This is a genomic window from Bacillus cereus group sp. Bce041 (assembly GCF_052646455.1).
The window spans coordinates 57,672-173,014 of sequence record NZ_JBQXON010000009.1; the positions used below are offsets into that span (position 1 = coordinate 57,672).

Here is a 115,343-nt window from a genome sequence, read left to right on the forward strand (position 1 = left end):
GCTTTTTGTTATAGAATCATGCCCTCCAGTTTTCTGGTCAGACCCTCTATCTTTTTATCCCTTGGTTCAATTAATAATCAGTGGGGGGATGAACAAAGCCCCCACTGATTAAAGTTTCACTTTATGTCGAAATATTAAAAATAAAGAGTTATGTGATATATATTAAATATCTTATATAACAAATTTAAAAGACAATATGCAAAATTGCATGAAAATTCTTTTAAATAAAAAAAGAATCCTAGTCAATTAAACTAGGATTCTTGCTTTTCTATTATTTCTCTTGTGTTTTTTCCCAATCAGCTAAGAATTTCTCAATTCCTTGATCTGTTAATGGGTGCTTCACTAATGAAGCAATTACGTTTGCTGGGATTGTTGCAATATGTGCACCGTTTAATGCTGCGTCAGTTACGTGAACGCTGTGACGTACAGATGCTGCGATGATTTCTGTTTCGATACCATGAATTGCAAAGATTTCTGCGATTTGACGAATTAAATCCATACCGTTATGACCGATATCATCTAAACGACCTAAGAATGGTGAAACGTACGTTGCACCAGCACGAGCAGCAAGTAATGCTTGAACTGCTGAGAATACTAATGTAACGTTTGTACGAATTCCTAAATCAGAGAACGCTTTTACTGCTTTTAAACCTTCTGTTGTCATTGGAACTTTTACAACAACGTTTGGAGCAATCTTCGCTAATTCTTTTCCTTCTTCAATCATTTTATCAGCTTCTAAGCTAATTACTTCTGCACTTACAGGTCCTTCTACAACGTTGCAAATTTCACGAATGCGCTCGTGGAAATCTACGCCTTCTTTTGCTACAAGTGATGGATTTGTCGTTACTCCAGCTAATACGCCTAATTCATTTGCCTCTTTAATTTCGTTAATGTTTGCTGTATCAATAAAGAATTTCATTTGTTGTTCTTCCTTCCTAATTTTCATTTTATATTTATTTATTTTTCTTAATAAGCTCTAATTCAATCGGAATAGATTTGTCCACTTTTTTACCTTGTGTTATCTCTTTTGCTGTTTGCATCGCCTTCTCTCCGATTAATTCTGGTTTTTGAGCGACTGTTGCAGCCATACGCCCATCGTTAACCGCTTTCACAGCATCTTCTGTTGCATCAAATCCAACAACTACTACATCTGTTTTTCCAGCAGACTTCAATGCTTCAAGTGCACCTAATGCCATCTCGTCGTTATGAGCAAACACGGCTTTAATATCGCTATTTGCTTGCAAAATGTTTTCCATAACAGATAATCCTTTCGCTCTATCAAAATCAGCCGCTTGTTTGGCAACTACTTTTAAAGACTTATCGGCTACGTTATGGAATCCTTTCCCACGTTCACGAGCAGCAGACGATCCAGGGATTCCTTCTAACTCAGCAACGTTTGCTCCTTCGCCGACTAATTCACGAATGTAATCACTAGCCATTTGACCACCTTCGATATTATTAGATGCAATGTGAGAAACAACCTTACCTGAATTCGCAACGCGGTCTACTGTAATAACAGGAACATTTGCTGCGTTTGCTGCACTTACTGCTGAAGCAACAGCATCTGAATCGGTCGGATTAATAACAACTACATCGACACCCTTTTGAATTAAATCTTCAACATCGTTCGTTTGCTTTGCTGCATCATTTTGCGCATCAACAGCAATCAATTCGATGCCACTATCTTTCGCTTTCTTTTCTGCCCCCTTTTTCAAAGTTACAAAGAAGGGATTATTTAAAGTTGAAACAGAGAATCCAACTTTAATAGTTTTATTTCGACCTTTATCGCTAGAATCCTTTGCCCATTCTGGCGGTTCCATTGAACAACCAGCAGTAATGACCATAATACATGCAACGAGTATAAGTAACCATTTCTTCATGAACTGTCCCTCCATTACGCTTCTTTTCTACGATCAATTAATACAGCTAATAAGATTACAAGTCCTTTTACAACTTGTTGGAAGAAAGAAGATACACCTAATAAATTTAAACCGTTATTTAGTACACCGATAATAAGTACACCGATGAATGTACCAACAATCCATCCTCTTCCCCCAGAAAGACTTGTTCCACCTAATACAACTGCTGCAATTGCATCTAATTCATAAGAAGTACCTGCAGTCGGCTGTGCAGAATCTAATCGTGATGTTAAGACAATACCTGCAAGCCTGCCAAAATTCCGGAAAGACCGTAAATCATTACTTTAATTCTCGTAACATTAATACCTGATAGTGCTGCTGCTTCTTCATTTCCACCAATTGCAAATGTACGGCGACCAAATGTCGTTTTCTTCAAAATGAAGTACAGTACTGCGAAAGCGATCATCATTGTAACAGCGGGTACCGGAATACCAAGAAAATAACCGCGGCCAAACATTTGGAACATTAAATGATCACCAAGACCAGTGATCGGACGTCCGTCCATATAAACAAGCGTCAACCCACGAAAAATAGTCATTGTTGCTAAAGTTGCAATAAATGGAGCTACTTTTCCTTTCGCAATGATGATACCGTTTACAATTCCCATTACAAGACCTGCTAATAGTCCAACTACCATTGCAAGGAACGGATCCATGCCACTTGCCATCATTCCAGCAACAAGTGCACTTGATAATGCTAAAATAGAACCTACCGATAAGTCAATACCCCCTGTTAAAATTACGAAGGTCATTCCAAATGCAATAAGCGCATTAATCGATACTTGACGCAGTATATTAAATAAATTTGGAATTTCAATGAACGCTGGATTTAAAGCTGTAATTACGACGATAATTAATACTAAACCGATTAAAGAACCGAGTTGTTGTAATACATTCCCCTTCTTAGCCATCCTTACTCTCCCCCTGTAGCTAGTGCCATAATAGACTCTTGTGATGCCTCATCTTTCCCTAAAATTCCGCCGACTTTTCCTTCATGAATAACAAGAACTCGATCACTCATCCCTAAAACTTCCGGAAGCTCAGATGATACCATAATAACGGCATCGCCTTGCTCTGTAAGCTTATTCATAATAGAGTAAATTTCTTTTTTCGCTCCAACATCGACACCTCTTGTTGGCTCATCTAAAATGAGTAATTGCGGATGAATGCCTAGCCATTTTGCGATTACAATCTTTTGCTGATTTCCACCAGAAAGAGATTTCACTGCCTGCTCTCCGCTAGATGCTTTCACATTAAGAAGCTTCATCATATCCTCTGTAAACTGTTGTTCTAGCTCATTGCTTAGAACACTTCCCTTTGAAAGATTTTCTAAATTCGGTAAAGCTAAATTTTCTCGAATTGAAAAATCTAACACTAATCCTTCAGACTTTCTATCTTCTGTAATGAAAGCAATTCTTTGTCTAATTGCATCTATTGGACTATCAATCTTTACTTCTTGTCCATTTATAAAAATTTGTCCAGAGTCTAAAGGTTCATAACCAAATATCGCTTTCATAATATCAGTGCGACCAGCCCCCATCAAACCAGCTACACCAAGGATTTCACCTTTCCTCACTTGAAACGAAATATTTTCAAATTTCCCTTTCTTCGTTCCATTACGCATTTCAAAAATGACATCACCAATTTGACTATTTCGCTCTGGGTAACGTTCACCAATGCTGCGCCCCACCATCATACTCACTACTTCATCAAATGATGTTTCTGGAATTAATCTCTTTCCCACGTATTCTCCATCACGCAAAATCGTAATAGCATCACATATTGAGAAAATCTCTTCCATACGATGCGAAATGTACACGAATGAAACACCTTTTTTACGTAACTTATTGATTACTGTAAAGAGCGTTTCGATTTCACGATCCGTCAGTGCCGCAGTAGGTTCATCCATAATAATAACGCTCGCGTTTGTCATTAATGCTTTCGCAATTTCGATAATTTGCTGTTGTCCAACCGATAATTCCTCTGCTAACATAGCGCCTCTTACATGCAGCCCTAGCTCTGCTAGTTGCTGCTGCGCAATCGCGTTCATTTGTCGAGTGCGTAAAATACCTGTTTTCCCATACATTAACTCTTTACCGAGAAACATATTTTCAGCTACTGTTAAATTCGGCAATATGTTTAGTTCTTGATGTATAAATGCGATGCCGTACTCTTCAGCTTCTTTCGCATTTTTAAAGGTGCGCTCTTGCCCATCAATCTTGATTGTCCCACCATCTTTTTTGTATACACCTGTTAAAATCTTCATGAGCGTTGATTTACCCGCTCCATTTTCCCCCATCAATGCATGGACTTCTCCTGTTTCAATCATAAACTGTGCATTCTTCAAAACAGGATTGCCATTGAACGCCTTTGAAATGTTTTTCATTTCAATATGCATTCCCATCACTTCCCTTTATTAAAAAATCACGCCTGCATGTAAAATTACATTTGCATAAGGCGTAGCCTCGCCTGTACGAATAATTGCCTTCGCTTTCTTTGTATGCTCTTTAAATTGTTCATGAGATACATACTCAAATGCTGGCTCTATTAATTTCTGTTCGATCTCTTTATTTACTTCCGCATTATTTATAATGACTTCTTCTGCTAACGTCACTTTTTCGATTGCCATATCATCAGCTACAACTTGTAACACCTCTAAAAAACTCGGTTTTCCAATCTCAACAGCTAAATCAATTCGTTTTACTCCGTCAGGAATTGGTAAACCGCAATCAGCAATTACAACCGTATCTGTATGCCCAAGTGAAGCAAGGACTGCCGCGATTTCACTGTTTAATACACCATGCTTTTTCATCCAACAATCACCTGCACTTCACGTACTCGATCTCTCGTTGGCATACCGCCCTGTGCCCCAAGTTTCGTTACAGAAAGACCACCGGCAATATTCGCGAAACGAATTGCTTTTTGAAGTGTCTCTCCTTCAGAAAGTGCAACTGCTAACGCACCATTAAATGTATCACCAGCTCCAGTTGTATCCACTACATCAACAGCAATGCTAGGAACATGTACAATCTCTGTTCCATTATGGAAACGAACACCGTTAGAACCTTCTGTCATCAATAATTTATTTGGATACTTCGCCAATAAATCTTCAATTGGTGATGTAAAATCATCTAATACGATGCGGCACTCATGTTCATTTGGCGTAATATAAGTTGCTTTTTCTAAAATTTCTTCTGATAAAACTTGTGCTGGCGCTGGATTCAACATAACAGGAATATTATGTTCCTCACAAATAGCCAATACATATTTTACTGTTTCAAGTGGAATTTCTAGTTGAAGAACAACCATATCCGCTTTTACAAGAAGGTCTTTGGAGCGATCTACAACTGACTTATTTACAAGAGCATTTGCCCCTTGTACGACAACAATACTGTTATCTTCTTCTGCTAAAACGATATGAGCAATTCCTGTCGTTCTATCTGTAACCGGTACCACATAATCGATAAAAATGCGTTCGTTCTCTAAATTTTTTCTAACTACTGTTCCATAATCATCATTTCCTACCACTCCAACCATTGCTACATTTGCTCCTAACCTAGCTGCAGCAACTGCTTGGTTTGCCCCTTTCCCTCCTGGGATTGTATGAAACGCTTCACCAATTACTGTTTCTCCTGCTTTCGGCCGTTTTTTTGAAACAGCCACTAAGTCCATTGAAATGCTTCCTACTACTGCAATATTTGGCATCTGTTTCATCTCCTTACTTCGTTGTATTTCGTTCTATAATTTCAATTGGCAAACGATAGTGTTTCTCTTCTAATGTATTTCCTTCCATTTGCTCTAACAACAACTCTGTTGCAATTTTCCCCATTTCATATATCGGTTGTGCAACTGTTGTAATAGATGGATACATCATTTCCGTTAAAGAAATGCCATCAAATCCGATAATTTGTAAATCATCTGGAATGGCAATCCCCTTTTGAAGTGCAGCCTTTACAATACCAATCGCAATTAAATCATTCCCAGCAACAATACCATCAATATGCGGGTATTCTTCTAATAATTCCATCGCTACACGCTCACTATTTGCTGGCTCAAACGTACTCTCCGCAATCATATACGAAAGATTATTTTGCGTAATAACGTCTACAAAACCTTCAAAACGTTCATTTGCAGTACTCACATCACGTGGTCCGCGAATATGTGCAATATGTTTACATCCTTTATCTAGTAACAACTTTGTCGCAGCCTGACTTCCTGCATAGTTATCTGCATATACAGTAGGAATACGCTCATTAAACATACGGTCAATCGCAACAACCGGAACAGATAAATTCATGTAATTAACACTATTTTGTGGATTCGTTGCTACAATAAATCCATCTACATTATTTTGTCTAAGCACATCAATGTATTGTTTCTCTTTTTCTAAACTTTCATCAGAGTTACAAAGAACAACTGTGTAACCTTGTTTATGTGCTACATCTTCTACGGCACGTGCAACTTCTGGAAAGAACGGATTCACGATATTCGGAACAACTAAGCCAATTAAACGAGACTTTTTATTATACAGTGAACGCGCTACTGTACTAGGCTTATAATCTAACATCTCTATTGCACGCTCTACCTTTTTTAATGTATCTTCATGAACATATCCATTTTTATTTAGAACTCTGGAAACGGTCGCAACAGATACTCCCGCTAATTTCGCAACGTCTTTAATCGTACTCATTCTCTTTTCTCCTCATTTCATGTAACCGTTTACAGAAAATAATATAACGTATTTCTAAAAATACGTCAATCATTTCTCACTAAAAAGCTTTTAAGGTTATACTCAAAAAAGCACCGCCATAAGGCGATGCTTCTTCATTACGAGTATGATACAGTTTTTTCTTTTTCTTCAACAGCAGGCTCTTCAGCATCTTTTTTACGATCTGATAGTTTAATTTTTTGTAAGAAAATCGTAAAGATGGCACCTACTACGATAAATACTAATCCTGTTAAGAATACAGTATGAAGCGAGTCTACTAAAGAGTTTTTCAAAATAGGTACAATGCTGTTAGCAAACGCTTCTGGCATTTGTTTTAATGCCTCTGGGCTAAATAGCATCGAATATAAACCTTGTGGATCTGTGTGAATCATATCTTTAAATTTCGTTACCATTTGTCCCGCTTCTTTCGGGAATGTATCTAATACAGGTACTAATTTATTTGTTAACGTTGTACCTGAAGTGTTATTCATAATTGATCCTAAAATTGTAATACCAAATGTTCCACCAATTTGACGGAAGAACTGACTTGATGACGTTACGACACCAAGGTCTTTTTTCGGGAAGCTTTCTTGTAACGCTAATGTTAATGTCGGCATTACAAGACCCATTCCTAAACCGATAACCATCATATAAGAAGTAGCTGTAAGCTTCGTTGTGTGCATATCCATCGTTGTTAATAACCAAAAACCACCGGCCATAATAAGCATACCTGCGATAATTTGTGGTTTTACACCAACTTTTAATACAAGTTGCCCACCGATAATACTCATTACAATCATTGTAATCATCATTGGAGTCATAATTGTTCCTGATTCAGCAGCACTTACTCCTACAATACCTTGCATGAAGAATGGTACGAACATAATCGCGCCGAACATTCCAATACTCATAAAGAATCCAATCGCATTCAGTATTGTAAATGTGCGATTTTTAAAGAAATGCATTGGTAAAATCGGCTCTTCAGCTTTCGTTTCAACAATAACAAAGCTAACGATACCAATTACAGCTAGTGCGAATAAACCGATAATTTGCCAAGAATCCCATGCATAATCTTTTCCGCCAAACGTTAGCGCAAGTAATAAACTTACAACACCTAGAATCATCGTAAAGATTCCAGCGATATCAATTTTAATTGGTCCTGTTTGTTTATGTGATTTTAATCCCATTGCAATAAAGATTGTTGCTAAAATACCAACCGGTAAGTTAATGTAGAATACCCATCTCCAGTTCACTGCATCTACAATCCAACCACCAACTTGCGGTCCAATTACAGAAGCAAGACCGTATAACGCACCAAAAATACCTTGCCATTTCGCACGTTCTTTTCCCGTGAACATATCTCCAATAATAATCATAGCCATTGGCATCATAATACCGCCACCAAGACCTTGAATACCACGGAAAATAATTAATTCTGTCATACCATTCGCCATACCACATAACGCCGAACCAATCATGAAAATAACTAGCCCTGTTATATATACGTTACGACGACCAAGTAAATCCGCTAATTTACCTGCAATTGGTACAACTGTCGTTGATGTTAACATATAAGCTGTCGTTAACCATGTCATTAAACTTAATCCGCCTAGGTCACCGACGATACGTGGCATTGCTGTACCAACAATTGTTCCATCTAATGCAGCAAATAGCATCGCGATTACTAAACCGATTAACAACAACTTTCTATTTTGATTTTCTTGTTGCTCCATGTAATCTCCTCAATTCCTCTTAGTTATTCTCTTTTTTCTCTTGTGTCCCGCAAATAATGGTTTCTAACTTCTCAAAGAGACGTAATAAATCTTCTCTTTCTTGCAACTCTAAATGTGAAAAGTATTTTGCAATATGCTCGTTGCGAGCTGTCATTGCCTCTTCTACTCTAGCTTTCCCCTTTTTCGTTAACTCGATGATGACAACACGACGGTCATCTTTGTCGTGATAGCGTTCTACAAGTTCTTGATCGATTAGACGATCAATCATCACTGTAATCGCGCTAGGCTTCACATACATCTTTTTTGCTAATGTTGTCGCTCTTGAAGCCCCATAATGATCTAAAATCTTTAAAATATAAAACTGCGGTGGTGTAAGTCCTGTTGCTTGCATTTGTTCTAATAACTCCGTCTGCATTTTCTTTCCAATCGAAAAGGCAAGAGCTTGAATTTTATCGATATGCGTCATATCATTTGGCATGTTATCCACCTCTTATTTAAACAATAAAATATTTAACTTATTTAAATATTAATCCCGCGAACAAAATCCGTCAATACTTTTATTCATAAAAACGTTTACATTTTTGTCACAAAGTTGTATAATTTTCGACGAAGTTAATATTGACAGTCACGGAGAAACGGAGTACACGGCTATGAATCATAAAAAAGGAAACTTTTTTATATTTCATGGCCTTTTTATATTCTCTGTCTTAAAACGCTTCGAATTAATTAGGGGAGGATTTTCATTTTATGTTTTTCACACAATTATTTAAACCTGCGCCCCACGCGGAACGCTTACCAGCTGATCGCGTTGATAGCGAATACCGTAAATTACGTTTACAAGTATTCTTAGGTATCTTCATCGGTTATGCAGGCTACTACTTTGTTCGAAAAAACTTTTCACTAGCAATGCCATACTTAATCGAGCAAGGCTTTAGTAAAGGGGAACTTGGGGTTATCCTTTCAGCAGTTTCTATTGCTTACGGATTAAGTAAATTTCTTATGGGTATCGTATCCGATCGTTGTAATCCTCGCTACTTTTTAGCAGCTGGGCTATTTTTATCAGGTATCATTAATATTATTTTCGGCTCATTTTCTTTCATTACAACGAGCATTATACTTATGTTTGTACTTCAGTTTTTAAATGGATGGGTACAAGGTATGGGATGGCCTCCTTGTGGTCGTACGATGGTGCACTGGTTCTCTATTAGCGAACGTGGTACAAAAATGTCTATTTGGAACGTCGCTCATAATGTTGGCGGAGCGCTTATGCCTTCCCTTGTAACATTAGGCTTATACTTCTTCGCAGATGACTGGAAAAGTATTTTTTACTTCCCAGGTATTCTTTCAATTTTAGTTGGTATTTATGTATTAATTACGATGAAAGATACACCTCAATCTTGTGGACTACCTTCTATTGAAGAACATACTGGGGAATATCCACCAGATGAAAAAGTAAAAGATCGCGAACGCGAACTTTCAGTAAAGGAAATTTTATTTAAATACGTATTAAACAATAAGTTTTTATGGTACATCGCTATTGCGAACGTTTTCGTATATTTCGTACGTTACGGCGTTGTAGACTGGGCTCCTACTTATTTAGTAGAAGAAAAAAGCTTTACTCATAGTAGCTCACGTACTGCTTACGCTCTATATGAATGGGCTGGTATTCCAGGTACACTTCTTTGCGGATGGATGAGTGATAAACTATTTAAAGGACGTCGTGCACCTGCTGGTATTCTATTTATGGTTGGTGTATTTATCGCAGTTCTTGTTTACTGGTTAAACCCTCCTGGTAATCCAATGGTTGATAGTATCGCACTTGTCGCAATTGGATTTTTAATTTACGGACCGGTTATGTTAATTGGTCTACACGCTCTAGATTTAGCACCAAAGAAAGCTGCTGGAACTGCAGCAGGCTTAACTGGATTCTTCGGTTACTTAGGCGGAGCAGCTTTCGCTAGTGCAGCTATGGGCTTTATCGTAGATGCATTCGGATGGGATGGCGGATTCATCTTATTACTTGCATCTTGCGTACTTGCAATGTTCTTCCTTGCTCTTACTTTAAATACAGGGTCAGTAAAATCAAAACAAGCTTAAATAATATATAACAAGCATAAAAATAGCTCTTAGCATTTACATACATGCTAAGAGCTATTTTTTATTTTCATTGCTGTTCCTACTAATGATAACAACCCATTCCTTCCCTACTATAAGATTAAAAGATTTGATGAAACACCTTTATTAAAACGGCTAACGTAACAGATGCAGCAAATCCCCCTAAACAAATAAGACTGACACCTTGGCTATATGACAAATTTTGAAATGATTTCATTACTTCCATCCTCCCTATCTCCCCTTTGATACTTTTATTTTACCAATGGGAAAAATTTCATAACATCGATTTCTCTAACAACTAACTTACAAATTTGTAAGTTAACATCTTTTCAACTTATATATCTAGTATTTCCACAAATAAGAGTCATTTATACATAAAAAAAGACCTCAGTTATACTAAGGTCTTCGTTACATTCTATTTCATTTTACAATCATCACTGGACATTTCACACGCTTTGCTATTTTATGACTTACACTTCCCAGCACCATTTCTTGCAGTGTATTGAGCCCTCTACTTCCAGCAATGACAAGATCTATATCTCCTGTATTCACATATTGAACAATTGTATCTCCAGGATCACCATGTAATATCGTAATTGTATAAGAAATGTTCTCTTTCTTTAATAAACCTTCAATCTCTTTTAATTTATCTTTTCGACTAGCTGATATTGTTTCTAAATCTGTTTGACCTTGTATAATATCTGATTTTGCCGTTCTATTATCTACTACGTACACAACTTCAACATTTGTTTCTTCGCTACATTTTGCAATATATGTTGCATGTTCCGCTGCTCGAAGTGCATGTTCAGAACCGTCACATGCTAATATAATTTGTTTGTACATATGCTGAATCCCCTTTTCGTTATCCTACTCGTATTATATAATAAAGCCCCCTAAAAAGGAGGCTTTTAACTAGCAATTCTTTTATTATAAGTAGCTAAATTTGCAACAAGTTTTGAGCTACGTTCATTTAATCCTGTTATACTTACTTTCACGCCACTTTGTTCATATTTCATAATAACTTTATCAATTGATGCCACTGCCGAATCATCCCATACGTGCGCATGAGTAAAGTTCATTTCGATTTCTTTTATATCTTCATCCAATGAAAAAGCATTTATAAAATCTGCTGTAGATGCAAAGAAGAGTTGACCGTGAATTTCGTATATTTTCTTATTTTCAATATATAAATGTTTCACGTGAATCTTTGCCATATTGAATGCAAATAAAACCGCACTAATTACTGTTCCGATAATTACACCTAATCCCAAATTATGAGTGATAAGAACGACCACGACTGTTACGATCATGACGAATGCGTTCCCTTTTGGCACTTTATGAATCGTTGCTACAGAGTTCCAATCAAACGTTCCGATTGAAACCATAATCATAACTGCAACTAAAGCTGCCATCGGAATATGAACGACATAATCTCCTAAAACGAATAGTAATACGATTAAAAATCCGCCCGCTACAAATGTTGATAGGCGACCTCGTCCACCTGATTTAATATTAATAACAGATTGACCGATCATTGCACAACCTGCCATTCCTCCGAAGAAACCAGCAACAATGTTTGCGATCCCTTGTCCACGTGCCTCTTTATGCTTATTACTTTCCGTATGCGTCATATCATCTAAAACTGAAGCTGTTAATAATGATTCTAGTAAACCGATAATTGCAAGCATAACTGCATAAGGTAAAATAATCCCTAATGTCTCAAGTGTAAAAGGCACGTCAGGAATACTAAAGAACGGTAATTCTTTCGGCAGGCTTCCCATATCTCCTACTGTTTTCAACTGTAATCCGCTCATAAGTGCAATACTCGTCACAATAATAATTGAAATAAGCGTAGAAGGTACAGCCGTTGTAATACGTGGAAATAAATATATAATTGCAAGTCCTAATACAACGAGTGCATACATTTGCCAAGTTGCATTTTTAAAATGTGGCAATTGCGCTGTAAAAACTAAAATTCCAAGTGAATTTAAAAAACCACTCATAACAGATTTCGGAACAAACTTCATAAATGAGCTCAGTTTGAACACGCCAAAAATAATCTGGACAATACCTGTTAATATTGTTGTAGCAAATAAATATTGCAAACCATGATCTTTAACAAGCGTTACCATTAATAATGCCATTGCACCTGTTGCAGCTGAAATCATTCCAGTTCTTCCGCCAACAAATGAAATGGTAACTGCAATACAAAAGGCTGCGTATAGTCCAACTGTCGGATCCACGCCTGCAATAACAGAGAAGGCTATCGCTTCAGGGATTAACGCTAAAGCAACGACAATTCCTGATAACACGTCCCCTTTCACATTAGAAAACCAGTCATTTTTTATCGTTTGAAACAAAATATCACTCCTCTACTCCTTTATAATTTGATTTTCTCCATAAGAAAATCTAGCCGACTGCACGAAAGCTATTATATAACGAGTAGAAGATTTTTTGCTATGTAAAAGTTTCCTAAAGAAAAAGACACTACCTTAGTAGCATCTTTTCTCATTTCATTAATGTCCACCGTGTCCTTGACCACTTTCCTGAACAATTTCTAACCTCTCATCTAGTATTCCTTGTGTTTCAAATGAAATATCACTCGTACTTCCTAATAAGAAACCGTGATTATATGGTCCAAGTGTTGGATCATCTTTAAACTTCGGCTGAATGCTTGCAAGGAAGTCATACACTGGTTGTGAAGCTTTACCTTCTTCTAATAATACAGCAGGTGCGTGTTTACCCATATGTGAAAAAGGTGCCCCAGCAACTGCTAAATCTGGTGTTTTACTTGAAACAAATGATAAACCGTGACCAGGTTTTGTGAATCCCCAGCCAAATTTTGTTTTTTCATCTTTAAACTTAGCGAACGCAATCGAGTTTTCTGTAGGGGTCTCTCCACTAATACGCGTTACTTTCCCGTATTTGCTTAGCTCTTTTTCTACTTCTTTTGAAACAATTTTTTCTGGCCCTAATACATATATATTTGCTTTATCTTTTCTCATTTTTAATGCCTCTATTGTCGCTTCTGGCACCTTATCTTTTTCTGTATATAAAAGCGGTTCTGGCATATGAGAAATCCAGTTTACAGCTGGTGTTGTATATAAACGTCCTTCTTCTTCAGACGAACCGATAATAACACTATTTGGGTAGCTTCCTGTTATATCGGCATACTCCTTATCAACATCCTTCGCAAATATAGCTGGATCTGTTTCTTTTATTTGTTTTACTTTATAACCTTTTAATTGCTCAAGCGCGCTAGTACCTACATCCCCCATCACCATAATTTGTGTTCCATCTTTCGTTCCGATTGGATTTAATCGTTTTATTTCTTTTAACGTCATTTCCGGTATCTTTTCTTTTTCTATAAATAAAATCGGCCCGTTATTCGGATGATGAATAAGGTCTGCACTCGCAATACCTAATTGCCACTCGCTTGCTGGTACTAAAATAACAGCACCTGGCTGGTTCTCCTTATGAGTTGCTGGCCATATCGTTTGTGAAGTTAATACTGCCATTTGCAAAGGGTCGTTTGTGTTTAATCTCGTTACATTTTTTAAACTTGTCGTTAATAAATCATTAGATGCACCTTGGTTCATTTCTTTTGGCGCCGTTACCTCCTGATTCATTTTCATTTCCTTTTGCTCTGTTTTCTTCTCTTTTGTAGATTCATGGTTTTTATGGTCTGTATTCGTTTGTCCGCATGCAGCAAGACCAACTGCTGTAATTATTGTTATCCCAAAAATTCGGGTCATTTTTTTCACTATACCGCCTCCGTATTAATCATTTTTGAGCCAATATGATTACCTAAAATGTAATTTCAACTCCACAATAACAAGCAATTCTGAAGAAATTATGCAGACACATCATAATCTGCACCATTTCTTCATGATTTTGCATTACACTTTAAGTAACGATTATAAATATGGAGGGCTCTCTATGATTGATATACTGCTCGTAGACGATGAACCGAGAATGCTTGAATTATTAACGCTTTATCTTACACCAATTGGATATAACTGCGTATGTGCGACTTCAGGAGAAGAAGCTATTTTACATATAGAAAATCGAAACTTTAAATTTGTTTTACTCGATATTATGATGCCAAAGATGGACGGATGGGAAACGTGCAAAAAAATCCGATCTTTTAGTAACATTCCTATTATTATGGTTACAGCTCGTGATCAAACAGTAGATGTCGTTCAAGGATTAAAAATTGGAGCCGATGATTACGTAACGAAACCTTTCCATGAAGAAGAACTTTTCGCAAGAATTGAAGCCGTTTTAAGACGTACAAATGAACATAAACAAATCCAATATCACGGTATTGTATGGGATGAAACAAAACACTTCGTTTCTGTCCATAATGAAGAACTCCTTCTCACACCAATTGAATTTTCTTTACTCGGATTATTTTTACGCCATGTAAACTACGTATTAAACCGTGATCAGCTCATCGAACGAATTTGGGGGTTAAACACAAATACAGAAGATCGCACAGTCGATTCACATATTCGTAATTTACGTGATAAATTGCGAAAAGCAAATTTCCCTATTGATCATCATTTAAAAACCGTGTATGGAGTAGGTTATCGATGGATTGATACTGAACAGTAAGGGGCAAAACGATGAAACGAATTTCAATTCAATTCGGATTTTATTTTTTAATTGTTACACTTTTAATTGAAAGTGTTCTCTTTATTTTGCTCTATTATAGTCTTGTAAACACTAGAGTAAATGAAGAGATGACAGCTTTATTAAAGCGAGGAAATAGTCATCGAGATGTACTTGAAAAATATTACGATGAGCAAACCATCTCTCACGTAGCATTAATGGAATCTGAAGCTGAAACAACTGTCGTTATTACAAATGCAAATAAAGAAATACTAGCTAAATCTAACGAAATAAACACGACTATAAACGATCATATTAGTAAAATGCAAACTCGAACAGACCATAATGGAGCGATTATAGAAAATCATTGGAAAACATCTAATTATATATGTACAGTTAGCCCCATTGTAGTAGATGGAAAACATGAAGGCTATGTGTACATGTTTCTTGGAACAGAATCAATTGAAAAGTTAGTTAATGGATTAACGAAACAATTCATTATTGCTGGTGCCATCACGTTTCTACTCACAGTCATCACAATTTTCCTATTATCTCGATTATTAACAAAACCATTGTTACACATGAAACATGCCACTGAAAAAATGAGTAAAGGTGATTTATCTGTTTCATTAACAACTACTCGAAATGATGAAATTGGTGAACTAGCATCATCTATTCAGACGCTCGCAAATGATCTACATTATATGAAAACAGAGCGAAGTGAATTTCTAGCAAGTGTCGCTCACGAATTACGAACACCGTTAACATACGTAAGAGGTTACGCTGACATTGCTTTAAAAGAAAGCACCCCTTCTGAACAACGTTTGCGATATTTATCAATTATAAAAGATGAGTCTGATTACATTACAAACTTAGTTCAAGATTTATTTTCACTTGCACAAATGGAACAACATAACTTTTCTATTCAAGTAAAGGAAGTGCATTTACACACCTTCCTTACGCGTATATGTGAAAAAGTAAACGCCATGTATAAAGAAAGGTACATTAAAGTTTTTTTCTCTTGTCCTCCTACACTGCTAGTAAACTTAGATGAACAACGATTCGAACAAGTTGTTGTGAATATTTTAAATAACGCTTATAGACATTCAAAAGAGCATTCTCATATAAACATTTCTGTTACAGAAGAACATAAACATATTTCCATTGCAATTGAAGATGAAGGCGAAGGTATTCCGCTTGAAGACCTCCCTCACATTTTCGAACGCTTTTATCGAGTTGATAAAGCAAGATCACGAGCTACAGGTGGAACTGGTTTAGGACTATCTATCGTGAAAGAAATTGTAGAACTACACGGCGGGACGATTACTGTCACGAGTGAAGTTGATCATGGATCTTGTTTTATCATTTCTTTATCCCGCATTAACGGGCAGTAAGACCCCTACATCAAAATTCAGCGGAAGCAAAGAAGTTAGGTGGGGGATCAACTGCCCGTAAAAGCCCGATTGGTTCAACTAATAATCAGTGGGAGATGAACAAAACCCCCACTGATTAAAGTTTCACTTTATCATTTTACTTTATAATATAAATTTACAAATTGCCCAAAACGTTTCGTATCCGTTAAAGTTAAATTAATTTCTGGATTCTTTTCTTTAAATAATGGGACACCTGAGCCTAATATATGCGGTGTAATCGTAACAATATATTCATCAATTAGATTATTTTTAAAGAATTCTCTCAGTAGCTCTCCTCCACCAACCATCCATATTTTAGACCCTTCTTGTGCTTTTAACCTTTTTGTAAACTCCACTACATCTTCATTTACAAATTCCACGTTTCCGTCTGAACCTTTTTCTGAACGAGAAAAAACATAACATGCTTTATCTAAGTACGGGAATGTTTCCGTATGCTCTACTACATAATCGTACGTTTTCTTTCCCATAATTATTGTATCAATCGTTTCGTACATTTCTGTATAACCATTATCTCCCTCTCCTTCCGTTTCCATTAACCACTCTAAATCATCATTTTCTTTCGCAATATATCCATCTAAACTCGCCGCTATAAATAAAACTATTTCACGTGACATATCTTTTCCTCCTTGTATCTCATCTTGATAACATATGATGTAAACAATATACTAACAATAAAACATGACAATTTATATCATGTTAAAAAGAAAAGGTGATACATTTGTCAAAAGCTAAACGCTTATTAGATATTCTTATATTTGCTTCTGCGAAAAAAACATTTACAGCTCAAGAAATAGCTGATGAATTTAATATTTCCGTTCGTACGGTTCATAGATACATTTTAGATTTAAGTGATATGGGGTTGCCCATTTACGCAGAACAAGGTCGTAACGGCGGCTATAAAGTATTAACAACTAGGGTCATTCCACCTATCTTATTTACGGAAGAAGAAGCAGTCTCTATCTTTTTTGCTTTTCAATCTTTAAGTTACTATCGCGACTTACCTTTTAACACAGAAATCAATTCCGTTACACATAAACTGTATAGCTCCCTACAACATGATGCGAAAGTGAAAGTTGATAAAATACGTTCTTATATCGCCTTTTGGAATCCGAAGAGAACAATTGAGACCCCACTTTTAAACGAAGTGTTAACAGCGGCTATTGAAAATAAAAATTTACACTTTCAATACGAATCTAAATCAGGGATAAAAACAAAACATGTTCATCCGATTGGTGTATATGCTCACGACGGGTTATGGTACTTACCGTCCTATGACTTCGGTAGAAAAAAAGTATTACTGTATCGCATCGATCGTATTCTTTCCATATTATCAACGGAAGAAAATGAGGATACATTCATGAATTTAGAAGAGTGGTTTGCCTCTAACTCTAACGTAGTACACATCCCTACTCAGTTACATGTTTTACTGACAACAGAAGGCGTACGCCAATGTAAAAGCGTCCCTTATCTTGAGGAATTCGTTATAATAAACGAGGATGGGACAGGATATATAAATTCAACAATTGATAAAGGAGAAATCAATTTTATTACCCCTTTATTTTATAGACTCGGAAAAGATGCAAAAGTTTTAGAACCGACAGAATTGATAGATGGTTTACGTATACGTGCGAAAGAAATTTTACATATGTATGAAGACGAAAAAAGCTGCTAGATGTAAGCAGCTTTTTAGTCTCTTTGTTACTATTGACGAATATCAATCCACCAACGATATTCCGCATTCATATTTTCAGTGCCACCATTCCCTCTGTAATGGAAAGCATCCAAAAAGATTGAATCTAGTTTATCCTCATCTACAAAATAACCTAAGTTAACCTTCACCGTTTGTCCTGGTGTGATACTGCCAATATTATAAAAGCTTTTCCCGTCTCCGTGAGGTTCCAAGTAATCAACTTCACCCGTCATAATACGCGTTGCGTCCATTCCCTCTTCTTTAGCGTAGTTCCATGCATTCCCTTCAAATTTAAGCTGTTTTATGGATGGATGCATATAGATTTCTTCTGTCGACTTTTTACCAATATTTTTCACTGTTGTTGTTAAATAGACAAATTTAACATTAACTAATTTCGAATCTACTAATGTATCAATTGAATCTTTACCATTCCCTAATTTATATTCATCTCGTCTGTACGATAGTAATTTTCCCATCTGATCTAAAGCCTTATTCTTGCTTAATATCTCTAGGCCAAGTTCATTAAAATTCTCTTGTTTAAAATCTTTAATTGAATCAAAGACTTCAACTTTTTCTATCACATATTCAATTTGGCTGTTATCCATAGATATCGTTACTGGAACCTTTTGTCCTATATGAAATAGTCGTTTACTATCTTTTTTCAATGGAATCACCTTATTTTCTTTCGGTTCAGCTGCTTTGGTAAAGCGATTTTCATCATAATCTGCTATATATGATGCCTTTTCTTTTGACGTAGGCTCAAGTGAAATACTCCCTAACACATCTATCATTTGTTCTTCGTTTACATCGGATCCAATATAACTTTCTAACATAATCCCTTCTTTCTCAAAAAAGAGAAAGACCTTTCTGTCAAACATTACGTTGTTGTTTCCAGTTTCTTTATGGACAATTACTGCTTTCCTGCCATTTATCTCTTTTTCTTCATAACTTTTTGAATATAAAGTTTGAAAATCCGCATTTTCTCCCACTCTCGAAAGAACAAATGAAAACCCGCCCATTGCGTCGTTATCTTTAAATGAATATTTCATAGCACTATCATCGATTGCTTCCATATTTTCTGGCAATTTACCTATTTTCAGCTTATACCACTTATCACTCTTTTTTGAGTCCTTATTTTTTACCGACACATTTACTTCGTAATTTTGTTTCTGAACAATCATATTATAGACTTTCACTGCACCAAAAACAGTTGTTGGCATACCAATTAATAAACAGGCAGCAGCGATTAACATACGATGTCTTTTACGCTTTTTCTGTGGTCGCTCGCCTCTCAGCTTCATTTCTTCCATAAACAATTTCTTTTTGCGCGTATATGTATGTGAAAATTCATGTTGTTCTTCGAGTTTATCAAAATCATCTAAAGCAATTTTTTCAGCAAGTTCATATATTTCTTTGGAGTTCTTTGAATTCGTCATGTTGTATACCTCCTATCATATTTTGGACTCGTTTTCGAGCACGCTCAAACTGCTTGCGGACATTGGCCTCCGTTATCCCCATGACACTTGAAATTTCTTGATACGTTAAGTTATAGAAGACTTTATACTTAAACACCTGTCTATTAGACTCATTTAACTCTTTTAACAATGCATCAATTTGAAACTCGGACATTACACGTTTTTCCCACTTTTCAATATTTTCATCTACTGTTTCTGTTGATTCTCTTTCATATTCTTCTAAAAATGTTTCATGTCGTCTATTTTTCCGATAGCTATCAATCGCCTTGTTTTTCGCAACCCTCAAAATGTAGCGTTTAAGCTCTTCAATACTCAAGCTATGGAGCTTTTCCAAGTTCTTATAAAGAGTAATAAACGTCTCTTGAACCGAATCTTCGGCCTGCTGAATATTATTTAAAATAGAATACGCTACATAATAAATCTTTTGTTCATACAACTCATATAGCTCTTCCATCTTTTCATAATCGTTGTTTGTAACTTTCATATAATTCCTCCTCTCACTCTATATAACGAATGAGCGCTATACTTTGTGACACTACAAAATCTTTTTATAGATAAAATTTAATAATAGAATAAGCAAAAGCCCAATTTCTCTATTGTAACTGAGAAATTGGGCTTTTTAATATTAGAATTTTCCTGACTGTATCTCTAAGAAAAATTCTTTTACACCTTTTCAATATGCAGTATTTGCTCTATCGCTTCTTTTAACAAATTCTTTGTCTCTTCAAAGTTATGATTCTTCTTTTCCTCCGGTTGCACCGTATAAAACTCAGCAAACGAACGCTCTTTATATCTTGGTACGACATGCATATGGTAATGTGTTAACTCGTTAAATACTCTACCATTTTGACAAACTGTAATTCCATCTGGTTTATATAATGCCTTAATCGCTTTTGCAATCAGCTTAGAAGCATCCATAATTGAGCAACATCATCTAATTCGTCTACTTCTACAACATGCTGCTTTGGCACAATTAAAGTATGTCCTGGGTAGAAAGGCGCATGATCTAAAAAGCAAGTTACATAATCATCTTCATATACTTTATATATTTTTTTCTCTTCGTTTGCTAATTTACAACCTAAACAGCCCACTACACTTTCCCCTCTTTCTAAAAACATAAAAACGTGAGAATACGGCTCTCACGTTTTTATGTTTCATTTTATTAGTTCAATTGTTTCCGTAACCTTTATACTATCTTTTACAGATTGAACAATCGTACAATTTTTCACTGCAAGTTGCAGCGCCTTGTCCAGCTGCTCTTCTGTAATGTTTTCTGCTTTAATTTTATAGTGCAAATGAACACTTTCAACTGGCTTCGATAAAGCTTCACTTCTACCAATTTCAGTTTCGATTGTAAACGTATCATATGTAATACGTTTCTTTTCTAAAATTGTTCGAAAGACAATTGCACTACATCCTGCGATAGAAGAAATGAGTAATTGTAACGGTGAATACCCGTTTTCTTTTCCAATCGCTAATTGACCATACGATAAATCTGCTTCTATATCATCGTGTTTGATTGTTAGTTTCATTTGTTTTTTCCATCTCCACTTTCATCGGTTTCTGCCGTTTCTTACTAATATAATAATATATATAGCAGAAAATGATAAATGGAATACCACAGTATAACGCCATTCTTTGTTCAGGAATAAACGCTAAACTAATAACAACAATGCTATTTGTAATTAAGGCTAAAATCGGGACAATTGGGTATAGTGGTGTTCTATACTTTAAGTCCTCTAACTTTCCTCCACCTTTTATATACTGACTTCTAAAGCGAAGTTGCGATAGAGCAATAATGATCCAACTTGAAACAGCCGATAAACCAGCTATCGATAATAAATACATGTATACTGTATCTTCTGCAAGGAAACTTGTGAATAGAGATAATCCAGCTACCGCAATCGTTACGACTAGCGCTGTAATTGGAATACCACGCTTATTTACTTTCTGGAAGGAAGTTGGTGCCATTCCCTCATTTGCAAGTGACCATAGTATACGCGTCGCTGCATATAATCCAGAGTTCGCTACAGATAATAACGCAGTAATAATAACGAAGTTCATAATATCAGCTGCGTATGGAATACCAATTTTATCAAATACGACTACGAATGGACTTTCAATTACGCCTGCTTCTTTCCAAGAAATTAATCCTACTAAAATCGTCATTGTTAAAATGAAGAATAACATAATGCGCCATACTGTATTACGGATTGCACGTGGAATTGTTTTTTCTGGATTTTCACTTTCTCCCGCTGCAATTCCGATTAACTCTGTTCCTTGGAACGAGAAGTTAACTGTAATCATTGTAAGTAATACGGCAGCTAGTCCATTCGGGAAAAGTCCACCATCGCTTACAAAGTTAGAGAAAAGAGGTGCTGCTTCTTTTCCGTCATATGATATAAATCCTAATAATGCACTACCACCAAGCACAACAAATGCAAGAATTGTAATTACTTTAATACTAGAGAACCAAAATTCTAATTCGGCATAACTTTTCGCCGAAATTGCGTTTGAAGCATATAAAATAACACCGAATACAAGGCACCATACCCAAACCTCAACATTTGGAAACCATCTTTTCATCATTAAACCGATTGACGTTAATTCTAGACCCACTGTTACTGCCCAGCCGAGCCAGTATAACCAGCCAATCATAAAGCCCGTTCCTGGTCCAATAAACTTCGTCGCATACTTTTGGAAAGATCCTGAAACCGGCATCGCTACCGTTAACTCTCCAAGACAAAGCATTGTTAAATACATAATAAATCCGCCTACTAAATATGAAAGGATGGCTCCCCCTGGTCCAGCCTGATTAATGGTGTAACCTGAACCTAAGAAGAAACCAGTTCCGATTACACCACCAAGTGCGATCATAAATAAATGTCTACTCTTCATCGTACGATGTAATTTCTCATTCGTTGGTTGCTGCATCTAAATCCTCCCCCTACCATACCCCTATATCCTGTTAAAATTTTCTGATAATAAAAATATACACGAAAGCGATTACATTTTCTATATAAAATTAAAACTTTTCTGATAAAACAATATAAAAATCGAATTATTGCAAGATTTAGATTCTATTTAGAGGAAAATAAGGAGAAACAAGGAAAAAACCCTTACATATATTGTAAGAGTCAACGGAGTTCTAATCTTCTCGATAAAATTGATAAACTATAATTTACGATAAAGTACATACAAGCTACTACTATAAACGTCGGAATCATGTAATTCACATTTTGCCCGCTAATAATTTGAGCATTATGCATAAGCTCAGGGAGTGATATAACAACCGCTAGCGACGTATCCTTCAGCAATGAAATAAATTGACTGACAAGCGGCGGAACCATTCTCCTTAATGCTTGTGGCAAAATAATATGCCAAAGCGCTTGAACATACGTTAATCCCGAAGATCTTGCAGCTTCAACCTGCCCTTTTTCAATAGACAATAGACCACTTCTAACAATTTCAGATATCATTGCTGCCTCAAATATTGTTAAAGCAACAATTGCAGCTGTTATAATTTCTAATTTCAAGCCTGCTTCTGGAAGTGCAAAATACGTGAAAAATATAATTAACAGTAGTGGTAAGTTTCGAATCACTTCAACTATAACTCCTAATACTTGTGAGACGACAGGTATTTTCGTGTAGCGCAATATACCGATTACACTTCCAATAATAAAACTAAGTACAATTGCTATGAGCGCTACCTCTAATGTTATAAGTAATCCTTTTAATAAAAATAGAATATGATCTCCTGTAATTGCTCCCTTGAAATCCATTTACACCGCCTCCTTTGCTAAGCGTTTTTCTAAATAACGCACTAGCATACTGAGCGGAATTGTTAATATTAAATAAAACATCCCGACAAATATATAAACATCAAACGTAACAAACGTCTTCGTTGAAATTAAATCTCCTTGATACATTAAATCAGCACCAGCAATAATTCCAAGTATTGAAGAGTTTTTAACTAAATTGAGAAACTGGTTTCCTAAAGGGGGAATTACAATTTTCACTGCTTGGGGTAAGACAACATAATACATCGCCTGCACATACGTTAGCCCTGAAGAGCGAGCAGCTTCCATCTGCCCTTTCGCAACTGATAAAATACCAGCGCGAATTACTTCTGCAATAAAAGCTGCCGTATATACCGTAAGCGTAACTGTTCCTGCTACAAAACCATTTAAAGTAATTCCTATTACAGGTAAAGCAAAATAGAATATAAATGCAATTAATACAAGTGGAATATTTCTTACAAACTCCACAAAAGCTGATCCTATCCAATTTAAAATGCGAATAGGTGCAATACGCATTACTGCCAAAATTACTCCTAAAATAAAACTACCTATCAATGCAATTACACTAGACATAACTGTATATTTAAACCCTTCTAAATACATATCAATGTTATTCGTTAATATAGAAAAATCAGGCACATATTCTCCCCTCTTTCTTTACAAGAAGAGGATGAGTACTCTCATCCTCTCACTTTTACTATCTACTTTTCTGGTTTTTGTCCAATCCACTTCTCATATAATTTGTCATACTCCCCGCTTGCTTTCATGTCTTTAATTAAAGTATTAATCTCTTTCGTTAAATCATCTGCCCCTTTTTGCACTGCAATTCCATACGGTTCATCTGTGAAAATTTTTCCTACTACTTCATAATTAGAATCTTGTTTTGCCATTCCGTAAAGGATCGCATTATCTGTCGTTAACACATCACCTTTACCTGCCTTTAACGCTGTAAATGCCTCACTATAATTTTCAAACTCTAATACAGTCGCTTCTGGTGACTTTTGACGAATGTTATTTGTAGATGTTGATCCTTTTACAGCTAATACTTTAACGCCTTGTTTTATATCATCGACGCTCTTAATATTGCTTCCTTTTTTCACAAGTAACGATTGTCCTGCTTTAAAATATACATCTGAAAAATCCACTTCTTTTTTGCGTTCTTCCGTAATTGTCATTGTTGCAATAATTGCATCAATATCACCATTTTTCAGCATTGGAATGCGTGTTTTAGACGTTACTTCTTTCAGCTCTAGCTTCTTTTCATCTCCAAGAATCTTTTTCGCCAGTGCCTTGGCGACATCAACATCGAATCCTTCTACCTGCCCTGTTGAAGGATTTTTTAATCCAAATAAATTCGTATCATTCTTCACCCCAACTACTAATTTCCCTCGTTTCTTAATTTGCTCAACAGCCCCGCCTTGCTTCGTATTTGTTTCCTTTGCCTCATCTTTCTTACTTCCGCATCCAGCAACAACAAGCACGAATAAACATGAAAATACGATTAAAGTAAATAACTTTTTCATTTTAAGCATGAAATTCCTCCTCTAATGATTTAGCACCCGACTTAAAAATAAACGGGCTCTTTCTTGTTCAGGGTTTGCAAAAAAGTTCGCCGGTGTTGTATCTTCAATAATTTGGCCATCATCCATAAATAAGATCCTATCTGCTACCTCTCTAGCAAATCCCATTTCATGCGTGACAACGACCATTGTCATCCCTTCTTTAGCCAGTGCTTTCATAACATCAAGTACCTCTCCAATCATCTCTGGATCAAGAGCAGACGTAGGCTCATCGAATAGCATAATTTCCGGCTGCATTGCAAGTCCTCTAGCAATTGCCACCCGTTGCTGTTGTCCTCCGGATAATTGATGTGGATATACGTTAGCCTTCTCAGGGATTCCTACTTTCTCTAAATAAAACATTGCTGTTTTCTCTGCTTCTTCTTTGGAAACTTTATTTACTTTAATCGGTGCTAATGTAATATTTTGAAGAACCGTTTTATGTGGATATAAATAAAAATGTTGAAAGACCATCCCAATATTTCGCCGCAATTCATTCATGTCCGTTTTTTTATTGTGTACCTCTGTATTTTGTACAATTAATTCTCCATCTGTAATTGCCTCTAATTGATTTATACATCGAAGCAATGTACTTTTTCCTGATCCTGAAGGCCCGACAACTACTACCACTTCGCCTTTTTTCACTTGCACATTAATATTTTTCAAAACTTGAAAGTTACCATAATATTTATTTACATTACGAAATTCTATCAACATACTCCCCCTTCCCCTAACAATGCATGTACATTCTTTTTATATTCAAAAATAGTCCCAAAAATAACTTTTAGCTTCAATTTGTCCATAAAAAAAGCAAAGGGTTTCCCCTTTGCTTCTTCATTTTTATTCGATTAAGATACTTCTTCTTTCTTATCTTTCCCGTATTCATGCTCCCAAAAATCAGCATTTTTAATTCCTAATGGCCCTGGATCGAATACTGGATCTTTTCCTTCTTTTTTCTGTTTTTCATAATCCTTTAATGCGACTAATGCAGGTTTTTGTAACAATAAAATCGCAATGATATTTACCCATGCCATAATTCCTACCCCAATGTCGCCTAAAGCCCAAGCCGTTGCTGCTGTTTTTATACAGCCGTAGAATACAGCTCCTAAAAATACAAACTTTAGTACCATGGACATCCAAGGGCGATCTTTATCACGATTTAAGTACGCGATATTCGTTTCTGCAATGTAGTAATACGCCATAATTGTTGTAAACGCGAAGAATAATAACGAGATTGCAACGAAACCATTTCCAAATCCAGGGAAAACAGATTCTACCGCCGCCTGTGTATATCCTGGTCCTGGCTGAGCGCCGTTTAGTTTATTAACGATAAAGTTTTTTCCGCTTGCATCAAATACGTTATACATGCCTGTAATAATCATCATAAATGCTGTTGCTGAACAAACAAATAATGTATCAATGTAAACGGAAAATGCTTGTACTAAACCTTGCTTAGCTGGATGTGATACTTCGGCTGCAGCTGCTGCGTGTGGTCCAGTCCCTTGTCCTGCTTCATTGGAATAAATACCACGTTTTACCCCCCAAGAGATTGCTAAACCGATAATACCACCGAAAGCAGCTTCTAATGCAAATGCACTTCTTATAATTAACATAAATGCTTCTGGCAATTTTTCAATATTCATAGCAACAATGACGCAAGCTACTAAAATATAGCCTATTGCCATAAACGGTACGACAACTTGCGCTACGTTAACAATTCGCTTTACTCCACCGAAAATGATAAGAGCTAATACGACAACTAATATAGCCCCTGATACGGTAGTATTAATACCAAAAGCAGTTTCTAAACTTACAGCAATACTATTTGCTTGTACACCTGGTAGTAAAAGCCCCGTTGCAAGAATTGTCGCTGCAACGAATACTAAAGCATACCATTTCACACCTAAACCTTTTTCAATGTAATAAGCAGGTCCACCACGAAACTGCCCTTGATGTTTCGTCTTATATATTTGCGCGAGTGTTGATTCTACATAAGCTGATCCTGCTCCTAAAAAGGCTACTGCCCACATCCAAAATACAGCTCCTGGTCCACCGAATGCAACCGCTGTTGCTACCCCAGCGATATTCCCTGTTCCAACACGTCCTGATAACGAAAGTGCTAACGCTTGGAATGAAGAAACACCAGCTTCTGATTTTTCCCCTTGAAATGTCAGCTTCACCATTTCTCCTACATGTCTTACTTGTAAAAACTTCGTTCGAATAGAAAAATATAAACCTACTCCTAAACATAAATAAACAAGTGCTGGACTCCAAACAATATTATTTAACCAATTTACGAAAGCTTCCAACATTCCCCCTCCTTTTTATAAAGAATATTCAGAATATATATAAAATTATAAGTGTATACCGAATCTAGGACAATATTATTTTAATAAAGTAAACATATTTTTGTATAAAAAAACAAAGTATATATTTGTTTTATATACTTTGTTTTGAACTAAATGTATTATATATTCACAATTGCTTCTCTTTTAATAATTCTTTCGTATAGCTCTTCTGATAATTTCAAGAAGTTATCAGGCATATCTTTCCCTTTAAACTTCTTTTGAAGCGTTCCATATAAACCTATATCACGTAAACGTAAAAATAGTGGTAACGATTCATACCAACTATCCGCCAGCCTGTGCTCATACTCATATCCTTTTCGTAACACTTGTAACTGTTTACGAGCAAAATCTGTCTTCTCTTCTGCTGTCCACGGTGTAAATAGAACAGAGTAGTATAAAACCATCGCTAAATCATGTATAAAGTAATTATAAGCAGCATCATCAAAATCAAAGATTGTTAGCTCTTTACCATCATAATGAAAATTACCTTGATGAATATCACCGTGCATAAGACCGAACGTTTCTCTTTCAACTGGAAGAGCCTTAATTTCATCCATTAATACCGCTGCAATCTCTTTCACTTGACCATCTTCTAATTCATTAACAATTCCACTTTCGTCTTCTTCCCACGTATCACGGTAGTCTGTTTTAGGATAATCCATTGTAAGGCGATGCAGTTGCCCAATCGCTTTTCCCCACGCTTCAAAATAAGCATCTCCCCAATAAGGCGATTCTGCTCCTTTTACTTGCTCACCTTTTGCATATATAAATAAAGAAGCGAAAAAGAAAGTCCCATCCTCTGCTACGATTTCTTCTACGAGATTTCGAGACGTTGAATAAAGAGGTCCTGCTACCTTTGCCCCATTCTCCGCAACATATCGTAAAAAATCTAGTTCAGCCTCTACCTCTTGTTTAGAACGATGAGAAGAATGTGTTAAACGTAATACATAATCTTCATCATTATCACCCTTCGCCTTAAAAATATAATTCTCAAAATCTCCAAGTGGCTTTTCTTCTACTGTTACATGAAACAAATTCGCTGCTCTTTTTAAAATCTCTTTCGTAAAAACACGTTCTACAGCTATTTCCATATATATCCCTCCTATATATCTTCTTAATTCGACACAAATGTTAGAAGTACTGCTATGAAATTGAATAATGCGTGGGCAATCATAGCTGATAAAATAGAATTTGTTTTCTCATATAACCATGCAAATACTACCCCACTCAAAAAATTCACCAGTAATGTGTTATATGTAGGGATATGGACAACGGTAAATATTATGGAACTAATAAACATACCGCCCCACATGCCATATCTATCACGAAAAAATGTATAAAAAACACCTCGATATAAAATCTCTTCATAGATTGGTGATATAATTGCTGCTCCAATTACCACGATACAGAATGAATAGATTGATTTATCATTTTGGACCGTCTCCGTCTTACTATTTTCAAAGGAAATACCCATTTTCTCCATTATCACTAATACAGCAATACTAGCTACAATTAAGAAAATAACCGCTCCAACTGTCCATAAAAGATCTTTCCATGAAAGCTTCCGAATTCCAATATCTTTCCACGAGAGTTTATATCTTTTGATACAAAAAAGATAAACTACAGTAGTAAATATCACTGCCATTATAAAGCCCATTAATACTCCAGCATATAGTGAGTTACCTATTATTTCTAAAATATATTTATAAAAAAGAGATTCAACAGTTACTGGAACAATAACAAATACAAACATAAATAAATATAAAATTTCTTTCCATCCCCACATATCCCTCAAAGTCATTTATATCATCCCCTATACCCTATTTTCTATAGTATAAAAGATGACGTAACGTAACTTTCAAGCTACTTTGTCAAAAATAATCCAAGCATAAATTTCTCACAAAAAGCAAAAATTAACAGAAGTAACTTTATCTAAAAGAGGTGGAAATTATGACAGAGAAAAAAGAACAACAAGAGAGTACGGGCCAAAAGCATATGTTTCCATCACTCCCTGAGAACATTAATTACATTGAAAATAAACTTTCTCATTCTGATGATATAAAAAAATTAGATCTCCCTTTTCAAAACGGAAAAGGAATAATCATATATATCGAATCTTTAGCAGACCCAAATCTAATTCATCAATTAGCTCTTGAGCCATTATTAACGCGATCGTATTTATCTTTAGATAAAGCTTTTTCTACATTAAATATGAAAAAAGAAACGAATTTAAATTATGGTGTGCAGCTTTTATTACAAGGTAAATCTTTATATTTTCATGAACATGTCGAAAGCTTTTGCACTTTTGAAACGGCTCTATCTTTAAAAAGAGATATAACAGAGCCTGATAATGAAGGTATTGTACGTGGACCGCATACTGGTTTTGTAGAAGATTTAGCAACGAATTTAGCCTCTATTCGTAAACTCATTAAGAGTCCAAATGTAGTTGTTAAATATTTTACACTCGGTGAAGAAATGCACACGAAAGTAGCTATTGCTTATATGCAAAACATAGCGAATGACGATTTAGTTACAGAAGTAAAAAGAAGGTTAGAAACGATTAAGACAGATGCACTTATGCCTCCAGGATATATACAAGAATTTATAGAGGATACGTCTTTCTCACCATTTCCGCAGCAATTAAATACAGAGCGTCCAGATAGGACCGCTGCAAATTTAATGGAAGGACGAGTTGCTATTTTATCTGATGGAGATCCCACAGCGCTTATCGTTCCTGTTACGTTATTTGCTTTCTATCAATCACCAGACGATTATAATAACCGCTGGATTGTCGGTTCTTTCGTCCGAATGATTCGCTTAGTGAGTTTCTTGATTGCTTTTCTCTTACCAGCTATATATATCGCAACCGTAGCCTTTCATCCTGATGTATTGCCGCTCGAACTTGTGTATACAATTAAAGCTTCATTAGAGAAAGTACCACTTCCTCCTATTTTTGAAGCTCTCTTAATGGAATTAATCTTTGAATTATTACGGGAAGCTGGTATTCGCTTACCAAGCCGAGTTGGACAAACAATCGGTATTGTAGGTGGTTTAGTAATTGGTGATGCAATTGTAAAAGCTGGACTTGTTTCTTATACGATGATTATTGTTGTAGCTTTAACTGCCATCTCATCTTTTCTCGTTCCATCAAACGATATGAGTTCAGCAGTTCGAATTCTTCGTTTTCCATTAATGATTCTTGCTGCTATATTCGGATACGTCGGAATATCATTCGGTCTAATTATAACTTTCGTTCATTTATGTCAATTACATTCATTTCATACGCCATATCTTTCTCCTGTTGCCCCGATGCGGATAAAAGATATGAAAGATTCTTTCGTAAGACTTCCAATTTGGTCGTTTTGGGAACGACCACATGATCCAAAACCGAAAAAAATGCAACGACAACATGTAACGAGAGAGGATGAGGACGGTGACAAACACGCAAAGTAAAATTTCGCTCGTTCAATTTACCTTTTTCGTTATTCAATGCCAAATCGGAGTTGGTATCCTTTCTCTACCTAACCGTCTTCACCCAATAGCAAAAGGTGGTGGATGGATTTCCGCGCTCATCGCCGGGCTTGCGATTCAGCTTATTATTTTACTAATGTGGCTTTTCTTAAAACGATTCCCTGATGCAGATATGTATGAAAGTGTTTGTATGCTATTTGGTAATAAGTTTGGAAAACTATTAGGCTTTGCTTATGTTTTTTATTTTACTCTTATCGGTATGACAGTTATGTTAAATGCTTGTAATGTCATTAAAGTGTGGGTTTTGCAAGCGACCCCTTGGTACGCAATTCTCTTACTATTTACGATAGCTTGCTGCTATATAGCCTATAATACATTTAAAGTCATCGTACGATTTTATGTCATGGCTTCTATTCTCATTTTGCCCATGGCTCTTTTAATTGCCCTAGGGCTTTCCCGAGCTGATTTCTCTTATATTTTTCCCATTACAGAAGCCGGCTGGTGGAATATAATTCAAGCATCCAAGGAAACAATTACAGCCATGTATGGTTTTGAAATCATTCTTATCGCTTTCCCAAAAGTAAACGGGAGTTCTGTGGCAAAACTGAAGGCAATTTCTATCGCTAACGGATTTGTAACTCTTTTTTATACTTTTACTGTTTGGATTTGCTATATCGTATTTAGCCCAAAACAAATCGAGCTTATTCCAGAACCAGTTGCTTACTTATTACGCTCCTTACATATCGGGATTATAGACCGGACGGATTTACTATTCATACCAATATGGATGATAACAGTTGTGGCTTCTATTGCTAGTTATTATTGCGCTGCTTCAATCGGAGTTGGGCATATATTCAATCTTGCTAATCATAAAAAAGCTGTTCCAATCGTCGGTATTATTGCTTTTAGTGTAGCCTTATTTATAGATACACCTGAAGAATTAAAAGTAATTTCAACTTTCACTGATAAGTTCACGTATATTTTCATCGTTGTCCTCCCTCTTTTATTTCTACTTTATTCAGTAATAAGAAATAAGAAAGGAGAACAGTATGTTCCAAAAAAGAGTTAAATTACTTTTTATATTATGTACTAGTTCCCTCCTTTCTGGCTGTTGGGATCAAGAGCCATTAAGAGAAGCCAGATTAGCTTATAGCATTGGTTATGATATTACGGAAGAGAATAAACTTCAGCAAACGCTTGAACTCGTAAAAAGTTCAAGCGGCGAGCAATCTTCATTCGAAAATGAAATACATTCAGCAAACGGGCATAACATAAGGGATACAAGCGATGCCCTAAAAAAAAATGTGACTGGGAATATTCGCTATTTTAAATATGGCGTTCAATTACTCGGAACCAAAATCCTAAAAAAAGGTATATTACCTTATTTAGATGTCAGCTTTCGGGACCCAACAAACCCAACTGCTTTAGTAAAACTTATTGCAGTAGATGGTGAAACATCCGAGATACTAGAAAAAAAGAAAGTAGGAAATTTACTAATTGGAGATTTTCTAAAGAAAAAAGTGAAAAGTTTAGAAGATATGAGTGTGTTTCCAAAAGAAACTTTAGAAACAGCTGCTACAAAAATGTTAGATCCCGGTAAAGACTTTACCCTCCCTTCTATAAAAATAAAAGGAAAAGAAGTGATTACAAACGGTCTAGCTTTATTTAATAATGATAAATTAACTGGGCATTTACCTTTGAAACAATCTGTTTTATTCGTATTATTAACTGGAAAAATGGGAACAAGTGCCCGTATAACCCAAAAGCTTACTAGCGATGAATCAGAGAAAACATCTGATTATTTAACAATGGAAATTAGCAATCGAAAGTTAAAACGCGACTTAAAAATAACAACAGATAAAAAAGGAAATGTTTATGCTCACATTAAGCTCCAACTAAAAGTTATAGCGCTTGAAGCTCCGAGAGATAATCTTTACAAAATGGATGAAAGAAAAAAACTAAATAAAGAATTGTCTACACAACTTACGAAAGAAGCTAAAAAGATAACGAAAAAGTTACAAAAAGCAAACTGTGATGCTTTCGGTATCGGCAGACACCTTATCGCCTATCACCCTGACTTATGGAAGAAGAAAAATTGGAATAAAGATTATGCAAAAGTAAAATTCAAACCTGAGGTAGAGGTAAACATTTTGTACAGTGGTGTCCTAAAATAAAAGGTTGTATGCCCATGCGGCATACAACCTTTTATTTCGTATATCGATACACAATTGATTCATATGGTCTTAAGCTAAGTTTTGTAATATCCTTGCTAGCATCTTTATAATTCGACAGTAGTATTTCTTGTTTCATTCCATCTAATTGAACGTGCGCTGGTACAGAGTACGTTATTTCTTCTCCATAGAAGTTATTTATAACAAGCAGCACTTCACTTTCTGTAGTACGAGTATATGCCCAAATCTTAGGATCATTTTTATCCAAAATAGCATATTCTCCTTCTGTAATTACATCATACGTTTTCCTAAGTTCTATTAACTTTTTATAATGATAAAATACGGACTCTTTATCTTCTAATGCCTTCTCTACGTTTATTTCTTTAAAGTTTTCAGCCGCTGAAATCCAAGGTGTACTTGTTGTAAAACCACTGTTCATCTCTTCATTCCACTGCATCGGAGTGCGAGAGTTGTCACGAGATTTTTGCTTTAAAATCCCGATAATCTCTTCTTTTGATAGCCCTTCTTTTAGCTTTATATCGTATATATTTAACGATTCCACATCACGATATTGCTCGATGGACTCAAATTTAGGATTCGTCATACCGATTTCTTCCCCTTGATAAATATAAGGCGTTCCTTGCAGCATGTGCATGGCTGTCGCTAACATTTTTGCAGATTCGTTTCGGTACTTTCCATCATCACCAAAGCGTGACACGATGCGAGGCTGGTCATGATTACACCAAAATAACGCATTCCATCCTCCGCCCTTTTGCATTTCAATTTGCCAGCTAGACATAATCTCTTTTAATTTAATAAAATCAAACTCTGCTTTCGTCCACTTATCACCATTCGGATAATCTACTTTTAAATGATGGAAACTAAACGTCATGCTTAATTCATTACGCTCAGGATTAGAATATTTAATACAATTATCAATTGTCGTAGATGACATTTCTCCAACTGTAATTACATCTTTTCCTGCAAAAACATTTCGGTTCATCTCTTGTAAATATTCATGAACACGCGGACCATCTGTATAATACTTGCGTCCATCACTTGTCGCAGTACTACCTTCATCGTTTAAGAAACATTGGTCTTTTGAAATTAAGTTAATGACATCTAATCGGAATCCTGTTACTCCTTTATCCAGCCAAAAACGCATCATATCATATACTTCTTCACGAAGTTTTTCATTTTCCCAATTTAAATCAGCTTGTGTTTCATCAAATAAATGTAAATAATATTGCTCCGTCTTCTCATCATATTTCCAAGCAGATCCACCAAACTTAGACTGCCAATTATTTTTTTCATCACGCCAAATATAGTAATTACGATATGGACTATTTTTATCTTCCTTCGCTTCTTTAAACCACTTATGTTCAGTCGAACTATGATTTACAACAATATCAAGCATAATCTCAATGTTACGTACTTTCGCTTCTGCTAAAAGTTCTTCAAACTCTTCCATCGTTCCGTAAGATGGATCAATGCTGTAGTAATCACTTACATCATATCCATTATCATTTTGTGGTGATTGGTATATCGGTGTTAACCATATATAATCCACTCCGAGTTCTTTTAAATAATCTAGTTTCTCTGTAACACCTTTTATATCCCCGGTTTCTCTATTGTAATAACTATTAAAGCTCTTCGGATAAATTTGATAGACTACACTTTTATGCCAATCCTTCATGTTTAACTTCCTCCTACTTCTGTTTGACTCTTTTTGCAAATAACCATGTTAAAGTAAACGGGATTACAACTGCAATAATCATTCCTACAATAAACATTGGAATCGATTTCGGAATGATAGAAATAAATGCTGGCAATCCGCCAATTCCGATAGCAGGCGCTAATACACCATTTAATGTAATGAATATCGCTGTCACAGCAGATCCTATAATCGCTGCATAGAACGGGAACTTATTTCGTAAATTCACCCCAAACATCGCTGGTTCTGTAATACCGAAGTATGCTGAAATGGCTGATGTTGATGCCATACTTTTATCATTTTGATTTTTAGAAATCCAGAACATCGCAAGTGCCGCACTACCTTGCGCAATGTTAGAAAGAGCGATCATCGGCCAAATAAATGTCCCGCCATGTTGTGCAATCAATTGTAAATCAATTGCAATAAACATATGATGCATACCTGTAATTACAAGCGGTGCATATAACGCTCCAAATAATACTGCTCCAACTACTGGTACTGTTTCATATACACCTACTAATCCTACTGTTAATAAATCTCCAATATGACGTGTAACCGGACCGATAATTCCTAGTGCTAACACACCTGTCACAACGATTGTTGTAATTGGTACAACTAATAATTGAATTGCATTTGGTACATGTTTCTTTAAGAAAATTTCCACTTTACTTAATACAAATGCTGCTACTAAAACAGGTAAAATTTGTCCTTGATATCCTACCTTCTCAATTTGGAATAGTCCTAAAATATTGAAGTACTCAATCTTTTGACCCTCTAAACCAGTCGCTGCTTTTCCATAGTCCCAAGCGTTTAATAAGGCCGGGTGCACAAGCATTAATCCCATAACAATCCCTAGTATTGGACTACCACCAAAACGCTTCGTTGCTGACCAACCGACAAGTGCTGGTAAGAATACGAATGCTGTATTGGCCATCATATTAATTAAATCCCAAAGCCCGCCTAAGTTCGGATAAACATCTAATAAATTTTTCCCATCAAAAAATAAGTCCTTTGCGCCTAATAGATTGTTAATACCCATTAGTAAACCAGCTGTTACGATCGCTGGTAATATCGGCATAAATACATCCGAAAATATTTTTACAAACTTTTGAGCTGGATTTAACTTCTGATTTCCAGAGTCTTTTACGTCCGCTACAGTCGATTCTTTCATACCTGCAAGCGTTATCAATTCAGCGTAAACACGATCTACATCCCCTGGACCAATTACAACTTGAAATATACCAGCGTTATGAAACGCTCCTTTCACTAATGAAACAGACTGTAATTTATCATTATCTATTTTACTTTCATCTTTTAAAGCGATACGGAGCCTCGTCACACAATGTGCAGCTTGTTCAATATTGTCTTTCCCACCAATATACTGCAACACTTCCTCTGCTGTTTTACGATAGTCTTTCCCCATATTCCCGTCCCTCTTTTCTTTTTTTGATACCGTTTACAATTACATATTAACTCGTATATATAAGTTAGTCAACACTCGTATATACGAGTTTGTGTTTTTTTTATAAAAAAAAGAGATGAAACAATATTTTGTTCCACCTCTTTACTTCCTGCGTGCCACATCCGAAAAGTGAAAAATATCTAAACGGTGGCGTGATTCTGTATATTCAAACTGACTTCCATCATACAAATGTGTAAAGTTTTTCACAACGACAACATAGTCTGTTCCATTTAAATCTAAATACTTTCTGTCATCCTCTGTACATGGCTGTACTTCTATTACCCTCTGCGAATAACTAATATGTAGCCCAAGCTCTTTCTCGATGTATTTATAAATCGATGCAGTTGCAATTTCTTTCGTTAATCCTGGAATAAACTCAGATACAAAATGATTTATATCTAAAATTACTTTTTCTCCATCAATATTTCGTACACGTTTAATATGGTCAATCTCTGTTTTTTCTTTTACATTTAATAATTTCGCAATGTCTTTTGTGGCTTTTTCTTTGTCCATTTCCACAACTTCCGTAATACAATGACGTCCTAAACGTTCATTTTCTTCTTGGAAACTTACAATACCGCCAAAATTAAATTCAATATTTTTTCGCTTTAAAACAAAAACACCTTTTCCATGAATTTTTTGCACATATCCACGCTCTTGCAGTAAATCTACAGCTTTTCTTACCGTGCCTCGGCTTGCCTCATACTGCTTCATTAATTCTGTTTCTGATGGGATTTTGCATCCCTCTTTTAATTGTTTATTATCAATAGATTTACTGATTTCTGTATAAATTTGTTCATACTTACTCATCATCTACAATAGCCCCTTGTCACCTTCTAATTCTATATGTATTATAACATGCTTCACTCTTCTGCCAATCTCTCACTTATTTTCCAGTACAAGAAAAATATAGGTAAATATTTAATCTTTAAAACGTATTTTTATAAAAATTTTTATATTTTTCTTTTCATTCAAAAAAACATGTAGTATACTAACTTCAAAATCAGAGGAGAAAGGGAGCAAAGAACTATGCTTACTTATACAACAACTGTAGTTACATTTGCACAAAAACATCATCATCATACGTAACCCTTGAAACCTAGCGGAAAAATTACGCGTAGGTACAAGGGTTATTCCCGTTGTACCTACGCTTTGGCGAAAGAGCCATGTAGGTATTTTTTTATCTACATGGCTCTTTTTTTATTGTCAAAAAGCTAGTAAAAAATGATGTTTAAGCAAAACTTACTACAAAGGAGTTAACAAAAATGGAAACGAAAAAATGGGGATTATGGGTTTTAACAGCATTTGTTATCGGGAATATGGTTGGCGGTGGCGTATTTATGCTTCCAGCAAATTTAGCACAAGTATCAGGGCCAATGGGTTCTACACTCGCATGGAGTATTACAGGCCTTGGCGTATTTATGATTGCACTTGTATTTGGAAATTTAGCGATTCGGAAACCAGAATTAAAAGCTGGACCACAAAGCTATGCTCAAGCGATGTTTCCTTCAAAAAAAGCTGGTAAAGTTGCAGGATATAGTATGGCATGGGGATATTGGGCTGCTAACTGGGCTGCAACAGCATCTGTTATTATTTCCTTTGCTGGATATTTATCAACATTCTTTCCAGTTTTACAAAGTAAGCAAATTCTTTTTTCAATAAATGGATTTTCACTGGAACTCGGAAAAGGATTAACTTTCCTCGTATGTAGCCTTATGCTTTGGGGAATTCAATATATTCTTTCTCAAAATATTGATCGAGCTGGAAACATGAATCTACTTGCTACCATTGCAAAAATTATTGGATTTACAATGTTTATTGTAATTACATTATTCATTTTCAACGCCTCTAATTTCGGAGACGGTCAAACCTTTATGAATGAAGCAGGACAATCAATCTCATTAGGTGGACAAATCAATTCAGCTGCTATTGCAACACTCTGGGCATTTATCGGTATTGAATCAGCAGTTATGCTTTCTAATCGTGCAAAATCACAGCGCGATGTAAAAAAAGCTACGATTTTCGGATTAATTATCGCTCTTCTTATTTACATGTCAATTACTTTACTTACAATGGGAGCTCTTCCGCAAGATGCTTTAAAAGAGTCTCAAAAACCATTAGTAGACGCATTAAATTTAGCAATTGGAAATAAAGGTGCATATATAATGGCTTTACTCGCTCTTATATCTTTATTTGGATCTACAGTTGGCTGGATTGTTGTTAGTTCAGAGGTACCTTACCAGGCAGCAAAAAATGGACTTTTCCCTAAGTTTTTCGGGAAAACAAATAAAAAAGGTAGTCCTTCAAAATCATTATTGATTACAAATGTAATGACGCAAATTTTCTTATTTTCAACGATTTCTGGTACTGTTTCAGAAGCGTATAGTTTCGCTATCGTCGTAGCAACATTAGCCTATTTAATTCCATACCTTGTTTCTACCTTGTACCAATTAAAATTAGTTATTACAGGAGAAACGTATGATATACTGCCAGGATCTCGAGTAAAAGATGGAATCATTACTACATTAGCGTTGATATACTCCATTTGGGTTATCAAAACGGGAACTGCTGATTTAAAAACATTCTTCTTAGGAATTGGATTGTTCGTATTAGGTCTTATTCTTTATCCAGTACTAATGAAAGACTCACAAAAAACGGATTAAATAAAGAGAAGCTGCTGGCTTCTCTTTTTTATTAAAAATCTGTAATTAACTTTTCTTTTAGCTCTCCTACAGATAAAGGTTTCGCATAATAAAATCCCTGTACATAATCACAGCTCATTGATTGTAACAAACTCTCTTGCTCTACTGTTTCTACTCCTTCAGCAACTACTGCTAAATTTAAACTATGAGCAATTTCAATAACGGATTTTACAATCGTTCGTTCTGGTTGTGCGTGATCATAATGAAATTCACGAATAAAATTACGATCAATTTTTACAATATCCAGTGGTAGTTGTTTTAAATAATATAAGGAAGAATAGCCAGTTCCGAAATCATCCAAAGCAATTAAAACACCCATATTTCTTAATTCTTGTAATGTAGCAATAATATAATCAAAATGGCGGACTGCAATACTTTCCGTTATTTCTAATATTAAACGGTTCGGAGGAAAACCAGTTCTCTTTAAAATGCTACGTACTGATAAAATAAAACGTTTCTGCATTAATTGTTGTATAGATAAATTCACAGATAACTTTAGTCCTTCTTGATAATTCGGCAATGTTTTAAACAAGCGACATGATTTTTCTAATACCCAGTCTCCTAGTTTTATAATTAGTCCAGACTCTTCAGCTACAGGGATAAATTCGCTTGGTGAAATAGGTCCGTCTTCTGTCATACAACGTACTAGAGCTTCTATACCAGAATATCTCTTCGTTTTCAAATCAATAATAGGCTGCAATGCTACATCTAACTCTTCATCACGAATTGCCTTTTGCAAAGCAAACTCAACTTTCATTCTACGATTTATTTTCGCGCGTAGCTCATCTGTAAAGAAACACGCAGCGTTTCTCCCCTGTTCTTTTGCACTATACATAGCTAAGTCAGAGTTTTTCAATAACGTTTCCACATCTTGTCCGTCTTGTGGATAAGAACAAAGTCCTAGACTAGCTGAAATGTATACTTCATGGCCTTCCAGCATAAATGGTGCCTGAAAACATGACAACACAGATGTCGCTAACTGACTCATATCATCTTGTCTATGATTTTTTGTTAACAGCACAAATTCGTCGCCACCTAGCCTAGCCAGAACATCTTTCTCTCCTAGTACATAATGCAACCTTGAAGCAACTTCACTTAAAAGTAAATCCCCTATCATATGACCTAATGTATCATTTACTAATTTAAAACGGTCCAAATCAAAGTAAATCATACCAAATTCTTTTTTATCTGCAATCAATTCGTTAACGGTCGTTATTAATTGTAAACGGTTAGGCAAACTCGTTAAAGCATCATGATAGGCAAGTTCCCTATAACGACTTTCACTTAGCCGCAATCTATGTTCCGCTTCTTTTCTACTACTAATATCATTTCGAATTGCGATAAACTGGTATGGCTCTCCTTTTTCATTTAAAAATGGAACAATTGTTGTTTTGACCCAATAATATGTACCATCTTTTGCTCGATTCCGAATCTCACCTGTCCATACTTTCCCATTCAAAATACGCTTCCATAAGTCTTGAAAAAAGGTTTTTGGATGATGTCCTGAATTTAAAATACGGTGATCTTTTCCAATTAATTCTTCTCTTTTGTATTTAGAGATTTCACAAAATTTATCATTTACATATGTAATAAGACCTTTTCGATCTGTAATTGCAACAATTGAAGACTCATCTAATGCTAACTTTAAATCTCGCAATGAAGAGTCATATAATGCATGACCTCTCTGTTCTAGCATGCGCATCTCTCCTTGCTTCTATCTGACTAAAACACAACCTGTTTCTCTTCATAGAAATAGAGATATTTCATTTTCTAATACTAGCCCATTACATAAATTATCTTTTTGAATAGACCGATTAAAATAACATAATATTATTTGTAATAAAAAGCAATATTATACCGTTCTAATTATAAATAGTTGCTTCCCATCTCCCTAATTATTTCGTACCTTATTATACTGCAATCCCTTTAAGTGGCTCTATGCAAGCCTTGTTTCCAACTAATACCACTCACATCTGATCTCTTTGTTTTTAATAACGAAATAGAAATTAGAACATACTACATAACTATTCACGAATAATAATATAAAACTCTACATCAATGTATATGTTTTTGAATTACAATAACAAAATATTAACATATTTTCACCTTAATTTTGGAAGTATTTTATAAATAAATACCGTATTAAACTAAAAAAGAGGATAGCCTCTTTTTTAGTTTAATACGAATATGGTATTTGCTGATAACCTGGGTATGGCATTGGATACGTTACAGGGTATGGCGACGGATAAGCTACTGGATATGGAGCCGGATAATACCCTCCACTTGTTGCACCTGTTAATGCACCAGCTGTTAGTCCGCCTAACACTCCTCCTGCAAAGCTTCCAGGGAAAAATCCGCCTCCCCATGAACTACCACCACCCCAGCCCCATCCGCCTCCGTGATGATGATGGTGATCATAGTGATTGTGTCCTCCATGGTGATGATGTCCACCGTTATGATTGTGCCCACCATGATTGTGTCCTCCATGATGATTTCGATAATACAATCCATTATTTTCTATATAATTCATGTTTCTCCGCTCCTTTTCGATTTTTTCATTTTCATATGCGTTAAGAGTGGGATAAAAAATGGGATAGTACACTGTATGTAGGACAAATGCGGAAAGTATAGGTGAAATGTCTATATTTTGTAAAAAAAGCAAAACACCTTATAATAAAGATGTCATATTACATCTTCTATTTAAGAAGTCTATATTGAAAAAAGATTAGGGGAATTATATAGAAATGAAGAAGCCTATCGTTCAATTACTATTAATATTTACAATTGTATCTATCGTTCTGTTCCTATTAAATACATCGTATATCTCGTTATATACATTTGTCGGTGCTCTATGGTCCATCACAATCGTAGGAATTTCATTCGTTATTTTTATAGAAAATAGATCTCCACAAAGTACATTAGCATGGTTTTTAGTATTAGCACTTCTTCCTATTATAGGTGTGCTATTATACGCTATTTTCGGGCGCAGCCGCTGGAGAAGAAAAAAACATCTCCATCGTTCAGAAGAACAAAGAAAATTATTCCGTGAAATATTAGAAGGAAGAAGACTAGAGTTATTACTCACAGTCCCACTAAATGAACGTTCCATACATTTAACAGAAGTCATACAAAAATTTGGAGGCGGTCCTGCTGCAGATAAAACAACTACAAAACTTTTAACAAACGGAGATCAAACATTTTCAGAAATTTTGCGAGCTATAGAGCAAGCAAAACATCATATACATATTCAATACTACATTTATAAATCTGATGAAATTGGTACAAAAGTTCGAGATGCTTTAATACAAAAAGCAAAAGATGGTGTTATTGTACGCTTCCTTTATGATGGCCTTGGAAGTAATACGTTAAGACGACGATTTTTGCAACCTATGAAAGAAGCTGGGATTGAAATTGTAGAATTTGACCCTATTTTTTCAGCTTGGTTACTTGAAACTGTCAATTATCGTAACCATCGAAAAATTGTTATTGTAGATGGCGAAATTGGTTTTACCGGAGGACTCAATGTCGGTGATGAATATCTTGGCCGTTCCAAGAAATTTCCTGTTTGGCGTGATAGTCATTTAAAAATAGAAGGAAAAGCATTATATAAATTACAAGCAATCTTTCTAGAAGACTGGCTCTATGCCTCTAGTGGTTTAAATACTTATTCCTGGGATCAATTCATGAATAGACAATACTTCCCAGGTAAAGAGATTTCAAATGCAGAAGGTGCTGTTCAAATCGTAGCAAGCGGACCAAGCTCCGATGATAAAAGTATTCGTAATACATTATTAGCTGTTATGGGCTCTGCAAAAAAATCCATTTGGATCGCTACACCCTACTTTATTCCAGATCAAGAAACTTTAACATTATTACGCTTAAGTGCAATTGCCGGAATAGATGTACGGATTTTATATCCAGGTAAAAGTGATAGCATCATTAGTGATCAAGCATCTCAATCCTATTTCACTCCGCTTTTAAAAGCTGGTGCTTCTATTTACAGTTATAAAGATGGTTTTATGCATGCAAAAATTGTACTCGTTGATGATACAATTGCAACTATTGGAACAGCGAACATGGATGTACGTAGCTTTGAATTGAATTACGAAATTATTAGTGTACTTTATGAATCAAAAACAGTTCACGATATTAAACGTGATTTTGAAGAAGATTTTAAACATTCAACTGAAATTAAATGGAACTCTTTCCAAAAAAGAAGTATAAAAAAACGCATATTGGAGTCTTTCATGAGGCTCATTTCTCCTTTACTGTAGGCAATCAACTTCATCTTGATTGCTTTTTCTTTTCCCTTTATCCTCCTTCCTTTTCTTTGCATACCATATTAAAACAAGTTATCATAAGATGTATTACTTTATGAAAATAATGTTAGGTGGGAAATACATGTTAGAACAATTTCATATACATGCTGATTTAAAACAACAGCTTTCTACGATTCATGAAAAGAATAAGCAAGAAGCTGGTGAAAACGCACATTTAATCGGAACGAAAATATATAAAGCGTCTGATAATAGCATTATTGAAGATGCGATTACAGCACTTCTTCTTGGCAAGAACATTCTATTAAAAGGACCGACAGGTAGTGGTAAAACAGTACTAGCGGAAACTCTTTCTTCTTTATTCCAAAAACCAATGCATAGCATTAACTGCTCTGTCGACTTAGATGTAGAGGGTATTTTAGGATACAACACACTACAAACGAAAGATGGTGCATCTGAAGTTTCATTCGTTAACGGTCCTCTTATGAAAGCAATGAAGAACGGTCACTTCCTATATATTGACGAAATCAATATGGCAAAACCTGAAACGTTACCACTTCTTCACGGCGCATTAGATTACCGTAAAATGATCACAAACCCATTTACACAAGAGGTTGTATACGGTGATGACGAATACCGTGTAATTGCTGCGATTAACGAAGGTTACGTTGGAACAAGTGAACTAAACGAAGCGTTAAAAAACCGTTTCGTTATTATTGAAGTTCCTTACATTCAAGGTGATACATTAAAAGAATTATTATTAGCAGAATCAAAATTAAAAGATGTTGCAACAATTGAAAAGTTCGTTGCCTTTGCAAGCGACCTTATGCCTTTAGCTCGCGATGGACGTGTAAGTGAAGAAGCGGCAAGTATTCGTGGCATTATCGACGCATGTGATTTAGGTGTATATATTCCTGTTATGCGAGCGATTGAACGAAGCATAATTGCAAAACTTAATGATGAAACAGAACAAATGACTGTCCGTGAATTAGCAGAAAGTTATTTCTTTGAGGGATAATTTATGAGACAAATTTTTAGTGACAAAAAAATTGATGCGTCGCTGTTTCTACAAATGGAAAACTTAATGTATGCCCTTCTAAAAGAAGACGATGCCTATCTTGAATATGGCTATAAAGCATACTACGACGAAATTGAAAAGAAAGTTGTCATTAGTCACTTTTGGGATGATCGAAAAGAAGAAGATACAGTAATCGGATTAAAAAGCGAAGTGTTCTTAAAAGCACTTGGTAATAAACATTACTCGGACATGACTTTAATTCGTTCTTATGCGATTGAATTGCAAGAATCGCCCCTAAAAAAGTTTTTAACACAATTATTTGTTCTATTAGAAGATTTACGCGTTGAGGAAATTGTAAAGAACTTACGTCCTGGCACGAAGCATGTTTTTAAAAGAAGAAAAGAAATGTATCGCAATTACTTTAGCTCACAAAATGAAATCAATCGCGTTCGTAACTATCACGGTGATCGTCTATTTTGCCTATGCTATCTTTCATTAACGAGCGATAAATATGAAATGTTTAATAATGAATATTTCGAACAAATTGAAGCTATTTTGCATGAAACATTCCAAGCTCGTAATACGGAAGATATTATGTATATCGTTGAGAAAATTCGCTACCGCTTAGAGGAGCTTCTTGAAAGTGATATGCTTAACAACTATTTCGGACATGCACCGCTTTATTTATCTGTTCTTGCAGACGAAAAGAACTGTCGCGTCGAAGATTTAGCAAATGATGATACGCAGCTTATAGATGACGATGAAAATAAAAACAAAATGGATGAAAGTTTCTCCACATGGCATCGTGAAAATAAAAATAACGAAAACGAGAACTTTTTACGCTTTGAATTAGAAAGCGGAACAAAAACAAACATGATGGGCGATACTGCTCGTGAATCAGAAGATGGCGACCAAGCACTTGGTTCTGTACAAGGTACTTCTCAAAAAAGTACACAATCCAACTTTGATGGCGCTGATACAGAAGAAGCAAGGGCTTCACACGCTTCTAGTCAAAATGATGGTGCATATGGTAAATATAACACTGGCGCTTCTCATACATTTAAAGAAGCACGTAAACCAAATCCTGATGAGAAAAAGGATTACCAAGCTATCAAATCAGTCGTTAATAAAGATGTAAAAGAATTAAAGAAAATTATCGAAAAAACGATTGAAAATAAAACGAATGCAAATAGTGATAAATATTACGGAAGACTTCGTAAGAAATTCCTTCGTATTTATACTGAAAAGCAGCCTCGCATGTTTTATAAAAAAGGGCAAGAATCACAAGAGCTCGACGTTGCATTCCAACTGTTAGTTGACTGTTCTGGTTCTATGTATAACAAAATGGAAGAAACGAAGAAGAGTGTTGTACTATTCCATGAAGCTTTAAAATCTTTAAAAATCCCGCACGCTATTAGCGGATTTTGGGAAGATGCCTCTAGCGCTAAACCTGAAGATAAGCCGAACGTTATCCATGAAGTTGTAAATTATAAAAACTCAACGTTACCAAACGTTGGTCCAGAAATTATGCAACTTCGTGAAGAAGAAGATAACCGCGACGGATATATTATTCGTATCGTTTCTGAAAAGCTTGCCAAAAGACCTGAGAAACATAAATTCTTACTAGTCTTCACAGACGGTGAGCCTTCTGCGCTAGACTATCAACAAGACGGAATTTTAGATACGCATGAAGCTGTTAAACTCGCGCGTAAAAGTGGTATGGAAGTAATCGGTATCTTCATCGAAGAAGGCGAAGCGAAAGAAGCAACTTATCAATTGATGAAAAACATTTATAACCATCACTTCTTAGTTGCAAATCACGCTGAAGATTTACGACTGAAGATTAAACCATTACTGAAAAAATTATTACTGAAGACGATTGAATAGAAAATAGGAGCCTTGTGGCTCCTGTTTTTTCGTTCAATTACTTTGTTTCTGGTTGAAACTTGTATGGAATGGCTATTTCTAACAAATATTCAAATCCTCCGTCATAGTATGGGAAGCGCTCATTCGCAATTGTTCGATCCACCCACTCTACTGCAGAAATTTCACCTTCATCTTCCGCAATAAGTTCACCTTTTTCTACATTCGCTCGGAATGTAAAAAATAGTGCATGATTCCCTGATTCTTCAAAGAATTTTTCATTGATCGCAACAAGTCCACCTAACGTAGCAGTTAAACCTGTCTCTTCTTTCACTTCTCTTATTAGTGCTTCCTCTAATATTTCACCTTTTTCCACAGCCCCGCCTGGCAATGACCAAACGTTTTGTTCTACATTATGTACCATTAATATTTTATCTGTTTCTTCGTCATGTATTAGTGCATATACGACATCAACTCTTTGCATAAGACTTCTCTCCTTCCAAAAATGAGGAAGAGCCGATTCCTAAGAATCGACTCTTCCTATTAATTCATCACTAACTCAGCTGTGAGCTTTTTTTTTAACTTAGCCAGCATGTCAGTTGTCATTTTGTCTAAATCGTATTCTGCTTTAAAGCCCCACTCTTTCATTGCTGCTGTTGCATCAATAGAGTTTGGCCAGCTATCAGCGATTGTTTGACGAGCTGGATCTACTGCATAATCCATTGTAAACGTCGGAATGTGTTTACGAATTGACGCTGCAATTTGCTCTGGCTCGAAGCTCATTGCTGTAATGTTAAATGCATTTCTATGCACTAGCTTACTTGGATCAGCTTCCATTAATGAAATGATCGCTTGTAAAGCATCAGGCATATACATCATGTCCATATATGTTCCTTCAGCAATGTATGAGGTGTATGCACCTTTTTTAATCGCCTCATAATAAATTTCAACTGCATAATCAGTCGTTCCGCCTCCTGGAGGAGCTACGTAAGAAATTAAACCTGGGAAACGGACACCGCGCGTATCTACGCCAAATTTTTGATAATAATAATCACACAGTAATTCTCCTGCCACTTTGTTTACCCCATACATCGTAGTAGGACGCTGAATTGTATCTTGCGGTGTATTATCTTTTGGCGTTGATGGACCAAATGCACCGATAGAACTTGGCGTGAAGAACTTACAGTTTAATTCACGAGCTGCTTCTAGAGCATTTACAAGTCCACCCATATTTAAATTCCATGCAAATAACGGATTTTTTTCTGCTGTTGCTGAAAGTAAAGCTGCTAAATGAATAATTGTATCTACTTCATTACGCTTTGCGATATCATGTAGTTTTTGTCCATCTGTTACATCTAACGTTTCAAATGGACCAGACGTTACTACTTCACTATCTGTTTCACGAATATCTGTTGCAATAACATTTGATGCGCCGTATACATCACGAAGTTTCATTACTAGTTCAGAACCAATTTGCCCTAAAGAACCGGTTACTAGAATTTTTTTCATTTTCCCCACTCCTCATTTGCAAGCTATTCAAAAGATGTCGTTACTTAAATGATGCCCATTTCTTTTCCTACTTTTTCATACTTAAGAATTGCTTCATCTAACATTTCTTTCGTATGAGCGGCTGTAGGCATATTACGAACGCGCCCTGTTCCTTTTGCTACAGTTGGGAACACGATAGATTTTGCGTATACACCTTCTTCATTTAGACGTTTACTAAATTCTTGTGTTAATACTTCGTCCCCAATGATACAAGGTGTAATTGGCGTTTCACTTTCCCCAATGTTAAAGCCAAGTTCTTTTAATCCTTGTTTCAAGTAGCGGCCATTTTCCCATAAGCGATCGTGTAACTCTGTGCTTTCCATTAAGATTTCAATTGATCTCATGCAAGCTGCTGCATCAGCTGGTGTTAATGCTGTAGAGAATAAGAATGGACGTGAACGAACTTTTAACCAGTCAATTAAGTTTTGTTTCCCTGCTACATATCCACCAATTACCCCAATTGCTTTTGATAATGTACCAATTTGGAAATCAACTTTATCAGAAAGACCGAAGTGCTTTACAGTTCCTGCACCTTTTCCAAGTACACCTGAACCGTGTGCATCATCTACGTATGTCATTAAATCTAACTCTTCTGCAATCTCAACAATTTCTGGTAGTTTTGCAACATCTCCATCCATCGAAAAGACACCATCTGTAATTACCATTAATTTATTGTAAAGACCTGATTCTTTCGCCGCGATTGCTTTTTGGCGTAAATCTTCCATATCAGAATGTTTATAAACAATAATTTTTGCTTTTGATAAACGACTACCGTCAATAATAGATGCATGATTTAATTCGTCTGAAAGAATCGCATCATTTTTATCCATAACAGCTGAAATCGCTGCCATATTACAGTTAAATCCTGATTGATAAGCAATTGCTGCTTCTGTATGTTTAAACTTTGCAATTGTTTCTTCTAACTTAATATGCAAATCTAAAGTACCGTTAATTGTACGAACAGCCCCTGCTCCAACACCGTACTTATGAATAGCACCAATTGCTGCTTCTTGCAAACGGCTATCTGTTGCTAATCCCAGATAGTTGTTTGAAGATAAGTTAATATATTCTTTTCCGCCAATTGTAATGATCGGTCCATTTGAACTCTCAAGCGGATCAATTACGTTATAAAGCCCCTTTGATTTTAAATCCTCTAAATTTTCTTCTAAAAATTTCGCAAGTGTTTTACTAGACATCGTGAAGCCTCCCATCGTTCATGTAAGCGGATTATTGTCTTAATAGTTCTAATAATCCCTCTACTAGCTTAACACGTTTTCAGAATTTATTATAGAAAAATAGTTTAAAGTAACCGCTTACAATTCTAGATTATATATGATTCATTACAATAAATCTATCATTTACTTTTCATATTTGATAGAATTAAAAAAATATTTCGGGAGGTTTCAAACATGGCATTTACAGAATCTGATGTATACAATAACACAGCATTTTTCGAACAATATATGAAACGAAGATACCGAGAAAATAGCCCAAATGAATCCATTGAAAAACCAGTATTCTTTCAGCTCATTGGTCATGTACAAGGAAAACAAATTCTCGATTTAGGCTGTGGTGATGCTAAGTTTGGCGCGGAATTATTAGAGAAGGGATGCTACTCTTACACCGGCATTGAAGGCTCCGAACTTATGTATGAAAAAGCTAAAAAACAACTAGAAAATAAAAATGGATCTGTTCATTTTTTAAACCTCAAAGATTATACTTACCCCTCTTCCACTTTTGATTTAGTAACATCTAGACTCGCCTTACATTATATTGAACATCTTGATACTATTTTTAAAAATGTATTTCAAACTTTAAAAACAAATGGCACCTTTACCTTTAGCGTTCAACATCCCGTTATTACTTCTTCATTTGAAAGCTTACAAACAAGTGGTAAAAGAACGAGTTGGCTCGTCGATGATTACTTTAAACTAGGCAAACGGGTTGAACCATGGATTGAGCAAGAAGTTATTAAATATCATCGTACAACGGAAGAGTATTTCACATTATTACAGCAAGCCGGATTTACCATTACATCATTAAAAGAAGCTACACCAAATCCAACCTATTTTCAAGATGAAGAAGAGTATAAACGTCGCTTACGTATTCCTCTCTTCCTCTTATTTTCTTGTACCAAATAAAAAAAACGATGAATCACTCATCGTTTTTTTATCTCATTGCCTGAGCAACTTCTTTAACTACACGTCTTCCTCTTCCGTGAGGGATACAAAGCGGTGTTCCAAACAACGGATCCGTACTAATTTGACACTCCATTCGGAATACATCACGTACTAGTTTCTCATCTACCACTTCTTCAGGTTTACCTTGTGCATATATTTGTTTATCTTGAATTGCTACAATGTTATCTGCATAGCGGCATGCTAAATTCAGATCATGTAATACCATAACAATTGTTCTTTGTTCTGTTTCATTTAATTCGAATAATAAATCTAGCACTTCAATTTGGTGAGTCATATCTAAGTATGTAGTTGGCTCATCCAGTAAAATAATATCTGTATCTTGTGCAAGTGTCATTGCGATCCAAGCACGTTGACGCTGCCCACCTGAAAGAGCATGCACATCACGCTCAGCAAATTCTGTCATACCTGTTGCTGCAAGTGCCTTCTGTACCATTTCCTCATCTTTTTCTGACCACTGTTTCATCCATGTTTGATATGGATAGCGTCCTTGTTTTACAAGTTGCAATACTGTAAGCCCTTCTGGTGCTTGCGGTCCTTGCGGTAAAATTGCCATTTGACGAGCAATTTGCTTCGTTTGCATACTTTGAATAGCTTGATTATCTAACAAAATGTCACCAGTTGTTGGCTTTAATAATCTAGCTAGTGAACGTAATAAAGTTGATTTCCCGCAACCGTTGGAACCGATAAAGATTGTAATTTCACCTTTTGGAATTTCTAAATTCAACTCATCAATAATAATTGTTTCACCATAAGACAACGTCAAGCGTTTCGTCTCCAATGCTTTTTGCATATTCATCTCCCTTTATGAATTCCGACTTTTATAAAGTAAATAAATAAAATAAGGTGCACCAATTGCTGATGTAAATACCCCTGCTGGAATTTCAAGTGGTGTGAAAATTGTACGCCCTATTAAATCTGCAGCAAGTACTAGAATTGCACCGACAATAGCTGCAACTGGGAGCAATGCACCGTATAAAGAACCAACTAGCCTTCGTGAAATATGAGGTGCCATTAAACCGACAAATCCAATCCCTCCGGCGAAGGCAACTGCTCCCCCAATTAAAGCCGTACTAAGTAATAACATGAATACGCGTGACTTCGTTAAAGGAACACCAAGTCCTACCGCAATATCATCCCCTAGCTCTTGCGCATTTAAATGTCTAGCAGCTATAAATGATATTACCGTTAAAATGAGAACCCACGGTGCAAGTACCATAACATTTTGCCAAGAAGATCCATAAACGGTACCCGTAATCCATACATTCGCTTGGCTCGCTTGATAAATTGGTGCTAACAACATAAATAATGTTGTTGCCGCCTTCGTTAATGCCCAAAATCCAACACCAATTAAAACGAGAATAATTGGTGATAATCCATCATTTTTCCATGCAAATAAGTATACAAAAATCGCTACAATCGTTGCTCCTGCAAAAGCTGCGAGCGGCATATAATGAATACTTACCGTTAGTGCATTATTTTTATCACTAAATAGCGCTAAAAATAATACAACTGCGACACTTGCCCCGCCCGTAATCCCGATGATATCAGGAGAAGCAAGTGGATTTCGAACGAGCCCTTGTAAAATACAGCCCGCTACCGCAAGCGCAATTCCTACGAGGATAGCAATTAAAATACGTGGCATACGAAACTTATTTACAACCATATTTGACATTGCATCGCCATTTCCGGTAATTGCTTGCCATACGTCATAAGGAGCAATTTTCATGTCTCCCATACCTGCGCTCGCAAAGAATAATCCTATTAAAACAACTAGTAAACTTAACAAGACGAGACAAGCTCGTTTATACATTAAAAACGAGAGCTCGCCTTTTCCTATACGAAACGGAATATATTTCTTCATTTGCTAAGCCCTCTCTTACGTGCAATATAAATAAAGAACGGTGCTCCAATAAATGCTGTCATAACTCCTACTGGTACTTCTTGTGGCATAATGACATATCTTGCTGCTATATCAGCCAATATTAGTAGTATTGCACCTAACAATCCGCTATAAGGCACTCTCCATCTGTGGTCAACTCCAACAAGAAATCTAGCAAAATGCGGAGTAATAATTCCAATAAATCCAATTGGACCAGCAACCGCAACTGAACCACCAGACAACAGTACAATAATAAGTAACACGAATGATTTCATTAAAATTGTTCGTTGTCCAAGTCCTTTCGCGACGTCTTCTCCCATCATCAATGTATTTACTTTCCCTGCCATCATAAGAGATGCAATCCATCCTATTAATAAATATGGGAATACAGATTGTAAAATTTCTAACTTTCTCCCTTGCACAGATCCAGCAAGCCAAAATAATACCTCTTCAAGTGCTTTTTCATTTAACACAAGTAATCCTTGTGTTAATGATGAAAATAACGCACTAATTGCGACCCCTGCTAACGTTAACTTAAGAGGAGTAGTCCCTTCTTTTCCTAAAGAACTAGAAGCAAATACAAGTACAGCTGCAACCGCCGCTCCTAAAAAGGCAATCCATGTGAAAGCTGATAATGATGTTACTGAAAAGATTACAATTGCTACAACTATAAAGAACGCAGCACCTGAATTTAATCCAATAAAATCTGGAGAAGCAAGTGGATTCTTAGTTAAAGTTTGCATAAGACAACCAGCAATGGCTAAACTAGCACCAACACTAGCTGCAATTAACGCCCTAGGCAGACGTACATTTTGAATAATAATATGTTCATTGGAACCGTTAAAATGGAAAAAAGCATCCAATGCTAGTTTCCAACTCGTATTTGTATATCCGAAAATAATACTTCCCCAAATACAAATAACGACTGCAATGATTCCAACAAATAATCCAATCCATTTTGCTCGATTTGTTTTTAATAACATGCAGCGTTTCCCCTTCAATGTATAATGATACGTTGTTAGTGTATTTCAACTTAATTCTCATTGTCAACGGAAATGAGAATTATTTTCACCCATATGTATTGACAATCAAAAGATAAAGGCTTAATATCATGCTTGCTATTGAAAAATATTCTCAACATATAGGGGGTACATAATGAATTTCATGCGGAAGAAATCGTTTACAGTATTTGTATTTTTACTAGCATTTTCAATGCTTTTAAGCGCTTGTGGAAAATCAAATAACAAAGAAGAATCTACAAAAGAAGATAATAAAAAAGAAGTGGTTACTGTAGAACATGCAATGGGTAAAACAGAAGTTCCTGCTAATCCAAAACGTGTAGTTATCTTAACAAATGAAGGAACTGAAGCTTTACTTGAATTAGGTGTGAAACCAGTTGGTGCTGTAAAGTCTTGGACTGGTGACCCATGGTATCCACATATTAAGGATAAAATGAAAGATGTAAAAGTTGTTGGTGATGAAGGACAAGTTAACGTTGAAACAATCGCTTCTTTAAAACCAGACTTAATTATCGGTAACAAAATGCGCCACGAAAAAGTGTACGAACAATTAAAAGCAATTGCACCTACTGTGTTCTCAGAAACATTACGTGGTGAATGGAAAGATAACTTCAAATTTTATGCAAAAGCATTAAATAAAGAAAAAGAAGGTCAAAAAGTTGTAGCTGATTACGAATCACGTATGAAAGATTTAAAAGGCAAACTTGGTGATAAAGTAAATCAAGAAATCTCTATGGTTCGTTTCATGCCTGGTGATGTTCGTATTTATCATGGCGATACATTCTCTGGTGTTATTTTAAAAGAACTTGGATTTAAACGTCCTGGAGATCAAAACAAAGATGATTTTGCAGAGCGTAACGTATCTAAAGAGCGTATTTCTGCTATGGATGGTGACGTATTATTCTACTTCACATTCGATAAAGGAAATGAGAAAAAAGGATCTGAACTAGAAAAAGAATATATCAACGATCCTCTATTTAAAAATTTAAATGCCGTAAAGAATGGTAAAGCATACAAAGTCGACGATGTTATTTGGAATACAGCTGGCGGTGTAATTGCTGCTAACCTATTACTAGATGACATTGAAAAGCGCTTTGTTAAATAATACACCTCTAGTCAGCACCCTCCTATGGTGCTGGCTATTTTCTATTTCACTGAAGTGTCACATTATTTCATTTTGTATTTTTATTCCCAATATGTTATATTATAAAAGTAAATAGAATATATTTTCTCTATATCAGAATAAATATTTTAATCTAAATTTTCTGATTAATCACTATTTTATTTTCTTTTAGAATTCAATTATTACATTTGAAAACGCTTATCATCTCGTTTTCAGGGCAAAATACAGTAACGGTTGAAGAAAAATAGAACTTTTTTAGAAATTTTCTTTCTATTTCCATATAATTCTATTGACTTCTAAATATTTTGTAAATTAAAATGATTACATAAATATCCGTTATACAGGATTAGGGGGAAACAAAAATGGATGCAGCTTTAAAATTAGACAAAGCTGGAGAGCAACAATCACCAAAAAAACATCCACCAGGGTTATACTTGTTGTTCTTTACAGAGGCATGGGAAAGATTTAGTTATTACGGAATGCGTGGCTTATTAGTTCTTTATTTAACAACGAGCTTAGTAAGCGGCGGTTTAGGATTTGATAAAGCAGTTGCAGTTCAAATTTACGGTATTTTCACAATGTTAGTATACTTCACACCTATTATTGGTGGTTGGTTAACTGACCATTTCATTACGAAGCGACATGCCATTACTATTGGTGGTATCATCATGGCAATTGGTAACTTTGTATTATTCTCAATGAACACAAAAACTGGACTTTTCTTAGGATTAGGATTATTAGTTATTGGTAACGGATTCTTCAAACCAAATATTTCGACTTTATTAGGTCAATTATATAGCGAAAATGATTCTCGTCGTGATAGTGCCTTCACTATCTTCTACATGGGGATTAACTTAGGAGCTCTTATCGCTCCATTCATTTGCGGTTACTTTGCAGATTATAGATACGGTTTCTTAACAGCTTGTATCGGTATGATTATTGGGCAGCTTGCCTTTAATTTCTTAGCACCTCGTTACTTAGGGTCTATCGGAACAACTGTTGTAGGTAAACAATCTAAAGAAAAAAATGCAAAAGCAATTGAGAAAAAACCTTTAACAACACAAGAGAAAAAACGTACTGCTGCAATTTTAATTTTAACTTGTTTCGTAGTATTCTTCTGGGCAGGATTTGAGCAAGCTGGTAGTTCTTTAACACTTTACACAGATAAGTTCGTCGATCGTACAATTGGTGGATTTACAATTCCAACACCTTGGTTCCAATCTGTAAACCCACTATTCATTATCTTACTAGCATTACCTGTTTCTGCGTTATGGATTAAGCTTTCAAAAACAAAAAATGGCGATTTGAAAATCCCAACAAAAATGGCATTAGGCATGATTTTACTAGGGATTGGATATTTAGTTCTAACTTTAGCTGTTTTAAAAACTGGTAGCGATGAAGGTAACATTACAATGAAAGCAAACTTACTATTCATTGTATTCACTTACATGTTCCACACAATCGGTGAGTTATTCTTATCACCAATCGGATTATCTATGGTAAGTGCAATTGCTCCTGTTAAATTAGCATCATTATTAATGGGTGTATGGTTAGCTGGTACTGGCTTCGCAAACTTATTAGCAGGACAATTAGCCGCTTTCACTCAATCTTTAGGATATTTAGAAGTATTCGCAAGCATCGGTATTATCGTAATTGTACTGGGATTAGTACTTCTTATGTTCTCTAAGAAAATTGCACATATGATGGAATAACAAAAAGACGCTTCTCAATTGAGAAGCGTCTTTTTGTTATTTCTCCTCTAAAGCTGTCACGTCCACATGAACGCTCTCACCAGGATTAGATACATCATACACTTGAGCACTCCCCTTCTGCTCATCACAGCTCTCAATCCATACTGGTACGCCCTCATATGTAACGTCAATTCTACTTGAAGAAGATAAAATTTGTTTCACACGTTTCACATCCATACTACTATCCCTCCTTTTGCTTACTACACTCCTTTCTATTTTTTCTTTTCCTTTTAGAATATATTCCGTAAGGCAGCATGTTGATTGATAGTCATTTCTTCCTCACATGCTAATATTTACTCTCTCGCTACCTTTCTGACAAATAAAAAAAGACGTATATTCCATACGTCTTTTTCCATAATATTCAAATTTTAAGAAAATAATGTTTTTACTACCGCACTTACTTTATCATTATGGATTTGATAATACACTTCTAATCCTCGTCTTTCAAAGCGTACTACTTTATTTTGCTTTAACTTCGTTAAATGTTGTGAAACCGTTGATTGCGGAATTTCTAATACTTCCTGTAGTTGTGTTACATTACATGTTCCTCTTTGCATAAGTTCCATTACTAGACGTAGACGAAGTGGGTGAGCTAACGCTCTTAACATTTGTACATCTTCTTCTGAAATACGACATTCGAATTGATTTTGGCTCATAAAGTTCCCCTCATTTTCGTTTTTATTTGCGTTTTTATGTTCTTTTTATTTATTTATATATCTGTTCTTATATTTCCTGTTACGACATAACTTTATCAACCTATAAAGCCGAAAAATTTTTCCATCTTTATCAGCAAAAATTCAGGAAAAAATCCTTGCTGATTTTGAATATTATACTATATGATATAACGAAAAAGCAAAATAATGGCCTACGAATACTTTGCTTGCAAACGTTGTTTTGTCAGGCTTTTTGTTATATTTTCACCTCATTGAAATGCACAGTAACGGTATTGTAAAATACCGTCTATAATTGATAACCTATCGTAATGTAGTTGAACTATAATTAACCTCTTTGTTACTCTAAAAGGAATTTTCAGTAAAAAGAGATGATGTGATATTAAAAATTTGTTTCTTATTTTTTATTCGTATTGCAAGCGGTTGGATTGTTGTGCAAAACTTCCTATTAAATCCACTCACCGTTCCCCCCACTAGATCAAACAGGACAGATAGGTGCATATATTAAACTTTATACTCGATATAAAAGACGGCATCTAATATACACTTATAGGAAACATGCCAGCTGAATAAGCAAAATAATATGCAAATAGTTTATACAGCACACTTAAATTCATTTGAGTGTGTTTTTTGTCTACTTTATGAACAAAGCTTTTCTTTTAACACTATTATGGAATAATTATACTTTTTTACGTTGACAATAGTGTTGAAGGAGAATATACTAAGCATGTAAGTTGATTGTGAATAGTTTCACAAATAATGTGAATTTCTTCACATATAATAGATAGGAGTTGTCATTATTATGAGTACTTGGACACAAATTTATGACCCATTAAACAATATTTGGTTATCTGCACTAATCGCAGCACTTCCAATCTTTTGTTTCATCATTTGTTTAATGGGATTCAAAATGAAAAGTTACATGGCTGGTCTTTATAGTGTGATTGTCGCTATTATCCTTGCAATATTTGTTTATAAAATGCCAGCAACAGTAGCTGTAGCATCTGCTGGATTCGGTGTTTTATCTGGATTTTATCCAATTTGTACTATCGTTATCGCCGCAATTTTCCTTTACAAATTAACTGTTAAAACAGAGCAATTCAATATTATTCGCGATAGTATTTCAAGCATTACAAATGATCAACGTTTACAAGTATTATTAATCGCTTATTCTTTCGGTGCTTTCTTAGAAGGTGCAGCTGGTCTAGGGGTTCCAGTTGCTATTACAGCCGCATTACTTGTAGGTATGGGCTTTAATCCATTAAAAGCAGCAGGTATTTGTTTAGTAGCTAATATTGCTGGTGGTGCTATGGGTGCTATGGGTATTCCAGTTACAGTGCCAGCACAATTAACTCAACTTGACGCATTAACTATTGGTCGTCAAACTGTTCTTATTTTACCTTTCATTAGTATTATTTTACCTTTCTTACTTGTTTCAATGGTCGATGGAATTAAAGGTATTAAAGAAACTTGGCAAGGTATTCTTGTAAGTGGTGTTTCTTTCGCTATTACTCAATTCGCTGTGACTTACTTCTTAGGTGCAGAACTTACTAATATTTTCGCAGCAGTTGTAAGTATGATTGCTCTTGCATTATTCTTACGTGTTTGGCAACCAAAATCTTCTACTAAAGAAGAAAAACAAGAAACTAAAGTATCACATACATTCAATCAAATTTTATACGCTTGGTCTCCATTCGTATTCTTAACTGCATTTGTAACAATCTTTAACTTAAAACCGATTAAAGCTTTATTTGCTCCAGATGGTGCGTTAGCAAACTTAGTATTTAACATTCAGTTCCCTGGTCTTCATAATGCTGTTATGAAAACTACACCAATTACAAAAGCTGATACACCTTTCGCAGCTGTTTTCAAATTTGATGTATTCTCTTCTACAACTACTGCGATTGTACTAGCAATTATCGTTTCACTTATCGTTTACCGCGTAAAAGGTAAAATGGTTAAAGAATTAATGATTGAAACAATGAAAGAATTAAAAGCTCCAGTATATACAATTTGTAGCGTTATCGCTTTAGCTTACGTAGAAAACTACTCTGGTATGTCATCTACACTTGGACTTGCATTCTCTTCTACTGGTAATGCATTCCCAGTTCTTTCTCCAATCTTAGGATGGATTGGCGTATTCATTACAGGTTCAGTAGTTTCAAGTGGTTCTTTATTCGCACCACTTCAAGCAGTAACAGCAGACCAGTTAAACATCGTTCCTTCTACACTCGTTGCCTTAAACGTAGTAGGTGGTACAATGGCAAAAATGGTTTCACCACAATCTGTAGCAGTTGCTTGTGCCGCAGTTGGACTAGTTGGTAAAGAATCTGCTCTATTTAAAACAGCAATGAAATACAGTTTAATCTTCTTAGCTGTTATTAGCTTACTTCAATTAAACGCTGTATTTAATATCTTTTAAAAATAAAACACCGATCCAAGTGGATCGGTGTTTTTCACATTACATTTTTTTATTTTTTAATAAAGAAGCTCCAGCAATTTCAGGGTGAGTCATTTCGAATGGATCTAAAATAATATCCAATTCCTCTTCTGTCAGTACACCATGTTCTAAACATAACTCCCTAACAGATTTCCCTGTTTCAATTGCTTCACGTGCAATACGAGATGCTACTTCATAACCAATATGAGGATTAACTGCTGTAATAATTCCAACACTTTTCTCAACATATTGCTTCAGCAATTCTTCATTTGCCGTAATTCCTTCAATACAATATTCACGGAATACACGGAATCCATTATTCATAATACTAATAGATTGAATTAAATTAAATACAAGCACAGGCTCCATTACGTTTAACTCTAATTGTCCTGCTTCTGATGCTAAGCAAATTGTATGATCGTTTCCGATTACTTGGAATGCGACTTGGTTAATCACTTCTGCCATAACTGGATTTACTTTTCCTGGCATAATCGATGAACCTGGCTGACGTGCTGGCAATTGAATTTCAGCTAACCCAACACGTGGACCAGACGCCATAATACGAAGATCGTTTGCAATTTTAGACATGTTCATCATACATACTTTAAGTGCTGCAGATACCTCTGTGTATGCATCTGTATTTTGCGTTGCATCAACTAAATGCTCTGCACCAACAAGTGGGAATCCACTAAACGTTCTTAAATGTTTTACCACTTGTTCAATATACATAGGATTTGCATTTAATCCTGTACCAACAGCTGTCGCGCCCATATTCACTTCATATAAATGTTGACGAGACTGTTTAATTCTTTTTATATCACGCGCAAGCACTCGGCTATACGCTTCAAATTCTTGTCCAAGGCGAATTGGAACTGCATCTTGTAAATGTGTGCGTCCCATTTTAATAACATGATCAAACTCTTTTGCTTTTTTACGAAAAGCAGAATGAAGTTCTTCCATTGTAATAAGAAGCTTTTCTAACATCATAAGAGTTGCAATATGAATCCCTGTTGGAAACGCATCGTTCGTTGATTGGGCCATGTTCACATGAGTGTTTGGGCTAATTTTCGCATACGCCCCTTTTTCATATCCCATACGTTCTAACGCTCTATTCGCAATTACTTCATTTGTATTCATATTAATAGAAGTTCCGGCTCCACCTTGAATAGGATCCACGATAAATTGATCATGAAACTTTCCATCAACAATTTCTTGCGCTGCTTCTGCAATTTCATGTCCAATGTCTTTAGCTAAGTAACCAGTATCTATATTCGCAAGCGCCGCCGCTTTTTTCACAATTGCCATTGCTGTAATGAGTGATGGATGAATGCGATATCCTGTAATTGGGAAGTTTTCTACGGCACGTAATGTTTGTACACCATAATAAGCTGCACTTGGTACTTCTTTTTCACCTAAAAAATCTTTTTCTATACGTATATCCTTCGTTGCTATCATTTTTATCACCTATACTTTTTCATTCTAAATCCTTATCCAAAAAATCCGCCCTCTAAAAACACGAGTATCATTCAGAAGAATTTTTCAGTATCCACCTTCACTATATAGCACCTTTTTTGAAAGCGCAAACATTTATTTTTCTGTATATCCTTTTTATTAAAGTTTATAGAAAATCATTCTTCTACTTTCCTTATTTCCACTCGTTTAATTTGATGCATATCCTTTTCAAGGACTTTAAAATAAAAACCGTGTTTCTCAATAATATCTCCTTCAGCAACGATTTGTTTTTGTACCATAATCCAGCCACCAATTGTATCTACATCATCAGCAATTAAATGTATGCCAAGCAAATCATTTACTTCACTAATAAGCACTTTTCCTTCTACGATTTTATAACCTTCACTTATATGCTCTATAGGGGGATTCTCATCTTCATCGTATTCATCTCGAATTTCTCCAACAATTTCTTCTAAAATATCTTCTAGTGTAACAATCCCAGCTGTACCACCATATTCATCATACAATACAGCTAATGGAATGTGTTTTCTTTGCATTTGTAATAGTAAATCATGAATTGGAATATTTTCTAGCACTTCAATAACTGGCCTTGTATATGGCATAATTGAGCACTCCTCATCCCGATTACCATCCATATAACGAATAAATAAATCTTTTACATTAACCATCCCAATAATTTCATCTTTATCTTCACCAAATACAGGATATCTCGTGTACTTTTCTTGCGCGATTACTTTAATATGTGTTTCAAATGGTTCGTCCTCATATAAGCCTACAACTTCCGTACGAGGTACCATAATTTCTTTTGCTACTCTATTATCAAATTCAAAAATATTATTTACATATTTAAATTCCCTTTGGTTAATCTCTCCGCTCTCATAGCTCTCAGATAAAATTAACCTTAATTCTTCTTCTGAATGAGCTACTTCATGTTCAGAAGCTGGATGTAATCCGAATAAACCAGTTACAACCCTCGCTGAACCATTCAAAGCCCAAATAAACGGATACATAACTCGGTAAAAATAAATAAGTGGTTTCGATAACAATAAGCTAACTTGTTCTGCTTTTTGTATAGCAAATGTCTTTGGAGCAAGTTCCCCAATGACAACATGTAAAAATGTAATTACTGCAAAGGCAATAATAAATGAAACTGTACTGGAAATTGCAGGTGAGAATTTTAATTTTAAAAACAACGGCTCGAGTAAATGTTTAATGGTTGGTTCCCCTAACCACCCAAGCCCTAAAGCAGTAATTGTAATACCTAGCTGACAGGCCGATAAATATTCATCTAAATTTGAAGTTACCTTTTTAGCTGCCAGTGCACCTCGTCTTTTTTCGCTAACGAGTTGATCAATACGACTGCTACGTACCTTAATAATTGCAAATTCAACAGCCACAAAAAATGCTGTTAACCCAATAAGAATGACTACCATCAATAATTTTAAAATATCCACATATGCTCTTTAGCTTTCTTAGCTAAAGTTACACCTCCTTTTAAAAAGAAGTTTCACTTTAGTTTCTTCAATTATTGGAAAGCAACTCTATATAAAATCCACCAATTTTCAAACCTCATACAATTCTAAAGGTAAACCATCAGGATCTTGGAAAAAGACGAATTTCTTCCCCGTTATTTCATCAATACGGATCGGTTCCGTCTCAACACCACATTGGTTTAAATGCTTCACAGCTTCTTCTATATTTGTAACAGCAAATGCTAAATGTCTAAGACCGGCTGCTTCTGGAAAACTTTTACGCTCAGGCGGATTTGGAAATGAAAATAATTCGATTTGATACTCTTCTCCTACACATAAATCTAATTTATAAGAATCTCGTTCCTTTCTATATACTTCATTTATCTCTTTAAACCCTAATATCCTAGTATAAAAATCCTTTGACGTCTCATAATTCGAACAAATAATTGCAACGTGATGCACTCTACATATATTCATGCTCTCTCTATTCCTTTCTTTACCAAAGATGCATATTCTCCCTTGAAATGAAAAACATATATAGCAGAATATCTCTTTTAGGGGGCTTACCATGAAATTCATTACTTTTTTCGTCGGACTAATTGTTGTTTTCTTGCTCGCTTATATTGCTAGCAATAATAAGAAGCATATTAAATTTAAACCAATTTTTATCATGCTTATTATACAGTTAATTTTAACCTATTTACTATTAAATACAGAAATCGGCCTCATACTTATTAGAATCATTTCCAGTTTGTTTACCAAGCTACTCGAGTATGCTGCTGATGGAATAAATTTCGTATTTGGTGGTCTTGCAAATAAAGGTGAAATGCCATTTTTCCTTACTGTATTATTACCAATCGTCTTTATTTCTGTTTTAATTGGTATATTACAACATTTCAAAATATTACCATTTTTTATTCGTTGGATCGGGTACTTTCTTAGTAAAATAAATGGTCTTGGTAAATTAGAATCTTACAACGCTATCGCCTCTGCCATTGTCGGCCAATCAGAAGTTTTTATTACAGTGAAAAAACAATTAGCTCAAATTCCCAAACACCGTCTTTATACACTTTGTGCCTCTGCTATGTCAACCGTATCTATGTCTATCGTAGGTGCCTATATGACAATGATTGAACCTAAATATGTAGTAACTGCACTCGTTCTCAATTTATTTAGCGGTTTTATTATCATACTCATCATTAACCCTTACGACGTTAAAGATGACGAAGATATTTTAGAAATCAAAGGTGAAAAACAAAGCTTTTTTGAAATGCTTGGAGAATACATTCTTGATGGTTTTCGTGTAGCCATTGTTGTCGGCGCTATGCTCATCGGATTCGTCGCATTAATTAGTTGTATTAATGACCTGTTCCTCATTATATTCGGTATTACGTTCCAACAATTAATCGGCTATGTATTTGCACCTATCGCATTCCTTATCGGTGTACCCAGTTCTGAAATTGTCGCGGCTGGCAGCATTATGGCAACGAAGCTTGTAACGAATGAATTTGTCGCAATGATGGACCTTAGTAAAATTTCTAATAGCCTTTCTCCCCGTACAGTTGGTATTATTTCTGTTTTCCTTGTATCTTTTGCCAATTTTTCTTCCATTGGTATTATTTCAGGTGCGGTAAAAGGACTAAACGAAGAACAAGGAAACGTTGTTGCGAGGTTTGGCCTTAAATTACTATATGGAGCTACTCTCGTTAGTATTTTATCTGCAATTATCGTAAGCATTATGTTGTAATTAGGTAAAATTTTATCATTTTCTTATCCCTATCTTTTGTATACAATAACGAATAGGTGTCTTATAAATAATCAAGACATCTATTTTTTATACATGTACAATCGCTTTTATTTAGCGTAAAATATTTTTTATGTGTTTGAATACACTTCTAAATGTATACACTTTGATAGTTTTAAAGGAGAAAAAATGATGAAATCCGACACGAACAACAATACGCGAGCCAAAAAAGGACGCTCAAAGAAAAAACGCCTACTTTGGTTCCTTCTTATTCCATTACTAATTGTAGCACTTGGAGCAGGAGGCTACTCCTTCCATATATACAGTAAAGCAAAGTCCGTCTTAAATAATGCTTATGCTGAACTAGGTCGAGGAGATAAGTCCAGTAAACGTGAAAAAGCTGTTAAACCTATGACCGACAATATTTCCGTACTAATTATGGGTGTTGATGAAAGTGATATTAGGGAAAAAGGTTATGGAAAAGCAACTCGAACAGATGCGTTATTACTTGCAACAATTAATAAAAACGATAAATCCGTTAAACTTGTAAGCATTCCACGTGACTCACGCGTCTACATTAAATCACGTGATAAATACGATAAAATCACACATGCGCACGTATTCGGTGGTGTAGACAGCACAATTGATACGGTAGAGAACTTTTTAGATGTTCCAGTTGACTACTATGTAAAATTCAATTTTAAATCCTTTATTAAAATTGTTGATTCTCTTGGTGGTATTACTGTAGACGTTCCAGTTGAGTTCACAGAGCAAAATAGTAAAGATGAAGCAGATGCCATTCATCTAAAAAAAGGACGTCAACATTTAAATGGAGAAGAGGCACTGGCACTAGCTAGAACTCGTCATATCGATAGTGATTATATGCGTGGTCAACGTCAACAGCTTGTATTAGAGGCCATTGCTGAAAAGGCACTATCTCTTAATTCCATTAATAAAATCGGTGGCCTACTAGACGCTGTCGATAAAGATTTAAAAACTAATTTAACTTTTGATGATATGATGACAATTACAAAAAATTCAATGGATTCAAATTTAAAAATGGAAAAAATGCAAGTAGAGGGTACAGATAAATATATAGGTGGTATTTATTATTACGTTCCAAATGAAAAAAGCGTCGATACTATTTCAACTACCCTTCAAAAACATCTCGGTGTTACGAATAAAAATGAACATAAAAAATTATAATAAAAAGGCTGCTAGATCTTTCTAGACAGCCTTTTTATTATATTTTTCAACATATTTTTCATACACATTGTGACAAGAAGTGACAATTATTACAGCGGTGTAACATTTTTTATGAAAACATTACACACACAGTGAAAATAATAGTATACTAGTACGTACATAATGTTATTTTCATCATTTTTATACAAAAAATGTAATACATATATTTATACATAAATTTCTGGGGGGAAATAAATGAAGCTAAGTAAAATACTGATTGGTTCTGCAATTGCTGGGGGCATATTACTTTGTGTAGGCGGTGTTGGGGGATATCAATATGTATCCAAATTAAATAATCAATTAGATACTACTGCATTACCAAATACTACATTTGAAGGTATTTCTCTCGACGGAAAAAATAAGAAGGATATTCAAGCAATTATTAATCAAAAGGTAACTGAGTTAGATCAAAAATCCCTTACCTACATATTCCAAAACGATAAACAAACTTACACATGGAAAGATTTAGGGATAAATTATAAAGAGAAAGATATTATTGACAAAATCTTCAAAGAACAAGAAGGAAACGTAATGAATCGTTACAAAATGCGTAAGCAAGCTGAAAACGGTGAATTAAAACGTGACTATAAATTAACACCACAATTAAATGCAACAGCTTATGAAACCTTTATAAAAGATAAATATAATGAAACATTAAAAAATCCTGTTAACGCAGAATTAAGTATTGAAGGCTCAACAGTAAATATTAGTCAAAGCCAAAACGGAGAAAAAATTGATAAAGGGAAACTAAGCGGTTTAACAAATGAAGCTATTACTACTGGTAAATCAGATGTTACATTACCAGTTACATTCATAAAACCAGAACGTTCTACAGAAGACATACAGAAAATGGGTATTAAAGAAGTCATTGCTGAATATTCTACTCCAATGGCTGGCCGTAACGGAAATCAATCATTTAACGTAAATAAGTCAGCTAATACTTTAAGTGGGGTTATTGTCGCACCTGATGAAACATTTAGTTTTAACGGTCGCGTTGGCGTAACTGATGCTGCACATGGTTATAAATCTGCAGCAGTATATTCACAAGGTAAAGTAATACAAAGTGCAGGCGGAGGAGTTTGCCAAGTCAGTAGTACATTATACAGTGCAGCTTTAAGGGCAGATTTAGGCATTGTTTCTCGAAGCAATCATTCTATGCCAGTAAATTATTTACCACTTGGGCAAGATGCAGCAGTAGCAGATTATGGTCCAGATTTAAAATTTAAAAATAATACAGGCAATCATATTTATATTCAAGCATTTTCAAATGGAGGTAGTATTACTACACGCATTTTCGGTACAAATACTGGTAAAAATGTTGAAGTTTCTTCTCAAGTAATTAGTAGAACTAGTGATAAAATCACCGCGGTTACGTATAAAAAAGTAACACAAAACGGGGAAGTAATATCAAATGGACAAATTTCAAAAAGCGTATATAAAAGCGCTCCAAAAGAATAGATAATATCAACCGAATAGCATAAAGAAAAAGGCGTGATTTAATCACGCCTTTTTCTTTTGCAGTAATAGTAAAAAAGTTTCAAGATGGTCTTTCGTTTCTTCTAAAGACCACATACGATTTCCTTGCTTCGCAGCTAATACACACGCCTCTTCCCACGCGTTCTTTTTCTTCATATTTATTAATTCATCACGTAATTTCAAAACAATTTCTTCGTCTTCTTGTTCAATAAACTCTTCCATCACGCTTACTATTTCATCCTCATGAATACTTAACGTACAGTACGATTTAAGAAAGTATTGTAATGTCGTATACATAATGTACTCCCCCTTCTTATTTATCAGATGGATAAGAAGTAATAATCTTAAACCCTAATTCTCCTGACTTATCTCTTGCTAAAACAGTAACAGTTTTTACTAACTTGTCTTTTACACTCATATTTTTCTTTATTACCGTTTTTCCAACAGGAAATGAATGAGTTGTATTTAATACGAGACGAGCCTCTTTAGAATTTTTTAACCAATCTTGAATTTCCTTGTCATGTTGCTTCAAGCTATCTTTTACAGCTTTCGTCGCTGTTTCTTTATCATAGTATGTACTTGCGGCTGACACTTTATCTGTCTTCAAGCGATTCTTCAAATCCTCTTCTGACTTGCCTACATGTCTTTCAATCGTATGACCATTTTTAGGTGGTCCTTCCATTTCATCTAAAATATTATCACTAATTTTTTCTACCGATGTAGCTTGATTCCCTGTCTGTTTCTCTGTTTTTTGTTCTTTTCCTGCACATCCACTTAAGATCAGCATTAATGCCAATAAACTACTGAAGAAAAGACTACTTATTCGTTTCATCATATCACCTCTTCCATGATTATTATCGCAACTTCACTAAAAGTCAATTTCACAACGAAAAAATCTATCAGTTTTCATTTTTTTTATCTATTTTTCCATATTTACCCCAGCAATTTCATCAACCCTCTATTTTTTGCCTTTTATAATATATACCCCCTATATTTTTCGATTATTTCCCAGATAAAATCACAGATAACATAACTATAAAACTCTTTTATACAAAGGTTTTTATAGTATTTTTAAAAATATCTTAAAATACCCCTATTTTCATATACCCAATACCCATATAAGGTATAAAGATACCTTCTTATCAACGTTTTTCTACATTATGTAAATTTACCCTTGCCTATACAAACGAAATGTGGTGTAATGCAAAAAAAGATAAAGGATTTTAAACAATGGCTGAAACGATTCAAAATTTCTTAACAGAATACTATTCAATCGCAATTCCACTTAGTATCTTAATTAACATCATCATTAGTCTTTTAGGTTTTATCCCTAGTATTTTTTTAACCGCCATTAATATACAGCTCTTTGGCGTAACAAATGGTACTGTTATTTCGATCGCAGGCGAAGCATTAGGGGCTATTATCTCGTTTTATATTTACCGCATGGGCCTTCAAAAGTTCACTCACGATAAAGTAAATAAATACCCAAAGGTAGAGCGTCTTCTTTATGTAGAAGGTAGAGAGGCCTTTCTACTCGTTCTATCGTTTCGCTTGATACCTTTCATCCCATCAAGTATCGTGACTTTATTTGCGGCTCTAGGTAAGATGTCATTACTCTCCTTCAGTATTGCCAGCACAATAGGGAAAATACCGGCATTGTTAATCGAAGTATATTCTGCCTATCATGTCATGAACGGAACAAATGAAGCAAAGTGGATTGTGACAATTGCAGGTTGTATCGGATTATATTATTTGTGGAAAAAATGGAGAAAAAAATAAAGAAGGAGCATAGGCTCCTTCTTTATTTTTGAGGTATTTTATTAATAGCTATCCTTTAAATCCTTAGTTAATACCAACAGCACTAAATGATTGCTTAACTGCTGCTACTTCCGCAGAAGTCGCACCATATAAATCAGCTGCAGCTTGTACTGCACCAGCACGAGCTTGGCTAAATGTAGTAGATTGCGTGAAATATTGTGTGTTTGCACGGTAATAAATTGCACCTAACTTATCTTTACCAATGCCCGTTACAGTTACACCCGAATGCGTACCACCATTTGCTAATAAATAAGCTTGTTTGTTAATGATACCACTGTTTGTATGAACCCCACCGTTATCACTAGTACCAGTGTAACGCTTAGAATAATGGTCTGGATCACCGTATTTCGCTGGATCACTCATAGAGCGAAGCGCATCTCCTGCTTTACCAGGCGTATAAATATCTTCACCAATCTCCCAATCCGGGTTACGGTTATCATAGAATTCTACTAAAGTACCAAAAATATCAGAAATTGCTTCATTTAGCGCTCCTGATTCATTTTGATAAATTAAGTCCGAGCTATTTTCAGTAACAGCATGCGTTAATTCGTGACCAATTACATCAATTCCACCAGATAATGAAGTGAATGTTACACCATCACCATCTCCGTATACCATTTGTGAGCCATTCCAGAATGCATTATTATACTTACTTCCGTAATGAACTGTCGATTTTAACGGAGCTCCTGCATCATTAATAGAGTTTCTGTTAAATGTAGCTTTATAATAATCATATGTTCTACCTGCATAGTAATGAGCATCTACTGCTGCTGCATCATACGCTGCATTAAAAACATTATCTGCATCTACCCATAAAGTTCCTGGCAATGTAGTACGATTTTTCGCATCATATGTGAAAATTGTTGCCCCGCGCGTATTATCTTGTAAGTAGTAAGATGAACCAGATAACGTTGTATTAAGTGATTTCGTATCTCCTAATACACCTTTACCAGTCCCTACTTTATTTGTTCCTGTTACAGGTTTTACTACTGCTTTCGCATCCTGTTTAGGAGCCTCATGCTTAACTGGTGATTTATCTTCATTTGTTACATGATCCAATTTATTATATTTATTTAATACTTTACCGCTGTCTGCTTCAATGAAATAGTAGTAGTTTCCTGGACTTGGATCTAAGAAGTTTAGATTTACAACGTATGCATATGTTGTTTCTTCACCATTTTGATATACATATAAGTCCGCTTTTGGTTCTACCTCATATTTCGGTGTTACCCCTAAATCTTGTTGCGCGATTTCAATTGCTTTTGCGCCTTCAATCTTATTTTTATTTTTCAACTTTTCCTTTTTGTCTAAATCAGGTGCAACTGTTCCAGACAATACTTTTAAAGAACCGTCTTTACTTACGTGAGCCACTTGAGTAGAACCCCATACAGGCACTCCTTCGTAAACTTGTTGCATACGTACTACTGTTGAATCAGTTACAGCATCTTTCTTCACTTGTTTCACTTTGAAAGAATCTTGCGCACTCTTTTCCCCTAGCTTGTAATCACCTTTTGCTGCATTTAAGTAATCAAACACAACAGATTCCGCTTTCTTACCAGTCGCTCCAGTTAGATCACCAGAAATAAACTCAGGTGACTGTACTGTCTCATTGTACTTCTTCGTAGAGAGTACATTTTTAGAATCCGCAAATGCAGAGCCTGTCCCTCCAAATGTTGTAACTGCCATTCCTGTAGCTAACACTAACGCTAAACTTTTCTTTTTCATGAACCTTCCCCCTAATAAAAATTTTTTTTGAAAAAGAGTAGTTTTATATTAGCATTATGTTTCCACTATTAATATACTAAAAATTCAAATAATTATTTTCTCAAGTTTTGTAGAATTTTGAGGAACAAATATTGAAAAAACCCTTTCCGATTGGAAAGGGTGGAGATTATAAATTAACTTGTTCAACAGTTTTAGCTTGTTGACCAACAATATCAGGTTTACTGCTATATTGATGTATTCCTCCAGCAACTGTAAGAGTCAATATAAACGCCAATACTCCAAATACCATCTTTTTCATGTTTATTCCTCCTTATTATCATTCATTAAATCAATAACTAACCTATAATATCGATTACTTTCTTCAAATCTCGATAAACTGGAAAAATGTTCTGCTAGTTCAACGTATACTTTCTTTAATTCTATTTTATTTCCTGCAGATTTATACAACGGGATAGCCTCATTTTCCAAAAATGCTTTATAATCTTTTGCTTCTTCAAAATATTTATATCTAAGCATTAAAAGCAAATATAATTTTGCATTAAATCTCTCTTCCTGTTTTGCTGCATCAATTCCCTTATCAATTAATGTCCTTGCCTCTTCCAATTCTTCTAATTTAATGCATACTAATGCCATTTCGTATATTGTATCTAAATAGTTTAAATCTATTTGTTTTTGAAGTTGTAGACTATCTAAATAATATTTTTTCGCTTGCTGATATTTACCTTTTTTATAATAGATACTTCCCATATTACTTAAAGTAATAGCTAATAGTACATCCTTATCAGCAAAAGATGTGGCCTCTCTCAATATACTCTCATACATTTTTAAAGCTTCTTCATACTGACCTTTTTCTGTATAACTTACCGCAATAAGGATTTGGCAATTAATTATATTCCTAAACTTATATTCACTACGAAATCCTTCTAATGCCATATTTACAAAATGAATTGCAAGATGATGAATATCTAAATGAGTATATGCAAGCGCTATATTATAATACAAGCCTGTTTCATGATACCCTTGTTCTTTGGCCATTACTTCTGTTTTTAATAAGTAATCTAGCCCATCCTTCCATCTATACTGTAAACAGCACAATAATCCTCTACTATACATATATAACAACTTCTGAAATGGAGAATATTTTTTATATACCTTCTTCAACTTATCTAATTCTTCTTCGAGTGCAGAAATATCCCTTTTCATAATTAAATAACGTGTATACAGCAGTTTATAATAATTTATAATTTCAAAATCCAACACATGCTTCATTTCACCTTGCAACTCTTCATATATACGTTCTACTTGTTGCTTGTCTAAATGAACTAGTGCATTTAACCATTCATCTAGCTTCCCCTTCACATCTTCTTCTACATCTCTCAAATCCGTCACAGCAATTTCTAGTCTTGTGCAGAGCAATTGTAGAATTTCTTCTGATGCTTCGATCTTTCCATTTTCGATCTTACTTAAGTATGAGACAGAACAAATGCCCTGACATAATTCTTCTTGTGTCATTTTTTGCTGGAGCCGTTTATAAAAGACTTGTTTGCCTATTTTTTCTAATGTTTGTTGCATTGTCCTCCTCCATTCTCATTACCCCCATTACTCTAATAATACATAAAATTTGGAGAAATATAAATTGATAAATATAAATTTTCTAAAAAATATGCATAATTTCATTTTTTTCTCTCTTGACTTCACATCAATATCTCTTCTTTGCTACGAATGGTGAAAAATTGGTATACTATAACCAAATTATGGAGGTGTTCTCGCGATGACTCATTATAAAGACGATAGTTATGCCTTACATACAGACCTATATCAAATCAACATGGCTTATACATATTGGAAAGATGGTATTCATAATCGCCGTTCTGTTTTTGATTTATATTTTCGAAAGCTTCCATTTGAGAACGGCTACGCTGTTTTTGCTGGCCTTGAGAAAATTGTAGAGTACATAGAAAATTTCAGTTTTACTGAAAGCGATATCGCTTACTTAGCAGAATTACAATTCGAAGAAGAATTCCTTCATTATTTACAAAATATGAAATTCACTGGGACGATTCGCAGTATGCAAGAAGGTGAAGTTGTATTTAATAACGAGCCTTTATTACGTGTTGATGCACCACTTGGTGAAGCACAAATTATTGAGACTGCCCTCTTAAATATTGTGAATTACCAAACATTAATTGCCACAAAAGCAGCACGTATGAAACATGCTGCAAGTAATGATGAGCTTTTAGAGTTCGGCACAAGACGTGCCCATGAGTTCGATGCTGCCCTTTGGGGGACGCGTGCTGCCTTTATTGGTGGTTTCTCCTCTACAAGCAACGTTCGTGCTGGGAAACGCTTTGGGATTCCTGTAGCTGGCACACACGCTCACTCTTTCGTTCAAGCATATCGCGATGAATACGTCGCGTTTAAAAAATACGCTGAAACTCATAAAAAGTGCGTCTTTCTCGTTGATACATATGACACATTGAAATCTGGTGTTCCAAATGCGATTCGTGTTGCAAAAGAATTTGGGGATCGTATTGATTTCTATGGCATACGTCTTGATAGTGGTGATATGGCTTATTTATCGAAAAAGGCACGAAAACTACTAGATGAAGCAGGGTTTACAAATACAAAAATTATCGCTTCTAGCGATTTAGATGAATACACAATTATGCACCTTAAATCTCAAGGAGCAAAAATTGACGTATGGGGCGTTGGAACGAAATTAATTACGTCCTTTGAGCAACCTGCATTGGGGGCTGTTTACAAACTCGTTGCGATTGAAGATACTGACGGAAAATTAAATGATACAATTAAAATTTCATCTAACCCTGAAAAAATTACCACTCCAGGACTGAAACGAATTTATCGTATTATCAATCGGGTTAACGATCATGCAGAAGGCGATTATATTGCGTTAGATTCTGAAGAACCAGGAAAAGAAGAGCGCTTAAAAATGTTCCATCCAGTTCACACATATATAAGTAAATTCGTAACAAACTTTGAAGCCCGTGAACTGCATAAAGACATTTTCGTTAACGGTGAAAGAACATATGAACTACCAAGTATATTAGATATTCAAAAATATAATGAACAGAGCCTCTCTCTATTTTGGGAAGAATATATGCGAACTTTAAACCCTGAAGAATACCCTGTCGATTTAAGCCAAGAGTGCTGGGATCATAAAATGAATTACATTCAAACAGTTCGAGAACAAGTTGAAAAAAACATACAAAAGTAAACAGAGAAGTTTCCCCTTCTCTGTTTTTTCAATACTATATGGATATTTGTAAAAAATATATTAAAATAATAAGACGAATGTATTTTATTTGTAAATTTTAATATTATACTATTTTAAAGTAAAATAATATTTGATATTATTTTATTGAGTCAATTTCAACAAAATCACCAATAAAAAAGAGGACGCGGTTCGCGTCCTCTTTTTTATAAATCTTTCACTCGTAATACACGCATTGCATTTAACACTGCAAGTAGTGTCACACCAACATCTGAGAAAACAGCTTCCCACATTGTTGCAATACCAAAGGCACCAAGTAATAAAACGATCCCTTTTACACCTAGAGCAAAGATGATATTTTGCCACACTATACTTCTTGTGCGTTTTGCAATTTTTACAGCTGTCGCAATTTTTGAAGGCTCATCAGTCATAATAACGATGTCTGCCGCTTCAATTGCTGCATCTGACCCTAAACCACCCATCGCAATACCAACGTCTGCACGGGCTAATACTGGTGTATCGTTAATACCGTCACCAACGAAGGCAATTTTTTCTTTTCCGTGCTTCGCTGCATCAATTTTTTCAATCTCTTCTACTTTTTGTTGCGGTAGTAATTCCGCATGAACTTCATCTAAGCCTAATTCTTTACCAACAGCTTCACCAACTGGTTTTGCATCACCAGTTAACATTACTGTCTTTTTAATACCTAGTTCTTTTAACTTTTGAATCGCTTGTTTCGAATCCTCTTTTACCTCATCAGAGATAACAATATAACCTGCATATCTTCCATCTACAGCAACGTGAACTAATGTACCTACTGTTTCTGGTTGCTTAAATTCAATATTTTCTTTTCTCATTAATTTTGCATTACCTGCAAAAATTTCTTTTCCTTGTACTTTTACGACTGTACCGTGACCAGAAATTTCGTTATAATCATCGATTATTTTTTCATCAATTGATTTTCCATATGCCTTTCGAATAGATTGGGCAATTGGATGGTTAGAATATACTTCAGCAAATGCCGCATACTCTAATAACTCTTCACTTGTAGTACCTTCGCTCGGTTCCATTTTTGTAACTTTGAAAACACCTTTTGTTAATGTTCCTGTTTTGTCAAAAACAATATATTTCACATCATTTAAAGCTTCTAAATAGTTACTACCTTTTACTAACACACCACTTTTAGATGCACCACCAATACCTCCAAAGAATCCAAGAGGAATGGATACAACTAACGCACATGGACAAGAGATTACTAAGAACACTAAAGCTCTATAAATCCACTCAGAGAATGTAGCTCCTTCTAAAATAAGTGGTGGAATAAACGCCATGATTGCCGCTGTAATAACTACAACTGGAGTGTAGTAACGTGCAAACTTCGTAATAAAGTTTTCCGTTGGTGCTTTTTTACTGCTTGCATTTTGAACTAAATCTAAAATTTTCGATACAGTTGATTCACCGAATTCTTTTGTAACTTCAATTGTCAACACACCGTTTTGGTTCACAAAGCCACTTAATACATCATTTCCAACTTCAACTTCACGTGGTACAGATTCACCTGTTAATGCTGAAGTATCTACCATTGATGTTCCTTCAATTACTTTTCCGTCTAACGGCACTTTCTCACCTGGCTTAACGATAATATAATCGCCAATTTGTACATCTTCTGGTGATACTTGTTTCGTTTCATTTCCAACCTTTACATTCGCATAATCAGGACGAATATCCATTAATGAAGTAATTGATTTTCGAGAGCGGTTTACCGCAATGCTTTGGAATAGTTCTCCTACTTGATAAAATAGCATTACTGCTACAGCTTCTGAGTATTGTTGAATTGCAAAAGCTCCTACAGTTGCAATTGCCATTAAGAAGTTTTCATCAAATACTTGGCCACGAGTTATGTTTCTTACCGCTCTCCAAACGATATCTCCACCTATTAATAAATAAGCAAGGACGAATAACGGAATTGTTACCATTTGTGGTAAGCCCGCTAATGCAGCAATTGCTGTCAAAATTCCGCCGACCACTAATCTCCCTACCATCTTTTTCACATTTGCTTCACCATGATCATGACTATGCCCGTGGTCATGACCGTTCTTCTCTTCACGAACAACTTTCACGTCTGGCTCTAACTTTTGAACGACATTTGTTATATTTGCTACAGTCGCTTCTAGTTCTCTTTTATTCGCAACTTCTACTCGTAGTTTCTTCGATACGAAATCAACAGTTGCTTCTGAGACAGCTGGCATTTCCTTAACTTTATTTTCAATTTTCATTGCACAGTTCGCGCAATCTAAACCTTCTAATATAAATACTTCTTTAGCAATTTTATTTTTTTGTTCTTCTTGCACTTTAATATGCGGTTCTAATTTTGTAACGAGTTGTTTTGCTTCCGTAACAACTTCGTTTTCTTTGTTTTGTGCCGTTTCTAAAATCATTGTCTTTGTTGCAAAGTTTACAGAGCAAGAATTTACTCCTTCTATATTCCCAACACCTTTTTCAATTTTCATTGCACAATTCGCACAATCTAAACCTTCTAACATCAGTTTCTTTTTCACTAACGCTTCAGCCATCGTTCTCCCTCCTCGCGTTCTTTTTATTCTTCTTCGTTTACGTGTTCAAACGCTTGCTCGAAGATATGAATTACGTGCTGGTCAGCTAACGAATAATAAACAACCTTTCCTTCTTTACGATTCTTCACAAGTTTCGCTTGCTTTAACACACGAAGCTGATGCGAAATAGATGATTGTGTCATTCCTAATAAATAAGCTAAATCACAAACGCACATTTCAGCTTCAAATAGCGCATGTAATATTCTCGTACGTGTACGGTCACCTAATACTTTAAATAGTTCTGCTACTTTACTTAAACTTTCATCAGTTGGAATTGTTTGTTTTACTTGCTCTACAACTTCTTCATGAATTATCGTTTGAGAACATGTCTCTTGTGGTGTTTCTACTTTATTTCCAGCCATTATAGCTCACCTCTTTAATTGAACATATGAACAATCATTCATATATCTTATACTCTTATTATATGAGCGCCTACTCATATGTGTCAATGAAATCTGAATTTTTTTTATGAACATTCCGTTCACATTTTAATAAGTCATATACATATTTTTCGCATCCTCTATATTCTCATACAAAAAAGGATGCACAATTCGCACACCCCTTTTTACTTACTTTTCATTTTCACCGCATCCACAATTAAAGAAACAAATCCTAACCGATTATCCCGATTTCTATGGTCAAAACGTTTCGAACGATAAATAAATCCATCTTTCTCATTCCAATCATTATAGTGAAACTTACCATTCTCATCACAGTATTCTAAGAGCCTCACTTGAAAACCTGCTGATTCAAACATGGACGTGATTGTTTTATAGTTATGAACAATTTTATGGCTTGCTGCAGGATGATCTAATGGACCAGGTCCACCTACTTGTACCCCTTGCTGATATTCTTCATCTGGAAAAAATGCATCTGGTACTGCACAACGAATATATCCATTCTCCATTAAAAACTCATAACAAATTTTTGCAGCTTCAATTCCTTCTTCATATGATAAATGCTCCCATACATGTTCTGCCAAAATTACTGATAAAGAATTAGGTTGAAATTTATCAAGCCAAGTTTCTCTCCGTAATAAATTTAATTCTTCTTCATTCGTATGTAACCAACCAGGGTTATTATTATAACCCTCTGCTCCAACTACAACTTTTGTTTCTTCCATTTTGCTCCCACCCTTTTTTCATATTCCGACATAAAAATTCAACAAGTAATATACATTCCCTTTATTTCAACAAAAGAAAAAGCCTTGCGCGCTCCCTAGACGCACAAGGCTTACTATACTTATATCCCTTTTAATTAAGCTTTTAATTAGCTTGTTCTAAATTATCCTGCGAACTTCCATCGTCTTTTAAATGACTATGTTTTTTCGAATAAACAAAGTATACAACTACTCCAATTGCTAACCAAGCACCGAAGTACATCCATGTTTTTAATGGTAGATTTACCATTAAGAATAGACAACATGCAATCGAAATAATCGGCAAGATCGGTACAAGTGGTACCATAAATCCACGTTGTAATTTTGGATGTGTTTTACGAAGAATAATAACTGACACACCAACCATCGCAAATGTTAACAACGCTCCAATATTCGCTAAATTCGACAATTCTTTTAAATCGATAAATCCAGCAATTAAAGCACTACCAATTCCTGTTAACCAAACTGTAAATGTTGGCGCTTCTGTCTTTTTATTAATTTTCGCGAAAGATTCTGGCAATAAACCGTCACGGCTCATCGCAAAGAATACACGTGTCGTTGCATAAATGTAAGCAAAAATTACTGCCATAATACCAATTACAGCTCCAATTGCGATTACACCTGCTACTTTATCTTGTCCTACAACTTCTAACACATATGCCATAGCTTCTGGTACATCTAATTCTTTATAAGAAACCATACCCGTCATAACGAGACAAACTACAACATAAATGATTGTACAAATGACTAACGAAGCGATAATACCAATCGGTAGATCACGTTGCGGATTTTTTACCTCTTCAGCAGAAGTTGCTAATGCATCAAATCCTAAGAAAGCAAAGAATACTGCTGCTCCCCCCGCGAAAACTCCACTTAAACCGTATGGTGCAAATGGTATCCAGTTTTCTGGTTTCACGTAGAATACACCAACTGCAATGAATAAAACAACGATACCAATTTTAATTAATACCATTATGTTATTCACGCGTTTACTTTCTTTCGTACCTCTTGATAATAACCAAGTTATAACTAATGTAACGATAACTGCTGGTAAATTCACCATACCACCTTGAGATGGAATCGTTAGCAGTGCTTTTGGAATTTCAAGCCCTAATCCACTCACTAAGTTATGGAAGTAACCAGTCCATCCGCCAGCTACTGCGGCAGTCGTTACAACATATACGGATAGTAATGTCCATCCCATTAAATGAGCTACAAACTCACCAATTGTTGCATATGAGTATGTGTACACACTACCTGAAACAGGAAGTGTAGAAGCAACCTCTGCGTAACATAATGCTGCAAATCCACAAACGATGGCTGCAATCATGAATGAAAAAATAACTGCTGGACCAGCATCTCTTGCTGCTACTAATCCAGTTAATACTAGAACTCCTGTACCAATTATCGCACCAATCCCTAGCATTGTTAGGTCAAATGCCCCTAGCGTTTTCGTCAAAGTTTTACTTTTACTTTCCCCTAACAATTGCGTAACGGATTTCTTTTTAAATAGGTTGGCCACGATGTATGCCCCCTTTTGCCAAGAAGAGCTAAGAGATCTTCACTCTTAGCTCTTATCATGTTGTTTTATATATTGTTCGATTTTGTTTTGTATAATGCTTCTATTAGCAAGATACTGTTTCTGCTTCTAATAATTCTTTAGCACCTTTGTACTCTACACCGTGAGCTTCTGCAACTGCTTCGAATGTTACATAGCCATCTAATGTGTTAATACCTTTTAGTAATGCAGAGTTGCCTAGGCAAGCTTCTTTGTAGCCTTTGTTAGCAATTTGTACTGCATATGGTACTGTTACGTTTGTTAATGCAAGAGTTGATGTACGTGGAACCGCACCTGGCATGTTTGCAACTGCATAATGAACAACGCCGTGTTTTTCGTAAGTTGGGTTATCATGAGTTGTAATACGGTCAGTTGTTTCGAAAATACCACCTTGGTCAATCGCGATATCTACAACAACAGAACCTGGTTCCATTGATTTAATCATTTCTTCTGTTACAAGTTTTGGAGCTTTTGCACCTGGGATTAATACTGCACCGATTACAAGATCAGACTCTTTAACAGCTTCTGCAATATTGTAAGGATTAGACATTAAAGTTTTTACTTGGTTTCCGAAAATGTCATCTAATTGACGAAGACGTTCTGCACTTAAGTCGATGATTGTTACATCCGCACCTAGTCCAACTGCAATTTTAGCAGCATTTGTACCAGCTTGTCCACCACCGATGATTGTTACTTTACCACGTTTAACCCCTGGAACACCTGCAAGTAAGATACCTTTACCGCCTTTGTTTTTCTCAAGGAATTGTGCACCAATTTGTGCAGCCATACGACCAGCTACTTCACTCATAGGTGCAAGTAATGGTAATGAACGGTTTTCTAATTGTACTGTTTCATATGCGATAGAAACAACTTTTTTCTCGATTAAAGCTTTTGTTAATTCTGGCTCCGGAGCTAAGTGTAAGTATGTGAACAAGATTAAGCCTTCACTGAAGTGTTTGTATTCGCTTTCAATTGGTTCCTTAACTTTCATAACCATTTCCATATTCCAAGCTTCTTCAGCTGTATCAACAATTTTTGCTCCCGCTTCAACATACTGAGCATCTGTGAAACCAGACCCTAAACCTGCACCCTTTTGAATGAATACTTCGTGATTGTTACGAATTAAATGTACAACACCTGCTGGTGTCATTGCCACACGGTTTTCGTTGTTTTTAATTTCTGCTGGTACCCCAATACGCATAATGAAATGCCCCCTTATAATTAACAGAAAAAAGAGATTCTTTTTTCTTTTTGTAATAATTAATAACTTATGTCCTTATTCTAGCATAACTTAAAAGTTATGAAAACGCTAACATATCATTTTCCTAAAGTTTTTATATTTAGAATAGTGTAAATATATAAAACATTGATTCTATTAGGGGTTTCGTGTCATTCCATTATCTTTCACTCTATTTTTATTATACCGCTTCAAAATAAACAGCAATCATTTATTATTTGACAATAATTTAACAATGTAAGAAACCTAAGCAATAACGTATACATATACAGTTATTACTTTACTCAATACTTTAGAGATATATTCTTTTCACAAAAAAACAGCTGCTAGCATTTAGCTAGCAGCTGGGTAACTTATAAATAACTTAGAAAATAAATCATCTGTCGTTTCAGTAATTTTATCAAACAGATCACTTTCTTCCGCTTCTTGCTCTTTTAACATCTTAATTGTTTCACGTGCATCTTCAGGGTAATCGGTTATAATACCATCTACGTTTAACTTATAATATGCCTTTAAATTTTCCATATCATTTACTGTCCATACGTAAATTGGTTTGTTTAACTTCCTTGCTTCTTTTACTAATTTCTTATTTAACATATATTCTTCTGCTACGTAAAAGTCAGCCTTCACATTCTTTAAGTTAGCTCTACTTGCATACAGTATATACCCTACTTTTATATCTGGATTTGCACGCTTAAACTCTTTAATAAGTGGATAGTGTAACGTTTGAATTACACATTGCTTCTCAAATTCATTATCTTTAATCGTTTTTAAGACTTTGTTTACAAAATCTTTTTCGCCCCCATGAAGCTTCACTTCTATATTAAGTTTGATTTTGCCATTTGCTAGCTTAATGATTTCATCAAGTGTACTTATTTGTCCTGAAAGTCCATCTTGACTAAGGGTAAGCTGCCTTAACTCAGCCATCGTTAAATCTGACACATGTACATTGGCATTTGCGAGACGTTTCAGCTTCAAATCATGTATAACCGCTAGCTCACCGTCTTTCGTTTGTAATACATCTATTTCAGCGTAGTCTGCTTTTGCATCAATAGCACCTTGTACAGCTTCTTTCGTATTTTCTACGCCTTTTGATATATACCCGCGGTGCGCCATAATAATCGGTTCTTTATACGAATTTGAAATAAACGTTACAATGAAGGCAACGACCATTCCCGCAGTAATAATCCCTACAATGTATACGCCAATGAATTTCCAACGATGTTTTTGGAAAAAGCATTTATCTGCTTTCGTTTTCGAATAATCTAATCCTTCTTCTAATAAAACATCTTCAACCGGTACCTTTTGTAAGTATAATCGCGTAATCGCCATAATATAAAATGGCGTCACAATAAAGCTGAATAAATACAATGTGCTCGTTAAAAATACAGAAATCGTTGATTCAGCTAATAATGCAAATGTTCCTTTCGGGCTTGTAAATTCATAAATACCCCATAGGCACAATAAATACATTCCCAAAAACATGACATATACAATTCCAATTGAAATAAAAAATCCTACTAAAAAGAATAGTACTTTAAAAAAGCTTTCCTTTACTAAAGTTGCACTTTTACGTGCTGCCACACGAAATGGTTTTTGCTCTAAAACAACAATAGGTAGAACGAAAATCCATCTAAGATTCAAATACGCGACTACAGCAAAGAACGTGTAATAACCAACTTGTCCCATCGTTGTCTTAAACAGCTCTCCTGTAATAAAGTTAGGAATTTGAATTTGCGGGATTAATGCCGTTTCATATCCCATATTTAAAAGAGGCAACAATACGACAGCATATAAAATAAATCCTGGTAAGCAATATGTGAAAAGAGTAGGTAAATACGTTACCGTTTTATATAAAATCGGACGTAATTTCACCTTCTGTCTTTTATGAGCGAAATACGAAATAATAATAAGCACCGCAAATTCTGTAAAGATAAGAAACAGTGCTAACAATGATAAAATTACGATTGCTAAGATGCCATAAGGCGTCTTTAAAAACGCTAATAATTCATCATTTGTCGCATTTGCATAACCACCAAAATACAATAACTTATTAAAAATGATTCCAAATAGCGGAACAAACACAATCGCTGCTAATAATTTATAAGCAAGTTGAAAAGTTAATACATTCCAAAAGGCAAATTTAACTGTTTGAAAGGAATGTCTCATTACTCCTGGTATAGATAGTTTTTTACGGTGTTGCATATATTCCTCCAAATTCTAAAACGGTATTTGAGATGGATTCCATATTTCCAGTTCTAATCCATCTTTTTAATAATAATATATTCCGCTTAACATGAACACACTTATACATATAATGAAAAAAGTGATGGCTACTTCCCATCACTTTTTCATTTATTCTATTTTTTCTCTAGCCCTTGTCCAAATGCTTTCAAGAAGCTAAAACCGAATGTAATAGCTCTATTGATATCTGGATCTTTTAATACTTTAAAGAAATCCATCACTTTTGTTTTTTTACCACTATTTAATTCATCTGTTGCAAATTGCAATCCTGTAACTAAACTTGACGTAATTTGCTTCGTTATTTCTGGGTCAACTGAAGATAACGCTTCTCCTGCCCCCATCATATTATTTAACGCATTTTTAACGGATTCACGATTTAATTGCTCCACAGCGATTTTTGAAACATCTTCCTTCGCAGCAAGTAAACTAATTGCCGCATCTAATATACCAGCCTTCTGCAACTGTGCTAAAAGCTGCATCGTTTCTTCTACTGCTTCACGATTATTAGATAGCTCATTTAGAAGTTCATCTGCTACTTGCTGTTTCTGTTCTTCCTCTGTTACAACTTTCTTTTTAATTACAGTAATTTCTTTCGCCACTCTCTCCGCCCCCTAGTCCACAAGTGATACGTATTGTTTTCTTTGCCATTTTTGCTGGATTTCAACACCGTTTTGCGGATTACGCTTTTTATCTCTCGGGTTTGAAGATGGTAACGGACGATTCCCTTTTTCACGTAGTACACGCATCTTTACCATCGTTTGTTTGTACGCTGGTGTACACGTATAAAGATCTGTCGCCGTTCCAGTTAAAATATTGATTGCCTCTTCATTTACCGTTGCATGCATCGGTAAATATAGCTCTTTCCCCGTTACACGATCTGTAACAAGTGCCTGTACTTTAATTTTCCCAAATGGTGATGCTAATTCTACAAGGCCACCATCTTTCACATTGCGCTCTAGGGCAAGTTCAGGTGAGATTTCAACGAACACTTCAGATACTTTAGATAAAATACCAGCCGATTTATTCGTCATATTCCCTTCGTGGAAATGTTCTAACATACGACCATTATTTAAAAGTAAATCATACTCATCTGGCGCTACAACTGGTGGTACCCATTCATCTAATGATAGACGAGCTAGTTTATCCGGGAAGTTAAATCCGTCCACATATAATAGCGGTGTATCGCTACCATCATGGCTACCCCAACATAAACTATTCCATCCTTCTAAACGATCGTATGTTGCCTGAGAATATAAAGGTGCAAGCGATGCAATTTCATCCATGATTTCACTTGGACTTTCATAATTCCAGTCCCCGCCAAGCGCACGAGCTACTTTTTGTAAAATCCACCAGTCTGGCTTTGAATCACCAAGCGGCTTCAATACTTCATATAATCTTTGAATACGGCGCTCTGTATTCGTAAATGTTCCCTCTTTTTCTAAGCTTGGTGCTGCCGGTAAAATAACATCAGCAAAACGAGCTGTTTTCGATAAGAACATATCTTGAACAACAAGAAAATCTAAATTCGCTAAAATATGTTGTACATGGTTGGCATTCGAATCTACTAAAGCCATTTCTTCACCCATAACATACATACCACGCAGTTTTCCTTCATCTGCCGCAAGTAACATTGCAATATTATTTAAGCCTGGTGCTTTCGGAATTGTAGTACCGTATGCTTTTTCAAATTTCGCACGGAGTGCATCATCTGAAACCGCTTGGTAACCTGGAAGCCAGTTTGGTAATGTTGCCATATCACAAGCGCCTTGTACGTTATTATGTCCGCGTAATGGGTATGCTCCTGCACCAGGACGACGATAGTTACCTGTAACAAGCAATAGATTTGAAATTGCTGCTGAAGTTGTACTTCCTCCAGTATTTTGAGTTACACCCATTCCCCAAAGTACACAAGTACCATCTGCTTCATATACCATACGTGCCATTTCTTTCAGATTTTCTTTCGAAATCCCTGTAATTTCTTCTGTATAATCAAGCGTATACTTTTCTACCATTTTGCTATATTCATCAAAATTCTTCACATTTTCAGCTATGAACTTTTTATCGTGCCAATCTTGATCAATAATATATTTCGTAATACCAGCGAGCCATACGTAATCAGTTCCTTGGCGCGGATGAATAAATAAATCCGCACGCTCTGCCATTTCATGTTTACGAAGATCCGCCACAATTAATTTTTGGTCATGTAATTTATGAGCACGTTTTACACGCGTTGCAAGTACAGGATGTCCTTCTGTCGGATTTGCTCCAACGATAATGACAAGGCCTGCTTCCGCAATATCTTTCACTGTTCCAGCGTCCCCGCCCATACCGACAGTTTTAAATAAACCGTCTGTTGCTGGAGATTGACAATAACGGGAACAGTTGTCTACATTATTCGTTCCATATATTTGACGGGCTAGTTTTTGCATAAGATAATTTTCTTCATTCGTTACTTTCGAAGAAGAAATAAACCCAAATGCATCACTTCCATATTCTGATTTAATATGCTGCATATTGGATGCAACAACTTCAAGAGCCTCTTCCCATGAAGCTTCAACAAACATATCCCCTTGGCGAATTAATGGCTTTGTAATACGATCTTCACTGTTTACAAAATCCCATCCAAATTTGCCTTTTACACATGTGGAAATACCGTTAACCGGCGCATCTGAAACAGGCTGCACTTTCAAAATGTGGCGGTCTTTCGTCCATACTTCAAATGAACAACCTACACCACAAAATGTACAAACTGTTTTTGTTTTATTCACTTTCGCCTTACGCATCGCAGCCTCTACTTCTGAAACTGCTAAAATACTACTATATCCCGGCTCTACATCCTTTACAAAATCAATCATCGGATCTAACACATCCGGTTTCAATCCTGTCATGAATCCAGCTTCACCTAACATTGATTTCTCCATCAACGCATTACATGGACATACTGTTACACATTGCCCGCAACTTACACAAGATGAGTCATTTATACTTACACCATTGTCCCATATAACACGTGGACGGTCTAAGCTCCAGTCTATCGATATAGTTTCATTCACTTGTAAGTTTTGACATACTTCTACACACTGTCCACAAGCAATACATTGATTTGGATCATATCGATAAAACGGATGTGACATATCCACTTCACACGCACTTACTTTTGGCTCATACGGATATTTCTGTTCCTCAATTCCCATCATATGTACTGTATTGTGGACTTTACAGTTACCATTATTATTATCACAAACGGTACAATACAGTAGATGATTCTCTAATATTCGATCCATTGCCTCAGTCTGTGCCTCTTTTGCACGCTGGGACTGTCTTTCGATATGCATACCGTTCTCTAATTTCGTTGAACAAGCACGCAATAACTTTCCATTTACTTCTACAATACACGTATCACAAGTTTGAATTGGATCTACTTCTGGTACATGACAAATTTGAGGATGTTCCAAATTACTCTCGTTAAATAATTGTAGTATCGTCTTTTCACCTGATGCAGAAAATTCTTTACCATCGACGGTTACACGGACTGTCTGTTCTGCCATAGTTTCCCCTCTCCTTACAACCAACTGTACAACACAATTATGAATCCGTTTTCAAAACCGCATTACTGTACATATTTTTGAAACGCTCTACCCAAATACTTTCTTATGAAGTCGATTCTAGATGTTATAAGGTATAACTACGAAAGCTTGAAAATATCACTATTCTACAGTTCTATTATATCGTACATATACAATAATAACCAAAATAATCTGTGATCTTCTTGTTAATAGGTGTTTTTATTTTTCCCATTGTTTTATGATAAATGTGGGAGAGAAATACATATAAAAGGGGAATTAAATATGGGGCCTACGCAAGAGACTTATACAATTGTACGTTATCAATCTGGTACATTTTCAAAACAACTTGATGAGATTGTTACAGAATCTCCTATTACTATTAAATTGAATGGTGAAGAATATGTAACAGTCGTATGCACACCAAATTATATTGAAGATATGGTAATTGGTTTTTTAATTTCTGAGGGGATTATTTCTTCCTATAACGATGTTGAAGAACTATGGGTTCAAAAAGATAACGGAATTGTCCATGTAAAATCATCAAAAGTGAATCCGCTCTATCAAACTTTATATAATAAACGATACGTCACTTCTTGCTGTGGAAAAGGTAGACAAGGTTTTATTTTCGTAAACGATGCGGCAAAAGCAAAAGACTTACATGATATACATGTAAAAATTACTCCTGAAGAATGTTTTTACTTAATGAATACGTTACAACAATCTTCCACTACCTTTCGCCAAACTGGTGGTGTTCACAATACCGCGCTATGTGATCGAAATAATATCCTTCTATCAAGAATGGATATCGGAAGACATAATGCATTAGACAAAATATACGGTCATTGTTTACGCAATGATATATCTGTTAAAGGAAAAATTATCGCATTTAGCGGACGTATTTCATCTGAAATTTTACTCAAAGTTTCAAAAATCGGATGTGAAATTGTTCTATCTAAATCTGCCCCAACAAAACTAGCATTGCAACTTGCCCATGATTTAGGCATTACAGTCGTAGGGTTTATTAGAAATGACTCTTGTAATATTTACACACATCCAAAACGAATTGATGGCTATCAATCCAATGTTTAAAAAATAACTCCTCAATCGAGGAGTTATTTTAGTTATAAAAATGTAACATATTAAACACTTGAATAGTTAATAAAGTTAATATATAATTTCATTACATATTAAAAAACAAAACATTGTAGCATATATCTTTTCATTCTTTTACAAATTAAAAGAGACTGCTAACAAAACGCATACACATTCTTATAAAAGCAATGGATTTATTTTATTTAAAATCGACCAAGGAGGTTACAACGATGGAAATTCGCTTATTAACGACAGAGGACGCAGAAATATATTTAAAAGTTTGTATAGAAGGTTTAACGAAGAACCCGGAAGCTTTTAGCTCTTCTTATGAAGATGTTCTTAAACATGAGGATCCTGTAGCTGCTATGGCAAAACGATTAAGCAATCCGGATAAGTATACTCTAGGGGTCTTCAAAGATAACGATTTAATTGGTATCGCTACTTTAGAAACAAAGCCTTTCATTAAACAAGAACATAAAGCAAAAATTGGCTCCGTTTTTGTTTCCCCAAAAGCGCGTGGCCTTGGAGCAGGACGAGCTCTAATTAAAGCAATTATTGAAAATGCCGATAAATTACATGTAGAACAACTTATGCTCGATGTTGTAGTTGGTAACGATGCAGCAAAAAAATTATATGAGTCATTAGGTTTCCAAACTTACGGCGTACAAGAGCGTTCATTAAAACATAACGGTCAATATTGGGACGAGGAACATATGGTTCTGTTCTTAAATGATTAATACTTCAATATAAGGTGAAACTTTACTCAGTGGGGGAGTTTTCCAAAAACATCTTTCTTAATAAGAAAGATGTTTTTTCATTACAACAATGTAATCTTCATGTCACCTTTATCGATCGTACCAAACCTTTCCATTCATTATACTAAAAATATAAAGTGAAACTTTACTCAGTGGGGAACTACATCCCACGCTGATCGCATGTACTTGATATGTAGAGGAGAATGTGACATGAAACAAAACAAACGAGCTATGCTTTTAATATTTACTACAACAATTGTAACTTCTGGATTAGCAATTTTACCTTGGTTTATTATATGAACACTCCCCCTAACAATGAAAAAAGCTGATTGCTTCTTAAGAAGCAATCAGCTTTTTTTATATTATAAAATCCCCAAAATTTTATTTACGCAACTTATAATAATAACCATAGATACGGCAACGCACATGACAACCGTATTACGATCTTGCTTTTCTTTTTTTGAAATTTCTTCTTTTGAATTCATGTGTATGATCTCCTTTTAAAAAAAGTGTGAGATAGGAAATTTTTCTTATCCGATGCGAGGTGAATACGAAAACCCTCTCTATCTCACATACACAATAGAATGGAATTGTCATTTTATAAATAAAATGACATGACGTTATGTCGCAACATAGGGTATTTTGTGTCGCTACGTTTTCTATTATAAAAAATAGTTGTGCAAAACTAGTGCATTTTTTATGTCAATTACTCTGAGCGAAAAAATCAGCCCTCCATTCAATCACATAAAAAGAGTTTTTTATTATTTTCATGTAAACTATACAAGTAGAATGAACAGTTTGGGGTGCACAAGATTATGGTAAAAATTTTATTAGTAGACGATGAAGAACGTATGTTACGATTATTAGATCTGTTCTTAAGCCCTCGCGGCTATTTTTGTATGAAAGCTACCTCTGGCCTTGAAGCACTAAAATTAATCGAACAAAAAGAATTCGATATTATTTTATTAGATGTTATGATGCCAAGTATGGATGGATGGGATACTTGCTATCAAATTCGTCAAATTTCCAACGTTCCTATCATTATGTTAACAGCTCGCAACCAAAACTACGATATGGTGAAAGGCCTCACGATGGGCGCAGATGATTATATTACAAAACCATTTGATGAGCATGTATTAGTCGCACGAATCGAGGCTATATTACGCCGTACAAAAAAAGATGGCTTTGTTAGTTTCAATGGTATTGAGTGGGATAAAACGAAACATACTGTCACAGTTTATGATGAAAAAATCTCATTAACTCCTATCGAATTTTCGTTACTCGGACTATTTTTACAAAATACAAACCGTGCTTATAGCCGAGATGATTTAATCGAAAAAATTTGGGGCTATGAAACAGATATCGAATATAGAACAATTGATTCACACATTCGTAATATCCGTGATAAACTACGCAAAAAAGGATTTCCTATTGAAGATTACCTAGAAACGGTCTATAAAGTCGGATATAAATGGAAAAGTGAATAATTACTTCGGTCAGTGGGAAATCGTATACCACTGACTCTTTATTATGAATAAGGTATGGTGAAAAAATGAGTAAACTTTCCCTTAAAATTGGGACATACTTTTTAATATTAGCTTTATGTATTGAAACAATTGCTTTCGTATCTTTTTATAAAAGCCTTTCAAAAATGCGTATTGTAGAGGAAACAGATGCTCTTTTAGAGAAAGGTAATCGCTATAGTAAAAAAATTAAAAGCCGCGAGAGACGGGATGAATATTATAAAGAAATGAAACACGCTGAACATAATAAAAATCCTAAACGTCCTGTGTACCCTGAGTTCGATATTACGAATGAGGCTGCACACTTAGTTGAATCGGAATCAATTTCTAACTCCGATATAGCTATCATTATTACTGACCATAACGGCAAAATTATTTCCACCTCAGAACCCGTAACAAAAGATATGCAAAAACAACTTACTTGTAAAACAGAAACTGTCCCAGATGGCGGATTGGTCGTTGAAAGGAACTGGAAAAAATCAAAGTTCATCACAACAGTAAGCCCACTTAACACAACAAAGTTTCAAGGAAAGCTATATATGTTATTAAAAACATCTTTCCTAGAAAATATGTTACTTAAACTCATGAACCAATTTCTTATCATTAGCGTTTTAACAATTATTTTAACAACAATTTCTGTCTTTGTTTTTTCACGCGTTATTACAGAACCACTTGTAAAAATGAAGAGAGCGACAGAAAAAATGTCAAAATTAAACAAGCCAATTCAATTAGGTATTAAACGAAATGATGAACTCGGAAGTTTAGCAAAAACAATTGAAGATTTATCGAGTGAACTTACGTATATGAAAAAAGAGCGCAATGAATTTCTCGCTAGTGTCGCTCATGAACTATTAACTCCATTGACCTATATGAAAGGTTATGCGAAGGTAGCAAAGAGAGACTCTTTAACAAAAGAGGAGCGAGAAGAATACTTACAAATTATTGAGGATGAAACGGATAGTGTAACCGATCTCGTCCAAGATTTATTTATGCTTGTACAATTAGAACAACACCAATTTGTTATAAAAAAACAAAAAGTGCTTCTTCAGCCATTTTTAGAACGAATGGTTGAAAAAACAAAAACAACATTAACAAATAAGCAAATGCAACTTCATGTATATTGCAAAGATGATTTAGAAGTTTGCATAGACGAAAGACGTATCGAACAAGTTATGTTAAATTTATTACACAACGCTTATCAACATTCGCCAGAAAACACATCTATTACGATACGTGTACTCATGGAAACAGATTCTTTTACAATAAGTGTACAAGATGAAGGTGAAGGTATTCCTGAAGAAGATATCCCGCATATTTTTGACCGTTTTTATCGTGTTGATAAATCCAGAACACGAGCTACAGGCGGAAAAGGCATCGGGCTAGCTGTTGCAAAAGAAATTGTAGAATTGCATAACGGTTCTATTCTAGTAACAAGCCAATTAGGAGCGGGAACAAACTTTATAATCGAGCTACCTTTTGAATAATATGCGTGTGAAAACACCAGTAGTAGTAAACACTACTGGTGTTATTTTGTTCATAACAACAGCTCATATAAGCTAAGCTTTTGAAATTATTCTTATTTCAATATAAAATAAAGGTACATTTGCAAAGATTTGGAGGGTGATATAATTGGATATCCATGTATTAACAAAAGACGAAGCAGAAATTTACTTAGAACTTCGCGTAGAAGGATTAAAGCAAAACCCTGAAGCATTCAGCTCTTCTTATGAAGATATTATTAATAAAGAGTGTGCGATTGAATATAAAGCACAAAAATTAGCACAAGACGAAAACTATACGCTAGGTGCATTTAAAGATGGAAAATTAATCGGGGTTGCAACACTGGAAACGAAACCATATGTAAAACAAGAACATAAAGCTAAAATCGGTTCTGTATATGTATCTCCAAAAGCACGCGGACTTGGAGCAGGAAAAGCACTTATTAAAGAATGTCTTGAGCTTGCTAAATCTTTAGAAGTAGAACAAGTTATGCTTGATGTTGTTGTTGGCAACGATGGAGCGAAAAAACTTTATGAATCATTAGGTTTTAAAACATTCGGTGTACAAGAACGTTCATTAAAATATAACGGACAATATTGGGACGAAGAGCATATGGTCTTATTCTTAGATGAAAATAAATAATAAAAAACATCCTCATGTTTGGAGGATGTTTTTTACTTTCTTGTAAACCATGCCGTGTGTAATAATTGAATCGCTTTCGCAATCTCACCCTCTGATAATATCGCAAACCCAAGTAAAACTACATTCTCAGGCGCCGTACCGTCTTTATAGTACGTAGACACAGGATATATTTTGATACTATGTTTCGCAGCTTCTTGAATTAATTCTTCTTCCCGCATTCCATTATGCACTTTTAATAAAATGTGTAATCCCGAATCTTCTCCTATCACTTCAACACGATTAGAGAAATACTTCTCTATTTCAAAAACAAGTCGATCTCTCTTCTTTCGGTAGACGACACGCATTTTATGAATATGTTTTTCCCAATAGCCTTCATTTAAAAATCTTCTAATCACTTCTTGGTCCATTCTTGAAACACTTTGTGTATAAAATAAATATTGCTGTTGATACTTTTTAATTAATTTCTTCGGCAACACCATATAGCTCATCCGTAGCGATGGCAATAATGCTTTAGATAGCGTCCCCATATAAATAACTTTCCCCTCTGTATCTAACCCTTGCAGCGCCGGTATAGGCTTTCCAGAATAGCGAAATTCACTATCGTAATCATCTTCAATAATATACCTGCTCTCTTCTTTCTTTGCCCATTGTAAAAGCTGCATCCTTCTCGTAATAGGCATAATCATTCCATATGGAAACTGATGGGAAGGTGTAACAAATACAACATTCGCATTGCTATTTTCTAAATCTGCAATACAAATTCCATCTCTATCTAAAGATAACATTTGGACTCTTGCTTCTCCCTGTTCAAAAACAACCATCTTTCTATGATACCCTGGGTTTTCAACTGCATAATTGCTTCCCTTTAACAATTGAAACAATAGTTTCACTAATATTTGTGTTCCCGCTCCTAATACAATTTGACTAGCTGAACAACGTACACCTCTAGATTCATACAAATAATTCGTAATCTCTTCTCTTAAGCTCGCTTCTCCTTGAGGGTGTCCTAGAAAGAGAAGTTCGTTATTATGCGGCTGCCATATTTCATTTACAATTTTCCGATACATATTGAATGGAAAAGCATTTGTATCAATTCCTGTTTGTGTAAAATCAAATTTATAACTCTTCTCCTGAAACGGTACTTCTTCTATTCTATCTCCGCTATCCTCTACATGAGCCATTTGCTCAATTTTGCATACAAAATAGCCTTTTCTCGATATCGACTCAATATAACCTTCTGCAAGTAATTGTTCGTACGCTGCCTCTACTGTATTTTTACTTACTTGTAAATGTATCGCTAACTTTCGCTTAGCAGGTAATTTCGTAAAAGGGACAATCGATCCATGTTTAATCTCTTTTTTTATATACTCATACAATTGCACATACAATGCCTTTTTACTATTCATATTTAAATTAGGCGTTAATTCTAACATAATATCTGACCCCTTAATAAAACTAAAATCTGATACTTTTTACAGTACCAGATTTTATATATAATTCCTTTTATCATGTCACACATAAAAAATCAAATACCGGAGAGGAGAAACATGATAATGAACAATGGTAGACGTATCGGACTTATTATGATTATTACAGGGGCTACATTATGGGGATTATCTGGTCCAATGATTCAGTGGCTATTTCAGCATACTAATGTATCCTCAATTGATTTTTTAACAATTCGATTGTTGCTTGCAGGAATATTTATTTTGTCTTTCTTACTTATAAAGAAACAAAACATATTTCAAATTTGGAAGCACCCTAGATATTCTATACAACTTATTATTTTTTCTATTCTCGGCATGCTCGGTGCGCAATACGCCTTTATCGAAACGGTTCATATTAGTAATGCAGTCACAGCAACGCTATTTCAATTTCTAGGTCCTGTTCTTATTACCATGTATGTTGCATTTGAACAAAGAAAATTCCCTGCTTCCATGCAACTATTCGCAATTATAGCCGCGCTAATAGGAACATACTTTATTATTACAAATGGCTCAATTGAAAATATTGTTTTATCCAAAGAAGCTATTATTTTTGGACTATTAACAGCAATCGGATTTGCATTTTATACCCTTCATCCGGCTTCTCTCATTAAAGAATGCGGGACAACTGTAGTAATTGGTTGGGGGATGTTAATCGGAGGAATTGCACTACTTATTTATAATCGTTCATTCGGGTGGAATCAATTTTCACAAACCCTTACACTAAAAACTTTTTCTATGCTTATTCTTATCATTATTAGTGGTACCCTTTCTTTCCTTCTATATATCGGTAGTCTTAAATATTTAGCAGCAACAGAAACAAGCATTTTATCTAGCATTGAACCCCTTGTAGCTGCCATCGTTTCAATCACTTGGCTAAATGAATCTTTTGGAACATATCAATTATTAGGCGGCGTATGTATCGTTCTGTCCGTTATTTTTTTGACGATGCCTCAAAAAGAAACCGAACCAACCTATACAACGGAACAAATATAAAATGAAATTTTAATTAGTGGGGACTATCTCCCACTAATTATTAACCTACACCAATCGGGCTTTTACGGGATAAAAATGTCAAAAGAGGTCGTACAAAACTTACGACCTCTTTTTATACTTTAAAGGAATTGTCCCGCCTTCTAGCAAATACAATTACACTAACAATAAAAACTAGGAGTGTGGCACCATGAAAAAAATCGGAACTATGCTACTTCTCTCCTTCCTCATCACTGGATGCACACAAACGCAACCGGATTCAAAAGAACAAAAAAAAGACGTAATAGCAACGTCATCCACTCAAGTGAACGCACCTTCCTTCTTTCACCTTAGTGTTTTAAAAGATGTAAATTGGGAAGAAGCACCCTCATTCATAGACGGAAAAATACCTTTAAAAGGCATCGAAGGTAAAGTCGCAATGGCTGATAGTCCTATTATCGCAAATGAACAAAATGAAATAATGTGGTACTTTCTAGATTCTGAAATACCAACTGGAAAATTGTCTATTATTGCGCTAAAACAAGGATCTGTAACTCCAACACCAGTACTCTTTCAAAAAGAAACTTCCAAACAAACTTGGACTACTTCAAATACAATCGATTCTACTACAAGCGAACTCCCTCTCGCTATGTCACTACCTTCATCTGGATTATGGTTATTAAATATATATGTGAATGAAAAATATTATAATCAGTTTGTAATCACCGCTGAGTAAAGTGACAAAAATAAGCCACTTTCTTACAACAATGTAATTTCTACGTCATGTACTTCGATAGTTGAATTATCTCTCTTCTCTTATACTTAAAGTAAGAAATGAAACGAGGAGAGATGAGAGATGAAAAAAATGATAGAAGTGATCGTAGCAGTAACTAAGGTTTTAGTGAATGGTAAACAAGTTGCAATGGAATTAAATAAATAGTGAAGAAACATAAATAATTCTACACTTCTTCATTATTTTGATTTCTTATCTCAAAAAAGCAGTGCCTTTTAGGCACTGCTTTTCGCTATTAATAACGTGGTATTTTCGTAATTTGTGCCACGCCTGAATCAATAGCTGCTTTCGCTACTGCTTCTGCAACACTTGGAACAACTCTTTTATCTAATGGATTCGGGATTACATAATTCGCATTACGTTCTTCATCAGTAATGATGTTAGCGATCCCATATGCTGCCGCTAATTTCATCTCTTCTGTAATATCAGTTGCGCGCACATCTAACGCACCGCGGAATATTCCGGGAAACGCCAATACATTATTTACTTGATTCGCATAATCCGAGCGTCCAGTTCCTACTACAGCTGCCCCAGCCTCTAATGCATCCTCAGGGAAGATTTCTGGAATTGGATTCGCCATTGCAAACACAATTGCTTTCTCATTCATCGTCTGTACAAGTTCTTTCGTTAATACGTTAGGAGCAGATACGCCAATAAAAATATCAGCTTGGTGAATTGCTTCTTTTAACGTTCCACGCACATGTTCACGATTTGTCTTTTTTGAAACTTCAATTTGTGCTTCGTTCATCCATGTTTCACCTTCACAAACAATACCTTCTAGGCTAACTAGCGTAATGTGCTTTGCACCAGCCTTTAATAATAATTTTCCAATTGCAATTCCTGCCGAACCCGCACCGTTAATAACGATTTTCACATTATCCATTTGTTTGCTAACAACTTTTAATGCATTAATAACAGCTGCTAAAACGACAATAGCTGTTCCATGTTGATCATCATGGAATACAGGAATATTCGTTTCTTCTTTTAATCGTTTTTCAATTTCAAAACAACGCGGTGCTGCAATATCTTCTAAATTAATCCCTGCAAATGTAGGCTCTAAATTTTTTACAAGGGTAACGATTTCATCTACATCCGTTGTGCCTAAACATAATGGGAAAGCATCTACATTCGCAAACTTCTTAAACAAAATACTTTTTCCTTCCATAACAGGCATAGCGGCTTTCGGTCCAATGTTTCCTAAACCGAGTACCGCTGTTCCATCTGAAACAACTGCCACCATATTGCCACGTGCTGTATAGTCATACACTGTTTCTTCATCTGCCGCAATCGCTTTACACGACTCCGCTACACCTGGTGTATACGTCAGGCTTAAATCATCCGCTGAATTTACCTCCACTTTACTTGTAATTTCAATTTTCCCTACTAATTCTTTATGCAATAACAATGATCTTTCATTAATTTGATTTGCTAACATACTTATAATCTCCCCTTAATTTGACAAGCTAGCTATACGAATATAGCTAGCTTGTTTGATCATGAAAACATTTTTAATAATATTGTCGCCGTTACAACCATTGCCGCCCCGCCTAAACGAGTTGAAATTTGCGCGAACGGCATTAATTCCATACGATTTGAAGCCGATAAAATAGCAACATCTCCAGTTCCGCCTAAACCGCTATGACATCCAGTTACAATCGCCGATTCAACTGGATACATCTTCATCACTTTCCCTACAAGAAAACCTGATGCTACCATTGTAAGAACAACCGATGCGCACACAACAACATATCCTACTGAAAGAACTGCTGCTACGTCTTTTAAAGGAATATATAGCAATCCTAATCCAACCATTAAAGGCCAAGTTAAATTCTTCGAAATAAATTTATATAAATGGAATGCTCCTTGCTCCATTTTTGCTGGCATTAATTTAAAGTATTTCACAAGTGCTGCTGAAAAAATCATAATGATTGCCCCAGGAATACCGATGAACTTAGAAGCAAATCCTCCAAAGATGAAGAACGTACACGCAATTAATAAACCTGCTCCCATTAATGAGAAGTCAATTGGCTTCTCTGTATTTTGTTCTTTTAATAATTCTGCTTGATTGTCTGTTTTCACTAATACACCGTTACCACTAAGCTCCGGTTTCTTCTCACCTAAACGCTTCATATACCCTGCACTTACAATTGCGAACATATTTCCAATAATAGCTGCTGGAATAAGCTGTGATACAAACGTCGCTGATGATTCATTTAAAATATCACTATAAGCTAGCGACAATGGTAAAATCCCTTCCCCGATACCACCACTCACAATTGGTACGATGATAAAGAAGAATGTGTGCTTCATTTCAAATCCAAATAATGAACCGACCAATAACCCTACTGCTACAGAAGCTAACGTCCCTACTACTAAAGGAATAAACATGCGAACGAAACCTTGTACTAACACTTTACGGTTCATTCCTAAAATACTTCCGACTACTAAACAAGAAATATATAAATATAAAAAGTTCGATTTTTTCATTAACATAGTCGCAGCTTCCATTGAAGCTGGATTCATCCAGTTAAAAAATACAAGTAATGATGGAATAAATAACGAAAGTATTGCTGGACCGCCGATATTTTTTAAAATTGGAATTCTCATCCCAATATCGCCTAAGAAAATCCCCATGATCATAATAACTGCAAATCCACCAATCATATCTGCTGGCAATTTATTATATACAGATGCCCCATAAATAATAGCAGCCAATACTACATATAACGGTAAAGGTATAACACCGATTTTTACATTCATAATTTTAGAAGCGAAAGATTCTCTTTGTACTTCATTTCCTTCAGAAAATGATACCGCTTCCACATTCTTTTGAATTCCCATATGGCACCCCCTCGTTTTCTTAATAACAATATTAAAACGCTTTCAATAGTAAAAATAGTTTTTGTAAGTTTTGTAATTGATTTTGTAATTAAAAAAAGTATAAGCGACTTATATTAAGTCGCTTATACGTAAAACTCTATTTTCTTTTGATCAACACATCTTAATTTACTTACAGGTCTGCCCACATGTTGGTACATCATTTCGTTTTCTAACACTCCAATGTCAGTCAAAAACATTACATATTTTCGAATAGAAACTCTTGAAATTCCAACTAATTGTGCCATTTCATCTGTTGTAAACACTCTTCCATTCAACGACTCGATCTTCTGCCAAATTAATTGCAACGTTTGCTTCGTTAACCCTTTCGGAAGCTCTTTCGTGACAGTAGGCTCCCTTTTTTCTTTTTGTAAAATTAACGAATCTAATTCCGATTGACTAATTTTTTGTTGTTCTTTCATGAAAGTAAGTTTTTCTCGATATATAGTTAATGCCTCTTTAAATCGTTCAAATGTAAATGGTTTAATTAAATAATCTACTACGCCATATTGTAATGCTTTTTTTATACTCCCCATATCATGTACAGCTGAAATCATCATAATATCGATTTCTTTTTCTTGGTTCCGGATATACATTAAAAGCTCAAACCCAGTCTCTTCAGGCATAAAAATATCAAGTAATACTAAATCTACTTGTGATTTCTCTAATATTTCTATCGCCGACTTTACTGAGTTAACTGCTTGAACAAGTTCAAACCCTCCTACTTGCTCTAAATAATGCGTATTTAACATCGCTACCATCGGGTCATCTTCTACAATTAAAACTTTAATCATATTTGCCTCTCATCCCTACCTTTAGGTATTTCAATTGTTATCGTTGTTCCCTTTCCTACTAATGAATGCATATGAATTTCCCCATTTATTCGCTGTATACTTTCTTTTACAAGATACAAACCATAACCGCGGTTATCTCCCTTTGTGGAATAACCTTTCGTAAATAATTCCTCTATTTCTTTTTCTTGTATACCTTTTCCCGTATCTTGCACTGTAATAGTTAATATATCCCCTTGTTGTATCTTAACTTCAACTTGCTTCTGTTCACAATTCGTAACTGCCTCTAATGCATTATCAATTAAATTTCCAACAATCGTAATAAGTTCATGGATAATACTTTCATCATCTATTTCCGGCATATAAGAATCTTCACTTATAATTAATTTTATATTTTTCTCTCTAGCATAGCTGAGCTTACCGAGTAAAAAACCAGCAAATACTGGACTTTTTATTCTTTTCATAACTCCACCAATTTCATATTGATGCTCTGATACCATGCCGCTTATATACTTCTGTAATTCTTCATACTGTTTCATATGTGTAAGCCCTAATACGACATGCATCTTATTCATAAACTCATGAGATTGTGCCCGTAATGCTTCTGCATATAGTCTAATACCAGTTAGTTCCTCTGCTAGTTTTCTAATCTCTGTTTTATCACGAAATGTTGCAATTGCACCAACTATTTCTCCTTTTACATATAAAGGAACTCGATTCGTCACAATCGTAATTCCGTAAATATTTTGTTCTTCGTTTAATTGTACTTCTCCCGTTTGCAATACTTCTTTTATACGTGAATTTGGCATATACAACTCAACATCTTTACCGATAAAATCTTCTTCAAGTCCGCTTTTTTTAAATAGACGTTTCGCTTCATTATTAATTAACGTTACTCTAGCCTCTTTATCTACAGCAATAATACCTTCCTTTACAGATTGTAGCATCGTATTTCTTTCTTCAAGAATTTTTGCTATCCTGTGCGGCTCAAGACCGAATAAACTTTTCTTTATATGTCTAGCTAGCAATATTGCTCCTATAATTCCGACTAATACACCAACTCCGACACCAATATAAATGATATGTCTACTTTCCTTAACTCTCTCTTTTACATTATCTGCTGAAATACCAACAGCCACTGCTCCAAGTTGTTCACCTGTTTCAGAAAATATTGGTACAAACACTCGCATGGAAATACCTAAAGTTCCTTCTGCTAACGATACATGTTCTTTTCCTTTCAATACAGGCCCTTCATCCCCGCCAATAAAATGATGACCTATTTTTTGAGGATCTGGATGAGATTTTCTTATTCCATCCATGTCCATAACTACAATAAATTGAACACCTGTGTTTTTTAATATCCTATTTGTATACGTTTGGATTGCAGAGGTATCTGCTTTCCCAACCAAACCATCGATTACAATCGAATCATTCGCCACGATGTGTGCAATTGTTTTTGCCTTCTCTGATTGGCTATCTTCCGTCGTCCGTTCCACATTATGACTAATTAATATATCTGTCACAAGTAAAGAAAAAATTACAACTGTACAAACTAACAATGTAATCGTTTTCCATAAATTCCATAGTCTTTTTCTTTTTTTCATCCCGTTAATGACTCCCCTAATTGCTGAATAGAAAAATAAGTAAGGTGATATTATTTTCACCTTACTTATCTGCTATTATTATACTTTAAATTTACTAGTCATCGCTTGTAGTTCTTCGGCCATCTCAGCTAAGTTTTGCGAAGCTGAACTAATTTCTTCCATGGAATTAACCTGTTCTTCTGTTGAAGCTGCAACACTTTGCATACTAGCTGTATTTTCTTCTGCAGCAGCTGCAATTTCATCAATAGCATTTGTCACTTCATTTGCATCTCCAGCAATTCTCTTCGTTGTTTCTACCATTTGATTAACTTGAGAAACAATATGTGTAGTAGAACTTAAAATTTCCGTAAAACTTACTTTCGTTTTTGTTACAACATCAAGGCCTTGTTGAACTTCTCCATTCACATTATCCATTGCCTTAACAGTATGTTCAATATCCGCCTTAATTTCTGCGATTAAATTTGCAATCTCTCCAGATGACTCTCCTGATTGCTCTGCTAATTTTCTAACCTCATCTGCTACAATAGCAAATCCTCGTCCCTGTTCACCTGCTCTTGCTGCTTCAATAGCCGCATTCAAAGCTAATAAGTTTGTTTGAGTAGCGATGTTTTGAATTGCTTCAGAAATAGCTCCTACCTGCTTTGATTTCTCATCAAGAAGTTTAATAATAGCATCTGACTCGGATACCGATCTAGAAATAGATTGCATTTGTTTTGCGGTTTGTTCAACTAAATCTTCTCCCTCTTCAGCTCTTTCTCGCGCATGTAATGAGGAAATAGAAATTGACTCTGCGCTTCCAGTTACATCTTGAATTGCTGTATTCACTTGTTGCAATGTAGCCGCACCTTCTTCAACACCTTGACTTTGTGATTCGGCCCCACCTGATACTTGTTCCATTGCAATTGTAATTTGATCTGTCGCAGCATTTGCTTGCTGTACGCTCGCTGTTAACTCTTCTGCCGATGCTGCAACATGTTCTGCTGAAAAGCTAATTTGGGTAATAACATCTTGTAAAGACGTAGACATTTCATTAAATGAATTCCCTAATTTCCCTATGTCATCCTTGGAATGGATTGTAATTTTCTCTGTTAAATCTCCCTTACTAATTTTATATGCCGATTCGGCTATTTTTCGTAATGGCCTTGTAATAGACTTTGTAATGAAATAAATTAATACACTACCAAATGCAATAGCGATAGCAATAACAATAAAAGTCTTGTAAAATACTGGATTCGCAGCTTGGGTAATTTCTTCATCAAACATAACTCCAACTACTTTCCAGCCCGTTTTCTCATTTGTTGCAAAGATTAAATTCTTTTTATCATCTTGTTCTGTATAAGACACATTTCCTTGTTTATCTTCATAAATTGGTTTAATCCAAGGATCAGTAACTTTTGCACCTGGTTTTCTAGATGGATGACTAACAATTTGCTTATTTTGATCTAAAATAACTGCATAACCTTTTTCACCAATGTTAATCATTTTGGAAATTTTTAAGATGTTATCTAAATTTAAATTAATTCCTATAACACCTTTACCATCTTTTACTTCTTTCGCAATCGTCACTACCATATTTTTTGTAGATGCTGACTGATATGGCGCAGTAACAATTACTTTCCCTTTATTTTCATGTGCTTCTTTATACCAAGATCTATCTGTTGGATTATACCCATCAGCCATTTGAATAAATGGTTCTCTTATAAACTTTCCCGTCTCTGTTCCAATATAAATACCTTCTACTTCTGGATGAAGCTTTATATATTGTGCTAACTTCGTTCTTACTATTTCTTCTTGTCCATTTAGATATGTATCCTCTGTTAAGATGTCTGCAAAGTACGTCGCATCAACAAATTTCTCTTCTATATTTTGAGAAATAACAGTATTTAAAATCGAAATATTCTCCTTTGCTTTATCTGTCATTTGATGCTCAAAATTTGTTTTGGCAGTTTGATATGAAACACCACCGATAATAATTCCTGGTATAGTTAAAATAATAAAAAATGAAATGATTAATTTTTTATTGATACTCATACATTTAACCCAGTTAAATATTTTTTGCATAATAAGCCTCCTTTATGTAATGTGGATACTTGTGTCATTTTATACAATTAACATATATAAAACAATATATAATGATAACATGTAATTTTTTCGTCAATTATGCATTTTTGCATATTCACTCCTTATACGTATTTTAATCATAAAAATGAGAGAACTTTAGCATTATATATACTAAAGTTCTCTCATTTCTTAACAGCTTCTACTCTACAAAACTTCTCTTATAACCCTCAAATCTTTACCCTTCGCCTTATAGTCATATTACTAAAACTCTTCGTCCTAATTTATTTGGCGCTCTTTACATAACTAATTGCCTGACTTCCCATTTGTACCCATGCCTGTTCAAAGGTTTCTCTCGGTACTTTTACATCTAAGCTATCCTCAAGTGGATCTCGAATATATACAGATTCCTGATCATATCCAATAAGTACAACACAATGTTCATTATACGTAATAGAAACATCTCCACTATTTGTTTCCCATGTAGTAAATTCATCTGCATCTAATGGTGCAAATGTTGCATTTGTGATCATGACTACAGGTTGCCCTGCTTTTATACTCTTATAAATTTCTTCTATATTCTTCCCTGTTAAGTCTACAGCTTTATTAGGTAAATATTTTTCCGCTAACTGAAAAAGTGGCCCATGATATACACCATATCCCGATTCAGAAAATGTATAAATATTACCTACAAATCCTTCATTCGGATTCCCGCGCACACCATCGTCTATAAAATCAACTTTTTTTATTTCATTTGCTAATGTCATCTTATCCACTGAAACACCAGCGTATTGTAACATCATCGCTAAGCTCGTCACTTCACAGCCTCTATCCAATTCTGGTAACTGCTGAATTAAGGGAACATTTGATAAGATGACTTTTTCATCGTTATTACTAAACTCCGTTTCTTTTCCTCTTTGTATATTTGAGAATGTTAACTTCTCTACATACTTTGAAATTCCATTTGTATATACACTCCATATTGCTGCACCTAGTAAAGCTGTACATATATACCACTTCAATTTTCTTATCGCTTTCACACCCTTATTAATTCGTTAAATAAGAATAAAATGCGTCAGCATCCGTTCGTACCATCGGTACAAAATTTAGTTCTTTTCCTTTTTCAGGCTGATCTTTTTTTATCTTTTCCGCTAACTCTTGAATATTCATATTCATTTTATCCATATTAAGCTCATCTGCCATTTGTAGCACCTTTTGTTCATTAATTTCTCTTAATATTTGATATATATCTTTACCATACAAATCAATATGATGTTTTTTTGCTTCTTCTTGTACTTTTTGTTCGTACACTTCTTGTGCTAACTCTTCAATTTCTTTTCCTTTTTGAGAAATATCTAACTTTCCTGCTTCTTCTCTTACTTTCTTTCCGTAGATTTCTTCCGCGATGTCTTCGATTTCTTTTCCATCTGTCGAAATACCTAATTTATCTGCTTCATCTTTAATTTTAATCGCATTAATTTGAGTAATTAAATCTACAATTGATGTATTCTCTATAGATATACCTAGCTTTAACGCTTCTTGCTTTACTTTTGTTTCATAGATTTCTTCTGACAGCATCCCAACATCTTTTCCTTCAATCGATATGCCTAACTGCTCTGCTTCCCTTCCTACTTCTGTTTCATGAATTTCTTTTTCTAGTGTAATTTGTTCTTTTCCTTCCGTTTCAATACCTAGTTTCTCTGCTTTTTCTTCTGTATGCACTGCATGTATCTTACCATTGTTCAATTGTTCTTTACTGCGCTGCGTGTAATCTGTCTTTCCTTTTTGTGTTTCAGAAGGAGAGGCACCCCCTAATATACTTAAACTCATTACTCCAATAGTGAATACCGTCATCATTTTCTTTTTCAAAATTAATTCCTCCCTCTTATACTTTCTTTCCCATCATTCCCCTAGTTTTTTTAATACTATACATACATCTCATCGCTGCTTGAGATAACATTATGATTGATAAACCCCACTCACATACACCTAATCTCTTCTTCATGTAACGAACTTTCTTTATGCCATACATAATATAAATAGTTTCTTAACTTTCCCTTAAAAAAAGACGACCTTGTAAAAACAAGGTCGTCTTCTTACTTATATTTTTTGATTTTTAGGGAAAATCACTTCAAAACAAGTGCCATCTCCCCATTTGCTCTCTACTGATATTTTTCCGTAATGCTTTTCTACAATCCAATTTGCGATTGAAAGACCTAATCCAGCTCCTTCTGACGTACTTCTTGCTTTATCCCCTTGATAAAAACGATCAAATAATTTCGGAATATCTTCTTCTTTCACTCCTATCCCGTCATCTTTCACCTGTATGCGAATTGAACTACTCGTTTGCGTGCAATCAATTTGAATATGCCCACCTTCGTTTGTATACTTCATCGCATTATCTAACAGTATGACCATCATTTGATGAATCCGCTCTCTATCCCCCATAAAAGATACACCACGTTCTACTTTTAGCATCATTTCTTTTTCTTGATAAGAAGCAATCTCTTTATATGGAGCTACTATTTCTTCTAACAATTTATCAAGTTCAAATGTTTTCTTATCCATCTCAATTTGATTAGAATCAGAACGTGCTAGCAATAATAAATTACTAACGAGTTTCGATAACCGCCTACATTCTTTTGAAATTGTAGAAATATCCATCGCTTTTTCTTCTATCGTAGCGGATGGTGACTGGAATAAAACATCCGTTTTTGATTGAATAACTGCAAGTGGTGTCCTGAGTTCATGTGATGCATCAGAAACGAATTGTTGCTGTTTCTCCCATGAACTTTGAATAGGTACAAGTGCTCTACCAGCTAGGAAAAAGCCAATACCTATCGCACAGAGGCTTCCTATGCTACAACCTATAACGAGAATTAAAAATAAAGTATTTAACATTCCTTCTTCCGCTGTTATATCTCGCACGATTTGAACTATTTCTCCATCTTTTTGAAGCGAAAATGCTCTAAAATATCGTCCTTGTACTTCAATATCTTGTAACTCCTCTAATTTTTCGGGAGAAAAACTTTCCAAATTCTCTTCAAAAATAGAACGGAATTTACGGTTATCGCCCTCTATTTTCACTATTTTCCCATTCCAAGTTATTCTAGTTACTCGCGGATCTCCAATTTGGATATTCTCCATGCGTTTTCTTGGTGGTACTTTAACATCTAATTTTTCTCTATACTGAGCTATCATTTTTATAGATTGATCTACTTCACTATAAATACGCTTGTATGTGTACGAATAAATAATACTGCCTAATACGCCTATCAAAATGATAAATACTAACGAATTTATTATAGTCAATCGAATGCGCGTCTTCTGAAACATGCTTCCCTTTTTCATTGTTCTTTTAATATGTATCCAATACCTCGAACGGTTTGAATATCTTTCTGATAACCGAATGGCTCTAATTTTTTACGTAAATGATGTACATACACTTCTACAATCGCTACTGTCGTATCTGAATCAAATCCCCAGACGCGATCAAAAATTTGTTCACGCATTAAAATCTTTCCGCTATTTTGAACAAGGTACTCTAGAAGCTCATATTGTTTTAATGATAACTTCATACCTTTTCCATCTACTTGAACATCTTTATCTTTTCCGAACAATTCAATGCCTTTATAGCGAATCGTTTGCTGCGTTGTTAAACTACCACTTCTGCGTAGTAAAGCACGAATTCTCGCTTTTAATTCAGGGGCCTGAAATGGCTTAACAATATAGTCATCTCCACCAAAGTCCAATCCCTTCACCCGATCTTCTAAAGAATCTCTCGCTGTCAAAAACAGGACTGGTGTTTCAATCTTTTCATCTCGTATTTTTTGAATCACTTCAAATCCGTCCATCCCTGGCATCATCACATCCAGCAAAATTGCATCATATATATTTTGAAGAGCTAAAAACAATCCATCTTCTCCATTTATTGCCGTATCTACTTCAAATTCATCACGTAAAATTTGTAAGATAGACTCTAATAACGAAGCATTATCTTCTACTACAAGTAAACGCATGCTCTCACCTTCCATCAAATAGTTCAATTCTATTTATTATTACATTTCTTCTCTTCATAACAAAAGAATGTAGTTACATTACGTAATTTCATTTTTAACTATTTCCTTCTAAAATTTTGAAGTTTTATTATAAAAACTTTGTCTTAAATTTAGCTTAATAAAAAATTGAAAGAAATAAGATTCCTCTTATCTCTTTCAATTTTTTATTACATATACCTTTTTACTCGGCAACTCTAAACAATTTAGCTGACCGCCATACACAGCCCCGCCATCAATCCCAATAATACGATTACTACCAAAATACACTCCGCAATCCTCACTACCATGAAGCGTTTTTGTTTCCGTATGCCCAAATACAACAACCTTTTCACCGCTATATCCATTATGAAATTCATTACGGATCCACATTAATGTATATGGTTCAGATTCAGAAACTCGTTTCATCGGTTCAACCCCAGCATGTACAAATATATACTCTTCTGTTTCAATGTAATGATCTAATTCTTGAATAAACTTTATATGTTCCTCTAATACACGAGAGTGTAAAATCGGTTTTTTGAAGTCTTTCTCATTAACCGCAATATCTTCTTCTACAAATCCATAGCTATATAATGTCTTATCTCCACCATTTCTTTTTACCCAATGGTTCCATGAACGTTCCTCATTTGTCGTTAACGCCTTAATCATCATATCTTCATGATTTCCTTTTAAAATGAGTGCTCCCTCTTTTTTCAATTCTCTTACCTTTTCAATTACAGCACGCGCATTTGGACCACGATCTACATAATCTCCCAGTAAGATTAATTGATCCTGTTTCGCATCATATTGAGCTTCTTCCAATAACTGTTCGAACTTTTCTATCTCTCCATGAATATCACTAATAACAAGAATTCTTTTCATATTATCCCCCCTCTTTCTAATTATAGTTCAAAACGACAGAAAGTTCAGAATTGAAATCCCGCATTAACGGGCAGTAAGCCCCCCCACTGATTACGGTTTCACTTTATTACAAACTAAACTATTATCCTTACAACAATGTAAGTCTCTTGTCATCCAATTCGATAGTTGTAATTACTGTATTTCCTTATACTGAGAGTAAGAAATGAAACAAAAAATAAGGAGAGATGAGAGATGAAAAAAGTAATGGAAGTTGTAGTAGCGGTAGTAGAGGTTTTCGTAAATGGTAAACAAGTCGCAATGGAGTTAAATAAATAATGAAAAGGACAACATTCACTCTAGACCCTTTACTCATATAAAAGAGATAAGACTTCATCATTTCTTTGATCCCTTATCTCCCTATAAAGAAAGCCGTATCCCTTTTAAGGATACGGCTTTCTCTTATTTTTGACTCGTACGAGCTGAAATGCTAATTGCTCTATCTGTTGCTTTGGCAGCTTCATCTAACGCTTCTTTACTATTCTTCCCATCATACATCGCTTCTAATGCTTTTACAACTGCATCTCGTGATTCTGGGAATACACTAATTAAAGCCCCTTGTGTTGCTGGAGATTGCTTCGTCGCTTGCAATTGATCTACTGTTACTTTCAACTGTGGATATTTTTCATATTGCTCTTTTACTAATGGCTCATTATATGCATCTGGATTAATTGAGAAATAACCTGTTGCAGTATGCCATTTTGCTTGTACGTCTGGCTTCGTTAAATATTTCATAAAGTCCCAAGCACCTTGTTGCGTTTCTTCTGAAACCATATTCGTCATCCATAATGATGCTCCACCAATAACAACACCATTTTGTTTCGAATCCTCTGGATACGGAATATATGAAACACCTACATTAAACTTAGATGCATCAATTAAATCACGAACACCTGCTGAAGAATCTAAATACATAGCAACTTGTCCAGACTGGAACGCGGCACGAATATCATCCCAACTTGCTCCATACTTTCCAAGTGCGCCAGCTTTATTTAAATCATCTAACATTCCAAATACTTTCTGTCCTTCTTTACCGTTAAATACCGCCTTCTTTGCAGCATCCTTACGACCGTTTTCGTTATCTACATATAAAGCACCTTGTGTCGCTAACAATTCTTCAAAGAACCAACCGTAGTTAAGCATGGAGAATCCATATTGTTTTACATTTCCGCCTTCTTTAATCGTTAACTTTTTCGCTGCTTCTTGTAATTCCGCATATGTTTTTGGAGCTTTCTCTGGATCTAAGCCCGCCTTTGCGAAAGCATCTTTATTATAAATTAATACTGGTGTAGATGAATTAAATGGCATAGAATACATTTTTCCATCAACTGAATAATAATTTGTAATTGCTTTTTCTAATTTTGACGTATCGTACTTATCTTTTTTTATCCAGCTATCAATTGGTGTGATTTTTTTGCTATCAATCATATATTTCATTGTAATTTCACTCGATTGAACAAGAGCTGGCGCTTCTTTCGTTGCAGACATCGTTCTAAATTTCGTTAAAGACTCTTCATATGTCCCTTGGAACTCTGCCTTTATCTCATATTTATTTTGCGACTTATTATAGTCTGCAACAAGACCATCTAATACTCCTTGTGTTTTTCCACCCATCGCATGCCAGAAGCGAATTACAGTTTTATCACCATTTTTTTCAACTGGTGCTACTTTTGCCTGTGCTTCAGGTTTTCCCTCTGTTTTACTATTTGAACAAGCTGCACTAGATAATGCCATTGTTGCTACCATTAATAGAGCAGCACCTTTTTTAACTAGACTCATTTAAATCTCACCTTCTCTTAGTTATTTAATTGCACCTTTTGTTAATCCTTGTTGTAATTGCTTTTGCCCTAAAAATAGTAAAATCAATGTTGGAATAACGATAACCGTAACACCGGCCATTATGCTTCCCCAATCAGTTGCAACTTCTTGAGACTGAAGCTGCTTTACACCGATTTGCACTGTTCTTACTTTTTCATCAGTGGTCACTAAAAGTGGCCATAAATACATATTCCATGTTGTTAAAAAGCTATATACTCCAAGCGTAATAAAACTCGTTTTACAATACGGTATTACAACGCTGAATAAAAATCTTATATTTCCAATCCCTTCAATAAAAGCAGCTTCTTTCAGTTCATTCGGGAGTGTCATAAAATGTTGACGTAACAAGAAAATACCGAAAGCTGTTGCAAAAAACGGCACTGTCATCCCGGCGAAACTATTGATCCAGCCAAAGTTTTGAATCGTTAAAAAGTTAGGCACCATCGTTGCTTCCCACGGAATAAGCATCGTTGAAATAAACAGGAAGAAAATTAAGTTTCTCCCTTTAAACTGAAGAAAAACAAAAGCATAAGCTGCTAAACTTGATACGATAAGTTGTCCAATCATAACGACTGTCGATACAATTAAACTGTTATATAAGTATGTAAAAAGCGGTACTTTTTGAAAAATATTAATGAAATTATCAAAAGTAAACTGGGTCGGAAATAACCTTCTCATTTGAATATCGTCTGGTGTCATAAAGCTTATTAAAAATGCATACAGTACAGGAAAAAATACCATCACTGCACTAATAATGAGTAGCATGTATAATAGGAAATTTTGTTTCCACTGTTTAACAATCATTTATAATGCACCTTTCTCTCAGCAAACTTAAATTGAAGTAATGTAGCAACGAAAATGAAAACAAATAATACCATCGCTTGTGCACTTGCTGTTCCAAATTGATGATTCACAAACGCCTCTTTGTAAATCGAGTACACAATTAAATTCGTTGCATCATTTGGTCCACCGTGCGTTAAAATATCAATTTGTCCAAAGCTTTGGAACGCACTAATTAATGTTACTGTTACAATAAAGAATAAAGTTGGTGATAGCATCGGTAATGTAACACGGCGAAGCTTATATAAATAACTAGCACCATCTATAGATGCACTCTCATATAAAGACGTATCAATATTTTGTAAACCACCTAATATAACTAAAAATGCAAAACCTGTATTCACCCAAACTGTTGTAACTGATACAGAGAATAGTGCCCAGTCCGGACTCGTTAACCATGCGATTGCAGGAAGGTTCATAGAGGCTAATATATTATTAAATAATCCTACACTTGGATGAAATAAAAATAGCCAAATCACTGCACTAGCAGCTACTGATATTCCCATCGTCGAAGAAAACAGAACTCGGAATAACCCAATACCTCTTACCTTTCCATTTGCAATCAATGCAAGAAACAAAGCAAATATAATACTCGTAGGAACTGTATATAAAACAAATAATAAAGTTGATTTTATACTTTTGTAGAAGGCTGGATCAGAGAATAAATATTGATAATTTTCTAAGCCAACGAAAAGATTAGCTTCTCCATGTATATCGGTTAAATAAAAACTATAATAAATCGTCCTAAACAATGGATAGAACAGAAAAATCGAAAATAGCAAAATAGATGGCGCCAAAAACAATAATCCTATTCTTAAATCTTTCGTTCTCTCCCATAATTTTTTCTTTTTTGACACCTTTGTTTGAACTGGTAACTTACTTACTTCGATCATTATTTCGCCACCACTTTCAACTCTTCTTCAGCTACCACTTTTAAGCGTTCATTCGTGTTTTCGTTAAAGAAGCATAACTTTTCTTGCGAGAATAATAATTTTACTTTGTCACCTTTGTTCAGGAGTAACTGTCCGATAACTTTCGCACTCCAAGTTGTTCCATTTACCGCAAAGTTCAATATAGATTCATTCCCTAATACTTCTACAGATTGCAACGTCACTTCTTGTCCCTCCTCAGACAGTGCAATATGCTCAGGGCGCATGCCTATGCGAATTGTTCCTTCTGGTAATTGCTTTAACTGTCTAATAGATAATGGAATTTGCAATTGTCCTATATGTAATACACCTTTTTCTTTATTTACTTCCCCATCATTTATATTCATAGAAGGAGAACCTATAAAGCTTGCAACAAATTCGTTTGCTGGTTCGTTATATATGTTAAGTGGTGTTCCAACTTGCTGTATACTTCCTTTATTTAAAACCATGATACGATCACCCATAGTCATCGCTTCTATTTGATCGTGGGTAACGTAAATCATCGTAATTCCTAATCGCTGCTGAATTTCTCTAATTTCAATTCTCATTTGCGCACGTAATTTCGCATCCAAATTCGAAAGTGGTTCATCCATTAAACAGATTGGCGCTTGACTCACAATTGCCCTGGCAAGTGCAACACGCTGTCTTTGTCCGCCTGATAATTGGCCTGGTTTCATTTTCACATACTCTTTCAGTCCTACCATTTCAATAGCTTCCATTAATCGCTTTTGTCGCTCTTCTTTTTGTACTTTTCTTACCTTAAGTCCAAATAAAATATTTTCTTCTACAGATAAGTGTGGATATAATGCATAATTTTGAAATACCATTGATAGATTACGGTCTTTCGGCTCTAGATCATTTGCAACACGTTCATTAATAATTAAATCTCCTGAAGAAATCTCTTCTAAGCCAGCGATCATTCGTAATAATGTGCTTTTCCCGCATCCCGAAGGTCCAACTAAAACAAAAAATTCACCCTTCTTAATATGAACCGATACGCCTTTAACCGCTGTCTCTTCTGCATTTTTATATACCTTTGAAACATTTTTCAATTCAATCACAAGGTTGCACTCCTTTTTTCTTCTTGTATCCATACTTCATAATGACTTGTTGAAATCGCACTTGCTCCTGCACGAATTGCAATTTCCGCATCTTCTCGCGTTTGAATCAGCCCTCCTGCAATAATAGGAAACTCTATTTCCTCTACTAGCTGCTTAATAATAGAAGGCATAATCCCCGGCATAATCTCTACTGCATTTGGTTTAGTCGTTTTACAATTTTCAATTGATTTAGTAAGAGATAAAGTATCTACAATAAAAATACGTTGAATTGTTTTCAATCCAATTTTATTAGCATTTCGAATTGTTGAACCCTTTGTTGAAATAATACCTTGTGCCCCGATAACATCTTGAATATACAAAAGCGCTTCCTCTGTATTCGTATTTAAGCCTTGTATAAAATCACAATGAAGAAATACATCATGTCCATGTTTCTGCAATTCATATACACGCTCTGGTAATTCCAGCATTGAACCAGTCATAAGAAAAACTGTTTTCGGCAATTTTTTGTATGCTTTGTATCCTTTCCAATCCTTTATCATCGCAATATAAGGTTCTTTAAACATTTATTCCACCTAACTGTTCTATTTTTATCCAAACTAAAAACACCTACTTACATAGAACGCCTTTCTCCTTATTTGAACTCTAGGGAATAGAGCACACCTAAGAAAGTGGCACATTATATGTAAGTGGGTGTTCTCAAATGTTCTCTACCCTAGTTATTTTGTTACCTTTACTATATTACGCATTTATTAAGTCAGTTTTGATAGATTGTTAATTAGGTGTTAATCGAATGTTAATATTCACCATATCATTATTTACATTAATCTAGATATTAAAATATAAATAGAACGAAACAATACTTAAAATTCAATCAATATGTAAATTCATTCCATAGTTAATGATTTTTAGTTTGCTTGCCACTGCTTGCAAACTAAAGTTATCCCAAGCAGTACTATAAAGTGGAATGCGCCTTTTCTCTTGTATTGATATGGCCCAGGCTGTAACAACATCAGTACCATATCCGTTCCCTTGAAACTCCGCTAAAGTTTCCACACTTGCCTCAGCAGCTACGGGCGTACTTCTGGCACTGCAACAAACAGAAACTACTTTTTCATTTTTTACAATTGCCAAATAAGGTTGCCTCCTTATTTACTCCATTTACCATCCATTCATAATCTATTTTTCATGTTCAAAATAAAAATCCCATTCAAATACACATTACTGAATCCATCATACTAACTGATTTCTTCATTCTGTCTATCTAAATGGGATTATTTTTCGTTTTTTACTCTACTGGTTGTTGTGGCTGTACTACTTCATTCGCTCCAGCTACCCTCAACATATTTACAATATCTTTAAAACCTCTTTTTTCAGCGTATTGCAGTGGCGTCAGATGTTCCTTGTTAGCCATGTTTACATCTGCACCGTGATCAATAAGTAATTGAATTACTTTCTTATGGTTTTCACTACCATTTCCTAATACAATTGCTTCTAATAACGCTGTTCCACCACGTTCATTTTTATAATTCACATCAATATCTGTATGCTCTAATAATTCTTTAACAACCTCTACATGGCCACGCTCAGATGCAGAAATAAGTGCTGTCCCACCTGACCTAGTCGTTTCTTTCGTATTAACTCCTGCATTAATTAATACTTTTACAATATCCGTATATCCTTCTCTACTTGCATAAAGAAGTGGATTACTTTTTTTCTCATCTTTAATTTCAATATTAGCACCTGCACCAATTAATGCTTTAACTGTCTCTACATGATTTTGGTACGTCGCTGCAAGGACAGGCGTTTCTCCGTTGTCACCTTCTACGTTTATATTCGCTCCATCCTGAATCAACTTCATAGCTGTCTCTGTGTCTCCAAGAGTAGCTGAAAGTAACAACTGTTTGTCCATTAAATTTATACTTTTCTCTTCTTTAGATTCTTCCTGTTCTTTATGCTTCTCTTTTTTCTTCTCATTTTTCACATGAACCGGTTTCGATTCTGGTTCTTCTTGCTTATCGCAAGCCACTACCGTCATTAAAAGTCCTAATAAAATACATAATAAAATTTTTTGTTTTCTCACAACTACAGCTCCTATGAAAGATAATGTTTTCTTAACCATTCCTCCATCACATACAATAACTCTTCTTGAGTACATTTATCCATAAGCCCTTTAGATTCCTTCTTTAATCGGATTATCTTAAGCTTATACTATGTTTCTCAACCTATTGAAATGATACGCCTGATGGCCCCATCATTAACATTATGAAGCAATTAGTTTAGCACGTTTTTACCGCATTTGTATACATTTCTAAAAAGTACATAAATGATTGCTTTAGGTTACTATATTCCATTGTAACCGTTCTGCTAAAAATTTTACACCTTTTCTATATTTGCACCTGAGTAATAATAGAAAAAGACAACTACATAGTTGTCTTTTTCTATTAATGATGTCCACCATGATTTCCTGCTTTCGGTTTCCCCATCATCTCTTTATTCATTTCCCATTTATGCTCTGCTAGCTCTTTATACGAAAGAACTTTCCCCTTATAGTTAGATACAAAGCTCTCTGCATCTTTTTTATTTTTAAATGAAATGACATTATAAGCCATCGGTGTCGTTATTGTTTTATCATATACGTAAGTAGCGTCTTCTAACGAAATCCAATCTTTCGAATCATAATCTCGGACAAATTTCTCTTTCGTCTTTTCATCTGAGTTGATCTCCATCCATTTATACATACAACCGATATCATCAAACTTTAACGCTTTTCCATTTTCTAAAATAATTTCTGTTGCAAATTGATTATCTGTTACCCCAATTTGGCAAATATCACATTTATCATGTTTCTCATCAATGGCAACAGCTGCTGTTTCCTTTTTCCCACACCCGACTACCGTAAATACGAAACATAAACATATAGCAAGTACGACATATTTTACTTTCATCAATATTCCTCCCTAGAAACCGTATACTCCACGAAAAGAATACCAAAAGGTTGTGTGAGATTTGTGAAAAAACAATGTGCTTTTTGTAATATAGGAAACAAAAAAAGATGTGTAGTTATTTCTACACATCTCTCATCACTCGCAACCTGTAATTAACAAATCATCTTCTAATTTAACTAATAATGTATCCGCACTAATTTCCTGTCCAACTTCTACATTTACCAATCTTATATTTCCACTAATCCCGACTGCAATTTTTTTAAGCTCACCGTCATTTTTTCGGATCATCAGTAATTTTTCCCATTCATATACGTAAGAAGATTCATTAATAAAAATCTCCTCTACTTTTCCTTCATAAGAGCTATAAATCTCTTCAATTCTCGTTTTCATATAACATCTACTCCCTATTTCACACTTCACTATTTTCATCTTATTCTACCATTCTTACGAGAAGCAGCTTACTTTTTAAAAATTCAAATTAACTACCGTGAACAAAATGAACAAAATAAAAATTATGCTTCTAATGATGTTATTTTTCAAATTATTTACCATTTGAATAGATGCTTTTATTATAAATAAAAAACCTTTTTCTGAATTTTTATTCTATTTTGAAAGCGCAATCATTCTTTTGAGGGGGAAATTACATGTTAGCACTACTTGGATTTGCGATGGTATTTGTCTTTATGTTTTTAATTATGACGAAACGTATGTCAGCGCTAGTAGCATTAATATTAATTCCGAGTGTTTTTGCATTAATTGGCGGATTCTATGCCGATATGGGACCTATGATGTTAGAGGGGATCCAAAAATTAGCACCTACTGGTATTATGCTTATGTTCGCTATTTTATATTTTGGGATTATGATTGATAGCGGTTTATTCGATCCTGTCATTAGTAAGATTTTAAAATTTGTAAAAGGAGATCCTTTAAAAATCGTTGTCGGAACGGCTATATTAACTATTATCGTTTCTCTAGATGGTGATGGTACAACAACATACATGATTACAGTTTCCGCAATGTATCCACTATATAAGCGCCTTGGAATGAACCCCCTCATATTAGCTGGAGTTGTTATGTTAGGGGCAGGGGTAACAAATCTTACACCTTGGGGTGGACCCACAGCTCGTGTTATGAGCGCACTTGGGCTTGAGGCTTCCGAATTATTTACACCTCTTATTCCAGGAATGATTGCTGGTGCAATTTGGGTTGTTTTCGTTGCCTACTATCTTGGAAAAAAAGAAAGAAAACGTTTAGGAATTATGGATGTACAGTATTTAAAACAAATGCAAACAATGGATGAGCAAGCTGCAACTGTCGAAGCAGCAGTGCATAAACGCCCTAAACTTCTATGGATTAACTTTTTATTAACCGCCACATTACTTGTCTGTCTCATACTAGAAGTTATGCCATTACCTGTTTTATTTACAGTCGCTTTTGCTA

The 115,343-nt window shown here is 35.1% G+C and carries 101 protein-coding genes and 4 pseudogenes (1 of these 105 only partly in view); 28 read left to right on the top strand and 77 right to left on the bottom strand.

The genetic code is table 11. The annotated features are described in order from the left end of the window. Nucleotides 1-271 precede the first annotated feature (271 nt). From fsa to ACUN13_RS23110, 9 genes and pseudogenes are all read right to left on the bottom strand, one after another. Nucleotides 272-919 carry a fructose-6-phosphate aldolase gene (gene fsa, locus ACUN13_RS23070; RefSeq protein ID WP_000667670.1) on the bottom strand — a complete coding sequence of 216 codons (648 nt, stop codon included), beginning with the start codon at nucleotides 917-919 and terminating at the stop codon, nucleotides 272-274. A gap of 34 nt (nucleotides 920-953) precedes the next feature. Then, a complete protein-coding gene (gene rbsB / locus ACUN13_RS23075) occupies nucleotides 954-1,880 on the bottom strand; it encodes a ribose ABC transporter substrate-binding protein RbsB (protein ID WP_000758976.1) in 927 nt (308 codons plus the stop codon). Between the two features lie 14 nt (nucleotides 1,881-1,894). Further along, nucleotides 1,895-2,829, bottom strand: a pseudogene (locus tag ACUN13_RS23080) (ABC transporter permease subunit). Nucleotides 2,830-2,831: 2 nt separating this feature from the next. Further along, a complete protein-coding gene (gene rbsA / locus ACUN13_RS23085) occupies nucleotides 2,832-4,316 on the bottom strand; it encodes a ribose ABC transporter ATP-binding protein RbsA (RefSeq protein WP_000546779.1) in 1,485 nt (494 codons plus the stop codon). An 18-nt stretch (nucleotides 4,317-4,334) separates the two neighbouring features. Beyond that, complete coding sequence (rbsD, locus tag ACUN13_RS23090) at nucleotides 4,335-4,730, bottom strand: D-ribose pyranase (protein ID WP_000716151.1); 396 nt, start codon at nucleotides 4,728-4,730, stop codon at nucleotides 4,335-4,337. Then, a complete protein-coding gene (gene rbsK, locus ACUN13_RS23095) occupies nucleotides 4,727-5,623 on the bottom strand; it encodes a ribokinase (RefSeq protein ID WP_088345279.1) in 897 nt (298 codons plus the stop codon). Before rbsK ends, rbsD begins: the two co-directional genes overlap by 4 nt. 13 nt (nucleotides 5,624-5,636) lie before the next feature. After that, entirely contained in the window at nucleotides 5,637-6,608 is a 972-nt protein-coding gene (rbsR, locus tag ACUN13_RS23100; RefSeq protein ID WP_000104051.1) for a ribose operon transcriptional repressor RbsR, read from the bottom strand. Between the two features lie 137 nt (nucleotides 6,609-6,745). Further along, nucleotides 6,746-8,359 carry an MDR family MFS transporter gene (locus ACUN13_RS23105; protein ID WP_000437647.1) on the bottom strand — a complete coding sequence of 538 codons (1,614 nt, stop codon included), beginning with the start codon at nucleotides 8,357-8,359 and terminating at the stop codon, nucleotides 6,746-6,748. Nucleotides 8,360-8,378: 19 nt separating this feature from the next. Then, nucleotides 8,379-8,837 carry a MarR family winged helix-turn-helix transcriptional regulator gene (locus ACUN13_RS23110; protein WP_001132365.1) on the bottom strand — a complete coding sequence of 153 codons (459 nt, stop codon included), beginning with the start codon at nucleotides 8,835-8,837 and terminating at the stop codon, nucleotides 8,379-8,381. A 269-nt stretch (nucleotides 8,838-9,106) separates the two neighbouring features. Between ACUN13_RS23110 and glpT the strand changes: the two genes are divergently transcribed. Beyond that, entirely contained in the window at nucleotides 9,107-10,456 is a 1,350-nt protein-coding gene (glpT, locus tag ACUN13_RS23115; RefSeq protein ID WP_000466385.1) for a glycerol-3-phosphate transporter, read from the top strand. 118 nt (nucleotides 10,457-10,574) lie between these two features. On the opposite strand, the gene ACUN13_RS23120 is transcribed toward glpT, so the two are convergent. The 4 genes from ACUN13_RS23120 to ACUN13_RS23135 form a co-directional block, all read right to left on the bottom strand. Continuing rightward, nucleotides 10,575-10,691, bottom strand: coding sequence for a DUF4027 family protein (locus ACUN13_RS23120; protein WP_000834733.1), 117 nt, complete (start codon nucleotides 10,689-10,691; stop codon nucleotides 10,575-10,577). Between the two features lie 203 nt (nucleotides 10,692-10,894). After that, complete coding sequence (locus ACUN13_RS23125; RefSeq protein ID WP_000277999.1) at nucleotides 10,895-11,317, bottom strand: universal stress protein; 423 nt, start codon at nucleotides 11,315-11,317, stop codon at nucleotides 10,895-10,897. Nucleotides 11,318-11,382: 65 nt separating this feature from the next. Then, on the bottom strand, nucleotides 11,383-12,834 hold the full coding sequence (locus ACUN13_RS23130) for a SulP family inorganic anion transporter (RefSeq protein ID WP_000487893.1): 1,452 nt from the start codon (nucleotides 12,832-12,834) through the stop codon (nucleotides 11,383-11,385). 156 nt (nucleotides 12,835-12,990) lie between these two features. Next, entirely contained in the window at nucleotides 12,991-14,238 is a 1,248-nt protein-coding gene (locus ACUN13_RS23135; RefSeq protein ID WP_047792199.1) for a cell wall-binding repeat-containing protein, read from the bottom strand. A 175-nt stretch (nucleotides 14,239-14,413) separates the two neighbouring features. On the opposite strand from ACUN13_RS23135, the gene ACUN13_RS23140 reads away from it, so the two are divergent. Both ACUN13_RS23140 and ACUN13_RS23145 read left to right on the top strand, forming a co-directional pair. Then, nucleotides 14,414-15,091, top strand: coding sequence for a response regulator transcription factor (locus ACUN13_RS23140; RefSeq protein ID WP_000565475.1), 678 nt, complete (start codon nucleotides 14,414-14,416; stop codon nucleotides 15,089-15,091). Nucleotides 15,092-15,102: 11 nt separating this feature from the next. Next, nucleotides 15,103-16,482, top strand: a complete 1,380-nt coding sequence (locus ACUN13_RS23145) for an ATP-binding protein (RefSeq protein ID WP_088345275.1) — start codon at nucleotides 15,103-15,105, stop codon at nucleotides 16,480-16,482. Nucleotides 16,483-16,613: 131 nt separating this feature from the next. On the opposite strand, the gene ACUN13_RS23150 is transcribed toward ACUN13_RS23145, so the two are convergent. Next, the gene (locus ACUN13_RS23150) at nucleotides 16,614-17,135 is read right to left on the bottom strand and encodes a dihydrofolate reductase family protein (protein ID WP_000085779.1); all 522 of its coding nucleotides are present in this window, start codon (nucleotides 17,133-17,135) and stop codon (nucleotides 16,614-16,616) included. A gap of 95 nt (nucleotides 17,136-17,230) precedes the next feature. On the opposite strand from ACUN13_RS23150, the gene ACUN13_RS23155 reads away from it, so the two are divergent. Beyond that, nucleotides 17,231-18,193, top strand: a complete 963-nt coding sequence (locus ACUN13_RS23155) for an HTH domain-containing protein (RefSeq protein ID WP_157797727.1) — start codon at nucleotides 17,231-17,233, stop codon at nucleotides 18,191-18,193. Nucleotides 18,194-18,222: 29 nt separating this feature from the next. On the opposite strand, the gene ACUN13_RS23160 is transcribed toward ACUN13_RS23155, so the two are convergent. The 12 genes and pseudogenes from ACUN13_RS23160 to ACUN13_RS23215 all read right to left on the bottom strand — a co-directional run bounded on the left by ACUN13_RS23160 (nucleotide 18,223) and on the right by ACUN13_RS23215 (nucleotide 29,194). Next, the gene (locus ACUN13_RS23160; protein WP_025687261.1) at nucleotides 18,223-19,647 is read right to left on the bottom strand and encodes a DUF4367 domain-containing protein; all 1,425 of its coding nucleotides are present in this window, start codon (nucleotides 19,645-19,647) and stop codon (nucleotides 18,223-18,225) included. Next, nucleotides 19,613-20,170 (bottom strand): RNA polymerase sigma factor, encoded by a 558-nt coding sequence (locus tag ACUN13_RS23165; RefSeq protein WP_025687262.1) that lies wholly within the window; start codon nucleotides 20,168-20,170, stop codon nucleotides 19,613-19,615. Before ACUN13_RS23165 ends, ACUN13_RS23160 begins: the two co-directional genes overlap by 35 nt. Nucleotides 20,171-20,349: 179 nt before the next feature. Continuing rightward, nucleotides 20,350-20,777: pseudogene (locus ACUN13_RS23170) on the bottom strand (HIT family protein). 63 nt (nucleotides 20,778-20,840) lie between these two features. Then, nucleotides 20,841-21,218 carry an OsmC family protein gene (locus tag ACUN13_RS23175; protein ID WP_000778831.1) on the bottom strand — a complete coding sequence of 126 codons (378 nt, stop codon included), beginning with the start codon at nucleotides 21,216-21,218 and terminating at the stop codon, nucleotides 20,841-20,843. Continuing rightward, a complete protein-coding gene (locus tag ACUN13_RS23180; RefSeq protein ID WP_445423984.1) occupies nucleotides 21,193-22,620 on the bottom strand; it encodes an amino acid permease in 1,428 nt (475 codons plus the stop codon). The genes ACUN13_RS23175 and ACUN13_RS23180 overlap by 26 nt, the downstream gene beginning before the upstream one ends. A gap of 203 nt (nucleotides 22,621-22,823) precedes the next feature. Then, entirely contained in the window at nucleotides 22,824-23,468 is a 645-nt protein-coding gene (locus ACUN13_RS23185; RefSeq protein ID WP_000345960.1) for an amino acid ABC transporter permease, read from the bottom strand. Then, entirely contained in the window at nucleotides 23,469-24,125 is a 657-nt protein-coding gene (locus tag ACUN13_RS23190; protein ID WP_001112667.1) for an amino acid ABC transporter permease, read from the bottom strand. It abuts the gene before it with no gap. A 62-nt stretch (nucleotides 24,126-24,187) separates the two neighbouring features. Next, a complete protein-coding gene (gene glnH / locus ACUN13_RS23195; protein ID WP_000916491.1) occupies nucleotides 24,188-25,018 on the bottom strand; it encodes a glutamine ABC transporter substrate-binding protein GlnH in 831 nt (276 codons plus the stop codon). Nucleotides 25,019-25,030: 12 nt separating this feature from the next. Beyond that, the gene (locus ACUN13_RS23200; protein WP_006917993.1) at nucleotides 25,031-25,762 is read right to left on the bottom strand and encodes an amino acid ABC transporter ATP-binding protein; all 732 of its coding nucleotides are present in this window, start codon (nucleotides 25,760-25,762) and stop codon (nucleotides 25,031-25,033) included. A 131-nt stretch (nucleotides 25,763-25,893) separates the two neighbouring features. After that, nucleotides 25,894-27,354, bottom strand: a complete 1,461-nt coding sequence (locus ACUN13_RS23205) for an alanine/glycine:cation symporter family protein (RefSeq protein ID WP_000387160.1) — start codon at nucleotides 27,352-27,354, stop codon at nucleotides 25,894-25,896. 158 nt (nucleotides 27,355-27,512) lie between these two features. Beyond that, the gene (locus tag ACUN13_RS23210) at nucleotides 27,513-28,484 is read right to left on the bottom strand and encodes a phosphotransferase enzyme family protein (protein WP_000401644.1); all 972 of its coding nucleotides are present in this window, start codon (nucleotides 28,482-28,484) and stop codon (nucleotides 27,513-27,515) included. A 23-nt stretch (nucleotides 28,485-28,507) separates the two neighbouring features. Further along, a complete protein-coding gene (locus tag ACUN13_RS23215) occupies nucleotides 28,508-29,194 on the bottom strand; it encodes a CPBP family intramembrane glutamic endopeptidase (RefSeq protein WP_000175182.1) in 687 nt (228 codons plus the stop codon). Between the two features lie 149 nt (nucleotides 29,195-29,343). On the opposite strand from ACUN13_RS23215, the gene gerKA reads away from it, so the two are divergent. Genes gerKA through gerKC form a run of 3 tightly spaced genes read left to right on the top strand, consistent with a single transcriptional unit; the run spans nucleotide 29,344 to nucleotide 33,038 of the window. Next, nucleotides 29,344-30,846: a spore germination protein GerKA gene (gerKA, locus tag ACUN13_RS23220; protein ID WP_089607229.1), complete on the top strand. Its 1,503-nt coding sequence runs from the start codon at nucleotides 29,344-29,346 to the stop codon at nucleotides 30,844-30,846. After that, on the top strand, nucleotides 30,827-31,933 hold the full coding sequence (locus ACUN13_RS23225; RefSeq protein WP_000185789.1) for a GerAB/ArcD/ProY family transporter: 1,107 nt from the start codon (nucleotides 30,827-30,829) through the stop codon (nucleotides 31,931-31,933). Before gerKA ends, ACUN13_RS23225 begins: the two co-directional genes overlap by 20 nt. Continuing rightward, the gene (gene gerKC, locus ACUN13_RS23230) at nucleotides 31,914-33,038 is read left to right on the top strand and encodes a spore germination protein GerKC (protein WP_000486848.1); all 1,125 of its coding nucleotides are present in this window, start codon (nucleotides 31,914-31,916) and stop codon (nucleotides 33,036-33,038) included. The genes ACUN13_RS23225 and gerKC overlap by 20 nt, the downstream gene beginning before the upstream one ends. Nucleotides 33,039-33,069: 31 nt before the next feature. Here the strand turns inward: gerKC and treC are convergent, their stop codons facing one another. The 3 genes from treC to treR all read right to left on the bottom strand — a co-directional run bounded on the left by treC (nucleotide 33,070) and on the right by treR (nucleotide 37,024). Continuing rightward, nucleotides 33,070-34,731, bottom strand: coding sequence for an alpha,alpha-phosphotrehalase (treC, locus tag ACUN13_RS23235; protein WP_017673734.1), 1,662 nt, complete (start codon nucleotides 34,729-34,731; stop codon nucleotides 33,070-33,072). 13 nt (nucleotides 34,732-34,744) lie between these two features. Further along, on the bottom strand, nucleotides 34,745-36,172 hold the full coding sequence (gene treP / locus ACUN13_RS23240) for a PTS system trehalose-specific EIIBC component (protein WP_088345267.1): 1,428 nt from the start codon (nucleotides 36,170-36,172) through the stop codon (nucleotides 34,745-34,747). Nucleotides 36,173-36,313: 141 nt separating this feature from the next. Then, a complete protein-coding gene (treR, locus tag ACUN13_RS23245; RefSeq protein WP_000987240.1) occupies nucleotides 36,314-37,024 on the bottom strand; it encodes a trehalose operon repressor in 711 nt (236 codons plus the stop codon). Nucleotides 37,025-37,476: 452 nt separating this feature from the next. Here treR and ACUN13_RS23250 point away from each other — a divergent pair, with 452 nt between their 5' ends. Further along, nucleotides 37,477-38,874: an amino acid permease gene (locus ACUN13_RS23250; protein ID WP_000448447.1), complete on the top strand. Its 1,398-nt coding sequence runs from the start codon at nucleotides 37,477-37,479 to the stop codon at nucleotides 38,872-38,874. A 31-nt stretch (nucleotides 38,875-38,905) separates the two neighbouring features. On the opposite strand, the gene ACUN13_RS23255 is transcribed toward ACUN13_RS23250, so the two are convergent. Together ACUN13_RS23255 and ACUN13_RS23260 are read right to left on the bottom strand one after the other, a co-directional pair. Continuing rightward, nucleotides 38,906-40,609 (bottom strand): putative bifunctional diguanylate cyclase/phosphodiesterase, encoded by a 1,704-nt coding sequence (locus ACUN13_RS23255; RefSeq protein ID WP_000893345.1) that lies wholly within the window; start codon nucleotides 40,607-40,609, stop codon nucleotides 38,906-38,908. Between the two features lie 480 nt (nucleotides 40,610-41,089). After that, nucleotides 41,090-41,443: a hypothetical protein gene (locus tag ACUN13_RS23260; RefSeq protein WP_001106379.1), complete on the bottom strand. Its 354-nt coding sequence runs from the start codon at nucleotides 41,441-41,443 to the stop codon at nucleotides 41,090-41,092. A gap of 214 nt (nucleotides 41,444-41,657) precedes the next feature. On the opposite strand from ACUN13_RS23260, the gene ACUN13_RS23265 reads away from it, so the two are divergent. The 3 genes from ACUN13_RS23265 to ACUN13_RS23275 all read left to right on the top strand — a co-directional run bounded on the left by ACUN13_RS23265 (nucleotide 41,658) and on the right by ACUN13_RS23275 (nucleotide 46,095). Further along, nucleotides 41,658-43,187, top strand: a complete 1,530-nt coding sequence (locus ACUN13_RS23265; RefSeq protein WP_000743030.1) for a cardiolipin synthase — start codon at nucleotides 41,658-41,660, stop codon at nucleotides 43,185-43,187. A 127-nt stretch (nucleotides 43,188-43,314) separates the two neighbouring features. Further along, entirely contained in the window at nucleotides 43,315-44,208 is an 894-nt protein-coding gene (locus ACUN13_RS23270; protein WP_000892971.1) for an ATP-binding protein, read from the top strand. A 3-nt stretch (nucleotides 44,209-44,211) separates the two neighbouring features. Continuing rightward, nucleotides 44,212-46,095 (top strand): vWA domain-containing protein, encoded by a 1,884-nt coding sequence (locus ACUN13_RS23275; RefSeq protein ID WP_001248875.1) that lies wholly within the window; start codon nucleotides 44,212-44,214, stop codon nucleotides 46,093-46,095. 37 nt (nucleotides 46,096-46,132) lie between these two features. Here the strand turns inward: ACUN13_RS23275 and ACUN13_RS23280 are convergent, their stop codons facing one another. From ACUN13_RS23280 to ACUN13_RS23290, 3 genes are read right to left on the bottom strand one after another with little or no spacing between them, the layout of a single operon-like run. After that, nucleotides 46,133-46,555, bottom strand: coding sequence for an NUDIX hydrolase (locus ACUN13_RS23280; RefSeq protein WP_006919539.1), 423 nt, complete (start codon nucleotides 46,553-46,555; stop codon nucleotides 46,133-46,135). A 59-nt stretch (nucleotides 46,556-46,614) separates the two neighbouring features. Beyond that, entirely contained in the window at nucleotides 46,615-47,580 is a 966-nt protein-coding gene (locus ACUN13_RS23285) for an L-threonine 3-dehydrogenase (RefSeq protein WP_000723149.1), read from the bottom strand. 44 nt (nucleotides 47,581-47,624) lie between these two features. Continuing rightward, nucleotides 47,625-48,815 carry a glycine C-acetyltransferase gene (locus ACUN13_RS23290; RefSeq protein WP_000095905.1) on the bottom strand — a complete coding sequence of 397 codons (1,191 nt, stop codon included), beginning with the start codon at nucleotides 48,813-48,815 and terminating at the stop codon, nucleotides 47,625-47,627. Between the two features lie 213 nt (nucleotides 48,816-49,028). Here ACUN13_RS23290 and ACUN13_RS23295 point away from each other — a divergent pair, with 213 nt between their 5' ends. Next, the gene (locus ACUN13_RS23295) at nucleotides 49,029-49,760 is read left to right on the top strand and encodes a class I SAM-dependent DNA methyltransferase (protein ID WP_000885969.1); all 732 of its coding nucleotides are present in this window, start codon (nucleotides 49,029-49,031) and stop codon (nucleotides 49,758-49,760) included. Between the two features lie 28 nt (nucleotides 49,761-49,788). Here ACUN13_RS23295 and ACUN13_RS23300 read toward each other — a convergent pair whose 3' ends face one another. The 3 genes from ACUN13_RS23300 to ACUN13_RS23310 are packed head-to-tail and all read right to left on the bottom strand — an operon-like array spanning nucleotide 49,789 to nucleotide 52,682. Continuing rightward, on the bottom strand, nucleotides 49,789-50,610 hold the full coding sequence (locus tag ACUN13_RS23300) for an ABC transporter ATP-binding protein (protein ID WP_088345263.1): 822 nt from the start codon (nucleotides 50,608-50,610) through the stop codon (nucleotides 49,789-49,791). Nucleotides 50,611-50,622: 12 nt separating this feature from the next. Further along, the gene (locus ACUN13_RS23305; RefSeq protein WP_088345261.1) at nucleotides 50,623-51,681 is read right to left on the bottom strand and encodes a FecCD family ABC transporter permease; all 1,059 of its coding nucleotides are present in this window, start codon (nucleotides 51,679-51,681) and stop codon (nucleotides 50,623-50,625) included. Continuing rightward, nucleotides 51,678-52,682, bottom strand: a complete 1,005-nt coding sequence (locus ACUN13_RS23310; RefSeq protein WP_000925232.1) for a FecCD family ABC transporter permease — start codon at nucleotides 52,680-52,682, stop codon at nucleotides 51,678-51,680. The genes ACUN13_RS23305 and ACUN13_RS23310 overlap by 4 nt, the downstream gene beginning before the upstream one ends. 172 nt (nucleotides 52,683-52,854) lie before the next feature. Between ACUN13_RS23310 and ACUN13_RS23315 the strand changes: the two genes are divergently transcribed. Continuing rightward, nucleotides 52,855-53,823, top strand: coding sequence for an ABC transporter substrate-binding protein (locus ACUN13_RS23315; protein ID WP_001010276.1), 969 nt, complete (start codon nucleotides 52,855-52,857; stop codon nucleotides 53,821-53,823). A gap of 380 nt (nucleotides 53,824-54,203) precedes the next feature. Then, nucleotides 54,204-55,553 carry a peptide MFS transporter gene (locus ACUN13_RS23320; RefSeq protein WP_000338314.1) on the top strand — a complete coding sequence of 450 codons (1,350 nt, stop codon included), beginning with the start codon at nucleotides 54,204-54,206 and terminating at the stop codon, nucleotides 55,551-55,553. A 36-nt stretch (nucleotides 55,554-55,589) separates the two neighbouring features. Here the strand turns inward: ACUN13_RS23320 and ACUN13_RS23325 are convergent, their stop codons facing one another. Both ACUN13_RS23325 and ACUN13_RS23330 read right to left on the bottom strand, forming a co-directional pair. Continuing rightward, on the bottom strand, nucleotides 55,590-55,769 hold the full coding sequence (locus ACUN13_RS23325) for an acid-soluble spore protein H (protein ID WP_000382679.1): 180 nt from the start codon (nucleotides 55,767-55,769) through the stop codon (nucleotides 55,590-55,592). A 191-nt stretch (nucleotides 55,770-55,960) separates the two neighbouring features. Continuing rightward, on the bottom strand, nucleotides 55,961-56,248 hold the full coding sequence (locus ACUN13_RS23330; protein ID WP_000081428.1) for an ArsR/SmtB family transcription factor: 288 nt from the start codon (nucleotides 56,246-56,248) through the stop codon (nucleotides 55,961-55,963). Nucleotides 56,249-57,065: 817 nt separating this feature from the next. Between ACUN13_RS23330 and ACUN13_RS23335 the strand changes: the two genes are divergently transcribed. Then, a complete protein-coding gene (locus ACUN13_RS23335; protein ID WP_000109096.1) occupies nucleotides 57,066-58,685 on the top strand; it encodes an L-lactate permease in 1,620 nt (539 codons plus the stop codon). Nucleotides 58,686-58,724: 39 nt separating this feature from the next. Here the strand turns inward: ACUN13_RS23335 and aspA are convergent, their stop codons facing one another. The 3 genes from aspA to gloA2 all read right to left on the bottom strand — a co-directional run bounded on the left by aspA (nucleotide 58,725) and on the right by gloA2 (nucleotide 62,125). Next, nucleotides 58,725-60,158 carry an aspartate ammonia-lyase gene (gene aspA / locus ACUN13_RS23340; protein WP_000562128.1) on the bottom strand — a complete coding sequence of 478 codons (1,434 nt, stop codon included), beginning with the start codon at nucleotides 60,156-60,158 and terminating at the stop codon, nucleotides 58,725-58,727. Between the two features lie 173 nt (nucleotides 60,159-60,331). Beyond that, nucleotides 60,332-61,630 carry a hemolysin family protein gene (locus ACUN13_RS23345; protein WP_000353313.1) on the bottom strand — a complete coding sequence of 433 codons (1,299 nt, stop codon included), beginning with the start codon at nucleotides 61,628-61,630 and terminating at the stop codon, nucleotides 60,332-60,334. 108 nt (nucleotides 61,631-61,738) lie between these two features. Then, nucleotides 61,739-62,125, bottom strand: coding sequence for an SMU1112c/YaeR family gloxylase I-like metalloprotein (gene gloA2, locus ACUN13_RS23350; RefSeq protein ID WP_001017675.1), 387 nt, complete (start codon nucleotides 62,123-62,125; stop codon nucleotides 61,739-61,741). 91 nt (nucleotides 62,126-62,216) lie between these two features. On the opposite strand from gloA2, the gene ACUN13_RS23355 reads away from it, so the two are divergent. From ACUN13_RS23355 to ACUN13_RS23365, 3 genes are all read left to right on the top strand, one after another. Beyond that, nucleotides 62,217-63,395, top strand: a complete 1,179-nt coding sequence (locus ACUN13_RS23355; RefSeq protein WP_000668866.1) for a NupC/NupG family nucleoside CNT transporter — start codon at nucleotides 62,217-62,219, stop codon at nucleotides 63,393-63,395. A 186-nt stretch (nucleotides 63,396-63,581) separates the two neighbouring features. Continuing rightward, nucleotides 63,582-64,598, top strand: a complete 1,017-nt coding sequence (locus tag ACUN13_RS23360; protein WP_002163841.1) for an LCP family protein — start codon at nucleotides 63,582-63,584, stop codon at nucleotides 64,596-64,598. Between the two features lie 234 nt (nucleotides 64,599-64,832). Next, on the top strand, nucleotides 64,833-66,095 hold the full coding sequence (locus tag ACUN13_RS23365) for a VanW family protein (RefSeq protein WP_000777355.1): 1,263 nt from the start codon (nucleotides 64,833-64,835) through the stop codon (nucleotides 66,093-66,095). 42 nt (nucleotides 66,096-66,137) lie between these two features. On the opposite strand, the gene ACUN13_RS23370 is transcribed toward ACUN13_RS23365, so the two are convergent. After that, a complete protein-coding gene (locus ACUN13_RS23370; RefSeq protein ID WP_000288803.1) occupies nucleotides 66,138-66,410 on the bottom strand; it encodes a hypothetical protein in 273 nt (90 codons plus the stop codon). Nucleotides 66,411-66,426: 16 nt separating this feature from the next. Continuing rightward, the gene (locus ACUN13_RS23375; protein ID WP_000822694.1) at nucleotides 66,427-66,945 is read right to left on the bottom strand and encodes an RNase A-like domain-containing lipoprotein; all 519 of its coding nucleotides are present in this window, start codon (nucleotides 66,943-66,945) and stop codon (nucleotides 66,427-66,429) included. Between the two features lie 398 nt (nucleotides 66,946-67,343). On the opposite strand from ACUN13_RS23375, the gene ACUN13_RS23380 reads away from it, so the two are divergent. After that, complete coding sequence (locus tag ACUN13_RS23380; protein ID WP_000852222.1) at nucleotides 67,344-67,892, top strand: TVP38/TMEM64 family protein; 549 nt, start codon at nucleotides 67,344-67,346, stop codon at nucleotides 67,890-67,892. Between the two features lie 63 nt (nucleotides 67,893-67,955). Here ACUN13_RS23380 and ACUN13_RS23385 read toward each other — a convergent pair whose 3' ends face one another. From ACUN13_RS23385 to ACUN13_RS23395, 3 genes are all read right to left on the bottom strand, one after another. Beyond that, on the bottom strand, nucleotides 67,956-69,656 hold the full coding sequence (locus ACUN13_RS23385; protein ID WP_000730380.1) for a M4 family metallopeptidase: 1,701 nt from the start codon (nucleotides 69,654-69,656) through the stop codon (nucleotides 67,956-67,958). Nucleotides 69,657-69,822: 166 nt separating this feature from the next. Then, nucleotides 69,823-69,954: a quorum-signaling peptide NprX gene (gene nprX / locus ACUN13_RS23390; RefSeq protein ID WP_000738910.1), complete on the bottom strand. Its 132-nt coding sequence runs from the start codon at nucleotides 69,952-69,954 to the stop codon at nucleotides 69,823-69,825. Nucleotides 69,955-69,956: 2 nt separating this feature from the next. Next, a complete protein-coding gene (locus ACUN13_RS23395; RefSeq protein WP_001187961.1) occupies nucleotides 69,957-71,228 on the bottom strand; it encodes a tetratricopeptide repeat protein in 1,272 nt (423 codons plus the stop codon). A 199-nt stretch (nucleotides 71,229-71,427) separates the two neighbouring features. On the opposite strand from ACUN13_RS23395, the gene ACUN13_RS23400 reads away from it, so the two are divergent. Then, nucleotides 71,428-72,891 (top strand): nicotinate phosphoribosyltransferase, encoded by a 1,464-nt coding sequence (locus ACUN13_RS23400; protein ID WP_000150184.1) that lies wholly within the window; start codon nucleotides 71,428-71,430, stop codon nucleotides 72,889-72,891. Between the two features lie 203 nt (nucleotides 72,892-73,094). On the opposite strand, the gene ACUN13_RS23405 is transcribed toward ACUN13_RS23400, so the two are convergent. From ACUN13_RS23405 to fdhF, 8 genes are all read right to left on the bottom strand, one after another. Continuing rightward, nucleotides 73,095-75,461 (bottom strand): heavy metal translocating P-type ATPase, encoded by a 2,367-nt coding sequence (locus ACUN13_RS23405; protein WP_000796569.1) that lies wholly within the window; start codon nucleotides 75,459-75,461, stop codon nucleotides 73,095-73,097. Between the two features lie 23 nt (nucleotides 75,462-75,484). Continuing rightward, the gene (locus ACUN13_RS23410; protein ID WP_000918378.1) at nucleotides 75,485-75,862 is read right to left on the bottom strand and encodes an ArsR/SmtB family transcription factor; all 378 of its coding nucleotides are present in this window, start codon (nucleotides 75,860-75,862) and stop codon (nucleotides 75,485-75,487) included. A 203-nt stretch (nucleotides 75,863-76,065) separates the two neighbouring features. Beyond that, the gene (locus ACUN13_RS23415) at nucleotides 76,066-76,623 is read right to left on the bottom strand and encodes a class I SAM-dependent methyltransferase (protein WP_061456762.1); all 558 of its coding nucleotides are present in this window, start codon (nucleotides 76,621-76,623) and stop codon (nucleotides 76,066-76,068) included. Between the two features lie 142 nt (nucleotides 76,624-76,765). Then, nucleotides 76,766-78,181: an amino acid permease gene (locus tag ACUN13_RS23420; protein WP_001284893.1), complete on the bottom strand. Its 1,416-nt coding sequence runs from the start codon at nucleotides 78,179-78,181 to the stop codon at nucleotides 76,766-76,768. A gap of 103 nt (nucleotides 78,182-78,284) precedes the next feature. Then, nucleotides 78,285-79,418, bottom strand: coding sequence for an alanine dehydrogenase (gene ald / locus ACUN13_RS23425; protein WP_001219742.1), 1,134 nt, complete (start codon nucleotides 79,416-79,418; stop codon nucleotides 78,285-78,287). Nucleotides 79,419-79,787: 369 nt separating this feature from the next. Next, nucleotides 79,788-81,659, bottom strand: coding sequence for a glycerophosphoryl diester phosphodiesterase membrane domain-containing protein (locus ACUN13_RS23430; RefSeq protein ID WP_001164714.1), 1,872 nt, complete (start codon nucleotides 81,657-81,659; stop codon nucleotides 79,788-79,790). A 155-nt stretch (nucleotides 81,660-81,814) separates the two neighbouring features. Beyond that, a complete protein-coding gene (locus ACUN13_RS23435; RefSeq protein WP_088345255.1) occupies nucleotides 81,815-82,297 on the bottom strand; it encodes a DUF1641 domain-containing protein in 483 nt (160 codons plus the stop codon). A gap of 12 nt (nucleotides 82,298-82,309) precedes the next feature. After that, entirely contained in the window at nucleotides 82,310-85,246 is a 2,937-nt protein-coding gene (gene fdhF, locus ACUN13_RS23440; protein WP_088345254.1) for a formate dehydrogenase subunit alpha, read from the bottom strand. A 300-nt stretch (nucleotides 85,247-85,546) separates the two neighbouring features. Here fdhF and fdhD point away from each other — a divergent pair, with 300 nt between their 5' ends. After that, nucleotides 85,547-86,353 (top strand): formate dehydrogenase accessory sulfurtransferase FdhD, encoded by an 807-nt coding sequence (gene fdhD, locus ACUN13_RS23445; protein ID WP_000529241.1) that lies wholly within the window; start codon nucleotides 85,547-85,549, stop codon nucleotides 86,351-86,353. A gap of 233 nt (nucleotides 86,354-86,586) precedes the next feature. Further along, complete coding sequence (locus ACUN13_RS23450; RefSeq protein ID WP_088345252.1) at nucleotides 86,587-87,093, top strand: GNAT family N-acetyltransferase; 507 nt, start codon at nucleotides 86,587-86,589, stop codon at nucleotides 87,091-87,093. 380 nt (nucleotides 87,094-87,473) lie between these two features. On the opposite strand, the gene ACUN13_RS23455 is transcribed toward ACUN13_RS23450, so the two are convergent. Next, nucleotides 87,474-87,596, bottom strand: coding sequence for a hypothetical protein (locus ACUN13_RS23455; protein ID WP_001085006.1), 123 nt, complete (start codon nucleotides 87,594-87,596; stop codon nucleotides 87,474-87,476). A gap of 330 nt (nucleotides 87,597-87,926) precedes the next feature. Between ACUN13_RS23455 and ACUN13_RS23460 the strand changes: the two genes are divergently transcribed. The 3 genes from ACUN13_RS23460 to ACUN13_RS23470 all read left to right on the top strand — a co-directional run bounded on the left by ACUN13_RS23460 (nucleotide 87,927) and on the right by ACUN13_RS23470 (nucleotide 90,776). Further along, on the top strand, nucleotides 87,927-88,598 hold the full coding sequence (locus ACUN13_RS23460) for a response regulator transcription factor (protein ID WP_000238957.1): 672 nt from the start codon (nucleotides 87,927-87,929) through the stop codon (nucleotides 88,596-88,598). A gap of 65 nt (nucleotides 88,599-88,663) precedes the next feature. After that, the gene (locus tag ACUN13_RS23465; protein WP_088345250.1) at nucleotides 88,664-90,118 is read left to right on the top strand and encodes an ATP-binding protein; all 1,455 of its coding nucleotides are present in this window, start codon (nucleotides 88,664-88,666) and stop codon (nucleotides 90,116-90,118) included. Nucleotides 90,119-90,263: 145 nt separating this feature from the next. After that, nucleotides 90,264-90,776: a GNAT family N-acetyltransferase gene (locus ACUN13_RS23470; protein ID WP_000351212.1), complete on the top strand. Its 513-nt coding sequence runs from the start codon at nucleotides 90,264-90,266 to the stop codon at nucleotides 90,774-90,776. Between the two features lie 32 nt (nucleotides 90,777-90,808). Here the strand turns inward: ACUN13_RS23470 and pdxR are convergent, their stop codons facing one another. Continuing rightward, nucleotides 90,809-92,209 carry a MocR-like pyridoxine biosynthesis transcription factor PdxR gene (gene pdxR / locus ACUN13_RS23475; RefSeq protein ID WP_088345248.1) on the bottom strand — a complete coding sequence of 467 codons (1,401 nt, stop codon included), beginning with the start codon at nucleotides 92,207-92,209 and terminating at the stop codon, nucleotides 90,809-90,811. Between the two features lie 120 nt (nucleotides 92,210-92,329). Between pdxR and ACUN13_RS23480 the strand changes: the two genes are divergently transcribed. Together ACUN13_RS23480 and ACUN13_RS23485 are read left to right on the top strand one after the other, a co-directional pair. Beyond that, nucleotides 92,330-93,256 carry a DMT family transporter gene (locus tag ACUN13_RS23480; protein WP_001059054.1) on the top strand — a complete coding sequence of 309 codons (927 nt, stop codon included), beginning with the start codon at nucleotides 92,330-92,332 and terminating at the stop codon, nucleotides 93,254-93,256. Between the two features lie 187 nt (nucleotides 93,257-93,443). Then, nucleotides 93,444-93,968: a DUF4871 domain-containing protein gene (locus ACUN13_RS23485; RefSeq protein WP_006925045.1), complete on the top strand. Its 525-nt coding sequence runs from the start codon at nucleotides 93,444-93,446 to the stop codon at nucleotides 93,966-93,968. Between the two features lie 292 nt (nucleotides 93,969-94,260). Here ACUN13_RS23485 and ACUN13_RS23490 read toward each other — a convergent pair whose 3' ends face one another. From ACUN13_RS23490 to ACUN13_RS23585, 20 genes and pseudogenes are all read right to left on the bottom strand, one after another. Continuing rightward, nucleotides 94,261-95,460, bottom strand: a complete 1,200-nt coding sequence (locus tag ACUN13_RS23490; protein WP_000880780.1) for an NAD(P)-dependent malic enzyme — start codon at nucleotides 95,458-95,460, stop codon at nucleotides 94,261-94,263. Between the two features lie 59 nt (nucleotides 95,461-95,519). Then, complete coding sequence (locus ACUN13_RS23495) at nucleotides 95,520-96,866, bottom strand: 2-hydroxycarboxylate transporter family protein (protein WP_000512722.1); 1,347 nt, start codon at nucleotides 96,864-96,866, stop codon at nucleotides 95,520-95,522. Nucleotides 96,867-96,988: 122 nt separating this feature from the next. Further along, nucleotides 96,989-97,696 (bottom strand): response regulator, encoded by a 708-nt coding sequence (locus tag ACUN13_RS23500; RefSeq protein ID WP_088345246.1) that lies wholly within the window; start codon nucleotides 97,694-97,696, stop codon nucleotides 96,989-96,991. Beyond that, nucleotides 97,693-99,297, bottom strand: coding sequence for a sensor histidine kinase (locus ACUN13_RS23505; RefSeq protein ID WP_088345244.1), 1,605 nt, complete (start codon nucleotides 99,295-99,297; stop codon nucleotides 97,693-97,695). Before ACUN13_RS23505 ends, ACUN13_RS23500 begins: the two co-directional genes overlap by 4 nt. Nucleotides 99,298-99,375: 78 nt before the next feature. Continuing rightward, nucleotides 99,376-100,323, bottom strand: a complete 948-nt coding sequence (locus tag ACUN13_RS23510) for a methyl-accepting chemotaxis protein (RefSeq protein ID WP_440049166.1) — start codon at nucleotides 100,321-100,323, stop codon at nucleotides 99,376-99,378. Next, nucleotides 100,315-101,358, bottom strand: a pseudogene (locus ACUN13_RS23515) (HAMP domain-containing protein); the annotation flags it as partial. The gene ACUN13_RS23510 and the pseudogene ACUN13_RS23515, both read right to left, overlap by 9 nt. A gap of 281 nt (nucleotides 101,359-101,639) precedes the next feature. Next, nucleotides 101,640-102,395, bottom strand: coding sequence for a C39 family peptidase (locus ACUN13_RS23520; protein WP_088345240.1), 756 nt, complete (start codon nucleotides 102,393-102,395; stop codon nucleotides 101,640-101,642). 7 nt (nucleotides 102,396-102,402) lie between these two features. Further along, a complete protein-coding gene (locus tag ACUN13_RS23525) occupies nucleotides 102,403-103,224 on the bottom strand; it encodes a hypothetical protein (RefSeq protein WP_000728585.1) in 822 nt (273 codons plus the stop codon). Nucleotides 103,225-103,455: 231 nt separating this feature from the next. Further along, nucleotides 103,456-104,706 (bottom strand): sensor histidine kinase, encoded by a 1,251-nt coding sequence (locus ACUN13_RS23530; RefSeq protein WP_080016811.1) that lies wholly within the window; start codon nucleotides 104,704-104,706, stop codon nucleotides 103,456-103,458. Next, a complete protein-coding gene (locus ACUN13_RS23535; protein WP_001238607.1) occupies nucleotides 104,703-105,374 on the bottom strand; it encodes a response regulator transcription factor in 672 nt (223 codons plus the stop codon). The genes ACUN13_RS23530 and ACUN13_RS23535 overlap by 4 nt, the downstream gene beginning before the upstream one ends. A 195-nt stretch (nucleotides 105,375-105,569) precedes the next feature. Then, nucleotides 105,570-106,274 carry a metallophosphoesterase family protein gene (locus ACUN13_RS23540; protein WP_000821974.1) on the bottom strand — a complete coding sequence of 235 codons (705 nt, stop codon included), beginning with the start codon at nucleotides 106,272-106,274 and terminating at the stop codon, nucleotides 105,570-105,572. Nucleotides 106,275-106,712: 438 nt separating this feature from the next. Continuing rightward, nucleotides 106,713-108,089: an ABC transporter substrate-binding protein gene (locus ACUN13_RS23545; protein WP_088345238.1), complete on the bottom strand. Its 1,377-nt coding sequence runs from the start codon at nucleotides 108,087-108,089 to the stop codon at nucleotides 106,713-106,715. Between the two features lie 21 nt (nucleotides 108,090-108,110). Then, nucleotides 108,111-108,932 carry a carbohydrate ABC transporter permease gene (locus ACUN13_RS23550; RefSeq protein WP_088345236.1) on the bottom strand — a complete coding sequence of 274 codons (822 nt, stop codon included), beginning with the start codon at nucleotides 108,930-108,932 and terminating at the stop codon, nucleotides 108,111-108,113. Further along, nucleotides 108,929-109,861, bottom strand: a complete 933-nt coding sequence (locus tag ACUN13_RS23555; RefSeq protein ID WP_000573797.1) for a carbohydrate ABC transporter permease — start codon at nucleotides 109,859-109,861, stop codon at nucleotides 108,929-108,931. Before ACUN13_RS23555 ends, ACUN13_RS23550 begins: the two co-directional genes overlap by 4 nt. Beyond that, nucleotides 109,861-110,958 (bottom strand): ABC transporter ATP-binding protein, encoded by a 1,098-nt coding sequence (locus ACUN13_RS23560; RefSeq protein ID WP_000571390.1) that lies wholly within the window; start codon nucleotides 110,956-110,958, stop codon nucleotides 109,861-109,863. The genes ACUN13_RS23555 and ACUN13_RS23560 overlap by 1 nt, the downstream gene beginning before the upstream one ends. Then, nucleotides 110,955-111,521, bottom strand: coding sequence for a glycerol-3-phosphate responsive antiterminator (locus ACUN13_RS23565; protein WP_000472003.1), 567 nt, complete (start codon nucleotides 111,519-111,521; stop codon nucleotides 110,955-110,957). The genes ACUN13_RS23560 and ACUN13_RS23565 overlap by 4 nt, the downstream gene beginning before the upstream one ends. Before the next feature lie 304 nt (nucleotides 111,522-111,825). Further along, nucleotides 111,826-112,101 (bottom strand): annotated as a pseudogene (locus tag ACUN13_RS23570) (GNAT family N-acetyltransferase); the annotation flags it as partial. A 142-nt stretch (nucleotides 112,102-112,243) separates the two neighbouring features. Beyond that, nucleotides 112,244-113,113, bottom strand: coding sequence for an ankyrin repeat domain-containing protein (locus ACUN13_RS23575; RefSeq protein WP_000287336.1), 870 nt, complete (start codon nucleotides 113,111-113,113; stop codon nucleotides 112,244-112,246). Nucleotides 113,114-113,399: 286 nt separating this feature from the next. Further along, a complete protein-coding gene (locus ACUN13_RS23580) occupies nucleotides 113,400-113,903 on the bottom strand; it encodes a nitrous oxide reductase accessory protein NosL (RefSeq protein WP_000865665.1) in 504 nt (167 codons plus the stop codon). Between the two features lie 135 nt (nucleotides 113,904-114,038). Next, the gene (locus tag ACUN13_RS23585; RefSeq protein WP_000857376.1) at nucleotides 114,039-114,293 is read right to left on the bottom strand and encodes a hypothetical protein; all 255 of its coding nucleotides are present in this window, start codon (nucleotides 114,291-114,293) and stop codon (nucleotides 114,039-114,041) included. Nucleotides 114,294-114,547: 254 nt separating this feature from the next. Between ACUN13_RS23585 and ACUN13_RS23590 the strand changes: the two genes are divergently transcribed. Beyond that, nucleotides 114,548-115,343, top strand: partial view of a CitMHS family transporter gene (locus ACUN13_RS23590; protein ID WP_000880464.1) — the 5' portion only. 509 nt of this gene lie beyond the right edge of the window; the window shows 796 of its 1,305 coding nt (coding positions 1-796); it begins with the start codon at nucleotides 114,548-114,550; its stop codon lies beyond the right edge, outside the window.

Bases quoted from the DNA above. Each gene is read 5' to 3' on its own strand.
- ACUN13_RS23365 (WP_000777355.1), top strand. From the start codon at position 64,833: ATGAAGCTAAGTAAAATACTGATTGGTTCTGCAATTGCTGGGGGCATA.
- ACUN13_RS23150 (WP_000085779.1), bottom strand. From the start codon at position 17,135: ATGTCACGTGAAATAGTTTTATTTATAGCGGCGAGTTTAGATGGATAT.
- ACUN13_RS23310 (WP_000925232.1), bottom strand. From the start codon at position 52,682: ATGTTATTAAAAACAAATCGAGCAAAATGGATTGGATTATTTGTTGGA.
- ACUN13_RS23270 (WP_000892971.1), top strand. From the start codon at position 43,315: ATGTTAGAACAATTTCATATACATGCTGATTTAAAACAACAGCTTTCT.
- ACUN13_RS23385 (WP_000730380.1), bottom strand. From the start codon at position 69,656: ATGAAAAAGAAAAGTTTAGCGTTAGTGTTAGCTACAGGAATGGCAGTT.
- ACUN13_RS23555 (WP_000573797.1), bottom strand. From the start codon at position 109,861: ATGATCGAAGTAAGTAAGTTACCAGTTCAAACAAAGGTGTCAAAAAAG.
- ACUN13_RS23540 (WP_000821974.1), bottom strand. From the start codon at position 106,274: ATGAAAAGAATTCTTGTTATTAGTGATATTCATGGAGAGATAGAAAAG.
- gerKC (WP_000486848.1), top strand. From the start codon at position 31,914: ATGTTCCAAAAAAGAGTTAAATTACTTTTTATATTATGTACTAGTTCC.
- ACUN13_RS23315 (WP_001010276.1), top strand. From the start codon at position 52,855: ATGAATTTCATGCGGAAGAAATCGTTTACAGTATTTGTATTTTTACTA.
- aspA (WP_000562128.1), bottom strand. From the start codon at position 60,158: ATGATAGCAACGAAGGATATACGTATAGAAAAAGATTTTTTAGGTGAA.
- ACUN13_RS23140 (WP_000565475.1), top strand. From the start codon at position 14,414: ATGATTGATATACTGCTCGTAGACGATGAACCGAGAATGCTTGAATTA.
- fdhD (WP_000529241.1), top strand. From the start codon at position 85,547: ATGGGGCCTACGCAAGAGACTTATACAATTGTACGTTATCAATCTGGT.
- gloA2 (WP_001017675.1), bottom strand. From the start codon at position 62,125: ATGAATATATGTAGAGTGCATCACGTTGCAATTATTTGTTCGAATTAT.
- ACUN13_RS23145 (WP_088345275.1), top strand. From the start codon at position 15,103: ATGAAACGAATTTCAATTCAATTCGGATTTTATTTTTTAATTGTTACA.
- ACUN13_RS23320 (WP_000338314.1), top strand. From the start codon at position 54,204: ATGGATGCAGCTTTAAAATTAGACAAAGCTGGAGAGCAACAATCACCA.
- ACUN13_RS23200 (WP_006917993.1), bottom strand. From the start codon at position 25,762: ATGTTGATAGAATTTCGTAATGTAAATAAATATTATGGTAACTTTCAA.
- ACUN13_RS23490 (WP_000880780.1), bottom strand. From the start codon at position 95,460: ATGTTAGCAAATCAAATTAATGAAAGATCATTGTTATTGCATAAAGAA.
- ACUN13_RS23450 (WP_088345252.1), top strand. From the start codon at position 86,587: ATGGAAATTCGCTTATTAACGACAGAGGACGCAGAAATATATTTAAAA.
- ACUN13_RS23400 (WP_000150184.1), top strand. From the start codon at position 71,428: ATGACTCATTATAAAGACGATAGTTATGCCTTACATACAGACCTATAT.
- ACUN13_RS23185 (WP_000345960.1), bottom strand. From the start codon at position 23,468: ATGGATTTCAAGGGAGCAATTACAGGAGATCATATTCTATTTTTATTA.
- ACUN13_RS23575 (WP_000287336.1), bottom strand. From the start codon at position 113,113: ATGTACTCAAGAAGAGTTATTGTATGTGATGGAGGAATGGTTAAGAAA.
- pdxR (WP_088345248.1), bottom strand. From the start codon at position 92,209: ATGTTAGAATTAACGCCTAATTTAAATATGAATAGTAAAAAGGCATTG.
- ACUN13_RS23505 (WP_088345244.1), bottom strand. From the start codon at position 99,297: ATGAAAAAAAGAAAAAGACTATGGAATTTATGGAAAACGATTACATTG.
- rbsK (WP_088345279.1), bottom strand. From the start codon at position 5,623: ATGCCAAATATTGCAGTAGTAGGAAGCATTTCAATGGACTTAGTGGCT.
- ACUN13_RS23300 (WP_088345263.1), bottom strand. From the start codon at position 50,610: ATGCAAAAAGCATTGGAGACGAAACGCTTGACGTTGTCTTATGGTGAA.
- ACUN13_RS23430 (WP_001164714.1), bottom strand. From the start codon at position 81,659: ATGCAACACCGTAAAAAACTATCTATACCAGGAGTAATGAGACATTCC.
- ACUN13_RS23330 (WP_000081428.1), bottom strand. From the start codon at position 56,248: ATGAGCCAAAATCAATTCGAATGTCGTATTTCAGAAGAAGATGTACAA.
- ald (WP_001219742.1), bottom strand. From the start codon at position 79,418: ATGCGTATTGGGGTACCAGCAGAAATTAAAAACAACGAAAACCGTGTG.
- ACUN13_RS23550 (WP_088345236.1), bottom strand. From the start codon at position 108,932: ATGATTGTTAAACAGTGGAAACAAAATTTCCTATTATACATGCTACTC.
- ACUN13_RS23580 (WP_000865665.1), bottom strand. From the start codon at position 113,903: ATGAAAGTAAAATATGTCGTACTTGCTATATGTTTATGTTTCGTATTT.
- ACUN13_RS23275 (WP_001248875.1), top strand. From the start codon at position 44,212: ATGAGACAAATTTTTAGTGACAAAAAAATTGATGCGTCGCTGTTTCTA.
- ACUN13_RS23375 (WP_000822694.1), bottom strand. From the start codon at position 66,945: ATGAAACGAATAAGTAGTCTTTTCTTCAGTAGTTTATTGGCATTAATG.
- ACUN13_RS23460 (WP_000238957.1), top strand. From the start codon at position 87,927: ATGGTAAAAATTTTATTAGTAGACGATGAAGAACGTATGTTACGATTA.
- ACUN13_RS23250 (WP_000448447.1), top strand. From the start codon at position 37,477: ATGGAAACGAAAAAATGGGGATTATGGGTTTTAACAGCATTTGTTATC.
- ACUN13_RS23305 (WP_088345261.1), bottom strand. From the start codon at position 51,681: ATGAAGAAATATATTCCGTTTCGTATAGGAAAAGGCGAGCTCTCGTTT.
- ACUN13_RS23395 (WP_001187961.1), bottom strand. From the start codon at position 71,228: ATGCAACAAACATTAGAAAAAATAGGCAAACAAGTCTTTTATAAACGG.
- ACUN13_RS23325 (WP_000382679.1), bottom strand. From the start codon at position 55,769: ATGGATGTGAAACGTGTGAAACAAATTTTATCTTCTTCAAGTAGAATT.
- glpT (WP_000466385.1), top strand. From the start codon at position 9,107: ATGTTTTTCACACAATTATTTAAACCTGCGCCCCACGCGGAACGCTTA.
- ACUN13_RS23410 (WP_000918378.1), bottom strand. From the start codon at position 75,862: ATGGCTGGAAATAAAGTAGAAACACCACAAGAGACATGTTCTCAAACG.
- ACUN13_RS23480 (WP_001059054.1), top strand. From the start codon at position 92,330: ATGAACAATGGTAGACGTATCGGACTTATTATGATTATTACAGGGGCT.
- glnH (WP_000916491.1), bottom strand. From the start codon at position 25,018: ATGCTTAAAATGAAAAAGTTATTTACTTTAATCGTATTTTCATGTTTA.
- ACUN13_RS23535 (WP_001238607.1), bottom strand. From the start codon at position 105,374: ATGCGTTTACTTGTAGTAGAAGATAATGCTTCGTTATTAGAGTCTATC.
- gerKA (WP_089607229.1), top strand. From the start codon at position 29,344: ATGACAGAGAAAAAAGAACAACAAGAGAGTACGGGCCAAAAGCATATG.
- rbsA (WP_000546779.1), bottom strand. From the start codon at position 4,316: ATGCATATTGAAATGAAAAACATTTCAAAGGCGTTCAATGGCAATCCT.
- ACUN13_RS23120 (WP_000834733.1), bottom strand. From the start codon at position 10,691: ATGAAATCATTTCAAAATTTGTCATATAGCCAAGGTGTCAGTCTTATT.
- ACUN13_RS23455 (WP_001085006.1), bottom strand. From the start codon at position 87,596: ATGAATTCAAAAGAAGAAATTTCAAAAAAAGAAAAGCAAGATCGTAAT.
- ACUN13_RS23485 (WP_006925045.1), top strand. From the start codon at position 93,444: ATGAAAAAAATCGGAACTATGCTACTTCTCTCCTTCCTCATCACTGGA.
- ACUN13_RS23255 (WP_000893345.1), bottom strand. From the start codon at position 40,609: ATGCTAGAACAGAGAGGTCATGCATTATATGACTCTTCATTGCGAGAT.
- ACUN13_RS23465 (WP_088345250.1), top strand. From the start codon at position 88,664: ATGAGTAAACTTTCCCTTAAAATTGGGACATACTTTTTAATATTAGCT.
- ACUN13_RS23405 (WP_000796569.1), bottom strand. From the start codon at position 75,461: ATGGCTGAAGCGTTAGTGAAAAAGAAACTGATGTTAGAAGGTTTAGAT.
- ACUN13_RS23180 (WP_445423984.1), bottom strand. From the start codon at position 22,620: ATGCAGCAACCAACGAATGAGAAATTACATCGTACGATGAAGAGTAGA.
- fsa (WP_000667670.1), bottom strand. From the start codon at position 919: ATGAAATTCTTTATTGATACAGCAAACATTAACGAAATTAAAGAGGCA.
- ACUN13_RS23125 (WP_000277999.1), bottom strand. From the start codon at position 11,317: ATGTACAAACAAATTATATTAGCATGTGACGGTTCTGAACATGCACTT.
- ACUN13_RS23110 (WP_001132365.1), bottom strand. From the start codon at position 8,837: ATGCCAAATGATATGACGCATATCGATAAAATTCAAGCTCTTGCCTTT.
- ACUN13_RS23260 (WP_001106379.1), bottom strand. From the start codon at position 41,443: ATGAATTATATAGAAAATAATGGATTGTATTATCGAAATCATCATGGA.
- treP (WP_088345267.1), bottom strand. From the start codon at position 36,172: ATGGGGAAAGACTATCGTAAAACAGCAGAGGAAGTGTTGCAGTATATT.
- ACUN13_RS23360 (WP_002163841.1), top strand. From the start codon at position 63,582: ATGATGAAATCCGACACGAACAACAATACGCGAGCCAAAAAAGGACGC.
- ACUN13_RS23530 (WP_080016811.1), bottom strand. From the start codon at position 104,706: ATGAAAAAGGGAAGCATGTTTCAGAAGACGCGCATTCGATTGACTATA.
- ACUN13_RS23265 (WP_000743030.1), top strand. From the start codon at position 41,658: ATGAAGAAGCCTATCGTTCAATTACTATTAATATTTACAATTGTATCT.
- ACUN13_RS23335 (WP_000109096.1), top strand. From the start codon at position 57,066: ATGAGTACTTGGACACAAATTTATGACCCATTAAACAATATTTGGTTA.
- ACUN13_RS23160 (WP_025687261.1), bottom strand. From the start codon at position 19,647: ATGACGAATTCAAAGAACTCCAAAGAAATATATGAACTTGCTGAAAAA.
- ACUN13_RS23210 (WP_000401644.1), bottom strand. From the start codon at position 28,484: ATGGAAATAGCTGTAGAACGTGTTTTTACGAAAGAGATTTTAAAAAGA.
- ACUN13_RS23285 (WP_000723149.1), bottom strand. From the start codon at position 47,580: ATGAAAAAAATTCTAGTAACCGGTTCTTTAGGGCAAATTGGTTCTGAA.
- rbsD (WP_000716151.1), bottom strand. From the start codon at position 4,730: ATGAAAAAGCATGGTGTATTAAACAGTGAAATCGCGGCAGTCCTTGCT.
- ACUN13_RS23165 (WP_025687262.1), bottom strand. From the start codon at position 20,170: ATGAAAGTTACAAACAACGATTATGAAAAGATGGAAGAGCTATATGAG.
- treC (WP_017673734.1), bottom strand. From the start codon at position 34,731: ATGAAGGATTGGCATAAAAGTGTAGTCTATCAAATTTATCCGAAGAGC.
- ACUN13_RS23295 (WP_000885969.1), top strand. From the start codon at position 49,029: ATGGCATTTACAGAATCTGATGTATACAATAACACAGCATTTTTCGAA.
- ACUN13_RS23280 (WP_006919539.1), bottom strand. From the start codon at position 46,555: ATGCAAAGAGTTGATGTCGTATATGCACTAATACATGACGAAGAAACA.
- rbsB (WP_000758976.1), bottom strand. From the start codon at position 1,880: ATGAAGAAATGGTTACTTATACTCGTTGCATGTATTATGGTCATTACT.
- ACUN13_RS23565 (WP_000472003.1), bottom strand. From the start codon at position 111,521: ATGTTTAAAGAACCTTATATTGCGATGATAAAGGATTGGAAAGGATAC.
- ACUN13_RS23215 (WP_000175182.1), bottom strand. From the start codon at position 29,194: ATGACTTTGAGGGATATGTGGGGATGGAAAGAAATTTTATATTTATTT.
- ACUN13_RS23175 (WP_000778831.1), bottom strand. From the start codon at position 21,218: ATGAAACTAACAATCAAACACGATGATATAGAAGCAGATTTATCGTAT.
- treR (WP_000987240.1), bottom strand. From the start codon at position 37,024: ATGATGAGTAAGTATGAACAAATTTATACAGAAATCAGTAAATCTATT.
- ACUN13_RS23105 (WP_000437647.1), bottom strand. From the start codon at position 8,359: ATGGAGCAACAAGAAAATCAAAATAGAAAGTTGTTGTTAATCGGTTTA.
- ACUN13_RS23545 (WP_088345238.1), bottom strand. From the start codon at position 108,089: ATGAGTCTAGTTAAAAAAGGTGCTGCTCTATTAATGGTAGCAACAATG.
- ACUN13_RS23415 (WP_061456762.1), bottom strand. From the start codon at position 76,623: ATGGAAGAAACAAAAGTTGTAGTTGGAGCAGAGGGTTATAATAATAAC.
- ACUN13_RS23380 (WP_000852222.1), top strand. From the start codon at position 67,344: ATGGCTGAAACGATTCAAAATTTCTTAACAGAATACTATTCAATCGCA.
- ACUN13_RS23290 (WP_000095905.1), bottom strand. From the start codon at position 48,815: ATGTCTAGTAAAACACTTGCGAAATTTTTAGAAGAAAATTTAGAGGAT.
- ACUN13_RS23495 (WP_000512722.1), bottom strand. From the start codon at position 96,866: ATGGGAATTCAAAAGAATGTGGAAGCGGTATCATTTTCTGAAGGAAAT.
- ACUN13_RS23585 (WP_000857376.1), bottom strand. From the start codon at position 114,293: ATGAAAACGAGAATTGAAGAGATTTATAGCTCTTATGAAGGAAAAGTA.
- ACUN13_RS23510 (WP_440049166.1), bottom strand. From the start codon at position 100,323: ATGTCTACGTCTTTACAAGATGTTATTACCCAAATTAGCTTTTCAGCA.
- rbsR (WP_000104051.1), bottom strand. From the start codon at position 6,608: ATGAGTACGATTAAAGACGTTGCGAAATTAGCGGGAGTATCTGTTGCG.
- ACUN13_RS23500 (WP_088345246.1), bottom strand. From the start codon at position 97,696: ATGATTAAAGTTTTAATTGTAGAAGATGACCCGATGGTAGCGATGTTA.
- ACUN13_RS23355 (WP_000668866.1), top strand. From the start codon at position 62,217: ATGAAATTCATTACTTTTTTCGTCGGACTAATTGTTGTTTTCTTGCTC.
- fdhF (WP_088345254.1), bottom strand. From the start codon at position 85,246: ATGGCAGAACAGACAGTCCGTGTAACCGTCGATGGTAAAGAATTTTCT.
- nprX (WP_000738910.1), bottom strand. From the start codon at position 69,954: ATGAAAAAGATGGTATTTGGAGTATTGGCGTTTATATTGACTCTTACA.
- ACUN13_RS23370 (WP_000288803.1), bottom strand. From the start codon at position 66,410: ATGTATACGACATTACAATACTTTCTTAAATCGTACTGTACGTTAAGT.